Annotated in this window: 93 protein-coding genes, 4 tRNA genes and 1 pseudogene; 51 read left to right on the top strand and 47 right to left on the bottom strand. The window is 31.9% G+C overall.

What is annotated here, in order from left to right; genetic code table 11:
* Both Q1B05_RS10640 and Q1B05_RS10635 read left to right on the top strand, forming a co-directional pair.
* Positions 1-74: transfer RNA gene (locus Q1B05_RS10640), tRNA-Val, on the top strand.
* Between the two features lie 86 nt (positions 75-160).
* Positions 161-235, top strand: a tRNA-Val gene (locus tag Q1B05_RS10635).
* 57 nt (positions 236-292) lie between these two features.
* Here the strand turns inward: Q1B05_RS10635 and murF are convergent.
* Positions 293-1,576: a UDP-N-acetylmuramoyl-tripeptide--D-alanyl-D-alanine ligase gene (gene murF, locus Q1B05_RS10630; RefSeq protein ID WP_299780457.1), complete on the bottom strand. Its 1,284-nt coding sequence runs from the start codon at positions 1,574-1,576 to the stop codon at positions 293-295.
* A gap of 69 nt (positions 1,577-1,645) precedes the next feature.
* Positions 1,646-3,319 (bottom strand): gliding motility lipoprotein GldJ, encoded by a 1,674-nt coding sequence (gldJ, locus tag Q1B05_RS10625; protein ID WP_299780455.1) that lies wholly within the window; start codon positions 3,317-3,319, stop codon positions 1,646-1,648.
* Positions 3,320-3,583: 264 nt separating this feature from the next.
* Between gldJ and porU the strand changes: the two genes are divergently transcribed.
* The 8 genes from porU (at position 3,584) to ctlX (ending at position 14,535) form a co-directional block, all read left to right on the top strand.
* Positions 3,584-7,468, top strand: coding sequence for a type IX secretion system sortase PorU (gene porU, locus Q1B05_RS10620; RefSeq protein WP_299780453.1), 3,885 nt, complete (start codon positions 3,584-3,586; stop codon positions 7,466-7,468).
* 33 nt (positions 7,469-7,501) lie between these two features.
* Positions 7,502-8,740: a type IX secretion system outer membrane channel protein PorV gene (gene porV, locus Q1B05_RS10615; protein WP_299780451.1), complete on the top strand. Its 1,239-nt coding sequence runs from the start codon at positions 7,502-7,504 to the stop codon at positions 8,738-8,740.
* A gap of 107 nt (positions 8,741-8,847) precedes the next feature.
* Entirely contained in the window at positions 8,848-9,330 is a 483-nt protein-coding gene (gene cdd / locus Q1B05_RS10610) for a cytidine deaminase (protein WP_299780449.1), read from the top strand.
* A gap of 87 nt (positions 9,331-9,417) precedes the next feature.
* The gene (gene pdhA / locus Q1B05_RS10605) at positions 9,418-10,416 is read left to right on the top strand and encodes a pyruvate dehydrogenase (acetyl-transferring) E1 component subunit alpha (RefSeq protein ID WP_299780447.1); all 999 of its coding nucleotides are present in this window, start codon (positions 9,418-9,420) and stop codon (positions 10,414-10,416) included.
* A 3-nt stretch (positions 10,417-10,419) separates the two neighbouring features.
* A complete protein-coding gene (locus Q1B05_RS10600) occupies positions 10,420-12,036 on the top strand; it encodes a pyruvate dehydrogenase complex dihydrolipoamide acetyltransferase (RefSeq protein ID WP_299780445.1) in 1,617 nt (538 codons plus the stop codon).
* Between the two features lie 168 nt (positions 12,037-12,204).
* Positions 12,205-12,885, top strand: a complete 681-nt coding sequence (locus Q1B05_RS10595) for an SDR family oxidoreductase (RefSeq protein ID WP_299780443.1) — start codon at positions 12,205-12,207, stop codon at positions 12,883-12,885.
* 2 nt (positions 12,886-12,887) lie between these two features.
* The gene (locus Q1B05_RS10590; RefSeq protein ID WP_299780441.1) at positions 12,888-13,544 is read left to right on the top strand and encodes an HAD-IA family hydrolase; all 657 of its coding nucleotides are present in this window, start codon (positions 12,888-12,890) and stop codon (positions 13,542-13,544) included.
* Between the two features lie 55 nt (positions 13,545-13,599).
* The gene (ctlX, locus tag Q1B05_RS10585; protein WP_299780439.1) at positions 13,600-14,535 is read left to right on the top strand and encodes a citrulline utilization hydrolase CtlX; all 936 of its coding nucleotides are present in this window, start codon (positions 13,600-13,602) and stop codon (positions 14,533-14,535) included.
* Here the strand turns inward: ctlX and Q1B05_RS10580 are convergent.
* On the bottom strand, positions 14,521-16,605 hold the full coding sequence (locus Q1B05_RS10580; RefSeq protein WP_299780438.1) for an ATP-binding protein: 2,085 nt from the start codon (positions 16,603-16,605) through the stop codon (positions 14,521-14,523). The genes ctlX and Q1B05_RS10580 overlap by 15 nt on opposite strands.
* Positions 16,606-17,088: 483 nt before the next feature.
* Here Q1B05_RS10580 and argS point away from each other — a divergent pair, with 483 nt between their 5' ends.
* The 4 genes from argS (at position 17,089) to Q1B05_RS10560 (ending at position 21,213) form a co-directional block, all read left to right on the top strand.
* Positions 17,089-18,867, top strand: coding sequence for an arginine--tRNA ligase (gene argS / locus Q1B05_RS10575; RefSeq protein ID WP_299780436.1), 1,779 nt, complete (start codon positions 17,089-17,091; stop codon positions 18,865-18,867).
* Positions 18,868-18,893: 26 nt separating this feature from the next.
* Positions 18,894-19,625: an ion transporter gene (locus Q1B05_RS10570; RefSeq protein WP_299780434.1), complete on the top strand. Its 732-nt coding sequence runs from the start codon at positions 18,894-18,896 to the stop codon at positions 19,623-19,625.
* A 123-nt stretch (positions 19,626-19,748) separates the two neighbouring features.
* Complete coding sequence (locus tag Q1B05_RS10565) at positions 19,749-20,141, top strand: hypothetical protein (RefSeq protein WP_299780432.1); 393 nt, start codon at positions 19,749-19,751, stop codon at positions 20,139-20,141.
* Between the two features lie 46 nt (positions 20,142-20,187).
* Positions 20,188-21,213 (top strand): TQO small subunit DoxD, encoded by a 1,026-nt coding sequence (locus tag Q1B05_RS10560; RefSeq protein WP_299780430.1) that lies wholly within the window; start codon positions 20,188-20,190, stop codon positions 21,211-21,213.
* A gap of 82 nt (positions 21,214-21,295) precedes the next feature.
* Here Q1B05_RS10560 and Q1B05_RS10555 read toward each other — a convergent pair whose 3' ends face one another.
* The 17 genes and pseudogenes from Q1B05_RS10555 to Q1B05_RS10480 all read right to left on the bottom strand — a co-directional run bounded on the left by Q1B05_RS10555 (position 21,296) and on the right by Q1B05_RS10480 (position 37,555).
* Positions 21,296-22,345 carry a DUF481 domain-containing protein gene (locus tag Q1B05_RS10555; protein WP_299780428.1) on the bottom strand — a complete coding sequence of 350 codons (1,050 nt, stop codon included), beginning with the start codon at positions 22,343-22,345 and terminating at the stop codon, positions 21,296-21,298.
* Positions 22,346-22,478: 133 nt separating this feature from the next.
* Positions 22,479-24,062 carry a DHA2 family efflux MFS transporter permease subunit gene (locus Q1B05_RS10550; protein WP_299780425.1) on the bottom strand — a complete coding sequence of 528 codons (1,584 nt, stop codon included), beginning with the start codon at positions 24,060-24,062 and terminating at the stop codon, positions 22,479-22,481.
* A 3-nt stretch (positions 24,063-24,065) separates the two neighbouring features.
* The gene (locus Q1B05_RS10545) at positions 24,066-25,154 is read right to left on the bottom strand and encodes an HlyD family secretion protein (protein WP_299780423.1); all 1,089 of its coding nucleotides are present in this window, start codon (positions 25,152-25,154) and stop codon (positions 24,066-24,068) included.
* Positions 25,155-25,169: 15 nt separating this feature from the next.
* Entirely contained in the window at positions 25,170-26,477 is a 1,308-nt protein-coding gene (locus Q1B05_RS10540; protein WP_299780421.1) for a TolC family protein, read from the bottom strand.
* Positions 26,467-27,087 (bottom strand): TetR/AcrR family transcriptional regulator, encoded by a 621-nt coding sequence (locus Q1B05_RS10535; protein WP_299780419.1) that lies wholly within the window; start codon positions 27,085-27,087, stop codon positions 26,467-26,469. The genes Q1B05_RS10540 and Q1B05_RS10535 overlap by 11 nt, the downstream gene beginning before the upstream one ends.
* 173 nt (positions 27,088-27,260) lie before the next feature.
* On the bottom strand, positions 27,261-28,784 hold the full coding sequence (locus Q1B05_RS10530) for a carbon-nitrogen hydrolase family protein (protein ID WP_299780417.1): 1,524 nt from the start codon (positions 28,782-28,784) through the stop codon (positions 27,261-27,263).
* Positions 28,785-28,860: 76 nt separating this feature from the next.
* Positions 28,861-29,313 carry a tRNA (cytidine(34)-2'-O)-methyltransferase gene (locus tag Q1B05_RS10525; protein ID WP_299780415.1) on the bottom strand — a complete coding sequence of 151 codons (453 nt, stop codon included), beginning with the start codon at positions 29,311-29,313 and terminating at the stop codon, positions 28,861-28,863.
* A 78-nt stretch (positions 29,314-29,391) separates the two neighbouring features.
* Positions 29,392-30,156 (bottom strand): tryptophan synthase subunit alpha, encoded by a 765-nt coding sequence (trpA, locus tag Q1B05_RS10520; protein ID WP_299780413.1) that lies wholly within the window; start codon positions 30,154-30,156, stop codon positions 29,392-29,394.
* Positions 30,157-30,209: 53 nt separating this feature from the next.
* Positions 30,210-30,494, bottom strand: coding sequence for a GIY-YIG nuclease family protein (locus Q1B05_RS10515; RefSeq protein WP_299780411.1), 285 nt, complete (start codon positions 30,492-30,494; stop codon positions 30,210-30,212).
* 45 nt (positions 30,495-30,539) lie between these two features.
* Complete coding sequence (trpB, locus tag Q1B05_RS18715) at positions 30,540-31,721, bottom strand: tryptophan synthase subunit beta (protein WP_366944363.1); 1,182 nt, start codon at positions 31,719-31,721, stop codon at positions 30,540-30,542.
* 42 nt (positions 31,722-31,763) lie between these two features.
* Positions 31,764-32,342 (bottom strand): annotated as a pseudogene (locus Q1B05_RS18710) (phosphoribosylanthranilate isomerase); the annotation flags it as partial.
* A 23-nt stretch (positions 32,343-32,365) separates the two neighbouring features.
* Positions 32,366-33,151 (bottom strand): indole-3-glycerol phosphate synthase TrpC, encoded by a 786-nt coding sequence (trpC, locus tag Q1B05_RS10505; RefSeq protein ID WP_299780407.1) that lies wholly within the window; start codon positions 33,149-33,151, stop codon positions 32,366-32,368.
* A 4-nt stretch (positions 33,152-33,155) separates the two neighbouring features.
* Positions 33,156-34,148 carry an anthranilate phosphoribosyltransferase gene (gene trpD, locus Q1B05_RS10500; RefSeq protein WP_299780405.1) on the bottom strand — a complete coding sequence of 331 codons (993 nt, stop codon included), beginning with the start codon at positions 34,146-34,148 and terminating at the stop codon, positions 33,156-33,158.
* Positions 34,149-34,150: 2 nt separating this feature from the next.
* On the bottom strand, positions 34,151-34,717 hold the full coding sequence (locus Q1B05_RS10495; protein ID WP_299780403.1) for an aminodeoxychorismate/anthranilate synthase component II: 567 nt from the start codon (positions 34,715-34,717) through the stop codon (positions 34,151-34,153).
* A gap of 23 nt (positions 34,718-34,740) precedes the next feature.
* Positions 34,741-36,144, bottom strand: a complete 1,404-nt coding sequence (locus tag Q1B05_RS10490) for an anthranilate synthase component I family protein (protein ID WP_299780401.1) — start codon at positions 36,142-36,144, stop codon at positions 34,741-34,743.
* Positions 36,145-36,441: 297 nt separating this feature from the next.
* The gene (locus tag Q1B05_RS10485) at positions 36,442-37,008 is read right to left on the bottom strand and encodes a YceI family protein (RefSeq protein WP_299780399.1); all 567 of its coding nucleotides are present in this window, start codon (positions 37,006-37,008) and stop codon (positions 36,442-36,444) included.
* A 91-nt stretch (positions 37,009-37,099) separates the two neighbouring features.
* A complete protein-coding gene (locus Q1B05_RS10480; protein ID WP_299780397.1) occupies positions 37,100-37,555 on the bottom strand; it encodes a MarR family transcriptional regulator in 456 nt (151 codons plus the stop codon).
* Positions 37,556-37,668: 113 nt separating this feature from the next.
* Here Q1B05_RS10480 and Q1B05_RS10475 point away from each other — a divergent pair, with 113 nt between their 5' ends.
* The 3 genes from Q1B05_RS10475 (at position 37,669) to Q1B05_RS10465 (ending at position 39,117) form a co-directional block, all read left to right on the top strand.
* Positions 37,669-38,208 (top strand): TlpA family protein disulfide reductase, encoded by a 540-nt coding sequence (locus Q1B05_RS10475; RefSeq protein WP_299780395.1) that lies wholly within the window; start codon positions 37,669-37,671, stop codon positions 38,206-38,208.
* Positions 38,209-38,396: 188 nt separating this feature from the next.
* Positions 38,397-38,711 (top strand): rhodanese-like domain-containing protein, encoded by a 315-nt coding sequence (locus Q1B05_RS10470; protein ID WP_299780393.1) that lies wholly within the window; start codon positions 38,397-38,399, stop codon positions 38,709-38,711.
* A 10-nt stretch (positions 38,712-38,721) separates the two neighbouring features.
* Positions 38,722-39,117, top strand: coding sequence for a rhodanese-like domain-containing protein (locus Q1B05_RS10465; RefSeq protein WP_299780391.1), 396 nt, complete (start codon positions 38,722-38,724; stop codon positions 39,115-39,117).
* A gap of 105 nt (positions 39,118-39,222) precedes the next feature.
* Here Q1B05_RS10465 and Q1B05_RS10460 read toward each other — a convergent pair whose 3' ends face one another.
* The 7 genes from Q1B05_RS10460 to Q1B05_RS10430 form a co-directional block, all read right to left on the bottom strand.
* Positions 39,223-39,714 (bottom strand): DUF192 domain-containing protein, encoded by a 492-nt coding sequence (locus tag Q1B05_RS10460; protein ID WP_299780389.1) that lies wholly within the window; start codon positions 39,712-39,714, stop codon positions 39,223-39,225.
* 12 nt (positions 39,715-39,726) lie between these two features.
* Positions 39,727-40,653 carry a prolipoprotein diacylglyceryl transferase gene (gene lgt, locus Q1B05_RS10455; protein WP_299780387.1) on the bottom strand — a complete coding sequence of 309 codons (927 nt, stop codon included), beginning with the start codon at positions 40,651-40,653 and terminating at the stop codon, positions 39,727-39,729.
* 95 nt (positions 40,654-40,748) lie between these two features.
* The gene (gene yidD / locus Q1B05_RS10450) at positions 40,749-40,970 is read right to left on the bottom strand and encodes a membrane protein insertion efficiency factor YidD (RefSeq protein ID WP_057779703.1); all 222 of its coding nucleotides are present in this window, start codon (positions 40,968-40,970) and stop codon (positions 40,749-40,751) included.
* Positions 40,971-41,020: 50 nt separating this feature from the next.
* Entirely contained in the window at positions 41,021-42,505 is a 1,485-nt protein-coding gene (cysS, locus tag Q1B05_RS10445; protein ID WP_299780382.1) for a cysteine--tRNA ligase, read from the bottom strand.
* A 15-nt stretch (positions 42,506-42,520) separates the two neighbouring features.
* Positions 42,521-43,198, bottom strand: coding sequence for a GTP cyclohydrolase I FolE (folE, locus tag Q1B05_RS10440; RefSeq protein ID WP_299780380.1), 678 nt, complete (start codon positions 43,196-43,198; stop codon positions 42,521-42,523).
* Between the two features lie 161 nt (positions 43,199-43,359).
* A complete protein-coding gene (locus Q1B05_RS10435) occupies positions 43,360-44,883 on the bottom strand; it encodes an outer membrane protein transport protein (RefSeq protein WP_299780378.1) in 1,524 nt (507 codons plus the stop codon).
* 23 nt (positions 44,884-44,906) lie between these two features.
* The gene (locus Q1B05_RS10430; protein WP_299780376.1) at positions 44,907-45,959 is read right to left on the bottom strand and encodes a hypothetical protein; all 1,053 of its coding nucleotides are present in this window, start codon (positions 45,957-45,959) and stop codon (positions 44,907-44,909) included.
* A gap of 75 nt (positions 45,960-46,034) precedes the next feature.
* On the opposite strand from Q1B05_RS10430, the gene proS reads away from it, so the two are divergent.
* The 8 genes from proS to Q1B05_RS10390 all read left to right on the top strand — a co-directional run bounded on the left by proS (position 46,035) and on the right by Q1B05_RS10390 (position 53,778).
* On the top strand, positions 46,035-47,513 hold the full coding sequence (gene proS / locus Q1B05_RS10425) for a proline--tRNA ligase (protein WP_299780374.1): 1,479 nt from the start codon (positions 46,035-46,037) through the stop codon (positions 47,511-47,513).
* Between the two features lie 176 nt (positions 47,514-47,689).
* Positions 47,690-47,761: transfer RNA gene (locus tag Q1B05_RS10420), tRNA-Glu, on the top strand.
* Positions 47,762-47,786: 25 nt separating this feature from the next.
* Positions 47,787-48,038, top strand: coding sequence for a 30S ribosomal protein S20 (gene rpsT / locus Q1B05_RS10415; protein ID WP_299780372.1), 252 nt, complete (start codon positions 47,787-47,789; stop codon positions 48,036-48,038).
* A gap of 832 nt (positions 48,039-48,870) precedes the next feature.
* On the top strand, positions 48,871-49,593 hold the full coding sequence (locus Q1B05_RS10410; protein ID WP_299780370.1) for an SDR family NAD(P)-dependent oxidoreductase: 723 nt from the start codon (positions 48,871-48,873) through the stop codon (positions 49,591-49,593).
* 723 nt (positions 49,594-50,316) lie between these two features.
* The gene (locus Q1B05_RS10405; RefSeq protein WP_299780368.1) at positions 50,317-51,078 is read left to right on the top strand and encodes a YHYH protein; all 762 of its coding nucleotides are present in this window, start codon (positions 50,317-50,319) and stop codon (positions 51,076-51,078) included.
* 9 nt (positions 51,079-51,087) lie between these two features.
* Entirely contained in the window at positions 51,088-51,702 is a 615-nt protein-coding gene (locus tag Q1B05_RS10400) for a hypothetical protein (RefSeq protein ID WP_299780366.1), read from the top strand.
* Complete coding sequence (locus Q1B05_RS10395; protein WP_299780364.1) at positions 51,671-52,369, top strand: SCO family protein; 699 nt, start codon at positions 51,671-51,673, stop codon at positions 52,367-52,369. Before Q1B05_RS10400 ends, Q1B05_RS10395 begins: the two co-directional genes overlap by 32 nt.
* 467 nt (positions 52,370-52,836) lie before the next feature.
* A complete protein-coding gene (locus tag Q1B05_RS10390) occupies positions 52,837-53,778 on the top strand; it encodes a T9SS type A sorting domain-containing protein (RefSeq protein ID WP_299780362.1) in 942 nt (313 codons plus the stop codon).
* A gap of 325 nt (positions 53,779-54,103) precedes the next feature.
* Here Q1B05_RS10390 and Q1B05_RS10385 read toward each other — a convergent pair whose 3' ends face one another.
* From Q1B05_RS10385 to Q1B05_RS10350, 8 genes are all read right to left on the bottom strand, one after another.
* The gene (locus Q1B05_RS10385) at positions 54,104-54,532 is read right to left on the bottom strand and encodes a hypothetical protein (protein ID WP_299780360.1); all 429 of its coding nucleotides are present in this window, start codon (positions 54,530-54,532) and stop codon (positions 54,104-54,106) included.
* A gap of 494 nt (positions 54,533-55,026) precedes the next feature.
* A tRNA-Arg gene (locus Q1B05_RS10380) sits at positions 55,027-55,100 on the bottom strand.
* A 163-nt stretch (positions 55,101-55,263) separates the two neighbouring features.
* Entirely contained in the window at positions 55,264-55,539 is a 276-nt protein-coding gene (locus tag Q1B05_RS10375; protein ID WP_299780358.1) for an ATP-dependent Clp protease adaptor ClpS, read from the bottom strand.
* Between the two features lie 15 nt (positions 55,540-55,554).
* A complete protein-coding gene (gene prmA / locus Q1B05_RS10370) occupies positions 55,555-56,388 on the bottom strand; it encodes a 50S ribosomal protein L11 methyltransferase (RefSeq protein WP_299780356.1) in 834 nt (277 codons plus the stop codon).
* A gap of 344 nt (positions 56,389-56,732) precedes the next feature.
* Positions 56,733-57,482, bottom strand: a complete 750-nt coding sequence (gene tpiA, locus Q1B05_RS10365) for a triose-phosphate isomerase (RefSeq protein WP_299780354.1) — start codon at positions 57,480-57,482, stop codon at positions 56,733-56,735.
* 21 nt (positions 57,483-57,503) lie between these two features.
* On the bottom strand, positions 57,504-58,580 hold the full coding sequence (locus Q1B05_RS10360) for an ABC transporter permease (RefSeq protein WP_299780352.1): 1,077 nt from the start codon (positions 58,578-58,580) through the stop codon (positions 57,504-57,506).
* 10 nt (positions 58,581-58,590) lie between these two features.
* Positions 58,591-59,697 (bottom strand): BT_3928 family protein, encoded by a 1,107-nt coding sequence (locus Q1B05_RS10355; RefSeq protein WP_299780350.1) that lies wholly within the window; start codon positions 59,695-59,697, stop codon positions 58,591-58,593.
* A 40-nt stretch (positions 59,698-59,737) separates the two neighbouring features.
* Complete coding sequence (locus tag Q1B05_RS10350; protein ID WP_299780348.1) at positions 59,738-60,277, bottom strand: DUF1599 domain-containing protein; 540 nt, start codon at positions 60,275-60,277, stop codon at positions 59,738-59,740.
* 112 nt (positions 60,278-60,389) lie between these two features.
* Here Q1B05_RS10350 and folP point away from each other — a divergent pair, with 112 nt between their 5' ends.
* Genes folP through cdaA form a run of 3 tightly spaced genes read left to right on the top strand, consistent with a single transcriptional unit; the run spans position 60,390 to position 62,647 of the window.
* Positions 60,390-61,181 (top strand): dihydropteroate synthase, encoded by a 792-nt coding sequence (folP, locus tag Q1B05_RS10345; RefSeq protein ID WP_299780468.1) that lies wholly within the window; start codon positions 60,390-60,392, stop codon positions 61,179-61,181.
* A gap of 1 nt (position 61,182) precedes the next feature.
* Positions 61,183-61,827 carry a hypothetical protein gene (locus Q1B05_RS10340; protein ID WP_299780346.1) on the top strand — a complete coding sequence of 215 codons (645 nt, stop codon included), beginning with the start codon at positions 61,183-61,185 and terminating at the stop codon, positions 61,825-61,827.
* Positions 61,828-61,861: 34 nt separating this feature from the next.
* Complete coding sequence (cdaA, locus tag Q1B05_RS10335) at positions 61,862-62,647, top strand: diadenylate cyclase CdaA (RefSeq protein ID WP_299780344.1); 786 nt, start codon at positions 61,862-61,864, stop codon at positions 62,645-62,647.
* On the opposite strand, the gene Q1B05_RS10330 is transcribed toward cdaA, so the two are convergent.
* Both Q1B05_RS10330 and truA read right to left on the bottom strand, forming a co-directional pair.
* Positions 62,644-64,410, bottom strand: a complete 1,767-nt coding sequence (locus Q1B05_RS10330) for an ABC transporter ATP-binding protein (RefSeq protein ID WP_299780342.1) — start codon at positions 64,408-64,410, stop codon at positions 62,644-62,646. The genes cdaA and Q1B05_RS10330 overlap by 4 nt on opposite strands.
* Positions 64,411-65,154, bottom strand: a complete 744-nt coding sequence (gene truA, locus Q1B05_RS10325; protein ID WP_299780340.1) for a tRNA pseudouridine(38-40) synthase TruA — start codon at positions 65,152-65,154, stop codon at positions 64,411-64,413.
* Between the two features lie 74 nt (positions 65,155-65,228).
* Here truA and Q1B05_RS10320 point away from each other — a divergent pair, with 74 nt between their 5' ends.
* A complete protein-coding gene (locus Q1B05_RS10320; protein ID WP_299780338.1) occupies positions 65,229-65,720 on the top strand; it encodes a metallophosphoesterase family protein in 492 nt (163 codons plus the stop codon).
* 57 nt (positions 65,721-65,777) lie between these two features.
* Here the strand turns inward: Q1B05_RS10320 and Q1B05_RS10315 are convergent, their stop codons facing one another.
* Positions 65,778-66,188, bottom strand: coding sequence for a DUF4293 domain-containing protein (locus Q1B05_RS10315; RefSeq protein ID WP_299780336.1), 411 nt, complete (start codon positions 66,186-66,188; stop codon positions 65,778-65,780).
* A gap of 199 nt (positions 66,189-66,387) precedes the next feature.
* Here Q1B05_RS10315 and rho point away from each other — a divergent pair, with 199 nt between their 5' ends.
* Entirely contained in the window at positions 66,388-68,142 is a 1,755-nt protein-coding gene (gene rho, locus Q1B05_RS10310) for a transcription termination factor Rho (RefSeq protein WP_299780334.1), read from the top strand.
* A gap of 157 nt (positions 68,143-68,299) precedes the next feature.
* Here the strand turns inward: rho and Q1B05_RS10305 are convergent, their stop codons facing one another.
* The 5 genes from Q1B05_RS10305 to Q1B05_RS10285 form a co-directional block, all read right to left on the bottom strand.
* Positions 68,300-69,322, bottom strand: a complete 1,023-nt coding sequence (locus Q1B05_RS10305) for a response regulator transcription factor (protein ID WP_299780332.1) — start codon at positions 69,320-69,322, stop codon at positions 68,300-68,302.
* Between the two features lie 61 nt (positions 69,323-69,383).
* The gene (locus Q1B05_RS10300; protein ID WP_299780330.1) at positions 69,384-69,521 is read right to left on the bottom strand and encodes a hypothetical protein; all 138 of its coding nucleotides are present in this window, start codon (positions 69,519-69,521) and stop codon (positions 69,384-69,386) included.
* A 228-nt stretch (positions 69,522-69,749) separates the two neighbouring features.
* Positions 69,750-70,196: a response regulator gene (locus tag Q1B05_RS10295; protein WP_299780328.1), complete on the bottom strand. Its 447-nt coding sequence runs from the start codon at positions 70,194-70,196 to the stop codon at positions 69,750-69,752.
* A gap of 141 nt (positions 70,197-70,337) precedes the next feature.
* Positions 70,338-73,172, bottom strand: coding sequence for a PAS domain S-box protein (locus Q1B05_RS10290; RefSeq protein ID WP_299780326.1), 2,835 nt, complete (start codon positions 73,170-73,172; stop codon positions 70,338-70,340).
* Positions 73,173-73,296: 124 nt separating this feature from the next.
* The gene (locus Q1B05_RS10285) at positions 73,297-73,587 is read right to left on the bottom strand and encodes an HPF/RaiA family ribosome-associated protein (protein WP_299780324.1); all 291 of its coding nucleotides are present in this window, start codon (positions 73,585-73,587) and stop codon (positions 73,297-73,299) included.
* A gap of 251 nt (positions 73,588-73,838) precedes the next feature.
* On the opposite strand from Q1B05_RS10285, the gene Q1B05_RS10280 reads away from it, so the two are divergent.
* Complete coding sequence (locus tag Q1B05_RS10280) at positions 73,839-74,747, top strand: YihY/virulence factor BrkB family protein (protein ID WP_299780323.1); 909 nt, start codon at positions 73,839-73,841, stop codon at positions 74,745-74,747.
* An 86-nt stretch (positions 74,748-74,833) separates the two neighbouring features.
* Here the strand turns inward: Q1B05_RS10280 and Q1B05_RS10275 are convergent, their stop codons facing one another.
* Positions 74,834-75,019, bottom strand: coding sequence for a CsbD family protein (locus tag Q1B05_RS10275; RefSeq protein WP_299780322.1), 186 nt, complete (start codon positions 75,017-75,019; stop codon positions 74,834-74,836).
* Between the two features lie 262 nt (positions 75,020-75,281).
* Here Q1B05_RS10275 and Q1B05_RS10270 point away from each other — a divergent pair, with 262 nt between their 5' ends.
* The 6 genes from Q1B05_RS10270 (at position 75,282) to Q1B05_RS10245 (ending at position 78,361) form a co-directional block, all read left to right on the top strand.
* Positions 75,282-75,521: a Rho termination factor N-terminal domain-containing protein gene (locus Q1B05_RS10270; protein WP_299780320.1), complete on the top strand. Its 240-nt coding sequence runs from the start codon at positions 75,282-75,284 to the stop codon at positions 75,519-75,521.
* Between the two features lie 43 nt (positions 75,522-75,564).
* Positions 75,565-76,602: an AI-2E family transporter gene (locus Q1B05_RS10265; protein ID WP_299780318.1), complete on the top strand. Its 1,038-nt coding sequence runs from the start codon at positions 75,565-75,567 to the stop codon at positions 76,600-76,602.
* A 274-nt stretch (positions 76,603-76,876) separates the two neighbouring features.
* Complete coding sequence (locus tag Q1B05_RS10260; RefSeq protein WP_083495560.1) at positions 76,877-77,041, top strand: DUF1328 family protein; 165 nt, start codon at positions 76,877-76,879, stop codon at positions 77,039-77,041.
* Positions 77,042-77,066: 25 nt separating this feature from the next.
* Entirely contained in the window at positions 77,067-77,240 is a 174-nt protein-coding gene (locus tag Q1B05_RS10255; RefSeq protein WP_299780315.1) for a hypothetical protein, read from the top strand.
* A 96-nt stretch (positions 77,241-77,336) separates the two neighbouring features.
* Positions 77,337-77,684, top strand: a complete 348-nt coding sequence (locus tag Q1B05_RS10250) for a hypothetical protein (protein WP_299780313.1) — start codon at positions 77,337-77,339, stop codon at positions 77,682-77,684.
* Between the two features lie 122 nt (positions 77,685-77,806).
* The gene (locus Q1B05_RS10245; protein ID WP_299780311.1) at positions 77,807-78,361 is read left to right on the top strand and encodes an AraC family transcriptional regulator; all 555 of its coding nucleotides are present in this window, start codon (positions 77,807-77,809) and stop codon (positions 78,359-78,361) included.
* An 84-nt stretch (positions 78,362-78,445) separates the two neighbouring features.
* On the opposite strand, the gene Q1B05_RS10240 is transcribed toward Q1B05_RS10245, so the two are convergent.
* On the bottom strand, positions 78,446-78,982 hold the full coding sequence (locus Q1B05_RS10240) for a lipid-binding SYLF domain-containing protein (RefSeq protein WP_299780309.1): 537 nt from the start codon (positions 78,980-78,982) through the stop codon (positions 78,446-78,448).
* Positions 78,983-79,687: 705 nt separating this feature from the next.
* Between Q1B05_RS10240 and Q1B05_RS10235 the strand changes: the two genes are divergently transcribed.
* The 5 genes from Q1B05_RS10235 (at position 79,688) to Q1B05_RS10215 (ending at position 84,264) form a co-directional block, all read left to right on the top strand.
* A complete protein-coding gene (locus Q1B05_RS10235; RefSeq protein WP_299780307.1) occupies positions 79,688-81,031 on the top strand; it encodes an MBOAT family O-acyltransferase in 1,344 nt (447 codons plus the stop codon).
* A gap of 3 nt (positions 81,032-81,034) precedes the next feature.
* Positions 81,035-81,982: a hypothetical protein gene (locus Q1B05_RS10230; RefSeq protein WP_299780305.1), complete on the top strand. Its 948-nt coding sequence runs from the start codon at positions 81,035-81,037 to the stop codon at positions 81,980-81,982.
* 80 nt (positions 81,983-82,062) lie between these two features.
* Positions 82,063-82,656 carry a hypothetical protein gene (locus tag Q1B05_RS10225; RefSeq protein ID WP_299780303.1) on the top strand — a complete coding sequence of 198 codons (594 nt, stop codon included), beginning with the start codon at positions 82,063-82,065 and terminating at the stop codon, positions 82,654-82,656.
* A gap of 70 nt (positions 82,657-82,726) precedes the next feature.
* Positions 82,727-83,707: a phosphotransferase gene (locus tag Q1B05_RS10220; RefSeq protein ID WP_299780301.1), complete on the top strand. Its 981-nt coding sequence runs from the start codon at positions 82,727-82,729 to the stop codon at positions 83,705-83,707.
* 119 nt (positions 83,708-83,826) lie between these two features.
* The gene (locus Q1B05_RS10215) at positions 83,827-84,264 is read left to right on the top strand and encodes a universal stress protein (protein ID WP_299780299.1); all 438 of its coding nucleotides are present in this window, start codon (positions 83,827-83,829) and stop codon (positions 84,262-84,264) included.
* Here Q1B05_RS10215 and Q1B05_RS10210 read toward each other — a convergent pair.
* A complete protein-coding gene (locus Q1B05_RS10210) occupies positions 84,261-85,298 on the bottom strand; it encodes a LacI family DNA-binding transcriptional regulator (protein WP_299780297.1) in 1,038 nt (345 codons plus the stop codon). The genes Q1B05_RS10215 and Q1B05_RS10210 overlap by 4 nt on opposite strands.
* Positions 85,299-85,532: 234 nt before the next feature.
* On the opposite strand from Q1B05_RS10210, the gene Q1B05_RS10205 reads away from it, so the two are divergent.
* Positions 85,533-85,892: a hypothetical protein gene (locus Q1B05_RS10205; protein WP_299780295.1), complete on the top strand. Its 360-nt coding sequence runs from the start codon at positions 85,533-85,535 to the stop codon at positions 85,890-85,892.
* Positions 85,893-85,967: 75 nt separating this feature from the next.
* Here Q1B05_RS10205 and Q1B05_RS10200 read toward each other — a convergent pair whose 3' ends face one another.
* Positions 85,968-86,465, bottom strand: coding sequence for a cytochrome c (locus Q1B05_RS10200; protein WP_299780293.1), 498 nt, complete (start codon positions 86,463-86,465; stop codon positions 85,968-85,970).
* A gap of 229 nt (positions 86,466-86,694) precedes the next feature.
* Here Q1B05_RS10200 and Q1B05_RS10195 point away from each other — a divergent pair, with 229 nt between their 5' ends.
* The 8 genes from Q1B05_RS10195 to Q1B05_RS10160 all read left to right on the top strand — a co-directional run bounded on the left by Q1B05_RS10195 (position 86,695) and on the right by Q1B05_RS10160 (position 99,206).
* Positions 86,695-88,068, top strand: coding sequence for a carboxypeptidase-like regulatory domain-containing protein (locus tag Q1B05_RS10195; RefSeq protein WP_299780292.1), 1,374 nt, complete (start codon positions 86,695-86,697; stop codon positions 88,066-88,068).
* Positions 88,069-88,406: 338 nt separating this feature from the next.
* On the top strand, positions 88,407-88,772 hold the full coding sequence (locus tag Q1B05_RS10190; protein WP_299780290.1) for a hypothetical protein: 366 nt from the start codon (positions 88,407-88,409) through the stop codon (positions 88,770-88,772).
* Positions 88,773-88,926: 154 nt separating this feature from the next.
* Positions 88,927-91,161, top strand: coding sequence for an alginate lyase family protein (locus Q1B05_RS10185; RefSeq protein WP_299780288.1), 2,235 nt, complete (start codon positions 88,927-88,929; stop codon positions 91,159-91,161).
* 157 nt (positions 91,162-91,318) lie between these two features.
* Positions 91,319-91,696: a cupin domain-containing protein gene (locus Q1B05_RS10180; RefSeq protein ID WP_299780286.1), complete on the top strand. Its 378-nt coding sequence runs from the start codon at positions 91,319-91,321 to the stop codon at positions 91,694-91,696.
* Between the two features lie 994 nt (positions 91,697-92,690).
* Positions 92,691-95,795, top strand: a complete 3,105-nt coding sequence (locus Q1B05_RS10175; protein ID WP_299780284.1) for a TonB-dependent receptor — start codon at positions 92,691-92,693, stop codon at positions 95,793-95,795.
* 32 nt (positions 95,796-95,827) lie between these two features.
* Positions 95,828-97,291 carry a RagB/SusD family nutrient uptake outer membrane protein gene (locus Q1B05_RS10170; RefSeq protein ID WP_299780282.1) on the top strand — a complete coding sequence of 488 codons (1,464 nt, stop codon included), beginning with the start codon at positions 95,828-95,830 and terminating at the stop codon, positions 97,289-97,291.
* 32 nt (positions 97,292-97,323) lie between these two features.
* On the top strand, positions 97,324-98,268 hold the full coding sequence (locus tag Q1B05_RS10165; protein ID WP_299780280.1) for a PKD domain-containing protein: 945 nt from the start codon (positions 97,324-97,326) through the stop codon (positions 98,266-98,268).
* An 11-nt stretch (positions 98,269-98,279) separates the two neighbouring features.
* Complete coding sequence (locus Q1B05_RS10160) at positions 98,280-99,206, top strand: polysaccharide lyase family 7 protein (protein WP_299780277.1); 927 nt, start codon at positions 98,280-98,282, stop codon at positions 99,204-99,206.
* Positions 99,207-99,309 lie beyond the last annotated feature (103 nt).

Genomic DNA, 99,309 nt, shown 5'->3' with positions numbered 1-99,309 from the left:
GGCGCATAGCTCAGTTGGTTCAGAGCACTTGGTTTACACCCAAGGGGTCGGGGGTTCGAATCCCTCTGCGCCCACAACAGCTTCTCGACGTGAGAAGTTTTTTTATGATTTTTTAGCTTAGTAAAAAATCAAATTGTATTGAATACCTAATATAATATTAGGGCGCATAGCTCAGTTGGTTCAGAGCACTTGGTTTACACCCAAGGGGTCGGGGGTTCGAATCCCTCTGCGCCCACAAGTAAATAAAAAAGCTTCTCATTTTTTGAGAAGCTTTTTTCGTTTTTAGACATTCTTAAATTAAATCGAGAATGCGTTCTAATTTCATGCCTCGAGATGCTTTTATTAGTATTGTAGTATGGGTTAAGTTTAATTGATCTAATACTGATTTAAGGGATTCAAAAGTATCGAAAGCTGTTATGTGGTCAGAGGACGATTTGGTTGCTTCAAATAACTTTCCTAATACATAAACTATATCTATGTTTAAGGTAGAAACCAAATTAATAATATCTTGGTGTTCTTTTAGAGCTTCATTGCCCAGTTCAAACATATCTCCAATAATAGCTACTTTATTAGTGTCTTTTAATACATGAAAACTTTCTAGAGCAGCTTTCATGCTTGTAGGATTTGCATTATAGGCGTCTAATATAATTTTATTACTGCCTTTTATTATAATTTGAGAACGATTGTTTGTTGGTACGTAGGCTTCAATGGCTATTTTAATGGCTTTGTCATCAACTTCAAAATAGGATCCAATAGCAATTGCAGCAGAAATGTTTGTGAAATTATATGCTCCAATCAATTGACTTTTTATTTGTAGATTTTGATATTCAGATACCACAAAAGGGTTAGCGTCTTCTAGATTTATAATCGTTTTAGCTATTACAGATTGATCTCCAAAAGCAATTGTTTTTATATCCGAAGTTAATTCTACCTGTTTACTGTCTTTCGCATTTATAAAAGCCAGGCCTTGTGTTTCTTTTAAGAAGGTATATAATTCCGATTTTCCTCTAATAACGCCTTCTATGCTACCGAAACCTTCTAGATGAGCTTTCCCGAAGTTTGTAATATAACCAAAGTTAGGTTTTGCTATCTGGCATAAGAACTCAATCTCTTTTAAATGATTGGCCCCCATTTCAACAATACCAATTTCAGTACTAGTATTCATTGAAAGCAGTGTAAGTGGCACTCCGATATGATTATTTAAATTACCTACTGTTGCTGTGGTCGTATATTTTTGAGATAATACGGCGTTAATTAATTCCTTGGTCGTTGTTTTGCCATTGCTTCCTGTTAATGCTATTATAGGTATGTTTAAATAATCGCGATGGTATGCAGCAAGAGTTTGAAGTGTTTCTAAAACGTTTTTAACAACAAATGTTTTATCTTCTATATGGTATTTGGGGTCGTCTATTATGGCGTATTTTGCACCTGTTTGTAAGGCTTTTAGCGCAAACAAATTTCCGTTAAAATTATCTCCTTTTAAAGCAAAAAAGATGTCGTTTTTTTTTACCGATCTTGTATCTGTACAAACGGCATTACAGTTTAAAAATAGGTTGTGTAGGTCTGATGTTTTCATAATATAAATGTATAAAAAAAGTCCTAACACATGGTTAGGACTTTTTTTTAATATAATACATGTTTCTTACTAATGTCTCATTTTAGCACTAGACTTAGTTTTAGATCCAACTCTTGACATTGCACATCTAAATCCGATGTAATCTGTTGCCATATCTTGAGGGAAATAACGTCTTTGTGCTGGGTCTAACCAATATTCTCTATCTTTCCAAGAACCACCTTTGTATACACGAACCTCGTCGCTAATCATTGATGTCTTATTGTTAGATTTGTCGTATTCTCTAATGATATTCCCAGAAGAATCTGTAGTGATTGTATTTTTAGGAGAGTGGTACATTTTCTCTGTTTGCTCTTCTTCACTTCCATCGTCATTAAAGCTCTCTGCATAGTAACGAGAAGAACGTTTGTCTCCATCTCTAAAGTCACGGTTGTCACTAGAGCTAAAGTTTGATCTTAAGTATGTTTCGTTTTCGTCAATAGGAACTTGAAGAATGTCTCCTGGTAAGTTTCTAGCTACGACTCTACCGTTGCTTAATGTATCGTAAACAATATCATCTGTAGTTACAATTTTAACTGTACCATCTTCATTAATCGCGTTTTTAGTATAAACGTTACCACGATAGTAGTTAAAGTCATTAAAATCATCATCTACAATAGGGCGATATACATCGGCTACCCATTCTGCAACATTTCCAGCCATATCGTAAAGACCGAAATCGTTTGGTCTATACGATTTTACTCGTGCAGTAATATCTGCATTGTCATCAGACCATCCAGCAATTCCACCGTAATCTCCTTTACCTTGTTTAAAGTTGGCCATTTGGTCTCCTAATGATCTACGTTTTTCAGAACGTGTATATTGTCCATCCCAAGGATATTTTTTTCTACCTCTATAGGTATTGTATTCTCTTAATTCAGACATACCAAGTGCAGCATATTCCCATTCTGTCTCAGTAGGTAGTCTGTAAGCAGGAGATAGTATCCCTGTTTCTCGAGTTGCGTAAATATTGGTTTCGTTACCATCTGCATCTGTTCTAACGGCTCCTTTTTTTCCTGTCTTTTTAATTTCTTCATTACCTGCAAATGTTTGCTCAGGTGCATTAATGTATGCATCAGTACTGAAGTTAGAAGAGGCTGTTATTTCTGTGCGTAAAGCTTTTTTGTCTAAATAACCAGCTTCTGCAAGGTTGTGTTCGTTAACACGGTCTGTTCTCCATTTAGCGAATTCAGTAGCCTGAATCCAGCTAACTCCTACTACAGGGTATTCTGCATATGCTGGGTGACGTAAGTAATTGTCTGTCATTACTTCGTTAAAACCTAAACGGTTTCTCCAAACTAATGTATCTGGAAGCGCTCCATTATAAATTGCTCTAAATCCATCTTCAGATGGTGGGAAAATACGTTTTATGTAATCTAAATATTCTAGATACATGATGTTTGTTACTTCCGTTTCATCCATATAAAAAGACTGAACGTGTTGCTGAGTTGGTGTATTATTCCAATCATGCATAACATCATCTTGAACTTGGCCTTTTGTATAGGTACCTCCTTCAATAAAGACTAAACCAGGAGCGGTTTCTTGTTCTTTATATTGTGTGTTGTATTGGAAACCTCCTTCTTTTGAATTGATTTCCCATCCTGTGGCCTTCGAACTATTCGAACTTGAATTTTTACAGCTAATAGCGGCTAAAGCGATTGTTACTACTAACAGTCCCTTTACGGTTACTATGTTTTTCATATCCATACTTTTAAGTAAGCAAATGTTATTTTTTGGAGTCGCAATATAAGAATTTAACCTTACACTGCAAGCGATTTTGACTAATTTGAGTGAAAAAATATGTATTTCGTCCTATTTTTTATTCATTATACCGATGATTTATGCATTTTTCCTCGTGTTTTTGTGTTTATAATAACGTTTAGATACATAAAATATTATTGTACTTTTGGATCTGTTCTTAAAATTATTAAGGTTTTATACTAATATCTTGCGCTAAACGTTATTAAAATAATGAAAAACACAGCTGTACTTCTTCTATTATTAGTCTCTTTTGTGGGGTATTCTCAGCAAAAACAGTTTCAATTAAGCTGGGATGGATATACTACAATTTCTACAGGAAGTTTTTCTGTTCAGGTGCCGAGTTTTAATTCAGATAACTTTGATTATAGTGTAGAGGAGGGGTTGAAGTTTATTTCTAAGTGGGAATTAAGTTCTTCTTTAAATGAAAGTTCTGCGCAATTAGAAAATGTTACATATACTTCTATTTCTAAATCCGAATTAAAAGAATTGAATGTTTCAACCATTCCTAATGAATTACAATTTGAACTTCATAAATCGGTTGCGCGTCATAAATCTTATGGTATTTTAGAAGTTTCTCCTATTATTAAGGACGGAGAAAATTCATATAAAAAAATCACTTCATTTAATCTGGTTTATAATTCTTCTGCATCAAGTAGAAGTAGTTTAGAATATTCTTTTACTCCAAGTGTGTCCAGTTCGGTATTAAAAAGCGGAGAATGGTTTCAGTTTTTTGTAGATACAACTGGAGTTTATAAATTGTCTAAATCGTTTTTACAAGAATTAGGAGTTAGTGTAGGTAGTATTAATCCGAAACAACTTAAAATTTATGGTAATGGAGGAACCATGATTCCTTATAAAAATTCTGAACAGCAATATTTTGATATCACTGAAAATGCGATAAAAGTGATTGGTGAAGATGACGGTTCTTTTGATGATGGTGATTATATTTTATTTTATGCTATTGGTCCGAATGGATATAATGAAGACAGTAATACAAATATAAATTCGTATACTACTGAAACATCTTATTTTTTAAAGACGGATGGTGTTGAGGGGAAACGAATACAGGCTTTCGAGAGTTCTAGTAATAGTGCAGATTACATTGTAGATAGCCATCAAATATATTTGTTTCATGAAACTGATGATTATAATTTAGCTCAAGTAGGAAGACGTTGGTTTGGAGATCGATTTGATGTTACTTTACAAAAATCATTTGCGTTCGAGGTCCCGGATATTGTAACTTCAGAAAATATAACTTTTAAAGCTTATGTGGCATCGACATCAGAAAGTCCTTCTAGTTTCGATGTGTCTATTAATGGTTCTTCGGTAAGAACTTTAAATATAAATGGAGCAAGTGATCCAACATTAGCAAATGAGTCGTTTATAAATACCTCCGTAGCTGTTAATAGTTCAGATATTACAGTAAGTTTAACCTATAATAAGCAATCTAACCCAAGTGCTTTAGGGTATTTAGATTATATTTCTTTAGAAGCGACTAGGGCTTTAAATTTTTATGGGGAACAGTTTGGGTTTTATAATACCGATGTAGCTTCTCGTGGTGGATATGTAGAATATCAGTTAACTAACGCTGCTAATGTTTCAGAAATTTGGAATGTTACAGACCCTTTTACAGTGGCATCATTGTCTAATTCAGAATCAGCATCAACTTTAAGTTTTGTTAGACCTTCAGGGAGTTTAGAAACATTTGTTGCTGTAACCACATCCGATTATTATACCCCAACCAGAAACTCGAACTCTAGAATTGAAAATCAAGATTTAAAAGGGACTGTTTTTTTAGATGACGATGGTCAATTTCAAGATGTAGATTATATTATAGTGGCGCCAACAAGTTTTTATACACAAGCATTGCGATTGGCCGAGATTAATAAGGCTCAATACGGGTTAAATGTTAAAGTGGCAACTTTAGAGTCTATATATAATGAGTTTAGTACGGGGAATCAAGATATTTCGGCAATACGAAATTTTGTAAAATATGTTTACGATAATGCGAGTACATCAGATAAAGCTGTAAAATACTTATGCATGTTTGGAGATAGTTCTTACGATTATAAAGGGCGGTTATCTACCAATTCTAATTATGTGCCTTCATGGCATGAGTATAATAGTTTTAGTTTAACTAGCTCGTATGTGTCTGACGATTTTTATGGAATGATGGACGCTAATGAAGGAACTATGACTACTTCAGACCAATTAGATATTGCATTAGGACGTATTTTGGCTGACGATGTGGCTCAGGCTAAAGAAATGGTCGATAAGATTGAGCGTTATTATAAAGAAGGTGCTTATGGAAGTTGGAGAAATACTGTGGTTATGATTTCTGATGATATAGATGATTCTTGGGAATATATTTTAGAGGAAACTACAGATGAAATAGCCGATGAAATTTCAGTACAGAAACCATTTATAAATGTAACTAAAATTCATTCCGATGCTTTTAGTCAAGAATCATCTTCCGGAGGAGATCGTTATCCAGAGGTAAATGAAGAAATGATTAGTGCAATGCAAAATGGAGCGTTATTAGTTAATTATTTTGGTCACGGAGGTGAAGATGGATTAGCTGCCGAACGTATTTTTATGGCAACAGATGCAGCCGATTTATCTAATGAATATAAAATGAATTGTTTTATTACGGTAACATGTGAGTTTACACGTTTTGACAATCCTTTACGTGAAACAGCAGGTGAAATTACGTATTGGAATGTAGAAGGAGGTGCTATAGGGTTGTTAACAACTACACGAGAGATTTTTGTAAGTGTGGGTATTTCTTTTAATACAATTTTAAGTGAATATTTGTTTTCGTATAATACAGAAGATAGTTATGACGATGATGAATATCCGTCTATGGCAGAAGCTTTGCGTTTAACTAAAACAAATTCAGCCATATCGTATTCAAGTCAAAGACATTTGGTCTTTTTTATAGGAGATCCAGCAATGAAACTTGCTATTCCGGAACCCAATATTAAGCTTACAAAGGTTAACGGAAAATCGATTACAGGAGAAATCGATCAGTTAAAAGCTTTAGATAAGGTTACTTTTTCTGGAGAAGTTACAGATGCTTCAGGAAATTTACTTACAGATTATAATGGTATTTTAGCATCAACGATTTACGATAAGAATATTAGCCGAAGCACATTAGGTAACGATCGTACTGTAGTTGGAGATGAGGTGTATATAATGGACTATGAAACGTTAGGAGAAATCATTTTTAGAGGTCAAGCCTCTGTTACTGCTGGAGAATTTAGTTTCGACTTTGTAGTCCCTAAAGATATTGGTGTGCCTGTAGGAGCTGGACGTGTTAGTTTTTATGCAAAAACAGATGAAACATTAGAGGACCAAGCAGGCGCAAGTGTAGGTGTTATACAAATAGGAGGTATTAATGAAGATGCTGAAGAGGATGATATAGGGCCAGTGATTAACCTATATATGAATGACGAAAGTTTTGTCTCAGGAGGTATTACTAATGAATCGCCTTCTTTGTTAGTGAAACTTGAAGATGAAAATGGTATTAATACATCAAGTGGAATAGGGCATGATTTAGTTGCTATAATAGATGGAGACGAAGTAAATCCATATGTTTTAAATGATTACTACCTAACAGATGTAGATAATTATCAAAGTGGAGTTGCAACGTATCCATTCAGAGATTTAGAGGCAGGTTTACATACGTTAACCGTTAAAGCTTGGGATGTGTATAATAATTCATCTACAGCCGAGATTCAGTTTATTGTTTACGATGAAAATGAAAGTTTAGTCATTACAAACGTGCTTAATTATCCAAATCCGTTTGTTAATTATACAGAATTTTGGTTTAATCACAATAGTTCGGGTACTTTAGACGTTTCTATACAAATCTTTACCGTCTCCGGAAAATTAGTAAGAACAATAAATGGACAAACAAATACTGCAGATTGCTGTGGTAGCGGGAATTCATCGTTGTCTAGAGATCTTGTTTGGGACGGCAGGGATGATTTTGGTGATAAAATAGGAAAAGGCGTTTACGTTTATAAACTTAAAGTCCGTTCAGAATCTCTCAATAAAACAGTTGAAAAAATAGAGAAACTTGTAATCCTGTAATAAACATATATATTTGTAATATAAATTAATTAAATGAAAACAACATTTTCAGCAATACTTTTTGTTCTAGTAGCTTGTCATTTACAAGCCCAAACAACAATTATTCCGAACGATCAAGATTCAAGAGTCATTACAACAGGAATGCCATTTTTGCTCATCGCTTCAGATGCTAGAGCAGGAGCTATGGGAGATATGGGAGTTGCTACCTCTGTAGATGGCTTCTCGCAACAATGGAACCCTTCAAAATATGCGTTTTCTGAAACAAAACAAGGTGTAGCCATTAGTTATACACCGTATTTAAGTTCTTTAGTTAACGATATCTTTTTAGGAGGTTTAACGTATTTTAATCGTATAAATGAAAGAAGTGCTTTTGCATCAAGTTTTAGGTATTTTTCTTTAGGTGATATTGAGTTTACTGAAGATGAATTTTCAGAACCATATATACAACGTCCTTATGAGTTGGCTTTAGATTTATCTTACTCATTAAGGCTTAGTGATCAGTTTTCTATGGCTGTTGCTGGACGATATATACGATCAGATTTAAGGCTAAATACAGGTACTGTAGATGCATCAGCAGCAAGTACTTTTGGGGTAGATATAGCGGGGTATTATCAGACAGAAGAAGAAGCTTATAACGATTTTAATGGGCGTTGGCGTGCTGGTTTTGCAATTCAAAATATTGGACCAAAATTTTCTTATGATGAAGGTGGTGTAGAAAACTTTCAACCCACAACATTACGTTTAGGAGGAGGTTTTGATTTTATATTAGACGAGTATAATACTATAGCTGTAACAGGGGAGGTTACTAAATTATTGGTACCAACACCTCCGATTTATGGAACGGAATATGAGTATAGCGATGAAAATGGAAATGGAGAATATGATGAAGATATAGATATTCTTGGAGATGAAGTTGCTAGCGATGTTATTTACCAGGGAGAAGATCCTGATGTAAATTTCTTGTCAGGTATGTTTCAATCGTTTGGTGATGCACCAGGAGGTTTCAAAGAAGAAATGCAAGAGTTTACATGGGCATTAGGTGCAGAGTATATGTATCAAGATTCTTTTGGGTTTAGAATGGGGTATTTTCATGAGGCTGAAGAAAAGGGGGCGAGACAATTTTTTGCTTTAGGAGCTGGATTTAAGTACAATGTTATAAATATAGATTTATCATATTTATTTTCAACATCCAAAGTGCAAAGTCCATTAGAAAATACTTTGCGTTTTTCTTTAACATTTAATTTAGGAACAGGAGCATATACAGAATACTAGAATACTATTTTAATATATAGATTGTAAAAACTATTGCTATTTGGCAATAGTTTTTTGTTTTAAATAGTTTTATATCTTTAGAAACAACAATTCAAGAAGTTTTTTAAATGAAAAGAATAAAAATAGAGGCAGAATTTGAAGTTTACGAAAGTTTAAGCGATACGCCTAATCAGGTTTCAGAATTAATGGAACATGCTGTTAAAGCACGTTTAAGAGCTTATGCGCCTTATTCTAAATTTTTAGTTGGCGCAGCAATTTTGCTGGACAATGGAGAAATCGTTACAGGTAATAATCAAGAGAATGCATGTTATCCGTCAGGTTTATGTGCAGAACGTACCGCTATTTATTATGCAGGGTCAAGATATCCTGATACTAAAATAGTACTAATGGCTCTTATTGCGGGTTCTACAAAGCATAAAACGACTACTCCTGTGCCGCCATGTGGAGCGTGCAGACAAGCGATAGCAGAATACGAAGTAAAACAAGATTTACCTATAGATATTTATTTCATGGGAGAGACCGGTGAGGTTATCAGATCAAAATCATTATCTAATTTATTACCGTTTGTTTTCGAAAAGGCGATAATATAAAAAAAATATTTAATTTTTACTAGAATCGGTTTTTCTTTAAAGCGTAAAGTGTTACTTTTGTTTCTCGTTTTTAAAATAGCGCAACTCATGCAAAAAATCACAAAGGAAACATACATTAAATGGTATGAAGACATGTTGTTTTGGAGAAAGTTTGAAGATAAACTTGCTGCAGTATACATTCAACAAAAAGTAAGAGGATTTCTACATTTATACAATGGTCAAGAGGCTGTATTAGCAGGTGCTTTACATGCTATGGACTTGACTAAGGATAAAATGATAACCGCATATCGAAATCACGTACAGCCTATTGGTATGGGCGTGGATCCAAAGCGTGTTATGGCAGAATTATATGGAAAAGGAACTGGTACATCTCAAGGATTAGGTGGTTCTATGCACATATTTTCTAAAGAACACCGTTTTTTTGGAGGTCATGGTATTGTGGGAGGTCAAATTCCTTTAGGAGCAGGTATAGCTTTTGGTGATAAATATCACGGAAGCGATGCTGTAACTCTTTGTTGTTTTGGTGATGGTGCTGCTCGTCAAGGGTCACTTCACGAATCCTTCAACTTAGCAATGTTATGGAATTTACCAGTTGTTTTTGTTTGCGAAAATAACGGTTATGCGATGGGAACTTCTGTTAAGCGTACAGCTTCTCATGAAGATATATGGAAATTAGGTTTAGGTTACGAAATGCCTTGTGGTCCAGTAGATGGAATGAATCCTGTAAAAGTTGCTGAAGCTTTTGATGAAGCTATTCAAAGAGCACGTAAAGGAGGAGGACCTACATTCTTAGAATTAAAAACGTATCGTTATAGAGGTCACTCAATGAGTGATGCTCAACATTACCGTACAAAAGCAGAAGTAGGTGAATACAAAAAAATAGATCCTATTACTCAAGTCAAAGATGTTATTTTATCTAAGAAATATTTGAGTGAAGACGATCTTAAAGCCATCGATAAAAGCGTAAAAGAAAGAGTTCTTGAATGTGAAAAATTCGCAGATGAATCACCTTATCCAGATAAGAGCGTAATGTACGATGTCGTTTACGAACAAGAAAATTATCCATTTTTACAACATAAATTATAAGCTATGGCTGAAATTATTAACATGCCACGTTTAAGCGATACCATGGAAGAAGGTACTGTTGCTACGTGGTTGAAAAAAGTTGGAGATAAAATATCAGAAGGTGATATCCTTGCTGAAATCGAAACTGATAAAGCAACAATGGAATTTGAATCATTCCATGAAGGAACATTACTTTATATTGGTGTCCAAGAAGGAGAAACAACTAAAGTAGATGAATTATTAGCTATTATTGGTGACGAAGGAGAAGACATCTCTGCACTAATAGGTGGTGCTAGTGCTCCTGCAACAGAAGAAACTACTGCAGAAGCACCTGTTGCTGAAGCTCCGGCTACAGAAAGTGCTGCTATTCCAGAGGGTGTTATCGTGGTTACTATGCCACGTTTAAGCGATACCATGGAAGAAGGTACTGTCGCTACTTGGTTAAAAAAAGTTGGTGATAATGTAGAAGAAGGAGACATCCTTGCAGAGATTGAAACGGATAAAGCCACTATGGAATTCGAATCTTTCAATACAGGAACATTATTATATATAGGATTACAAGAAGGAGAGTCTGCAAAAGTAGATTCATTATTAGCAATTATTGGCCCTGCAGGAACAGATGTTTCTGGAGTAGCTAGTAGTTTTGGTTCTGCACCTGCTGCCGCTCCTGCTCCTAAAGCAGAAGCTCCTAAGGCTGCTGCAGCAAAAGCAGAGGCGCCAAAAGCTGCTCCTGCACCAAAAGCTGCTGCACCTGTAGCAACACCTAAAGTTACTAGTGATGGTGGACGTTTATTTGTGTCTCCATTAGCTAAGAAAATTGCCGACGAAAAAGGATTTAACATCGCAGATATACCAGGATCAGGAGAAAGTGGACGTATCATTAAACGTGACGTTGAAAACTTTGTACCTAAAGCTGTAGCACCTGCTGCTGCTGGATCTAGTTTTGCATCAGCATTAGAAGAGAGTTTTGAAGAAATTAAAAACTCTAACATGCGTAAAGCTATTGCTAAAAACTTAGCAAAATCTAAATTTACTGCACCTCATTATTATTTAAATGTTGAGTTTGATATGGATAATGCAATTGCATTCCGTAAGGAAGTAAATGCTGTTCCTGATACTAAAATTTCATTTAACGATATCGTAGTTAAAGCTTGTGCAATGGCTTTAAAAGAACATCCTCAAGTTAACTCTCAATGGTTTGACGACAAAATGAGATTAAACAACCATGTACATATTGGTGTGGCGGTTGCTGTTGAAGATGGTCTTCTTGTACCAGTTGTTAAATTTGCAGATCAACGTAAGTTGACTCAAATTGGTGCTGCTGTTAAAGAATATGCTATTAAAGCTAAAACTAAGAAATTAACACTTGAAGAAATGGAAGGTAGTACATTTACTATCTCTAACTTAGGTATGTTTGGTATAGAGACATTTACATCTATTATTAATCAACCTAACTCAGCAATTCTTTCTGTGGGAGCAATTGTTCAGAAACCAGTTGTTAAAGACGGTGCTATTGTAGTAGGTAATACTATGAAGCTTTGTTTAGCTGCCGATCATAGAACGATCGATGGTGCTACAGGTGCTCAATTCCTTCAAACATTAAAAGGATTTATAGAAAACCCAATTTCGATGTTATTATAATCGAAGTTAAAACATATTTAAAAAAGCCATCCTTGTGATGGCTTTTTTTATGCCTATAATATTCAAAATTCAACTAGATAAAGTCTTCCTAAAAACTATGTCATTTCTTCGTAGGCAAGTATCTTTGTTTTTGAAATAAATTTGATGATTTAAACAACGTATTACTATATGAAAAATATTATTATAACAGGTACAAGTAGGGGTATTGGTTTAGAATTAGTGAAATATTTTGCTGAAGCAGGACATCAAGTATTAGCCTTGTCTAGAAACAATAAACCGGTTTCCGAATTGAACTTAAAAAATGTAACGACATTCAGTTTTAACTTGTCTGAAGAATCAGATTTTGAGAAAGTGAATGCTTACGTTAAAGCGAATTGGAAACAAGTCGATATTTTAATTCATAATGCAGGAGCTTTAATCAATAAACCCTTTTCAGAATTAACCACTTCAGATTTTCAAACCGTATATAATACAAATGTATTTGGAGTAGCAGAGTTAACAAGAGTCTTATTACCTTTTATGGTAAAAGGTAGCCATATGGTAACCGTAAGTTCAATGGGAGGCATTCAAGGTAGTATGAAATTTCCTGGTTTAGCTGCATATAGTTCAAGTAAAGGAGCCGTTATTACGCTTTCAGAAGTATTAGCAGAAGAATATAAAGAATCAGGAATTGCATTTAATGTATTGGCTTTAGGAGCTGTGCAAACAGAAATGCTAGAAGAAGCTTTTCCAGGTTACGAGGCTCCAATTACGGCAAAAGGTATGGCTCAATATATTTTTAATTTTTCACTAACGGGAAACACATTCTATAACGGTAAAGTTTTAGAAGTTTCATCAACAACACCATAATTATGAGTAAATATAAATGTGTAATCTTCGATTGTGATGGAGTACTTGTAGATAGTGAAGCCATAAGTAATGGTATTCTTGCAAATATGGCCAATCAATATGGTGCTAATTTAGATTTAAATGCTGCGCTTAAAATATTTAAAGGGTGTTCTATGGCTAAATGTCTCGAAAAAATTAGTGATTTAGTGACAGAACCTATACCTGAAAATTTTGAAGCAGAATACAGAAAACAAAGTGTGACTGCTTTTAAAAAGCAAATAAAACCTATAGAAGGCGTAAAAGATGTGGTTAAAGAATTAAAACGTTTAGATATTCCATTTTGTGTAGCTTCTAGCGGATTAGAATCTAAAATGCGTTTAAACCTAGAATTAACGGGGTTGTTAGATTATTTTGAAGGACGCTTGTTTAGCTGTTTTGCTATAGGTAAATGGAAACCAGATCCAGCTGTATTTTTATGGGCTGCAGAAACTATGGGATTTAAACCAGAAGAATGCGTGATTATTGAAGATAGTTATTCCGGAGTTACAGCTGCGAAGGCTGGAGGATTCGATGTGTTTGGTTTTACTGCTCACGATATTCATGGGCAATTAGTAGGTTACCCGACATTAGAGTTTGATAACATGAATCAATTAATTTCTTTAATTAAGCAAGCAGGCTAAAACACGTCTTTTATATTATAAAAAAGACTAATTTTGCACCAAATTTTACCCAATCATGCAACATACTACAGATACCATTTTAATGATTCGTCCTATAAATTTTAGAATGAATGAACAAACAGCTGTTAATAATTATTACCAACATGCTATGAAAGGTGTTTTGCCAGAAACGGTGAATGCAAGAGCACAGCAAGAGTTTGATACTTTTGTTGAAAAATTAAGGGCTGTTGGGCTGCGTGTTATTGTAGTAAGCGATACTGATGAATCTGATACCCCTGATTCTATTTTTCCTAATAACTGGATATCATTTCACGAAAATGGTACCGTAGGCTTATACCCTATGTTTGCTGAAAATAGACGTTTTGAGCGTCGTGAAGATATTTTAGACATTTTAGAAAAAGAAGGTTTTATTATTAATGATATTGTAGACTTTACAAGTGCAGAAGATGAAGATGTATTTTTAGAAGGCACAGGAAGTTTATTATTAGATCGTGTAAATGGAAAGGCTTATTGTGCTTTATCTCCTAGGGCAGACGAAGATTTGTTTATAGAGTTTTGTGAAGATTTTGATTATTTTCCGGTTGTTTTTACAGCTAACCAAACTGTAGATGGCGAAAGAAAACCAATTTATCATACTAATGTTATGATGTGTTTGGCTGAAACTTTTGCAGTTATTTGTTTAGAATCTATAGATGATAAAAAAGAACGTAAACAGGTTCTTCAGCATTTAAAAGAAACAGGAAAAGAAGTTATAGCGATTACAGAGTCTCAATTACATTATTTTGCAGGAAATATGCTTCAGGTTAGAGGTGCTAATAATGCGTTGTTTTTGGTAATGAGTAGTTCTGCTTACAATGCATTAACACCAACTCAAATTAGTACAATAACTAAACATTGTAAAATTATTCACAGTTCTCTAGATACTATTGAAGCTTGTGGTGGTGGTAGCGCGCGTTGTATGATGGCTGAGGTATTTTTACCCAAGGCTTAATTCTGGGCTTTCTTGTTGTGTTTTTGGTAATTCAACAAAGAATGTACTGCCAGAATTTACAATGCTTTCAACCCAAATTTTACCTTTATTCAAATCAATTAATTCTTTACAAATAGAGAGTCCTAAACCTGTTCCTTTTTCATTTTTAGTACCTCTAGTAGAGAAGGTGTTGCTTTTAAATAGTTTTTGAATATTAGTTTGAGAGATTCCAATACCAGTATCTTCAATACTAATTATAGATTTACCATTATTAATTTGATTTGAAATCGTGATGCTGTCTCCAGCTTTAGTAAATTTTACAGCATTGGCTAATAAGTTTTGTATTACTATTTCTACCATGCTATAATCTGCATATACAAAATCACGAAGTGTATTGTCTATAAGTTCTATGTCCTTGTCTACAAGTTTATGTTCAATTAACTTTATTTTATCTAGTATTACCTCTCTTATATCGAATAGTGTAGCATTAGGTTCTAAAGATTGCATCTGAGACTTAGACCAGTTTAAAAGATTAAAAAGCAATAAAGAAGCGTTATTTGCATTTTCACTTAGTTCAGGAATTAATCTATCAAATTCCTGACGAGTTAAGGAACCGTCTTTTAATAAATCGATAAATCCATTAATAGAGGTTAAAGAATCTTTTAAATCGTGCGAGACTATAGAAAATAATCTGTCTTTTATATTATTAATGTTTTCTAAATGAGCAGATTGTTCTAGAATGGCTTTGTTTTGAATTTCAATTTTTTCATTTTTAGCCTCAAGATCTAAAGTGTGTTTTATGCGTCTGTCTCTGTTTAAATAAATAAGCACTAAAAAAGTAGAGACAATAACAAATGCAGCTAATAGCGCATAGGTAATAATTTGTAGTCTATCAAATTTTTTCTTAGTATCTCCAGATAGTGGCGTGTTTAGATATGATGCTTTTGAGTTTTTTCCTGTCTGTAAAGTATCGAAGCCTTCTATACCTTGTATTTGTCCTTCTTTATTTGTAGATAGTGCCGTTGCAGCTACTTTTAAGCTATCTTTTAAATTATGATATTTGCTCTGCCAAGTAAAAGCACGTTGGTAATCATGTTGTATTGAATCTACTATCTTTAATAGCAAATAGTTTTTTAGTTCTTCTGTTTTATCCTGATTTGTTTTTAAAAGAGAGTTTGCCTCAACTAATCGTAATTTTGCCAGACCCGTTTTTCCACGTTTGTAGTTTAATTCTCCGCAATTATTTAAGGTTTCAATTAAACCAGGTATGTTTTTTGTTTTTCTGTTTAAATCAATGCTTTCAGAGAGATATAATCCTGCTTTGTCATAATCTCTATATTGTACGTATTCATGACCTAATTTTGGTAATATATCAGAACGTATAGAATCATTATTAATATGGTTTAACATTAAAATGCGTTCGTAATATTCAATAGATTTTCGGTGTTCTTTTTTTAATGAATATAATTCAGCTAAGTTTTTAATAACTTCAATAACTGAGTTTTTATCACCATTTAAATCTTCTATTTCTAAACGTTTAAGGTTAAACTCGATGGCTTTATCGTATTTTTCATTATTAAAATATGCCGAAGCCAATCCTTTATAAGTGTCTTTAAGTTCTTTTTCTAAATGTCTTTTTTCAAGTTCATTTATGGCAGACAGTATATGCTCTAAACCCTGTTTATAGTATCCGCGAGAAATTTCTATCAGTCCTACTTGGTTATTTATACGGGCAATAGCAAGTGTGTCATCTAAACTTTCGTAAAGTGTTTTTGCTTCCGTATAATGGTTTATAGCATTTAAATAGTCTTCTTTTTTGTTATAGATTAAAGCTTTTAAATAGGCAATTCTTCCAAGACCAGGAATGTAGTTTAGTTTCGAAGCAAGTTTATCGGCTTCAAGAACATATTTTAGAGCGAGATTATAGTCTTTATGATCGTATAACTCTTCTACAAGTTCTATAGATGTTGCAATCTTTGAAGCATCGGTTTGCTGGAAAGCTAAAGCAACGGTCAAACTATCTATATTTTTGGTTTGTGCATAACCAAAAGATACAAATAAAAGAATAATTAGATAAATTATCTTTTTCATACAGGTGCAGACGTAACCTTATTGTATAGACTATTTATAGCCGCATAAATAAGATATATGTTACTTAAATTTTTAGTAAATACTTCTCCCTCACAAAGAAGATTTAATAGATTAATAGCAAATTATGTTCAAAGTTATGAAATGTCTTTTAAAATTATAATTTAAGCGGTTTAATACCAATTTATTAGTTGAAATGTTAATCAGTGTATTTATCCTTTGTCAAGGACTCGACCAACTACCAAAATCATAGAAAAAAAACCTCTTTGTAGTTTTTTTGAATATTAATTTAAAAGACCAAAAGGTCTTATTATATCCGTGTTTTTATTCATTTTAATTCATGAAAAAGTAAAAGCAGTGGTTTTATACATTGGCATATTTAATTTCGAAATCAATACTGTTTTTAACTCGTGTTTTCCATATTGTAATCCTTATTATTAATATGAGAAAAATAGTATCTTTACCTCTTTAATAAAATCAATAGTAATGAGTATACAAGAGTCTTTGTCACAACATGTCAAGCAAGCAGTAAAATCCATTTATAATGCAGAATTGGAATCTGTAGAATTTCAATCGACTCGTAAAGAGTTTGAAGGAGATATCACTGTAGTGGTTTTCCCTATGTTACGCGTTGTAAAAGGCAATCCTGTAAAAATTGGTGAAGCTATAGGAGAATATTTGCTTAAAGAAGTAGAAGATGTTACGGGGTATAATGTTGTAAAAGGTTTTCTTAATATTGTAATTGCCGATGCTTATTATCAAAATTGGTTTAATAGTATTAAGTCTGATGATGCCTTTGGATATGTTACTCCAAATAAAAAGGATAAAGCAGTTATGGTTGAATACTCTTCGCCAAACACTAACAAACCATTGCACCTCGGACACATTAGAAATAATTTATTAGGATATAGTGTAGCCGAAATTTTAAAGGCATCTGGTAAAAACGTTTATAAAACACAGATTATAAACGACCGTGGTATTCATATTTGTAAAAGTATGTTGGCTTGGAAACGTTTTGGAGAGGGAGAAACACCAGAAAGCACAGGGTTAAAAGGCGATAAGTTAGTCGGGAATTACTACGTAAAATTCGATCAAGAATATAAAAAAGAAATAGAAGCATTAAAAGCAGAAGGACTTTCTGAGGATGATGCTAAAAAACAAGCACCTATTTTATTAGCAGCACAAGATATGTTATTAAAGTGGGAAGCAGGAGACGAACAAGTTGTTTCGCTTTGGAAAACTATGAACCAATGGGTTTATGATGGTTTTGAAGTGTCTTATAAAAACTTAGGAGTAGATTTCGATTGCTATTATTACGAAAGTAATACCTATTTATTAGGAAAAGAGTTTGTTGCCGAAGGTTTAAAAACAGGTGTGTTTTTTAAAAAAGAAGATGGTTCTGTATGGTGCGATTTAACTGAAGAAGGTTTAGACGAGAAAATTGTATTACGTTCTGACGGGACTGCGGTTTACATGACGCAAGATATAGGAACAGCAATTCAGCGTATAAAAGATTATCCAAATGTTGGCGGACTTGTTTACACTGTAGGAAACGAGCAAGATTATCACTTTAAAGTCTTATTTCTAATTCTACAAAAATTAGGTTTCGAATGGTCTAAAAACTTGTTTCACTTAAGTTATGGAATGGTCGATTTACCTAGCGGAAAAATGAAAAGTAGAGAAGGAACCGTTGTCGATGCCGACGATTTAATTTCTGAAATGGCAGAAACAGCAGGAGAAATTTCTGAAGAATTAGGGAAATTAGACGGCTATTCTCAAGATGAAAAAGATATGTTGTACAGCACCATTGGTCTTGGCGCATTAAAGTATTATATATTAAAAGTAGATCCTAAGAAACGTATTTTATTCGATCCTAAAGAATCTATCGATTTTCAAGGAAATACAGGTCCTTTTATCCAATATACTTATGCTAGAATTCAGTCTATAATTAGAAAAGCAGATTTCGATTATAGTGTTGCGACACCAGAGATTAATTTACATGAAAAAGAAAAATCGTTGTTAAAACAATTGCAACTGTTCCCAGAAACTATTCAATTGGCAGCCGTACAATATAGCCCAGCAATTATTGCAAATTATACTTACGATTTAGTAAAAGAATTTAATTCATTCTACCAGAATGTATCTATTTTAGGAGCAGACGATTTAAATGAAAAAATATTTAGAGTACAGTTAGCACAAGCAGTATCTACAACTATAAAAAATGCTTTTAGTTTATTAGGAATTCAAGTTCCAGAGCGTATGTAGTTTTTAATAGAAATTAAAATTAAAATATGAAAGAAGAATTAAGGCTACTAGTAGAAGATAACACCACTAAAAAAGGAAAGTTATTCGATTATATTATTCAAGTCTTAATTTTACTTTCATTAATAGCTTTTTCAATAGAAACATTGCCTAATATTTCTATTGATACTAAAAATTATCTAGACTATTTTGAAACGGTTTGTGTAGTTATCTTTTCTATTGAATATCTAATACGTATTTATGTTGCAGAAAAGCCGTTGAAATATATTTTTAGTTTTTATGGAATTATTGATTTACTGGCCATTTTACCTTTTTATTTAAAAGGAACTTTAGATTTTAGAGCTTTACGGGCATTCCGCGTGTTTAGAATATTTAGAGCTTTAAAATTGATTAGATATAATAAAGCATTGCATCGTTTTCACTTGGCAGCAAAATTAGTTAAAGAAGAAATTGTTTTGTTTTTAATTGTAACGGCAATATTTGTATTTATTGCATCTGCAGGTATTTATTATTTCGAGAACGAAGCGCAGCCAGAAGTTTTTGCATCCATTTTTCACAGTGCATGGTGGGCAGTAGTTACGCTAACAACGGTAGGTTATGGAGATGTTTATCCTATAACTACAGGGGGAAAAATATTTACATTTTGTATCCTAATAATAGGAGTGGGAATTGTTACCATACCAGCAGGATTAGTTGCAACATCATTATCTAAAGCTCGTGAGATTGAAGAGAAAGAGAAGGATGATAAATTACCCAATTAATTTACTAATATAAAATCAAAAACATTAACGTATTAGCGATAAGGTAATACGTTTTTTTTTGTCAAAAATTTAACATCGTTATAGAGGTGGAATGTGTTTACAATTTATATTTTTATAAATTACATGTCTAATATAAAAACACATAATAACTTCTATCAATTTTTTAAGATTTTTAGTCTTGGAATGCTGTTGTTATTGTCTCCGTGTTCGGTTAGAAATAGCATCCAATCTGCTTTACAGCTAGAACAAACAGAGGTTACAAATAAGAGTAAAGTTGCGCAATTAAATAGTAATTGTGTTACGTTTGATACTTCAAAAATAGGTGTTTCAAGCCACAGTAAAAAACAAAGTAAGGCTAACAATTTAGTTTCTTTAAACTCGAATTATATAGGTTTAAAATTTGTTTCGTTTTCTGAGAAACAGATCCCTTTTCAGACAGTAAACCAATGTGTGGTCCCTTTGAAAGTGCCGCTTTATATTCTGTATAAAAACAAGAAAGATTTCATTTTAGCGTAAGATTCAAAACGTTAAAATAATTTTTTATTATACAAAATATATATTCATGAATTCAAAAATATCGCAGTCATATACTATGGCTGGAATGTTCACACTTAGCTTAAGATTAGTTGTCGGGTGGACTTATTTTTCTGCCTTCTGGCGCAGATTAATATTAGCTAATAAATTAGATCCGGAAACAGCAGGTTATATCGGAGAAAAATTCAATCATTTTTTACCTAACGCATTAGGTATAAAACCTATAATTCTTCATTTAGTAGAGAATCCAGATGCACTTTGGTGGGCTATGGTGAGTTTCACGATTATTGAAGGTATTGTAGGTCTATTAATCATGTTAGGCTTCTTTACCCGTTTAATGAGTATTGGTGTTTTTGGTTTGGCAATGGGGATTTTACTTGGCTCTGGTTGGATAGGCACAACTTGTTTAGACGAATGGCAAATAGGTGTTTTGGGTATTGCTACCGGATTTACGCTATTTTTAACAGGAAGCGGCAGATACTCTTTAGACTATTATATGCAGAATAAAGCGTTTGCAATTACCAAGAAAGGTATGTTTAGTTGGTTAGGGTCTGGCGAAATTTCTTTATCAACAAAAGTGTTATCTAAATTGACCTTAGTTGGTGCTTTAGGAATTTTATTTCTAACCTTATTTACCAACCAATATTTTCATGGAGGTGTTTGGGGAACTTTGCATAATAAGTCGGTTAAACCTATTGTTGAAATTTCTAATGCTAATATTAAAAATGGGGTTTTAAATTTTGAAGTCTTTCGTGTGGAAGGTGTAGATGTTTATGGCTCTTTTTTAATAGGTATAGAGGTCTTAGATTTTGAAAATACATCTATTTTGTCGTTTTTAGGAGCCGAATTATCTCAGTTTACGCCAGAAATGATTGAAAATGTATATGTCGCTAAAGTAAAACCAGGAGCTCATAGTTTAATAATCCCATTGGGAGCACGGGCAGAATTAAATATAAAAAATGATCGATTTAAGTCTTTAAAGCATACTAATTATACTGTAAAACTTACAGATATTAGTGGAATTACTTGGGAACAAAATATTGTTTTAAAGTAGCCTTTGGAAGTAAATTGTATATAAAAAATGTGTTAGATTATATTGTTTAACACATTTTTTTATGAGTATAAATGAAATGTATTTAATCTAATTCCCAACCTAATGTGGTTTGAAATACGTAATCTGTTTCAGCAGCACCCTCAATCGGTTTACTATCAAAGTTATGCGTTAATCCAACTTGTACAAAGAAATCTAAAGGTAAATCGTATTTTAAATTAAGGTTTAAATCTGTTCTTAAACGATCTTTTTCTGTTAAACTCGGGTACACAACAAATTTAGAGTAAAGGCTAATATCATCAAAATCGAACATGTTTAATTCTAAAGATAAAAAGGCTTCTAAGCTGTTTTTAGTATCTATTGTTGGATCGGTGTAATTTTCATTAGTCCATGCTAAACCTGTACCTGTTGCAAAATAGATACGATTAGAATGCACAATATATTTACCAATACCTCCTTGGGTTGAACTTCTTAATTTTAATAATTGTTCATCGTTAGAAAGAAAACTGGCATTGGCTAAAGCAAACCAATCGTGTCGCATAAAATATTTTGCACCAATGTTTGCATCAGTTCGTTTGGTTTCATCGACATCGTCTTGATTACTTCTTACGGAGTTATATCCCGCAGAAAACCCCCATTTATCTGCAGTATAACCTAAATTACTTAAAACTGAAAATTGAGTTAAATTATTAGTTTTAGAAAAATTGAAACCAATAGATAAACTAGCATCTAAACGTGAGATAAAATTGTTTTCTATAGCTTTAATGTAAACAACGTCTGTTATATTAGTCTCTATAATTTCATTTCCTTGGGTTAATGTAATCGTTTTAGAGTCTTTTGTTTTAGTCTGTAATTGACTGTTTATTCTACGTCCGTTAGAAAGTGATATTAAATAGGTTTGATCACTACTAACATAGATTACATCTTTCCATTTAATTTGAAAATCACTATCACTATAGGCTGTTTCTATAGTTAGTACACCTTTATTCATTTCTTTAATGTCTCCAATAAGTTTGTCTTTGTTTTTAAGAATTAATGTGTCTTTTTGAGCATGAACTTGTGAAATAGAAAAGAGACTAAGCGATAAAAAGAAGATGTAGGCATGCCATTTAGGCGTCTTAAAAAGTTTAAGCATGGTTGGTTGTTTTGTTATTGATTATTGTAGCTAAGATAATAAACTTTGTTAAAACATATAAAGCCTCCTTGTGGTCTAATCTATACGTGGTTAGATAACAAGGAGGCTTGTTTGGATTTATAAACTGTTATTTTTAGTGCATAGCACTCATATCTACTTTTCCGGCTCCTTTTTTTATGAGTAAAACAAAAGGTACACAGATTAAAAAGAGTATACCTAGATATAAAAAGATATCCATATACGAGAGAACAATCGCTTGTTTAGATACAGACATGTCTAACAATTCATAAGCTTTATTTAAAGATTCGTTAAACGAGAATCCTTTGCCCATAAACATATATTGTAAGTTCTGAACACGCTCTTGTACATTAAATTTTGTAGGATCTAGATTTGCTATTAAATCTACACGATGTTGTTGTGCCCAACGAGAAATCATAGTCGTAATAATAGCAATCCCGAAAGATCCACCTAATTGTCTTGTCATTCCGGTAAAAGCTGCTCCATCTCCAATATCTTTTCCCATTAAGGTTGAAAGAGATAAGGTTGTAATAGGTACAAATAGTAATCCTAAACCAACACCTCTTACTACAAGTGGCCAGAAAAAGTGTTCTACTCCTGTATCTGGTGTCATTTCTAAATACATCCATAAACTATAAATGAAGAAAATGGAGAATCCTGCTGTAACAAGATACTTCTGAGGTACTCCTTTCTGAATCATTTTTCCAATAATTGGCATCATAATACCTGTGGTGATGGAACTTGGAATTAATAATAATCCAGCATCTGTGGCTGTAAAGCCTAAAACAGATTGTGTGTAAATAGGAATAATAAACGTAGATCCGTATAGACCGAAACCTAAAATAAAGGTCATTATAGTTCCAACTCTCAAGTTACTATCTTTTAAAACACGTAGGTTAACTATAGGGTTCTCATATACCATTTCACGCCATATAAAGAGTATTAATCCAAAAAAGGAAGCGACACTTAAAGACACGATTAATGAATTATCAAACCAATCGTCTTGTTGTCCATGTTCCAATACAAATTGTAACGAACCAATAAAGGTCGCTAAGAATACAATGCCCCACCAGTCTACTTGGCTAGCTTTAAGTTTTTCGCCGTATTTCGGACTTCTAACATATAAAATGGTTAAAAAAGTAGCTATAATTCCTAACGGAATATTGATATAAAAAATATAAGGCCAAGAATAATTGTCTACAATGTAACCTCCTAAAGGTGGACCAAGCGTTGGACCAACAATAACCCCCATTCCATAGATGGCTTGAGCCATTCCACGTTTTGCCATGGGATAACTTTCTGTAATAATGGTTTGTGCAGTTACTAAAAGTGCCCCACCACCAAGCCCTTGGATAAATCTAAAGGCAACTAGCTCCCAAATATTAGTAGCGTTACCGCATAAAAACGACGCGGTTGTAAAAATGATAATAGATGTCGCAAAGTAATTACGACGTCCAAATTGTTTAGACAACCAACTTGTCATAGGTATTACAATAACATTCGCAATAGCATAGGCAGTAATTACCCAAGCCACATCTGTTAAAGTAGCACCAAGACTACCTTTCATGTCATTTAATGCTACGTTTACAATAGTTGTATCTACAATTTCTAAAAGGGCACATAAGACCGCGGTTATGGTGATAATTACTCTCCTAAAACCATATTCAACTAAACTGTTTTCGTCTTCTTCTTGTTGCATAATTTATTTTAAATGCACATCTATATTTACATTCATTCCAGAACGTAATTTTTTAAACTTTTCTGCATCGTTGCTATCTGTAAAATCGATTTTTACGGGCAAACGCTGTATTGTTTTCACAAAGTTTCCTGTTGCATTATCTGGAGGTAATAACGAGAATTTAGATCCTGTTGCTGGAGAAAAATTTGTAACTACACCTTCAAATTCATAATCAGGGTAAGCATCTACACTAATACCTACTTTTTGTCCTATTATCATTTTTTCTAATTGCGTTTCTTTAAAATTAGCAACAACCCATTTTTCGTGTGTATTTACTAAGTAAAATAACGATTGTCCAGGCTGTACAAATTGTCCTGATTGTATTCTTACGCTAGATAATTGCCCATCTATAGGCGCAGTAACAAAGGTGTAGCTAACATTTTGAAGCGCTGCATTTAATTGAGCTTCTGCTAATTTTATTTGAGCTTCTGCCACAGAGACTTGTTTTTTTGAAATTGTAGTCTGATGAGATGCTGCATTACCTTGGCTTGCACTTGCTTTTTTCTGGCTTTCTAGAATTTCTAGTTGCTTTTCTGCTTCTTGTTTTCCTGCTAAAGCTTGTTCGTATTGTTGTGCTGTAATTGAATGGCTTTCGTATAGATTTTTATAACGCTTAAAATCATTTTGTGCACGCCATAATTTTATTTTTGCTGTTTCAATAGTTAAACTAGCTGAGTTAGTTTGAGAGTTTGCTGCTTGAGAGTTCGCAGCAAATGTTCCGATGCTTGCTTCAGACACGGCTAAACCACTTTTAGCAGCAGCAACATTTGCTTCGGCTTGATTTAACTGAATCATATAGTCTGTATTGTCAATAATTAAAAGCGTATCTCCTTTTTTAACGATTGCATTATCAGATACTAAAACGTCTTGAATGTAACCACCTACATGAGGAATAATAGGTGTCATGTTTGCTTCTATTTGTGCATCGTCTGTTTCTTCGTGAGATAATGAGTGCATAAATTTATATCCACCGTAAATAATTCCGATAGCAAGTATAACAGAAATTATGAGTATAAATTTCTTATTAGTCTTTTGTTTTTGCTCCTGTTCCATTTTATTATTTCGTTACTAGTTGTTTATTAATGTTGTTAATTGCCCTTGTGCCGTTAAAAGTTCGTAATACTTCTGAGAGATATTAGCTTTGGCAAAAGCCATATTTATTTTTGCTTGAAGCTGTCCTAAATCGGCTTCAAGTGTGTCGTTGGTATCGGCTAGACCGTTATCAAATTTATCTTTTACAATACGATAGTTTTCTATGGCTTGCTCTTCAGACTTTTCATAAAGTTCTAATTTCTTAAATGCTAATTGATATTCTTGATTTGCATTTTCTATTTCAACTTTAATATCATCAGTCGCTTTATCTATAGTATATTTTAATTCATCGGCTTTGCTTTTTGCTACAGCAACTTCACTTTTGTTTTTGAAAATATCTGAGATGTTGTATGAGATTCCAACTCCAATATTCATTGCATTTGTAAGAGTGAATGCATTTGGAATATCTACGGCCATATATCCTCCAACAATACCTATAGTTGGATAATAATTACCTTGAGCAATTTTAATTTGATTTTCTGTTGCTAACTCTTGGTATTTTAAAGCTTCTAAATCGTTTCTGTAAATAGAATCTGTTTCGACTGTTGTTGGAGAAATTCCAAAATTATCTGAAATTGTTTCTATAATAGTGTCTTCAGGAAGTTTAAGAAGGGTGACTAAACGGTAGTTTAAAATGTTCTTAGTTTTCTTAGCATCGGCTAAAGAAATTTCGACTTGTGAGACTTGAAGCTGAGCTTTTAATAAATCGTTACGTGCTAAAATTCCGTTTTGCTCCATGTTAGTAAAATCTGTAACGCGTTGTTTTGCACTTATAAGATTTTCTTCAAACAACGCCATAGATTGTTCTGCTTTATAAAGGTTGATGTAAAGATTTATGGTTTGTAGAGCTAATTTTTCATCATTATCTTTAGCTTTATATGTTGTTGCTGTATGTATGTTTTTACTAGCTTCAATTGTGTTTTTAATTTTGAAACCAGAAAAAATAGGCATAGATATATCTAAATTTCCCATCATTAATTGATCTACATTGGGTATCGTTGTACTTCCTGAAGTTTCATCTGTTAGTAAGTCTGAAGAAAAATCGACACGTGTTAATTGTCTGTATTGTCCTCCAACTGTAACATCAGGATATTGTAATGCCTTAGCCGTTTGTACTTCGTGTTCTGAAGTTGTAATTGTGGCATTACTAATTTTAGAACCATCACTGTTTTCTAAAACTAAATGAACTGCTTCAGGAATAGAAAGCGGTTTTGTTTGTTGTGCCTGGACTTGTAAAGCGTAAAAAATGCTAAGAACAGCACATACTAGAAATCTACTTTTCATAAGTTAATAAAGCTTTTATGGTTTGTTTAATATGTAGGGTTAATTGATTATGTACGTAATTATCTGTTTCTGTTTGATTGGCAAGACCTAATAGATCTTTATAGAATTGTTTATTGTAGTATAAATGAAAATAGGTTCCTAGAATTGTAGGAATTATCATTTGAATATTTACATCTTTACTAAATACACCTTCATCTTGTCCGTTCTTAATAAACTGGGCTAGAATTGTAAAATTCTCTTTTTTATAGTTTTCGTATATCTTAAAATCTATTTTTCTGAAGGGATTAGAATATTCAAAACTTACAATTTTGTGTGTACGTCTATTTTTATGAATATGCTTTACAACCATTTCTATAAAGGCATCTATTTTTTCAAAATAGTCACCTTTACTCGTAACTATAGAGTCGAATTCTGTACCTAAATCTGATATACGATAAATTAGTAAAGCTTCTAATAGTTTTTCTTTCGATCCGAAGTAGTACGAAACCATGGCAATATTAATTTTTGCCTCTCTTGATATTTTCCTGATTGTAGTACCATCAAAACCATTTTCTGCAAACAATTTTTCAGCTGTAAGCAAAATTTTAATTTTCTTTTCATTTAATTTCATACTCTGTTTTTGTAATAAAACGAGAGCAAAATTAAACAACTGTTTAAATTAAACGTTTGTTTAAATGTTAAAAAAATATAATTTTCTTTTTTTAAGATTAAATAAGGGGTAAAAAAAAGCATCATATAAATAGTTATATGATGCTTAGATATGCTTAATAAGAGTTTGTGAATTTATTTTTTTCGTAATTCGAAAATATCTTTTCTTCTGTCTCTAAGGTTTTTAACACTTCCGAATTGGTTGAGGTTTCTAAGGAGATCAATATCTACATCTGCAATTAAAATCATTTCGGTGTTTGGTGTTGCTTCAGCTTTAATTCCGTTTGCAGGAAAGGCAAAATCGCAAGGTGTAAATACCATAGATTGGGCAAATTGGATATCCATGTTATGTACTTTAGGTAAATTTCCTACACTTCCAGCAATAGCAACGTAACATTCATTTTCTATTGCACGTGCTTGAGCGCAATGTCTAACACGTGAATATCCATTTTGTGTATCAGTTAAAAAGGGAACAAATAAGATGTCCATACCTTGATCGGCTAATAGTCTACTTAGTTCCGGAAATTCAGAATCGTAACAAATAAGTATTCCTATTTTACCACAATCGGTATCAAAAGCTTCTAGTTTGTAGCCGCCTTCCATACCCCAAACTTTAGCTTCGTCTGGTGTAACATGAAGTTTTTCGTAGCGTTCTGTAGTTCCATCTCTTCTACATAAATAACCAACATTATACAGTCGGTTATCTTCAGCGATTTCAGGCATACTTCCTGTAATAATATTGATATTATACGAAATAGCTAATTTTGAGAATCGTAAAACAATCTCTGCAGTATGTTCGGCTAAATTTCTAATGGCATCAGATTCGGATAAATGATTATCGTCTGCCATTAACGGTGCATTAAAAAATTCAGGAAATAATGCAAAGTCACTTCTGTATCCAGAAACGGCATCGACAAAATATTCTGCTTGTTGCATTAATTCATCCAAATCGTTATAAGGACGCATTTGCCATTGAATTAATCCTAGACGCACAATTTTTTTTGTAGTTGCAGCTTTGGTTTCTTTCTTTTCATAATAAATATTATCCCATTCTAAAAGCACGGCATAATCTTCGGAATTGCTATCGCCTTCTAAATAATTTTTAAGTACACGAGTAGGGTGGAAGTCGTTAGAAATTTGAAAGTTTAAAACAGGATCGTGAATTTCTTTACGTTTTACTTTATCAATGTATTGTTTTGGTGTAAGTTCGTTAGAATATTTATGATAATTAGGAATACGTCCGCCAAAGGCTAAGCCTCTTAAATTAAGGCGCTCGCATAATTCTTTACGGTAGTCGTAAAGACGTCTACCTAAACGCAAGCCTCTAAATTCTGGTTTTATAAACACATCTACACCATAAATAACGTCGCCATCTTTATTGTGCGTACTAAAGGTATAATTACCAGTAATATCTTTATAAGTATGTGCATTGTCAAACTTATCATAATCTACAATAATAGAGAGTGCACAACCCGCAATTTGATTATTTATTTTAATAACAACTTGCCCTTCGGGAAATTGTGTGAGTAAGGTTTCAATTTGGTGTTCGCGCCAATACGAATCGGGCATACTTGAGTAAGACTCAATCATTGCGGCTTTAAGTTCTTGATAATCGTCAAGACTTAAATACGCTAATTCAATATTTTCAATATCTTCCATGAAAAATCTGTTTACTAGAATTTTATGGGCGAAATGTACAAATTAAATAATCAGCTTTTTAAAATAAATTGATGTGCTAACTTAATTTTTTTAAGCCTTCGTAAACCACGATACTAACAGCATTTGCAAGATTTAAACTGCGTATATGTTCACTAAAAAGTGGAATTTTGAAAAGCTCGTTTTTATGTTCTTCAAGTAAAAGTTTAGGTAAGCCTACAGATTCTTTTCCGAAGATGAGAAACATATTATCTTCAAAATCAATATCCCAATGCGATTTTTCGCCATGACTGGATAAGAAAGCCATTTTTTTGTCTGCGTTTATACTGAAGAATTCAGCTATAGATTCGTAATAGGTAATATTTAAATGTTTCCAATAATCTAAACCGGCACGTTTTAAACGTTTGTCGTCTATTTCGAAACCAAATGGTTTAACTAAATGCAAATGAGATCCGGAAGCTAAACTTAACCGACCAATATTTCCCGTGTTATTTGGTATTTCTGGCTCAAAAAGAACAATGTTTAAAGGCATATTATATATTGAATTGAAACATAAAAAAGACTTTTCTGTTTTTGAAAAGCCTTTTGAAATGATTTTTATTATAATGTGTTAAGATTTTATTTTAGATGTGAAAGCTCCCAGATTGTCAATTCCGTTTTCAGTAATATACTTAATAAAAGCACTCCCTATAATGGCTCCTTTTGTATAGGTAGTAGCCTGTTTAAAGGTTTCTGCATTGTTAATTCCGAATCCGATAATTTGCGGTGTATTAAGGTTCATGTCAGAAATACGTTTAAAGTATTCTGTTTGTTCGTCTCCAAATCCTGACTGACTTCCTGTAACACTAGCACTACTTACCATGTAAATAAATCCGTTAGACATATTATCTATAAAGGCAATACGTTCGTTAGAGGTTTGTGGGGTAATTAAAAATACATTAATTAATCCGTATTTTTCAAAGGTTTCTTTATAATGCGCTTTGTATTCGTTTACAGGTAAATCAGGAATAATTAGTCCGTCGATACCAATTTCTTGACATTTTTTACAGAACGCATCTACACCATATTGCAACATAGGGTTAAAATATCCCATAATTACTAAAGGAATAGAGACTGTTTTTCTGATGTCTTTTAATTGCTCGAATAACTTAGCTGTAGTCATTCCATTTTTTAAAGCTTGAGAAGAACTTTTCTGTATTGTAGGTCCATCGGCTAAAGGATCGCTAAATGGTAACCCGATTTCAATCATATCTACACCATTTTTTTCAAGGTCTTCAATGATGCTTACTGTATCGTTTAAACTAGGATATCCAGCGGTAAAATATATAGACAATAATTTTTTGTCTTCTTGAAGTTTTTTATTTATTCTGTTCATTGTAAATGAATCGTTTATATTCCCTCGAAGGAGGGAATCTTTTAATATTTAATTTAAATATATTCTGAAAGATCTTTCCAATCTGGATTCAATCCATTAATTAAATTTATTTTCCATTCTCGGTTCCACTTTTTTAATTGGCGTTCTCTTTTTATGGCGTTATTTATATATTTCGTTGTTTCAAAATAGACTAACTTATTTACATTATATCTTCCTGTAAAGGTTTTTATATTGTTATTTTTATGTTGAATTAATCTTACTTTCAATTGTTTTGTACGGCCTATATAAAGAACGGTATGGTTTTTATTGGTTAATATATAAACGTAATAAACATCCATAAAATGGTTCATGAGATTTCCACCTATGCGGAAATGAAAAAAAAATTAAATCTTAAAATAATCAATATAGTTCTGTAAATCTTTATCGCCACGTCCAGATAAATTCAATACAATAACATCTTCAGGTTTAAATTTTCTGTCTTTAAATACGGCTAAAGCATGAGAACTTTCAATGGCTGGAATAATACCTTCTAATTTACAAAGCTCCATTCCTGCGTTCATAGCTTCATCATCTGTAATAGAAATAAATTCTGCTCTACCAGTAGCAAATAAATTAGCGTGCATTGGGCCAACTCCAGGATAATCTAGTCCTGCAGAAATAGAATACGGTTCGGTAATTTGCCCGTCGTCTGTTTGCATTAACAAGGTTTTACTTCCATGAATAATTCCTTCTTTTCCTAATGCTGAAGTTGCAGCACTTTCACCAGAATTTACTCCTAAACCTGCTGCTTCTACAGCTATTAAATTCACATCTGTTTCATCTAAGTATTGATAAAAAGCACCAGCAGCATTACTACCACCACCAACACATGCAATAACATGGTCTGGTTTTGTTCGGCCTTCTTTTTCTTGTAATTGCCATTCTATTTCTTGAGACACTACAGATTGAAAACGGGCTACCATATCTGGATATGGATGAGGTCCTACAACACTACCAATAATATAATGTGTGTTTACAGGATTGTTAATCCAATCGCGAATAGCTTCGTTTGTAGCATCTTTTAACGTACGACTTCCTGATAATGCAGGAATAACTGTAGCACCTAACATTTTCATACGTGCCACGTTTGGTGCTTGACGAGCGATGTCTATTTCACCCATATACACAATACACTCTAAGCCCATAAGTGCACAAACTGTAGCTGTTGCAACACCGTGTTGTCCAGCTCCTGTTTCTGCAATAATTCGTTTTTTACCTAAACGTTTAGCCATTAAAATCTGACCAACAGTATTGTTTATTTTGTGTGCGCCAGTATGATTTAAATCTTCACGTTTTAAGTAGATTTTTGTGTTGTATTTCTCGCTTAATCGCTTTGCAAAATAAAGAGGAGACGGACGACCAACATAATCTTTTAATAACTGATTGAACTCTTCTTGAAATGAAGGTTCTGCCATAATTTTTAAATAATTTTGGCGTAATTCCTCTACATTAGGATATAGCATTTCTGGGATATAAGCACCACCAAATTCGCCATAATAGCCTTTGTCGTTTATGTTATAACTCATAGTGTGTTGTATAGTGTTTACAGCAAATTGCTGTTTAAATTGTTTAACAAGTTCAAAATCTTTTAAGCCAGGCTGAGTTTCAAATTTACTATTTACATCAATGGCATAACAGTATTTAGAAGCTTTACTTTTTGAAAATTCTGATATGTTTTCTAATTCTGAAATTCCTAAACCACCACTTAAAAAGTAGGGTTTTGTTGATGGGTAATTTTCTAGTATATTCCAGTTGAAAGTATATCCGTTTCCGCCAGGAAGTTTACCTTTTGTATCGAATAGGAAGAAATCGCAAACCGATTCGAATGGTGCTAAGACATCAAAATTAAATTCATCTTTAACAGAAAATACTTTGATGATTTCAATATCAGGAAGCTGTTTTTTTATGGATTTACAGTAATCTACAGATTCTTTACCATGTAATTGAACAGCTTGCAAGTTGTGTTCTAAAACAGTTGTTACGACTGTCTCTTCTGAAGCATTTACGAAAACACCAACTTTCTTAATCGTTTTGGGAAGATTAGGAATTTCTGATGATATAAATCGAGCAGATTTATCATAAAAAATAAACCCGAGATAATCTGGCTGTAGACTGGCTATAGCTTCGATGTTTTCAGTAAATTTCATGCCACAAACTTTTAGTTTCATAACTATTGGTTTAAAGCGTTTATAAATTGAGTTGCACTTGCTCCAGCATTATCAGTCTTCATAAAATTTTCACCAATTAAAAATCCTTGATAACCGTAAGGCTGTAACTCTTTAATGGCTTCAATATTACTAATGCCGCTTTCTGAAACCTTTACAAAATCGTTTGGAATTAATGTGCTTAACGCTTTACTAATGTCTAGCGATACTTCAAAGGTTTTTAAATTTCTATTATTTACACCAAGCATATCTAAACTTGGCATTAGTGATTTATGAAGCTCTTCTTCGTTATGCACTTCTAAAAGGACATCTAAATTTAAACTTTTTGCTAATTCTGAAAAGGTTTTAATTTCTTCTCGCGTTAAAATTGCAGCGATTAGTAAAATAACATCTGCACCGTAGGCTTTGGCTTCAATAATTTGATATTCATCTATAATAAATTCTTTTCTTAGCAAAGGCAAGTTACAGCTTGCACGCGCAGTAAGTAAATCGTCTAAACTTCCGCCAAAATATTTACCATCTGTTAAAACAGACATGCCGCAAACTCCAGCATCTTCGTAACCTTTAGCAACATCAAACACATTTAAATTATGATTAATGACAGATTTAGAAGGAGAACGACGTTTGTGTTCAGCAATAATTCCGCTTGTACTTGCTTTTAATGCTGAAGCTAAAGAGTTTGTGTTTCTAGAAAAAAGTATAGATCGCTCTAACTGTTTTACAGGAATTAATGTTTTTCTTAAGGTTACTTCTATGCGTTTATCTGCTACTATTTTATCTAAAATATTCATATAACTATGCGCTTAAATCTACTAAAGTTTTAAATCGTTTTAAGGCTTCTCCAGATTGTAACGATTCCTTTGCAGCTGCAAAACTATCTGTTAAAGTTGTGTGTTTTACTGTTTGTATTGCCATTGCAGCATTTGCACAAACAACGTTGTTTTGAGCTTCTGTACCTTGACCTTGTAAAATGTTTACAAAAATATCTGATGCTTCTTTAATGGTGTCTCCTCCAAAAATATCTGATTGCTGAATTAATTGTAATCCGAAATCTTCTGGAGTTAACATGGTTTCAGAATAATTAGAAATGACTTTAGTTTCACTTGTTAATGAAATTTCATCATAACCATCTAAGGCATGTAAAATTGTAAAGTTCTTGTCTGTTTTCTGATATAAATACCCGTATAATCTTGCCAATTCTAAATTAAAAACCCCAACTAATTGATTCTTTGGAAATGCAGGATTTACCATTGGACCTAACATATTAAAGAATGTTTTTACTCCTAATTCTCTACGAATAGGTGCAACATTTTTCATTGCTGGGTGAAACAGCGGTGCGTGTAATACACAAATTCCTGCCTTTTCTAAACAGTTTTCTAAAAATCCAGCATCGTTAGTGAATTTTACACCTAGATGTTCCATAACATTACTAGAACCAGATATAGAAGAGACTCCGTAATTCCCATGTTTGGTAACATGTACACCCGCTCCAGCCGTAATAAAAGAGGCTAAAGTTGAAATGTTAAAGGTGTTTTTTCCGTCACCTCCAGTTCCACATAAATCTATGGTGTTATATCCAGATAAATCTATTGCTACACATAATTCTAAAAGGGCATCTCTAAATCCTTCTAACTCGTCTGTTGTAATGCTTCGCATCATATACACTGTTAAAAATGAAGCAATCTGACTCTGATTATAATCGCCTTTAGAGATGTTTACCAATACACGTTTTGCTTCTTCTTTAGAGATGTGTTCGTGATTAATAAGTCTGTTAAGTATTTGTTTCATGATTAACTATTTATCCAATTTTTAAGCATTTGTTTTCCGTTAGGTGTTAACACCGATTCTGGATGATATTGTACGCCGCGAACATCGTAAATTCTGTGACGTAACGACATGATTTGTCCGTTTTCATCGAGAGAAGTGGCTTCTAAAACATCTGGTAATTCATTTGAAACCACCCAAGAATGATAGCGACCAACAGGAAATGTTTTATCGAAACCATCAAATAAATGTTCATTATCTACACACAAGGTTACATCTGTAGCTACACCGTGGTATACATTGTCTAAGTTTTCAATACTTCCGCCAAATACTTCAGCAATGGCTTGTTGACCTAAACAGACGCCTAAAATACTTTTAGTAGGTGCGTATGTTTTGATAATGTCTTTTAATAATCCGGCTTCATCTGGAATTCCAGGGCCAGGAGACAATACAATTTTATCGAAGGCTTCAACGTCTTCTAAATTTAGTTTGTCGTTTCGTTTTACGGTAACTTGGCATCCTAAATCTTCTAAATAGTGCACTAGATTGTAAGTGAAACTATCGTAATTATCTATAACTAATATATTTTTCATAGTGGGTTTCTGTATTTGCACTATTAAATGTTTTTTGCTAAATCTATGGCTTTGGTTAAAGCTCCAAGTTTGTTGTAAACTTCTTGTAACTCGTCTTCTGGTTTCGATTTAGAAACGATTCCAGCTCCAGCTTGCCAATGTAGTTTGTGGTCTTTACTTAAGAAAGTTCTAATCAAAATGGCATGATTAAAGTTTCCTTTAAAATCCATAAAACCAATAGCTCCACCGTAAAACTCACGACTTGTTTTTTCGTATTTTTCAATAAGTTGCATGGCTTTGTGTTTAGGTGCACCACTTAATGTTCCTGCAGGAAACGTATCTGCAACCACTTGCATGGTTATGGTATCTGCATGTTTTTTTCCAATCACTTTACTTACCAAGTGAATAACATGAGAGAAGAATTGTACTTCGCGGTAGGTTTCTACAGTAACTTGACTACCGTGACGGCTTAAATCGTTTCTAGCCAAATCTACTAGCATTACATGTTCTGCATTCTCTTTATCGTCTTTTGCTAGTTTTTTAGCAAGTTCTGCGTCTTTTTCATCGTTACCAGTACGTTTAAATGTGCCTGCAATTGGGTGAATTTCTGCATTACCATCTTGAACAACTAATTGTGCTTCTGGAGAACTTCCAAATATTTTAAAAGTCCCATAATCGAAATAGAATAGGTAAGGGGATGGATTAATACTTCTTAAGGCACGATATACATTAAACTCGTCGCCTTTAAATTCTTGAGAGAATTTTTTAGATAATACTAATTGAAATACATCGCCTCTTGCGCAATGTTGTTTTGCTAAAGCAACGTTATTCTTATACTCTTCATCTGTTAAATTTGATGCAATATTATTTTCAGGAGTAAATTGGTAAGTCGCAAATTGATTTGATTTTATAAGTTGGTTTAAATCATCAATATTATTTTTTCCATCGTAACAATGTGCGAAAATATAGGCTTCATTATTAAAATGATTTATAGCAATAATGTTTTGATAAACGGCATAATAAATATCTGGAATACCTAAAACCTCTTCTTTTTTATTGATTTCTATATCTTCAAAATAGCGAACGGCATCATAACCTATATATCCAAAAATACCATTGTTTATAAATTTAAACTCTTCACTATCATCTGTTTTAAAACGTTTGGTAAAGTTGTGAATTTCTTCAGTAACCATACCACGATTTGTAATAGGCTGAGAAATAATTTCACCATTAGGAAACTCCTGAGTAATAGTTTCATTTTGCACTTTTATAGATGCAATCGGATTACAACAAATGTAAGAGAAACTGTTATTGTTAGCGTGGTAATCACTACTTTCTAATAAGATACTATTAGGGAATTTATCTCTAATTTTTAAGTAAACACTTACCGGTGTAATGGTGTCGGCTAGAATTTTCTTGTAATGGGTTGTGAGTTTAAATTGTTTCATCTTTTTGTAATAAAAAAAGGCTTGTCGTGAATGACAAGCCTTGTTATTTTGAGTTTAAAATATACAATAGGTTTAGTTCACGAAGTTTACATTTCGAGAGTTCCACCACCAAGTATGATTTAAATTTGTGTTCAATTTTAATATTATTTTTCTCAAATATAGGGATGAAAATTTAGTTATCAAATTTTTTTTGAATAAATTATAAAAGAGAATTCCTGAAGGTCAGTATAATAATACAAAACGCTTCAGGAATTAAACTTAATCACACATTGGTACTAACATCTGAATTAGGTAATGTTAGAATTTTAAAGACACATTTAAGTCAAATTCGTTATAAATGGCCTTGTCTTGTAGGTTGTCAAAGAAACTTGCCGAACCGTATTTAATATCGTATTTAGTTCTATCTATTTTAAGCGCTGCTTTAGCAGTATCTCCTGTTACGTTCATTTTAAAAGTTACAGGTTTTGTAATGCCTTTAATTGTTAAGTCTCCAGTTACAGCGTAATCAGAACCTAAAGCTTCAACTTTAGTGAATTTTAATGTGGCTGTAGGGAATTTATCAGTCCCAAAAAAGTCGTCTGCTTTTAAGTGTCCATCTAATTTTGTTTTAGAATCACCTTCAAGGTCTGTTGTGTTTATAGACGTCATATCTATAGTGAAAGCGCCTCCTATTAATGTTGTTCCATCAAACTCTAAAGTTCCTTCTTTAAGTGCTATTGTTCCGTCGTGTTGTCCTGTAACTTTATGCCCAGTCCAATTTACTTGACTTTCTTTTACGTTTACTTTTTTTGTTTTTAATGTTGAGAACGATGCAAATGTTATAGCCAATACTAATATCAGTGCGCTTTTTACTGTGTTTTTCATGTTTTTTTATGGTGTTTAATTATATAATTTGATTATTATTTCTTTCTGATTTTTTCGATTACTGTCTAATAATAGTCTGTTTCTAATAAAATTAAGATCTTAATTTTGTCAATAAAAAGTTTAAAGTTTCTAATTCTTTAGCTGTTAGATTTGATGTGATTTCAGATTCTGTTCTATCTATAATTGGATCTATTTCTTTTAAAATTTCTAATCCTTTTTTAGTAATAAAAATTTCAACTTTTCTTCTGTTTATCTCGCAAGTGAAACGTTCTACATATCCTTTTAAAATAAGCTTATCAACCAAGCGTGTGGTATTACTCATTTTATTTATCATGCGATCTTGAATGTCTTGTAAATTAGCAGGACTTCCTTTTTTGCCTCTTAAAATGCGTAATACATTAAACTGTTCGTTAGAGACATCAAAAGATTTTAAAATTGCATTTACTATATCTTTAGTCCAAATACTAGAGTACGTAATATTGAGTACCGTTTTTCTGTTTAAAGGAATTGGAGTGGTCGTTTTTAATATGTCTTCTAACTGTTTCATATACAATATTTGTATATACAAATGTATGTTAAAGACTATAATAATTGAATCTGTTTTGTATAATGTTTTGTTAAAATTATTTTAAGGATTTGAGTGTTGACTATTTTTATGACATGAAAAACATTATTCTATTAGTATTCTTATGCTGTTTTGCTTGTAAAGATAATTCTAAGAAAGATTCAGTAAAGGAAGGAGAAGGACAGGTGGAACGCAGTGAAAAAACGATTAATGATGTTGCATTAACAATTTATAATTTTGAAGAATTAAACCCTCTGTTACATGTAAAGGATGATAATATACACGTTATTAATTTTTGGGCTACTTGGTGTGTTCCTTGTGTAAAAGAATTACCTCATTTTGAAAAATTAAGAACAGAATATGCTTCAAAAAATGTACAATTATTGTTAGTAAGTCTAGACTTTCCAAATGTTTACGATTCTAAATTGAAACCTTTTATTCTAAAACATAACATACAATCTAAAGTTGTAGCTTTAAATGATCCAGATTCTGAAACTTGGATTTCTAAAATAAGTACTACATGGTCTGGTACCATTCCTGTTACTCTTATATATAATAAAGACAAACGCAAGTTTTATGAAACTCCGTTTACTTATGAAGAATTAGAAGCAGAGGTTAAAACGTTCTTAAAATAAAATATAATAGTTGTGTTTTGAAGGAAAAAGAGATTAAGGCATAAACTATTAAGGCTATTAATAAGTTTTAAAATTATAATACTTCTTCATTTTAAAAATAATAAAATCCTAAATTGTAAGACTTCGGTTTTTTTTTCGTTTATATATTAAAGATATTATAAATTTGTAATCAAAATATTTAAACAATTATGGCAGATTTAACACAAGAAGAATGGGTAGAACAGTTAGCTAGCGACAGTAATGCTGTGATTTTAGACGTACGTACAGATGATGAAGTAGACCAAGGATTTATACCAAACTCTAAACATATCGATTTTTATTTAGGTCAAGAATTTGTTGCTCAGGTTGATAAATTAGACAAATCTAAAAACTATTATGTGTATTGTCGTTCTGGAGCAAGAAGCGGTAAGTCTTGCGAAATTATGAATCAATTAGGAATTGAAAACGCGTATAATTTATTAGGTGGGTTTAACGACTGGGCCGGTGAGGTAGAAGAGCGGTAACACAAACTAGATGAAAAAAATAAATATACTTTATTGTTTTATACTTTTATTATGCTCGGCATGTAATAACAGTGAGGCCGGTGTTATTGAAGTGGTTTCTGCAGAAGAAATGCAATCGCTTCTTAGTTTAGATGATGTGCAATTGGTAGACTTAAGATCTGAAGAAGATCGCTTTAAACAAGGTTATATTGTAAATTCACAGCATGTAGATTATAACTCGGCTACTTTTGAGCAGGATATAAAAGATTTAGATAAAACTAAGCCTGTGGCCTTATATTGTAACTCAGGAAAAAGAAGTGCAGAATGTGCTCAGAAACTTAAAGATGCAGGTTTTGTAAAGATTTTCGATTTGCGAGGTGGGATTTCAGAGTGGAAACATAAAGGAAAAGACATTGTAAAAGATTAAATTTTTAGATCACGAAATTTAAAAAGTCGGATTAAATTATTTCTAATTTAATCCGACTTTTTTGTTTGAAAATTTCAATAAAATTCCGGTTACTTAAAATTTATATCATTTAGTATACGCTATAGAATCTCCTACTTTTAATTGCCAAACATCTGCTAAACCAGCATTTATTTCTAACACATACATCGCCGGTTTGTAAGAAAGTAAAGAGGTTTCGTCCATAGGTTTAGCATTTTTAGAGATACTTACAATAGTTTTATTTTCTCCAAGATAAATAAGGTCTAGTGCGATTTGAGTGTTTTTCATGTAAAAAGCTCTTGGCTCTTCATTAGGAAAAACAAATAACATTCCGTTATCATTTTTCATAGAAGATCTGTACATTAGTCCCGTTTCGCGATCATATTCATTATCTGCAATTTCAATATCTAAAGACTTAATTACCGAGTCGGTCTCAGATTTATAAAGTGTTAATTCTCCTTCTTTGTGAAATGAAATTTCTGTAGGAGTAATATTTGCCTTTTTTTCATTCTTACATGCTAAAGTTAAGGTCGCTAATCCTAATAAAATAATAGAAAATATAAGTTTCGAGACTTTCATAATAACGTGTTTTTAAGCTTTTTTAGAGCTGCCTTTGTATACAAACATAAAGTAAAATCCTACTAATATAAAAGGAATACTTAACCATTGTCCAGTGTTTAATGCCCATGTTGCACGATCGTCTACTTGTGCTTCTTTTACAAATTCTACAAAGAATCTAATGGTCCAAAGTAGCGCTAAAAATAATCCAAATAGGAATCCAGGATTGTCTTTTTTGTTTGTTTTTGTATATATAACCCATAATATTATGAATACAAACACATAACAAGCAGATTCGTATAATTGTGCGGCATGTCTATAAGGAACAGCATCTAATAAGTTTTGAAATTGCGGATTGTTTGCTATGGCATTATATGCTTCTTTAGGGTTATTAATACCCGTAAGTTGTATGGCTTCACGTTTACTATATTCGTCTTGAATGAAACGAACACCTAAACTAGAGTCTGTAACTTTTCCTATAATTTCTGAATTGATAAAATTTCCAATTCTAATAAAAATAGCTCCAAGAGAAACTGGAATTACAATACGATCTAGTATCCAAATTAACGATTTGTAATTGTATTTTTTGCGATATAAATACATTCCTATAATAATACCAATAGCAGCACCATGACTTGCTAGGCCTTGAAAACCAGTAAATTCAAGTTCTGGTTTAGTGCGGATAGGTAAAAAGATGCTAAGAAAATCTTGTTGAAATAATTCTGGCTGATAGAAAATAACATGTCCTAAACGTGCACCAATCATAGTCGCTAAAACCGTGTATATAAATAACGGATCTAAATATTCTAAAGACACATTTTCTTTTTCGTAGATGCGTTTCATAACATACCAACCTAATAAAAAGGCTGTAACCCACATAAGGCTATAAAAATGAAGTTGGAAATTACCAATGATTTCAATTCCTGATGTAGGATTCCAATCGAATTTTAAAAAGTGCATAGTATTTAGTTTTCAATGAGTAAATATAGACATTTGCTCAAGTATTTAAAAGAATAGCTTGTTATAGACTATAAAAATTTTGTTCTTTAATAAGATTAAGGTACAGGATCGTAACCAGAGCCTCCCCAAGGGTGACAACTAAAAATACGTTTAATAGCTAACCAACCCCCTTTTATTAATCCGTGTTTTATAAGAGCCTCTTTGGTGTATTGAGAGCACGTTGGGTGATATCTGCAAGATGCTGGAGTTAATGGAGATATTAGTGTTTGATATATCTTGATTAAGAATAAAAAAGGAGCGATTAAAAAACGTTTCATTTAGTATATAAAAAACGGACAAGTGAAAAAATCTTGTCCGTGTTATGTTTTTAATTGGTCGAAAATGTTGTGCCTTCCTTGCCATCGTTAAGTTGAATGCCAACTGTAGCAAGTTCGTCTCGAATTTTATCAGATAAAGCAAAATCTTTATTAGCTCTTGCTTCTTGTCGTAATTTAATTAATAAGTCGACTGCTCCTGCTAATTTGTCTTCTCCTGCTTCAGTTTCAGATCCGTGTACTAAACCTAAAACATCGAATGTAAAGGTATGCATGGTTTCTTTTAATTCTTGTAAATCTGCTTCAGAAAGTGATGTTTTTCCTTCTTTTATTTGATTGATGAACTTTACAGCTTCAAATAAATTAGCAATTAAAATAGGAGAATTAAAATCATCGTTCATGGCATCGTAACATTTCTGTTTCCATTCTGAAATGTTAATAGATGAGGTTGAGCTAGCTTTAAGGTTATCTAGATCTGTAATGGCATCCATTAATCTATTGAAGCCTTTTTCACTTGCTAACAATCCGTTATTAGTAAAATCAAGAATACTTCGGTAGTGTGCTTGTAGCATGAAAAAACGAGCCACACTAGCGCTAAATGCTTGTGTAATATGCTCATTATCTCCAGTAAATATTTCTTCAGGAAGAATAAAGTTTCCTGTAGATTTAGCCATTTTTTTTCCATTCATAATTAACATATTAGCATGCATCCAATAGTTAACAGGAGATTGGTGGTTACAAGCTTCTGCTTGTGCAATCTCACATTCGTGATGTGGGAATTTTAAATCCATTCCGCCACCATGAATATCGAAATGTTCGCCTAAATATTTTGTACTCATAGCTGTACATTCTAAATGCCAACCAGGAAAACCGTCGCTCCAAGGCGATGGCCAACGCATAATATGTTGTGGTTCTGCTTTTTTCCAAAGAGCAAAATCCTGAGGGTTTTTCTTATCACTTTGTCCGTCTAATTCACGTGTGTTATGAATTAAATCTTCAACCTTACGTTTACTTAATTTACCGTAATCGTTGGTTTCGTTATATTTTAAAACATCAAAATATACAGATCCATTTATTTCGTAACCAAACCCATTATCGATTATCGTTTTTATTAATTCAATTTGTTCAATAATATGTCCAGTTGCAGTAGGCTCTATACTTGGTGGTAAAAAGTTGAATTTATTTAAGATATTATGAAAGTCTACGGTGTAACGCTGTACCACTTCCATAGGTTCAATTTGTTCTAAACGCGCTTTTTTTGCGATTCTATCTTCTCCTTCGTCAGCATCATTTTCTAAATGTCCAGCATCAGTAATATTACGAACGTAACGTACTTTAAAACCTAAATGTTTTAAATAACGAAAAATAGTATCGAAAGACATAAACGTTCTTACATTACCTAAATGTACGTTACTGTAAACTGTAGGTCCACAAACATACATACCAACGTAACCGTCGTTTATAGGTGTAAAAACTTCTTTTTGTCCTGAAAGTGAATTGTAAACTTTAATGTTTTGTTGCTTGTATAGTTGAGGCATGATAATCTTGGTAATTTAAAATTGCGTCTCTAATTTAATGTATTCAATGAATTCTCTGCGAGTGTCTTTTTCTTTGAATTTTCCTCCAAATTCAGCTGTTACAGTGCTGCTTTCTATGTCTCTAATACCTCTAGAGTTTACACATAAATGTTTCGCATCTATAATACATGCCACATCGTCTGTTCCTAAAACAACTTGTAATTCTTTTACAATTTGAATTGTTAAGCGTTCTTGAACTTGAGGACGTTTTGCGTAATAATCTACAATACGGTTCATTTTGGATAAGCCTACAACATTACCTTTAGAGATATAAGCAACATGTGCTCTTCCTACTATTGGTAATAAATGATGCTCGCAAGTGGAGTACAAGGTGATGTTTTTTTCAACTAACATTTCACCGTACTTATATTTATTGTCGAAGGTAGACGCTGTTGGTTTTTTTTCAGGATTTAACCCGCTAAAAATTTCTTTTACAAACATTTTGGCAACACGATTAGGTGTGCCTTTTAAACTATCGTCGGTTAAATCTAAGCCTAATGTTTCCATAATATGGCGAACATCTTTTTTTATGGATTCTATCTTTTTATCATCCGAAAGTTCAAAAGCATCGGCTCGCATTGGAGTATCTGTTGCAGTCCCAATATGGTTATCGCCTATAGCATCAAACTCTTCTATATTGTCATCAAATTTCATTTATCTAAAAAATAAAGCTGTTTTAATGGGCAAAGATAAGTAATTCAGTTTTCTTTGAGTTTGAATTGTGAAACAATTAATAATTACTAAGAGTGCAAAAAAAAACAGATTTGATTTCAAACTGAAAGCAAATCTGTTTTTAAATATATTAATGTCTGTGTTTATAGTGCGAAACTTAAGGTAAATGTGATGTTTGAAACTCTAGTATCTAAAGATGTCGAATCTGTTAAACCAACATTGTAAAGTTGATATTCGGAGTCACGTTGATACTGATCGAAAGTTACATCAATATTTGTTAAGCCAAAACTATAACCTAAACCTACAGAGTATCCTGTTAAATCACCTACAGTTTTTTCGTTTTTATACGGGCTTTCTTCAAAACGATATCCACCTCTTAGACTAAGTTGTTTTAATCTGTATTCTCCACCAACTGCAAAAGAAGAAGCGCCTTTTAACTGATTACTAATAATGTTGTTTTGTACGTTAAAATAAGAATTATTATTTTCTCTAAATTTAGTACTTCCATAATCTTTATAGTTATAATCTAAACTAACTAATCCCCGAGCACCAAAAATATATGCTAAACTTCCTGTGATTTTTCCAGGTGTTTGCAGTTTGTAATCAGGATAAATATTAGTAATTCTAGGATTCACGATTTGTTTTATAGTACCACCATCTTCAACTCTTATGGTAGAAAGAGATTGTGTTGTTTCTTCTTCAATAGTGTACCATACTGGTGAATTGTATGTTAATCCTAATCTTAAACTTTCTGTGGCCTTATAAATTGTACCTAATTGAAAAGAGAACCCACTACCAATAGTAGATAGTTTGTTTTCAAAATCGACATCTCTTACTAGAGAACCACTATTCGAGTTTGCTTCAGTGAAGTAAGTTAAGCGGTCGTAATTTAAAAAATGTGAATTTAAATTAATCCCTAAATATAGTCTATCATTGACTTGAGAAGCAAAGTTTATTGCAATTTTACCATTGTAACCTGTAGCCGAATAAATATAGTTTTGTTCGAATTCTCCAGATGCTATATTAGAGTAATAATCTGTGTTTTCATCAGAGCTATTTGCTGGTTCAATAATATAAGATTCGTAACCTAAAAAGGCTTGTTGGTTTCCTGAGCCGTAAATTCTACCAATTTCAGAATATGCTTCAGAAATAGATTCATTTTGTAAAGCAGAAATCTCATTTAAAGGTAGGCCTTGTGCATAGTCTAAAAAGTAATTTGCTATAGAGTTAGAACCTACACCATGTGTTGTCCAATCATCTTTATAATCATGAGTCTTATCGTAAGCAAAACCTAAAGTAAATTTTTTAAAAGAACTATTGGGGTTCTGATTATTAAAAACAAAAGCTGTTCCTATTTGTGTGAATTCGGTATACGAATCAGAATTTGAGTCGTTACTATCATAATATTGTGTGTCGTTTTTGATGTTTAAATTCGTTAAAGTAAAAGACATAAAGCTTTGTGTAAACACGGCTGAACCTGCCGGATTTAAACTTGTAGCAGATAAATCGCCTCCTAATGCCCCGAAAGCACCACTTAAAGCTCTAAACCTTGCCGATCCGACAATGTCATCTTGAGAGTATCTTAAGGCATCTGTAATATCTTGAGCATAAAAAGCAGGCACTGTAAAAATGCCTGCAATTATAAAAACTATCGTTTTAAAATTCATTATATAAAATTCAATTTTTGTTATTATCTACCTCTTGAAGATCTGCTACTACTGCTTCTGCTTGAAGATCCTGTGCTGCTAGAAGACGACGAGCTTCTTGAAGGCGTAGAGTAGCTTCTGCTAGAAGAGGACGACGAACTTCTTGTAGGTGAAGAATAGGTTCTATTTGAAGATGACGATGAACGTGTAGTAGATCGTGTGTTTCTTGTAGTATTTGTTCTACTGGTTGTCGTTGGTCTTTGTCTGCTGTAGTTTGATGAGCTTCTAGTTGTAGTGTAATTTCTACTTGTTGTATTATTACCTCTAGTGCTTGTTTGGCTATTTCTAGTTAAATTTTGATATCTACTATTAGAATTTGTTTTTGTATAACGATTACTATTTAAATATCTATTGTTCGAGTTGTAAGAAATACCACTTCTATTATAGCGTGAATAGCTTCTATGGTATCCATTGTTATAATGTCCGTGTCCGTAACCAGGACGTCCCCAATAACCGCCTGGATAACCCCATCCAATAGCCCAGCCTCCGCCGTAACCCCAGCCGCCATAGTAAGGTGGGTAAAACCCAACGCCCCAGCCCCAACCGCCGTAGTAAGGTCTGTACCAGTTAGAATAGCCCCAGCCGTATCCATAGCCGTAACCGCCATACACAAAAGGGTCTGTGTAAATTGTTACAGTTACATTTTCTGTCTGTTCTCCCCAACCACCATTACCATTGTAATTGTCTTGGTATGCATAAGTGTCATCATTAGTATAATTATCCTCTGCATATGTATTGCTTTGGTAGCTATCTATATCTGTAAAAACAGAATCTTGTTCAGCATTAAATTCGTCTATTTCTTGATTTTTTTCTTTGAAATAATTTTTATAATAGACATTTTCTGCTGTGTCGTAATTTTGATACACAACTTCATTATTTGGAGTTCCGTATATTCCATCTGTACTTTGCTGACTATAGTATGCTGAACTTCCACAAGATGAGAGTACAAGCAAGCTAGAAAGCATTATAAAAAAGAGTGGTTTTTGTTTTAGAATATCTTTATATCTCATATCTGGATTAAATTTATTGTTGAACATAACAAAAATAGTTAGTTTTGCGTAACTATTTAATGTATTTAACATAGTGGCAATATTTATGCCAAAATTAACAATATGAGCAAAAAACTTACAAGCAGAGCGGAGGACTACTCGAAGTGGTATAACGAATTAGTAGTAAAAGCGGATCTTGCTGAAAATTCGGCAGTTAGAGGGTGTATGGTTATAAAACCATACGGATATGCTATTTGGGAAAAGATGCAAGCTGAATTAGATCGTATGTTTAAAGAGACAGGTCATCAAAATGCATACTTTCCATTATTTGTACCCAAAAGTTTATTTGAAGCAGAGGAGAAAAATGCAGAAGGCTTTGCTAAAGAATGTGCAGTAGTAACACATTATAGATTACAAAATGACCCTGACAATCCAGGGAAATTACGTGTAGATCCAGAAGCAAAATTAGAAGAAGAGTTAGTTGTAAGACCAACCAGTGAAGCTATAATTTGGAATACTTATAAAGGATGGATTCAATCTTACAGAGATTTACCTTTATTAATAAACCAATGGGCTAATGTGGTACGATGGGAAATGCGTACGCGTTTGTTTTTACGTACAGCAGAGTTTTTATGGCAAGAAGGGCATACGGCCCATGAAACTAAAGCAGAAGCATTAATAGAAGCAGAATTAATGAATAATGTGTACGCTACTTTTGTTGAGAATTTTATGGCCATACCGGTTATAAAAGGTACAAAAACAGAAAGTGAGCGTTTTGCTGGAGCCGATGAAACGTATTGTATTGAAGCTTTAATGCAAGACGGAAAAGCTTTACAAGCAGGAACATCTCATTTTTTAGGACAGAACTTCGCAAAAGCATTCGATGTTAAGTTTACATCAAAAGAAGGTAAGCAAGATTATGTTTGGGCAACATCTTGGGGAGTGTCTACACGATTAATGGGGGCTTTAATTATGACACATAGTGATGATCATGGTTTAGTGTTGCCACCAAATTTAGCACCAAACCAAGTTGTTATTGTTCCAATATATAAGACAGATGAACAATTTGAAGAGATTTCTAAAATAGCAAATTTAATTATTAGCGATTTAAGAGCTAAAAACATTTCGGTAAAGTACGATAATCGTACAACATATAGACCTGGAGCAAAATTTGCCCAACACGAATTACAAGGTGTGCCTTTGCGTATAGCAATAGGGCCTAAAGATCTTGAGAATGGTACCGTTGAGTTAGCAAGGCGAGATACTTTAACTAAAGAAATTGTATCCTTAGACTTACTTACAGGTATTGTAGAGGGACTAATGACAGAAATTCAGGAAACACTATATAAAAAGGCTTTTGACTTTAGAGCAACTCATACTACAGAAGTGGATACTTTTGATGAGTTTAAGGCTGCTTTAAAAAATACTGGAGGGTTTATTTCTGCACATTGGGATGGTACAATAGAGACAGAAGATAAGATTAAAGAGCTTACAAAAGCTACAATACGCTGTATACCAGAAGACTCGGTAGAGGAGGAAGGTGTTTGTGTATTTAGTGGGAAACCGTCTAATCGTCGCGTGTTATTCGCAAAAGCATATTAATTTAAATTTTTTTCAAAAAACTTTCAATTCTTGTTGCAATATTCAAAAAAGGTTGTATATTTGCACCCGCAATGAGATAAATATTAATAACAAAAATCACATTGAAAGTTTTTTGAAAAAATGTTTTGCAAATCGAAAATAAGTTTTTATATTTGCACACTCAAAAAAATAACAATGGCCCGTTCGTCTATCGGCTAGGACGCCAGGTTTTCATCCTGGTAAGAGGGGTTCGACTCCCCTACGGGCTACAATCATTTAATAAGAAAGAATCAAATGGCAAATCATAAGTCATCGTTAAAAAGAATTAGAAGTAACGAAGCTAAACGTTTAAGAAATAAATATCAGCATAAAACGACTCGTAATGCTATTAAGAAGTTACGTGACGCTGAAACTAAGGAAGAAGCGCAAGCGTTATATTCTAATGTAGTTTCAATGATTGATAAATTAGCTAAGAAGAATGTAATTCACGCTAATAAAGCTGCAAACCTAAAATCTGGTTTGACTAAGCATATCGCTGCTTTATAAGCAATCTTATAAGTTATATAATAACAGAAAACTCTACAGTAATGTAGGGTTTTTTTGTGTTTAATTACTTCTATAACTGTTATTACATATAACTTTTTAAAATAGTAAAAAAAACAGGATTAGACCTAAATATTGTAAGACGCATTATTGGACATGGACCCTAAGAAGCGTGCATAAGTCTAAAGGTAATTGATAGATGAAAGCTAATAAACTACCTTATTAGGCATATATCATATGTTAGTAATGCTGTTGCGTTAAATATATACCTACAGTCTGTAAATATAGTCTTATATGCGAAACAACGTATTTGAAAGTAGATGGGGTTAAGGATTTCAAAAGTTATAGATGTAAAACGTTTTATGGTTAGCATGGATTTAGAGATTAGATAAGAGATCAATGTTTTAAAAAAGATTGAAAAATCAACAATACTTCTAAACATTGGTTTTTTAATTAAAATTCATCTTAATTGTTTTACCAAAATTTAATTTAAACCTACTTTTTAATACAACTGATTTGTAAAACTATAATACGAAGTTTTTATAAGTTTAAGTAAACTACTAATTCTTGTTTATATGACTTACTTTAAATGAGGAAAATAGATATCGACGAAGAAATTTTAACTAAACTTATGTGCGCGAATAAAAGTGTTTTAATATAAACTGTGTAAAAAACAGTTCAATTATAGCTGGACGAAAGCAGGTTGCTTGTTTACTAGTTTGTAATTTTACTTTAAAATTCTCTTACTTTGTTATCTTTGGGCTACGGTGAAAAAGAGTACTGCAGGCTTTTCTGCAAAAAAATAATAGCCAAAAATATAAGCCATAGGCTGAAAATGAAAAAAGCAATTATAATTGGAGGAACTTCAGGTATAGGTCAAGGAATTACAGATGTACTTGTTAATAATAAATTTAAAGTAGGTATAACGGGTATTGAAAAGACTATAATTGAAGGACTACAAAACTCTGAAAAGGAAAATTTTAAAGCTGAGTATTTAGATTGCATAAATAGTAATGCCTCTGTAACAATAACAGAATTGGTTGATTGGCTAGGTGGACTCGACTTATTAATATTTAGTGCAGGAATTGGTAACTTAAATAAAGATTTAGGGTATAAAGTAGAAAATAATGCAAACAAATTAAATGTACTTGCATTTACAGAAGTTGCAGATTGGAGTTATAGATTCTTTAAAAAACAAGGTTACGGTCATTTTGTCTCAATTAGTTCTATTTCAGGGCTTTTTGGAAGTAGAGTAGCTCCAGCTTATCATGCGGCTAAATCTTATCAAATAAATTATTTGGAGGCGTTAAGTCAGAAAGCAACAAAAGATAGAAAATCTGGATTACCAATCTATACTACTGATGTAAGACCTGGTTTTGTTATTACACCTCTTACCGAAGGTAAAAAAATATTTTGGGCAGCAACAAAAGAAGAAGCTGGAATACAGATTTATAACCTTATTAATAAGAAAAAGAAAATAGGATATGTATCTAAACGCTGGAGAATAGTTGCAATAATTATAAAAATGCTTCCACGTTGGATTAAAAGTAGAATGTAAATATTTGTTTAAACGCTGTTATAACAATGGTGAATTCTATTTAAAACTATAAAATTGCCTATACTTTCCTATACTTTATTAATTAATTGTTTTAAAGCTTTTAAAAAAGTAAATTATAAACATTACAGAAGCTCCCTGTTAACTCATAATCTTAATAGAGTATTGAAGTTGAGCTGTTAAATAGAATCTGTTTTTAATACTTTAAAAAGTTAATTTAAATATTATTATAACACCGATCATATTTATTTTAGTATCCCAAAATAAATGTACTAGCTAAAATCATTGAGATTATTCCTAATAGGTTGCAGATATCTAGAGTTTCGTTGCAAATCCTTCTTTTTAGATAAGAGATTATAGTTGTGAATTCTACTTTGTAAGTCTTTTTTATACGAATTTTAAGGCTTTAAACAGTTTTTAAAAGTGTCTGTAACCCCTAAAATCATTTTTATTTACAAATTCTTTTATCAATAAATCATGACTTTTATCAGTTTGCTAATTTCTATTGACTGAATAAAAGCTACTGTTTACTTAAAAGTAAGCAGGTTAAGTTGATTGCATGGTTTTACTATCTAGTAAAGAATTAGTTTTACCAATACTTTAAAGTTAATTTAACAAAACCATTATAGGGCGACTTTCTTTTTAAATCATAGATTTTTGATTTGTTAATAGATTGAATTTAATAAAGCCTTTCAAAATACCTTTAACAATTTTAAACATAAAAAAATGAAAACAACTTTCAAATCTTTTATATTAGCAACAGTCACTATCTCTATGTTTATGGGCTGTTCTAGTGATGATTCTTCAACTACAACAGATGATTCGACTACCCAAGATGATGATGAAACAGTAACAGAATTACACGCTGCTTTTGCTGCATTTAATACAGATGCAACCACTATTTATTTAGATGGATCTAATGTGGTTATAGAAACTACAGGTTTACCAGATCACGAAACTGTATACTGGGGAGAAGGAAACACACTATATATAGAAGAGCCAGATGTGCAGTTAACTCCATCTATTATGTCAAGTAATAATAATGCCGTAACCATAACTGTAGATGCTACACCAGATTTAACAGGAAACACGGTGTCTACAGAATTAAATACTATAGGTATTGCTGTTAGCGGTGCATCTATTTTTAATGATCAAGAAGGAGCTGGCGATTTAGACGAGGCTGCTGCATCTTTAGATTGGACAGGAGCTCACATCGGTCCAGGTGTTTATCACTACCATTTGGAGCCAAAAGCGTTTACTGATGACGATGATAGTTTAGCAGGTATTTTACTTGATGGTGTGTTTTTATATGGAAGACAATGTTACTCTACAGGCACATATCCTACAGATTTAGACGAATCTGGTGGGCATACATCTATAACACAATATACAGATGGTGAAGAAGAATACCATTACCACATTATAAACGAAATATACTCTACTACAGGATCGTATTTAGCATTTGCTGGTCCTTTTCAAGGATATTAATTTAATAGTATGAAAGCACTATATTTTATGTTTTTTGCCCTACTATTAGTAACTAGTTGTAATAAAACAGCGAGGGTTAAGACAACTGTTACTCTTGAAAAGCGCTTAGTTATTAAAGATTTTGAAATCTCAAAAGATGATTTAGTTTTAAATCAGATTGAAGGAAAATGGTATTATAATAACAAACCTTTCTCAGGCTATTCTATTAAACGCTACCCAAACGATTCCATCGCAGAACGACTTGGCTTTGTAAATGGAAAAAGAGAAGGTATTGCTAGAAAATGGTCTGAGAAAGGTGTGCTGCGTACAGCGTCTTATTATAAACATAATCGCTTAGATAGTGTATACAAAACATGGTGGGAAAATGGAGTATTGTCTTCTCAATCTAATTATAAAGACGGTGTAAAACAAGGAGTAGAAGAAGAATGGTATCCTACAGGGCAACTGGCAAAACAAAGACAGCTTGTTAACGGAAAAGAGAATGGTTTACAAAAAGCTTGGTTGCAAAACGGAACCTTATATGTTAATTATGAAGCCAAAAACGGACGTGTTTTTGGTATGAAAAGAGCAAATTCATGTTATAAACTAGAAAATGAAGTTATTAATAGAAATAAAAAAATATAGTCCAGTATTAATTTTAATGCTTGTACTATTCAGTATAAGTTGTAAAAATGAGCCAAAGAAAGAAGATATTAAAGTTGTTGAAAATAGTAGAGTAGATTACCTGCCGTATTACGAAGATGAATCGTTTACACCACATTGGATTACTCCAGGATCTCAAGAAGAAAAAGATTTTCATAAGATTCCAGATTTTAAATTAATCAATCAATTAGGAGATACAATTTCTCAGAAGACTTTTGAAAATAAAATTTATATAACAGATTTCTTTTTTACTATTTGTCCAGGAATTTGTCCAAAATTAGCTGAAAGTATGCTTAAGGTCCAAGAAGAGTTTAAAGACGACCCCGAGATTCTTCTACTTTCACATTCAGTAATGCCTTCTAAAGATTCTGTACCAGTCTTAAAAGATTATGCAAAATCTCATGGTGTTATTAATAATAAATGGCATTTAGTAACAGGTGATAAAAAAGAAATTTATGCCTTAGGTAGGTCGCAATATTTTGTTGAAAATGATTTGGGAGTACCAAAAAATATTGACGATTTTTTACATACTGAAAACTTTTTACTTATTGATAAGAACAAACATATTAGAGGTATCTATAATGGATTAAATAGAGCTTCAATGGCACAATTAATAACAGATATTAAAGCCTTGAAAATTGAAAACTAATTTATTTAAAATAGAATTAAGTCGTTTTTTATAAGGATTCTTATTCCATAAAAATATAAAGTAAGTGTATAAAATTTTGTTTAAGGCAAATGCTGTACTCAAGATGGTATATACTTGTTTTAGTTTTAGAAAATTTTATTAAAATTAGTATTGAAGACTGTTTCTTTATTAAAAAAAAAAATATTTCATAAAAGTATCAAGTTTTCATAAATAACATAACAAACAACATATAAGCTTTATGCGTTTTATTACTGTAAAACCCTTGCTATACTTAAAACAACAATAGTTTGAAGTGTTTTTGTTATAATGTTATCTATTTGTGTTATAAGTAATTGATTTCATTAAAATTTATGCTTTTTATTGTGATTTTGGAAATAAAATAAATTTAGATTGTTTTTTTTGTTATATTTGGTTAACCAGATTGGTAATCCAATCAAAATAATAATAACTAAATTCAAACTAAAATCATGAAACAAACTTTACTTTCATTATGCCTTTTGGCATCATTTTCAGCTTTCGCACAAGACCCTATTGTTCAAAACGGACAATTTGACCAAATCCCTAAAGCAGAAGGTTCAAGTGACTGTGCTTGTTCACATTGGATAAATAAAGATTTAGGTGATCAAGGGGAAACATCTTCAACTGGAGTTGAATCTCCAAATAAAGCTCTTAAATTTGATAATTTCGAATCAGATTTAATTTATCAAGAAGTCGCTGTGCTACCAAATACAGAATACAAACTAACATATTCTGCAAGGGTAGATGATGATGTAGATCCGGATGTGACACCAACTACATTGGAAATACGTATACTTAAAGGTTCTGGATATAGCGAGGACTATGAAATTACATATTACACTGATGCTACAATTAAACCTACATCTGGCTTTGGGTACACTGATATTGAAGACGTAGAGGATGAAACCAATAACATTGCTGTTACTACTTTAGCGCACCCAGGAGAAGATAGTTATACAGAGTATGAACTAGTTTTTAATACAGGAGATGAAACAAGTATTGCTATTTTTGCCAGAGGAACTGGAAGACCTGAGACTATCCCAGATGATGCTAGCGATAGTAGACCTTGGCAATGGTCTTCAGGTGAAGATGAGGCTTTTCTAGATTATTTAACTTTAACTAACGAAACTTTATCTGTAAGCGACAATGTATTTGCAGCTGGATTAAAAGTGTATCCTAACCCAGCAAACTCAGAAATTAATATTAAAACAGAAAATAATATTCAAATTCAGTCTGTTCAACTATATAACGTTCTTGGATCCAAAGTACTTTCTACAACAGAATTAGTTAACGATCGTCTTGATATTTCAGGAATCACTTCAGGTATCTATATTCTTAAAGTGAATGGAGAAAACAATGGTTCTATAAGCAAGCGTATTGTTATAGAATAAATACTAAGAACTAACCAAAAGGTTATGCAAGCCTTAAAAATTAAAACTCAGCGTATTTTTATGCTGGGTTTTTTTGTGCTAATTTTATATTTAAAACGATTTATTATTACATGTTTCTAGTAAAATTTTAAATCAGATTTAATTCATTAGAGCGTACATTATTTAAATAAAGATATTAATTAACTAAATCATTTTTTACAGTTTGTAATTCAAAATATGATATAGTTGCTGTTCTAATTTACCTAAAACAACAAAGCGTTCATGTTTGCCTCTATAGCTTACATGAACGCTTCTCTTTGTTAAGATTATGAATTTAAAATTACTACTATTCGATTAATAAGTCTTCAAGTGCTTTTAATTTTGTTTTATCTCCTTCTATTTCGAACGTTTCCGATTTCTTAAATAATACGGTTAATCCCCCTACAGCAGCTCCAACTCCAGCTCCTGCAGCAATTACAACAGGATCACCAGAAAAGAAACCAGCTCCAGTACCAGCTATAGCTCCAATAAGAACATTATTACCGCCAGAATATTTAGTTTTAATGGTTCCAATATCACTTGCAGGTATGTCTATTGTATTTCCTTTTCGTTCTAACTGAAGTGCTGATTCCGATATAGATAATATTCTTCCTTTATTAATTTTATTTCCTTGTAAATCGTATACACGAACAAAAATTTTCGTGTTTTCGAAAGTATTTTGAGCACAAAGATTAAGGCTAAAAATAAGAGTGAATGCAAAAAATAGATTTTTCATATGTTATAGTTCTTAATAGAATATTTCAGCTAAGATATTAAAAGAAAAGACTAAAAGGAAAATAAAACTACACTTTATCGTATTTAAGTGCTTTTTTATCGAAGAATATTGTGTTTAAGCTGATTTTATGACTAAGCATGGGTGAAGTAAAAATGAATTTAATATAGCTTTTACCCTTTTATGAAAGATTTCTTGATTATTAACTAGAGCTACTTGAGTTTGTTTTCAGAACTTCTGATATTTAGTTAATGTAATTAATAATGGTGAAGTTATATATTTCTATTTTGAAGAATGAAATGTAACTTGTTAAAGAAGGATGCAAAAGTGTTGTTTATGGCTTATGTATGTAACAGATTAAATTCAATACTAATAATCAAGACGAAATACAGTTGTGGGGAAAAGGGGAGTGGGTGAATGTAAATTTAATCTCTGCTTTTCTTGAAAACAGGAAATAAAAAAGGGTTTCAATTGCTTGAAACCCTTATAAACACTAGTGACCTCGACTGGATTCAAACCAGTAACCTCTTGAGCCGTAATCAAGTGCGCTATTCAGTTGCGCCACGAGGCCGTTTTTGTGGGTGCAAATATATGAGCTTTATTAGTGTTAACCAAATATTTTGAATGATTTTTTAACTTTTTTTCAACTTAAATTATAATCTAAAATAAGTGAATTATAATTTAAGAAAACAGACAGGACTAACAATTTGATAATCAGTTTGATTTAAAGCTATTTATATGATTTCTGCACTTAAACCCGCTTCTAGTAATTTTGAACAACGTGGTTCCAAATCTTTATACGGACCTGTTTTAACGGTGCATTTTCCTTTGTAATGCACAATTATTGAACATTGTTCTGCTTGTTCAGGCGTGTGATCGCAAGCAGAAATAAGGCTGTCTATAACATGATCAAAAGTATTTACTTCGTCATTATATAGTACAATTTCATTTTCATTTTTTGTTTGGGTTTCAACGAGAACCTCTTCTAATACTTCTTCCTTAGTGCTCATTTTTCAACTTTTTTACTAATTTAAAAATTTTAGAGCAACCCAATTATTTCGTTCTATTTTTTCGCTTAGTTTTAACATATTTTTAGTGCATTCTGCCTCAATTGTAGGAATATCATCGTTATAGAAACCGCTTAAAAATAATGCGCCGTCTTTATTTAAACAAGAAGCATAGGTTTTAATGTCGTTTAATAATATGTTTCTATTAATGTTTGCGATAATAATATCGTAGGTTTTTCCTGCTAATAAACTTGCGTCTCCTTCGTAAACTGTTATGTTTTTACCGTGGTTGCGCTCTACATTTTCAATGCTATTTAAATAACACCAATTATCTATATCTATAGCGTCTAATGTTTTTGCGCCTTTCATTTCTGCTAAAATGGCTAAAACTCCAGTTCCGCAGCCCATATCTAAAACAGATTTACCTTCAAAATCAGTTTTTAAAATATGTTGAATCATCATATGTGTGGTTTCATGATGTCCTGTTCCAAAACTCATTTTTGGTTCTATTATAATATCGTATTGCGTATCGAATTTATCATGAAATGGTGCACGAACAGCACAAACATCGTCAACAACTATTGGGTTAAAGTTCTTTTCCCATTCTTCATTCCAGTTGGTTTGTTCAATATCTTCAAAAGTATATGTAATTTCAAATTCATCAGAATTTAGAATTTGTATATCTTCAAGAATGTGTGCGTTCCATTCTTCCTTTTGTATATAGGCTGTTGCGCCTGTTTCTGTTTCAACAAAACTTTCGAATCCAGCATAGCCTAACTCAGCAATTAGTATTTCTACTCCAGGTTGTAAGGGAGTTACGTTAAAATCGTATCCTATATATATTTCTGCCATTTATTTTTTTTTCAAATTTACTAAGTATTACGCATATACTATTGCTTTAGTTGTAAAATTAGAGAGATATAAACAAAATTATTATTGTACTTGCATTGTTTATTCAAGTCAGTCTCTAGAACCATGCTAATTCGCTCTTGTAGACGTGCTAGTTTGCTTTGTTCTGATTTCGGTAGGTTTTGTACGGGTAGGTCGGTTGGGGCAATTTTAGCTTATTTTGCGTACTTGAATACGAAGATTAATGACTTGTATTAAGTTGGTAGGTAAAATAGTAAAGGGGTATACATAGAAAAAGGCTGTCTTTATTAATAAAGACAGCCTTTTTTTTATAATATGTGTTTAGCTTAAAAAGCATTTACAATGGCAAAGAAATCGTCTGCGTTTAATGCAGCACCTCCAATTAAACCACCATCTACATCTGGTTTAGAGAAAATTTCTTGAGCATTTCCTGGTTTTACACTTCCCCCGTATAAAATAGAAACACTGTCTGCAACATCTGCTCCGTATTTATCTGCTAATGTTTTTCTAATAAAAGCATGCATGTCTTGAGCTTGCTCTGGACTAGCAGTTTCTCCTGTTCCAATTGCCCAAACTGGTTCGTAGGCTAAAACAATATTTTTAAATGCATCAGCTTCTAAATGAAACAATGCATTTTTAATTTGGTTACCCACAACTGTTTCGTGGTTCTCAGATTTTCTGTCGGCTAATTCTTCACCAAAACAGAAAATAACACGCATATCGTTTGCTAAAGCAGCATCTGTTTTCTTTGCTAATAACTCGTCTGTTTCATTAAAATAAGCACGACGCTCACTATGACCTAAAATTACAGTTTTTACACCTACGCTTTTTAGCATGCTAGCACTAATTTCACCAGTATACGCTCCATTTTCTGCAAAGTGCATGTTTTGAGCAACTACTTCAATAGCACTATCTTTTAAGGAGTTAAATGCAGACCAAAGGTTTGTAAAAGTTGGTGCAACCATAACCTCTGCATCAGACGTTATTGTTTTCTGCTTCAGTGCTGTTAGCAACGTTTCTGTTTGTGCTAAATCATTATTCATTTTCCAATTTCCTGCAACGATGTTCTTTCTCATAATTTGTTATATTAAAAATTTTTATTGAAGTTTTACCTTTGGATCTAACCAAGCGTATATGATATCTACAAAAATATTGATTATTATGAATAAAAGTGCTATAATTAGCACAGAACCCATAATAACAGGTAAGTCTAAAGTGTTTAATGCGTTTACAATTTCTTTTCCTAAACCATTCCAACCAAAAACGTATTCTACAAAAACTGCTCCTGCTAGCATTGAGGCGAACCAACCGGAAATAGCTGTTACAACAGGGTTTAATGCGTTTTTTACGGCATGTTTTCTAATAATCTGAAATTCGGTTAATCCTTTTGCTCTTGCTGTTCTAATAAAATCTTGATTAAAAACTTCTAATAAAGAATTTCGCATAAGCTGAATAACAACTGCCAATGGGCGAATTCCTAAAACAATGGCAGGAAGAATTAAGTTTTTCCATTTAATATGCATGGCTTCTCCAAAATCATCTAATTCATATAGGCTACCTGTCATTTCTAAATGGGTGTATTTATGAAGTAGATAACCAAAAATCCAAGCGAATAGTATGGCACTAAAAAAGGAGGGTACACTCATGCCAATAGTGCTTAAAAACTGTATACTTTTGTCTATAAAGGTGTCTTTATATAAGGCTGAAATAATACCTAAAATAACACCAATAATAATGGCTATTATAATAGCAGAGACAGCTAAAACAAATGTATTTGGTAGGGTTTCTGCTAAAACACTGCTTACTTTTTTACCTTGTTTGGTGAACGATTCTCGTAAATATGGCAGTTTTAAGACGACTTGAGTTTCTCCTATTTTAAATAAAGAAGTGGCTGTATATTTTCCTTTTCGTAAAAAGGTGTAGTCTTTCGGGTTTAATGAATGAAAAGATAGTGGTGATAAATCGTTTACATAATATCCGAACTGAACGGTAATCGGTTTGTCAAAGCCATATTTTTGTTTAATAATAGCTAATTGCTGACTGTCTTCATTCTGACCCAACATCATTTGTGCAGGGTCTCCTGGTAAAACGTTAAATAAAAAAAAGATAACTGTAACTACCCCAAATAATGTGAGTAATGCATAAAATAATTTATTTAGAATGTAGTTTATCACAGTTGGTAGATTAATTCACTTTATTAAGATTTAAATTGTCTACATCGTTCCAGTGTACTTTTTGTATTACTGTGCCTTTTTCTAAGATTAGAATTCCGGGGTTGGAACGTACTATGGTTTTTAAAGCGGTTTCGTCTGAAAAGTAAAAGTCAAAATTAAAATGGAATTCTTCTTTAAATTTTTCTTGAATTTCATCTCCAGAAGCAGTTAATCCTATAACTCTATAACCGTTTTCAATAGCTTTGTCTGATGCATTTTTAATAGCTTGTAATCCGGGTTTTTCAGATTTTTCTAAGTTATAAGCAACTAATAAAACAACATGGTCATCGTGTAAAACATCTTCTGTAATATCTTCTCCATTACGTTCCATAGAAAAGTCATGAATTGGGGCTTCGTAACCGGGATCAATAACTTCGGTGTCTACACTAATAAAATCACCATCAATAGTAGGGTAGCTTCCTTTTGTGGTAACAACTTCTTCTTTACCGTTAACATTAAACGTCCACATATAATCTATGTCTGCTTTTGGAGCATCTTCAGGAACAATCATATTGTCCCATAAATTAGCACCAACGTTATAGGGTCTAAAATCTACTACAGGTAAGTGCATTAGTACATGGTATCCGAAACCTAAGCAGCCTATAAAGCCAAATAATGCTAAAATTGTAGTTTGAAAATTGCTGAATACAGGTTTTATAAAACGAATTCCTGAGAATATAATTAAGATAAATATTAATAGCACAACATCCTTGGAGAAGGTTTGCCAAGGGGTAAGTTTGATGGCATCTCCAAAACAACCACAATCTGTTACTTTATTAAAATAAGCAGAGTAGAAGGTTAGGAACGTAAAAAATAAAATCATAAGTAGTAAACTCCAAACGGTAAATTTTGGTTTGTAGCCTATAAGTAAAAAGATTCCTAAAAGGACTTCAAAAATTACAACTAAAATTGAAATGATTAAAGCGTAAGGCTCAAGAAAGGTTAGATTAAGGACTGCTGCGCTAAAATATTCTTCTAATTTTATTGAAAAACCAATCGGGTCGTTTAGTTTTATTAATCCTGAAATGATGAATAATACACCAACTAAAATTCTGCTTACACTTACTATCTTTTTCATAAATAAGGGATATTCTTTTTTGTCGCTTTATTGTTTTTGTTTATTTTGCATTTAAATGAATTAATGCAAACACCGAATAATTAATCATGTCTTGGTAGTTTGCATCGATGCCTTCACTTACCAAGGTTTTGCCTTTGTTGTCTTCAATTTGTTTAACACGAAGTAATTTTTGAAGAATTAAATCGGTTAATGAACTCACACGCATATCTCTCCAAGCTTCTCCATAATCATGGTTTTTATCCATCATTAACTGCTTGGTTTTTTCAATAATATTATCGTATAATTCAGATGCTTCAATAGTGCTTAAATCAGGTTGAGAGGCTACCCCTTTTTCTAATTGAATTAAAGCCATGATACAATAATTAATAATGCCAATAAATTCAGAAACTTCACCTTCATCAATTTTTCTAACTTCATTTTCTTGTAACCCTCGTATGCGTTGTGCTTTTATAAAAACCTGATCGGTTAATGATGGAAGTCTTAAAATACGCCAAGCGCAGCCATAATCTTGCATCTTGTTTACAAACAAGTTTCTACAAATGTTTATTACAGCGTCGTATTGTTTTGAGGTATCTTGCATAAATTGAATCGAATTTTCCGTAAATTTCGCACAATTTAATGGAATAACAAACTTTAAACATTTCTAATCTGTTTTGAATAAAACAATAAACTGCAAAGGTCAACTTATCGATATGTCATCCGCAAGTGTTATGGGGGTTTTAAACTTAACTCCAGACTCTTTTTATGATGGCGGAACCTATAAAAATGAAGCTGATATTATAACACAAGCTCAGTCTATGTTAGAATCAGGGGCTACTTTTATAGATGTTGGCGCCTATAGTTCTAGGCCTAACGCAGACCATGTTAGCGAGTCTGAAGAGTTAGCTCGTATTTTGCCTGTTGTAAAGTTGCTAGTTAAGACCTTTCCAGAGGCGATTTTGTCTATAGATACGTTTAGGAGTACTGTTGCTAAATCTTGTATAGAAGCAGGTGCAGCGATAATTAATGATATTTCTGCAGGACAATTAGATCCTTTAATGTTAGAAACTGTAGGTAAGTTAAAAGTGCCATATGTGATGATGCATATGTTGGGAACACCAAAAACCATGCAACAACACACTAATTATACCGATTTAATAAAAGATATGCTGTTCTATTTTTCTGAACGTATCGCTTTAGCAAGAGAACACGGCATAATAGATATTATAATAGATCCAGGTTTTGGATTCTCGAAAACCTTGCAACAAAATTTTGAGTTATTAAATAAATTAGAATTATTACATATCACTGGATTGCCAATGTTAGTTGGTGTTTCTAGAAAATCGATGATTTATAAAACTTTAGAAAGTACACCACAAGAAGCTTTAAATGGCACTACGGTAATTAATACAATTTGTCTTCAAAAAGGCGGTTCTATATTAAGAGTGCACGATGTTAAAGAAGCTATGGAATGTATAACGCTTATAAATGCTTTAAAACAATAATATGAAACAGTTATCTTTAATCCTTATTCTAGTATTGTGTTTTTCTTGTACAAACGATAAAGAATTGAAATTAGCAGAAATAGAACATTCTAAAATTACAGAGATTTTAGACGTTTCTCCAGCATACATTTTTTATAATACAAAAGCGGAAGATAGTGTCGAGTTAAATAAACAAAACTTAATTAGTACAACCAATTGGTTGGTGAATGTAGATAAGCGATTAACCTTAAAACAAGCTGTTCCTCTATTAATACGTTTACAGGAAAAAAAGCGAAATGCATCTCATAAAAAGAAAGGTGTAGAAAATTATTTTACAGCGTTTAATCCTAATATAAAAACGTTATGTTTTATTGAATTTACATATGTAAATTACGATTTAGAGACTAAGGTTGAAACATATTTAAAAACATTAGAAAACCAAGCAGAAGTGTTAACTTTTAATATGCAAGGCGTCACTTTCTTAGGAGAAACATATACTGTTAATGCTTTTGTCGATCATCTAAATTCTATGTCAAACGAGCGTCATGTATTTGTTTTGAATTTTGAAAATCAATTAACTTTTCAAGAGTATTTACATATAAAAGATTTACTTTTAACAGTTAAAAATCCGCAAGTATTAATACATACAACCGAATTTATATATTAATTACAGATTGTTACATTTATAAAAAAATAGTCCTTTGGAAATCTTTAGAGACCTTTTAAAATTTACATTAATAGATATTATTGATGTGTTTCTAGTCGCTTTATTACTCTACTATGTTTACAAACTGGTAAAAGGAACAGTGGCCATTAATATTTTTATAGGTATTGTTATTATTTACATTATTTGGAAGGTTACAGAAGCTTTACATATGCAATTGTTAAGTAATATTCTTGGAGGCTTTATTAGTGTAGGGATGTTTGCTTTAATTGTTGTTTTTCAGCAAGAACTCCGTAAGTTTTTGTTAATGATTGGATCTACAAATTTTAGTAAGAGCAGTCATTTGTTTAAACAGCTAAAATTTCTAAAAACAGAGAGTAGTGATAACACTAATATCGATGCAATTCTCTCTGCTTGTACTAAAATGGCATCGACAAATACAGGTGCTTTAATTGTTTTTGAACGTAATAATAATCTAGATTTCTTAGCGCATACGGGAGATGATATGAATATTAAGGTTACAGAACCAATTATAGAAAGTATTTTTTTTAAAAATAGTCCATTACACGATGGTGCTATCATTATCGCTGATAACATTATAAAAGCAACGCGTGTAATTTTACCCGTAAATAACGATAAAAATTTACCACAACGTTTTGGATTACGACACAGAGCAGCTGTAGGTGTTTGTGAAAAAACCGATGCTTTAGCGCTTGTTGTTAGTGAAGAAACTGGACAGATTTCTTATTTTAAAAACGGAGAATTTATAATGTTTGAAACCATTACAGAATTAAAAGAATTAATTAAAAACGATCTCGTTTAGGCCGAAATTTCTTTTATAAACTGTACTTCGTATAGGTTTTTGTAATACCCGTTTTCTGTTTTAAGAAGTTCGTTATGTGTACCTTGTTCTACAATTTTGCCAGCATCCATAACGATAATTTTATCGGCTTTAATAATAGTTGCTAAACGGTGAGCAATAACGATAGATGTTCTCCCTTTTGTGATTTTATCTGTCGCATTTTGAATGAGTTGTTCTGAATACGAATCTACAGAAGAAGTCGCTTCATCTAATACTAAAATACTTGGATTAGTAACATAAGCACGTAGAAACGAAATTAATTGTCGCTGACCAGAAGACAGCATAACACCACGCTCTTTAACGTTATAATTATAGCCGTTTGGTAAGCTCGAAATAAAATCGTGTACACCAATATCTTTAGCTGCTTGTGTGACTTGCTCTTCTGTAATATTTGGATTATTTAAGGTAATGTTGTTTAAAATAGTATCAGCAAACAAAAATACATCTTGAAGTACAACCGCAATTTGAGATCGTAAAGATTCTAAAGTAAACGTTTTAATATTTGTAGAATCTATATCAATTTCACCACTATCAATTTCATAAAAACGATTTAATAAGTTTATAATTGTCGATTTTCCAGCCCCAGTAGCTCCAACAATGGCTACGGTTTGTCCAGCTTTAACATCAAGCGAAATGTCTTTTAAAACCACTTCGTCTTCAATATAACTAAATCGTACGTTTTTAAACGAAATGTCTCCTTTAAACTGATTTGCAATTAAAGTTCCAGAATCATCAATTTGAGACCTCGTATCTATCACTTTAAAAACTCGTGTTGCTGCAACCATACCCATTTGAAAGGTGTTAAACTTATCTGCAATTTGGCGTAATGGTCTAAATAACATAGGAATCATCATTACAAAAGCCGTTAAATCTCCTAAAGACGATGAGTTTTGCATTACAGCATCTAAACCGCCATACCAAGCCACTAATCCAATAGTTATAGAACCGGAAAGTTCTGCGATAGGGAAGAAGATGGAGTTGTACCACACTGTTTTTAACCAGCCTTTTTTATGACGTTCGTTTATGGCTTTAAAGTGCTTGTATTCGGTTTTTTCACGTGTAAATAACTGTAGTATTTTCATTCCAGTAACACGTTCCTGAACAAAAGAATTTAAGTTAGAAATTTCTGTACGTACTTCTTCAAAAGCCTTCTTCATATATTTTTGAAAGATACGTGTGGCGTATAAAACCAATGGTAGCATTAAGAATACTATAATGCTTAGTTTCCAATTTATAAATACCATAACTCCTGCTACAACAACCATAGTTAAAGAGTCTCTAAAAATCATGAATAAACCTTCACCAAAAATATCGGCAATACGTTCCATATCGGTTACCGAACGGGTAATGAGTACGCCAACAGAAGAATTGTCGTAATACTTCATTTTAAAACGTAGCATATGGTTAAATAATTTTACACGAATATCTTTTACAACACTTTGTCCTAACCAACCCGAATAATATATAAATATAAGCTGAAAAAAGACTTCGAAGACCAAGAGCGCTAACATAATTAAAATGTACGGGAAGAAGCCTTCAAGTGTTTTAGTTGCAATATTATTATCTATAGCCTGCTGAAGAATATATGGTCTTAACGCACTAAAAAATGCTAATAAAACAACAGATATAAAAACCCCGAAAAATACTTTGTTGTACGGTTTTATATATTCTAAAAGACGTTTGAATAAACTAAGATTAAAATTATTTTTTTGTGTGGTATCCATTTATAATACTATCGATTCTGGGTAAATTATATGAGTTAAATACAGGCCTTTCGCAGGTACAGAATATCCTGCTTCGCTTCTGTTTTTAGACGAGATAATACGGTGAATATCGTCTACTTCAAGTTTTTCTAAACCAACATTTATTAAGGTGCCAACTATGGCACGAACCATGTTTCTTAAAAATCTATCGGCTGTAATTGTAAAGTGTAGTTCTGTTTCTACAACCTCTAAATTTACGGACATAATATTACAATTAAACGTTTTTACATCGGTATTCGTTTTAGAAAAGCACTGAAAATCTTTATAGTCCAATAACAAATTAGCAGCCGCAATCATGTTTTTTATATTTAATTTAGGTTTTACCCAATAGGCTGATTCAAAATTAAAAACATTTTTTTGTAATGCAATACGATAAAGATACGTTCTGCTTTCTGCATGAAAACGAGTGTGCGCATCTGGTTTTACTTTAAAAATACGGTGTAAAGCCACGTCTTTGGGTAAAAACGAATTTAATTTGTACAGTAATTCTGTATTGTTAAATTCTCCTTCAAAATCAAAGTGAGCAAACATTTGTTTTGCATGCACGCCCGTATCTGTTCTTCCAGCACCCATTATCTCAATTTTTTCTTTTAAAATTACAGATAAAGCGGTTTCTATAACCTCTTGTACAGAAATGGCATTAGGCTGGTTTTGCCAACCGTGATAAGCTGTTCCGTTGTAAGAAAGTTCTAAAAAATATCTCAAGAATAATCGTATTTTTGTTATTGAATCTACAAAGATAATTAGTTTTACTAGTTTGAACTCACAATATTCTCTTAATGACAAAAATCCTTTTACTATCTGATACGCATAGTTATATTGATGACGACGTATTGAAATATGTTAAACAAGCAGATGAGGTTTGGCATGCCGGTGATATAGGCGATTTAAAAGTAACAGATGCTATTGAAGCGTTAAAGCCACTTCGTGCCGTTTACGGGAATATAGATGATGCTAAAGTACGTCAAGTGTTTCCTGAAAATAATAGATTTATGTGTGAGGGCGTAGATGTTTGGATTACTCATATTGGTGGATATCCAAATAGATATAATGTATTGGTTAGAGATGAGATTTATAAGAATCCGCCACGACTTTTTATTTGTGGACACTCTCATATTTTAAAGGTAATGCCCGATAAAAAATTGAAATTATTACACATGAATCCAGGTGCTATTGGGAAATACGGATTTCATAAGGTGCGAACCATGTTACGCTTCACGATAGAAGGGACAGAGATAAAAGATTTAGAAGTAATAGAATTTAAAAAATAAAACCCGAAGCACAACCTCCGGGTTTTTACACGCACTAATACTACTAAGATATAAGGTTTAACGTAATCTATCTACAGATTTTACAAGATCTTCATCCTTCTTAATGGCCTTATTAGCTAACACTAATAACACGATAGAAATAATAGGAAGGAACATCCCAATACCTTTCTCTGAAACGTTAGTTTCTCCAGATATGTTTAGAGATTGATACACGAAAAACACTATTAAAAAAAAGTTTAATATAATGTTTAGGCGCCCCAATACAAATTGAAGCTTTCTATTTGAATACATAAATATAGATACTAAAGACAGTAGTGCCGATCCTAAAAATAAGGCTAAACACATCATGTTGTCTTTTGCAAATACTAAACTACCTTCTGTATCTGCCCATAAATTGAAGACAAATATAAGTCCGCCACTTATAATGGCTGCTAATAAAAGATATATAGTTTGTATGCGTTGTATCATTCGTTTTTTATAAACTAGATTACAAAAATAGCAGTTTCTTTGAGATTATTTATATAAAAAATTAAAATAAAAGTTGTATAATTGCAATAACAATGTACAACACTCTTTGTTTTAGATTGTTAATTCTTCAGAATAAGATTATATTTTCTTCAGAATAATTCAATATTTAAATTCTAATCAAATATTCAATTGAACATCAATGTTTGAAATCACTCAATTAAAAGAAATGAAACTTCCTGAGTTACAGGATATAGCAAAAAAATTAAATATCCCTAAGTTTCGTACTCTTAAAAAACTCGATTTAGTATATCAAGTATTAGATCATCAAGCGGCAAACCCTAAAGCGGTTATAGAAGCCAAAACAGATATAAAAGATACCGTAGCTCCTAAAGAAGAAGCACCAAAACCTAAACGTGAGCGTGTAAAAAAACGTGTTCCAGCAAAGGCGGTAAAACCAAATACAAGTACAGATACAACTCCTGAACCCGTTTCTGAAGTTGCCCCAGAAGTAGTCGCTTCTACTCCAGAAGAAAAGGATGTACCTAAAGCTACTCCTGTAAAAAGACAACCAGTACAACGAAAGCCTAATCCGAGGCCTGTAGCAGCAAAAGCTCCACAAGCAAAAGAAGATAAGCCAACGGTTGCAAGTAAAGATGATAAAACGCCAAATGTTCCTAAAAAGGAAAATCAGCCAAATCGTCCAAAACGAGAAAATCCAAATCAAAAGAAAGATTCTCCAAACCCAAGACAGAATAATAAATCTAATGGAAATCAACACCCTGTTAATAATAACGGCAACAAGGACACTAGAAACCGTTACAGAGAACCAGAATATGAGTTTGATGCCATTATTGAAAGTGAAGGTGTTTTAGATATTATGCAAGATGGTTATGGGTTTTTAAGATCGTCTGATTATAATTATTTATCATCTCCAGATGATATTTATGTGTCTCAATCTCAAATTCGTTTATTCGGATTAAAAACAGGAGATACTGTTTTAGGACAGGTAAGACCACCTAAAGAAGGAGAAAAATATTTCCCATTAATAAAAGTTAGTAAAATTAACGGTCAGCATCCTAATGTGGTTAGAGACCGTGTTTCTTTTGAACACTTAACACCTTTATTTCCTCAAGAAAAATTCATTTTAGCCGAAAAACAAAGTACAATTTCTACACGTATCATGGATTTATTTTGTCCAATAGGAAAAGGACAACGTGGTATGATTGTGTCGCAACCTAAAACAGGTAAAACAATGTTGTTAAAAGACATTGCAAATGCCATTGCAGCAAATCACCCAGAAGTGTATCAAATTATTTTATTAATTGATGAGCGTCCTGAAGAAGTTACAGATATGCAACGTAATGTACGTGGTGAAGTTGTAGCATCTACATTTGATAAAGAAGCACACGAGCACGTAAAAATTGCAAATATTGTTTTAGAAAAAGCGAAACGTTTAGTAGAATGTGGTCATGATGTCGTTATCTTATTAGACTCGATTACACGTTTAGCACGTGCTTATAACACAGTGCAACCCGCTTCTGGTAAAATATTAAGTGGAGGTGTAGATGCTAATGCATTACATAAACCAAAACGTTTCTTTGGTGCAGCTCGTAACATCGAAAATGGAGGATCGTTATCTATTATTGCTACAGCACTTACAGATACAGGTTCTAAAATGGACGAAGTTATTTTCGAAGAATTTAAAGGAACAGGTAACATGGAGCTACAATTAGACAGACGTATTGCTAACCGTAGAATTTTCCCTGCTATCGATTTAATATCTTCTAGTACACGTCGTGATGATATCTTATTAGACGAAACCACGATACAACGTATGTGGATTATGCGTAAATACCTAGCCGATATGAATCCGGTTGAAGCAATGGAATTTATTAACGATCGCTTTAAGAAAACCAAAAACAACGAAGAGTTTTTAATTTCTATGAATAGTTAGAGAAATACTCTTAATTGTATATAAACAAAAGCGGTCATCTAATTTAGATGACCGCTTTTGTTTTATTAAAAGAGTGAAGGTATTTGTTGTTCTAATATATTATAAAATGCAAAATCGCCCATACAATTAATTATATGGGCGATTTTTTATATATAGGTTATGCTGTTGCAGCTAACGAATTTTGGTTATCCTGGTATTGTTTAGGACTACAGTTATATTTTTCTTTAAATATTTTAGAAAAATAACTTCTGCTTGTTAATCCTACGGTGTACACAATTTCAGAAATATTTAAATCTGTTGTTTTTATAAGATTTTCAGCAGTTTCTACACGTACGTTTCTAATAAAATCTGTTACTGTTCTGTCATGTAATAATTTAAACCCTTCTTGTAATTTTGAAGGTGTTAATCCTGATTTTGTACTTAAATACTTTAAAGTGTATTGTTTTTCAGGATAGTTTGTTATAAACAGAGATACATCTTTAACCGTTTCCATTTCCTCTTTATTTAACGATCCAAATCTATTTTTAGCAAACTCGACATCGTCTGTATGTTGTTGAATTTCTAGTGCTAAAATAGTTTGTACAGTACTTTCTATTAACAAACGTCTAACCACACCTTGTTGACTAATTGCTTCTAATTGCTTAATTTTTTCCAATATTTTAAGGTTGTAAGACCCAAAATACATAAAATGAGGTGTGTTGTTATTACTAGTGAAAATCTGATTTAGTTTAGAGTTTAAATCATTATTCGCTAAAGACACATCATCAGTACTAACGACAATTGTAGAGAAATTGAATGCCGTATCTTTTACAAAATGATATACATTATTTACTGTTTCTCCACTTCTTACTATAGCTGTTTGGAATGCATCTAACGTATTTGTTTTTCCTGTAAGAGAAAAACTGTGTTCTACATGCCCCTCAGAACAATATGTGAAATATATAGGAGAAGATTTTAATATGGTATTTACTAATTTAAAATCTTTTTTAAACTCTATATCGAAAGCAATATAGGTAATGCTTTTTTTAATACTTACGGCGCTAATTGTACCCACAGCCAAATTATTATCTACCGTTAGCACGTATTCTTTATTTATAGAAGAAGTTGTACCTCCAAGGTGTTCTTGAAGATCGTTAATCATTTTACGGGCAGTTGTCGATTTTATATATAATGTTTCCATAAGATTCTAAATTGAGTTTAAAAGGTGATTGATTTTTTTGCTGGTTACTCTATTATTTATATTACTTGGTTTTTAACCCAGTAACAATTGTACGAGAATTATCTATTCTATTTAGAAGTCCATTAAAATTAAATGTTTTAATATGTGATGGCTTCATTACTTTTCCTATACGTGCATTTTGATTTGAAGTCGGTTTCATATTTTGAAATAGTTTTTTGGTTATTGATACTTCAAAATTCGAGAAATTGTAAAGGTTTCGTGTTACATAATTTTTAGGGAGTGTTATATAATTTTATGATTTTAAGCTTAATTTGTTGATTTTAAGAAGCTTGTGTTTCGTGTGTAAAAATGAAAAAAGCTCAAAAGTTAACAATTATTAACATTTTGAGCTTTTTTTTTATGTCTAAAAATTAATTTTAATAAGTCTTTAAAGACGCATTATAAAGTTTTCTTTGTTGAGGTTAGAGGTGTTATACTGCCAATTAATTTGAAGTACTTTTTCTATTACAGACTTTAATTTACTAAAATCGTTGGGTTTGTTAATGTATATATTCGCACCGTTTATAAAGGTTTCATTAATATCATTTTCTGAAGATGATGTAGAATAAATGGCGACAGACAAATCTTTAAGATGACTTGTGTTACGTATTTCTTGTAAACATTCTAATCCGTTTTTTATGGGCATATTTAAATCTAAAAATACGACTTGTGGTAGAATTGTTTTTGGGAGTAGCAAAAAATCCATAAAATGTTGTCCATTTTCGAACATGGACAGTTCCGTTTTAATCTGAATTTGGTCTATTGCTTCTTTAAATAGAAAACGATCATCTTCATCGTCATCTACTAATGCGACTTTTAGTTTTTGTAAGTTCATAAAAACAATTCAAATTTATAACAAGAGCATGGTGTTAAGGATGTTATAAATTACTTTAAGTTAAATTCTTATTAATTAAATAGGGATATATGTAAAGTCTAAATTTACAAATTAAATCTGTTTAATTTTAAAAAATAATAATTACAAAGAAGATATGTCTGTAGGGATGTAAATATTGAAAGTCACACCTTTGTTTTCCTCACCTTTAGCGAATATAAAACCGTCATGATTCTCAACAATTTTTTTAACAATAGCCAGTCCAATGCCTGTACCTTCGTAAGTTGTTCTTGTGTGTAAACGTTCAAAAACATCAAAGATTTGTTCGCTGTATTGTTGGGCGAATCCGATACCATTATCAGAGACTTTAATATGGCAATACTCACCATCTGCTACAAGTTGTTCTAATTTAAACGCAGATCCTTTATCTATAATACTATCTATTTTAATAACAGGAGGTACACCTTCTTGAGCAAATTTTATAGAATTACTAATTAAATTATTCATAAGTTGTATAAACTGGAATGGAATAATATACACGGAGCATAAATTACCAATTTCTAAAGTGACTTGATTGTCTTTAATTAATTCTTTTAAATCGATTTTAACTTCATCTAGAACCGTATTTAAATCTGTTTTTTCAAAAGCACGGGTAGATGTGTTTGTTCTGGAATAGGTTAATAAGTCTTTAATTAGAACTTGCATTCTATGTGCAGAATTTTGCATTCTGTTAAAATATTCGGTTCCAGTCTCTGATAAATTATCCTTTTCTAATTCTAAAATTCGTGACGAAAAAATCTGAATTTTACGTAAAGGTTCTTGCAAATCATGACTAGAAATATATGCGAATGATTGTAGCTCTTCGTTCATACGCTGTAATTCTTCAACAGAATTTTCTAGTTTAGAATTTGCTTCTCCTAATAGTTTTGTACGGTCTTTTACTTGGCGTTCTAGTTCTTGTAAAAACATTTTTTGATCTTGAATGTCTGTACTTGTTCCTACCCAACGCTGTATGTTCCCATTATCATCCCGTTGTGGTATTGCACGACTCAACTGCCATCGGTATTGTCCGTCATGTCTTAAAAATCGATGTTCAAATAAGAAATCTTCACCTGTTCTTATGGCTTCTAACCATAGTGCAACATTTTCATCCTTATCGTCAGGATGTACTATTGTTAACCAATTAGATGGGTTTAAAGTTTCTTTTGTATACCCTGTATATTCGTATACCGTTTTGTTGTAGTAGTCTAACTCGCCATCTGTCTTTGCTGTCCAAATTTGCTGAGGCATAGAATCTGCTAAAAGTCTGAATTTCTGTTCGTTTTCTATCAGTTGTTTTTCGTTGTTCTTTTCTAATGTTATTTCTTTAAGTGTTCCAAATACTTTTCTAGGGACTCCATTATTGTCAAAAAACACTTTTCCGTGTGTACGAATCCAAATAATAGAATTATCTTTTTTACGTGAACGTACTTCGTAAAAATAGGTTCCAGTTTTTAATGCAGAATCAAATGCGGGCAGTAAAATATTGTCTAGATCTTCTTTTAAAGTTCTACTTCTAATAAAGGCTTTTGTTAATACAGTGTCTTCAGAATAACCAAGAATAGTTGGTAAACGTTTACTGTAAGAGATGCGATTGTCTTCTAAATCGAGTTCCCAAGTGGCAAGATCTGCTGCTTCAGTTGCAACACGTAAACGGGTTTCTGTTTTTTCAATTTTTTTCCTAGACATTACTTTTTCAGTAACATCTACAGCTGTTATAATTAGTCCTGTTATTCTGTTTTTATGTTCAATTATAGGTGAATAATCAAAATCGAAATAAAAATCTCTAACACCATCATTTCCTTCTATAATAGCATGAGCTTCTTTCTCGTTATGAGATATTCCTGACTGAAATACATTATCTAAAAGGATGGGGAATTTTTGATCTTTTAATTCAGGAAAAAGTTCTAACAAAGGTCTGTCTATACACTCTTCTAAATCTTTTCTCCAAATATCCTTTAGCATGGTTTTGTTAGCCATTTTAATAACATGATTTGGGCCATGAAATACAGCAATAGGAATAGGACTTTGTAAGATTACATTTTTGAATTTATTTTCGCTTTCTAAAACACTTTGTTTAGCAATTACAGAATCTGTGACTTCTAATGTTGCTAAAATTAGGCTAGAAATATTTTCGTTTACATCTTTTATAGCTTCACCTAAAAAATTAAAATAAAAGGTTTTAGGAGTGCCGTTTTTATGTATACGTACAGGAATATCTGTTAACTGAAAATTCTCACCAGTTTCAAATGCTTTTAGAATTTCTTGTTTTAAATTGAAAGAAGTCTCTGGTATTGCATTTTCAAAAATATCACCAATATTAAAGAAATGATTATCATTAAATAACTGTTTGTATTTTTTATTAACCGTATCTATTGTCTTTGTTTTTGCCGATATAATTAGTACGCCTATAGGGGCTTGTTTAACAATATTTACAAATCGGGCAGTTAATTTATTTACTTTTTTGTTTGCTTTAATTTGTAACGTTTGGTCTTGACAATGTGCTAAAACACCTAATGTTTCATGTCTGTTAGCTTGTATTGTAGAGAAGTTAAATGTCCAATAGGTTTTAATTCGATTAGAGGTCTTAAATTCTATAGCTTCTAGAATAGTAGGTTTGCCTAAATTAAACGTGTCTTCTATAGGGGAAATTAATTCTGAAAATACTTCAGGATTTATTAATCTAAATGATTGTCCTAAATAAGTGTGCTCATCATCTTTGAAAAAAGCTTTGTGAAATGCAGCGTTATAAAAAAACAGTACCTCTGTTCCCCAACATAAAAATTGAGGTTTTTCACTTTTCAGAATCAAGTTTAAAGTAAAAATTAAATACTGAGGCCAAGTTTCTATAGTTCCTAATATAGAGGAAGCATAGGACTTGGAGTTTAATAGGTTTCCTATTTCAGAATTTACAAGTAATTCGTTTTTGTGTGTATTCATACTTTAAAACTAATGTCTACATGTTTTAAATTTAATAGTCTTTTAAAACATAGATAGAATATTCTGTATTACAGATTTATTAAGAGTTCAAGGTAAAAAAAAATCTTGTATTGTATTTGTGCGATTAATTTTTTTCAGAGGTATCTTTTAATTTAGATTCTAATGCAAGCGATGTTTTTTTAATAGCTATTTCTATAGAAGCCTCTTCAGCAATGGCATAGATTATCGATTCCATTGTGTTTAATTTTATTTTGCATACATTGTCTTGAAGGTGTGATTTATTTTTAACCTTGAAAAATACATGTGCACCTAAAACTATTGGGAATTTTTTCGCAAGCGGATTTAAATGCTCTTCAACTAAATATTCGAAATAATTATTTTTAGGTATGTTCACATATTCAAATTGTAATTCCATAACCTTTATTGTTTTAGTTTAATTTAAAGTGTAATCTGATATAATTTGTACTGCTAAAATATGATTAGGATAACACAAATTCAGATTATTTATCTTGTCAAAATTAAGGTTTAAAGATAGATTGCTTTGACTTAATCGCATTTTAGATGTGCTCGAATCGTAATTTTTTGTTAAATTTTATTTGAGTTAACATCCATATTTTAGGGTGCATTTTATTCCTTATTTTTGAAGTTTAAAAGCAGTATATAACTATGGATCATGTCTTTCAAAATAAATTAAAACTTAAAGATGTACCTTTTTTGTTTAAAGAAACCTTTAATAGATGGTTAGAGAGTGATCCATGGCGTTTAAGTGCCATTATTGCATATTATTCCATTTTATCACTACCAGGGCTTTTAGTTATTATTATAAATGTAATTGGTTCGGTTTGGGGGGCTGAGATTGTTGAAGGTGAATTAACAAAGCAAATCTCTGAAATTTTAGGAAGCGATGCTGCGTCTTCGATACAAACTATGATTGCCGAGACTCAAAACTCTGAGAATAATCTATGGTCTACAATTGTTGGTGTTGCGACTTTACTATTTGGAGCCACAGGAGTGTTTTATCAATTGCAATTATCTTTAAATGATGTTTGGGATATTGAGATGAAACCAGGGTCTAATTTTACTCGTATTTTATTAAGTCGTGTACGTAGTTTTGCTTTTATTCTAGTTGTAGGTTTTTTGCTGTTAGTGAGTCTTATGGTGTCGGCTAGTATTTCAATATTAAATAGTTATATCCAAAAAATATTTCCAGATGTGGTTTTATACGCTGCTTATGTAATAGACTTAAGTTTATCGTTAACCATAATATCTGCACTGTTTTCGCTTATGTTTAAATATTTACCCAATGCAAAAATACCATGGAAAAGTGTATGGTCTGGCGGATTTTTAACTGCTGTTTTATTTGTTATCGGGCAATCTTTATTGGGGTATTATTTTTCGAAAGCAGATCCAGGTTCTACTTACGGAGCAGCAGGAACTGTAGTTTTAATATTACTTTGGGTATCTTATTCTTGTCTTATTCTGTTTTTTGGAGCCCAGTTTACTTGGGTATATGCTAAACATTATACCATAGATATTACTCCTACAGCTCATGCCAGATTAAAAACAAAGGCATAAAAATATAATTAATTGCACATTAAAAAGCCTCGTTTAATATTATATTAAACGAGGCTCACCTTTTTTAAAATTAGCTAACAAAAAAATTACCAATTATTTATTTCGTCTTGAAGTTCTTCTTTGGTTTTTCCTGTTTTTTCTTGAAGTTTTCCAATCATTTCGTCGAATTTACCTTCAGAGTATGTTAAATCGTCTTCGGTAACTTTACCATATTTTTGTTTAAACTGACCTTTAACTTGTTTCCATTTTCCTTCTAATTGATCTTTGTTCATGACTTTGTTTTTATGGTTAATACTGGTGTAAAATTACTTGAAACCTAAAGAGTCGATTAGCTGTTTTACTTTAATTTTTAATCCAATCGAGATCTACTATTTTTATAAGTTATTTGTATTTATTACATAGAGTTGAGTGTAAAATTTTAAGCTGTTAGTTTATTTTTTTTATAGAGTGGTTGAGCTAATAATTGATGGTTTAGCATTAATTTATATAAAAATATCTCTCGAAATTTGATTTAGAAGAGTTAATAACATTATTATGAATAGATCAAGAATAAAAAATGAAGCACAATATGATGCTTTAAGAGATAAAGGGTATAGTAAAGAAAAATCTGCAAGAATAGCAAATGCTCCTAATTCAGGAACACATGGCGGAGAAGCTTCTGCTTATGAAGACCGTACAAAATCCGAATTATATAATCAGGCTAAAAAAATAGATATTCAAGGTCGCTCAACGATGAATAAAAAGGAATTAATTTCAGCCTTGCGTAACCATTAAATCAATACATTTATATAGGAACTCACATTATTACTACAATCATATGCATAAAAAAATATCTCCAAGTATAATAAGACAAATTTTTATTTTGTTGCTTATATGTTCTTTTGCTCTTATGATATTTATGGAGTTAATTCCATATTTATCGGGTATTCTAGGGGCAATTACGTTCTTTGTTCTTTTACAAAGACCTATGAAGTTTTTGTTGAAAAAAGGATGGAAACCATCCTTAGCAGCAGCATTATTATTGTTTCTGTCTTTTATAGGGATTCTTATTCCTATAACAGTAACACTTCTCTTATTGGGAAGCCGCGTAGAGAAAGCTGTATCTAAATCTGAAGATTTTATAAAAACAATAAAAGATCAGGTATTTACTTGGGAGCATGAATTAGGTTATCAATTTACTTCAAAAATAGATGCTACATCTATTTCTAGTTGGCTTTCAGATAATGTTCCAGATTTTCTTGGAAGTACATTTAATATGATTATAGGTATAGCTATAATGTATGTTATGTTATATTTTATGCTTAGTAATCGGAAGGCATTACAGAAAGCCATGTTGGATTATATTCCTATAGGTAACGATAATTTACGTGTTATTGGTCGTGATAGTTTGGCTATGGTAAAATCGAATGCAATTGGTATTCCTTTGGTTGCCTTTGCACAAGGAATTGTAGCTTTAATAGGTTTTCTTATTTTTAATATTCAAGATCCTTTTTTCTGGTCATTGATTGTTTTTGTAGGTTCAATGATTCCGTTTGTGGGAACTTTAATAGGAACCTTACCTGTATTTGTACTGTCTCTTATAAATGGTAACGATACTCAAGCTTGGGGGATTTTAATATATGGATTAGTTGTAATTAGCTCTACCGATAATTTACTTCGTCTATTTATTTTGAAACGTTTAGATGATGTGCATCCGTTAATTACCCTTTTTGGAGTGTTGGTTGGTGTACCTCTATTTGGATTTATCGGACTCGTTTTTGGCCCCTTATTAATTAGTTTATTTTTACTTGTCTTACGTATTTATAAAGAAAAGTATGGACAGGAAAATCCTAATACAGACGGTATGCGTTTGTAATTAAATTTAAATAAAAAATAATGTATTAAAGTCTGAGCATGTGTTTAATTCTTGCTCAGATTTTTTTTATTTATAATAGTTGTTTTAAATCGTTGTTTAGATATTAAAAGCGTGGTAAGTCCTGTAAATGCTTGTAAATATGCGGGTTGCTTTATTTGCGTTAAGTTTAGAATTGATACAGTTAAGTGGTCTTTTACTTCTGTAATATCTTTACAGTAAGGAAATGATATAACAATTATTTCAAATTAATATTAACCATTTAAAACCATATATTATGCTACGTTGGACAGTAACATTCGTAATTTTAGCAATAGTCGCCGCAATTTTTGGATTCGGTGGAATAGCAGCAGGAGCTGCAGGAATTGCAAAAATATTATTCTTTATATTTTTAGTGCTATTTGTTATTTCACTCTTTACAGGGCGAAATACAATTAAGTAATCAATAACCATTTAAAACCACAACAATGAAAAAATCAGCTTATATATTTTTAATTGCTATAGCAATGACAGCGTCTTTATCAACATTTACAAGTTGTAGAGACCAAAAAACTACAGGAGATAAAATCAAGGATGTCGCCGATGATGTTGGAGACGGTATTGAAGATGCTGCCGACGACGTTGAAGACGCCGTAGATTAAAAAAGAAAGACAAAATATTTACTTTCTATTTATCATTAAAAAGGGCGTGTTCTCAGGAATATGCCCTTTTTTTATTAATCTTAAAAACAAAACATTATGATTATTTCAGACGAATTCGCTAAGCATGAAACGGATTTTATAACGAAGTACCAAAAGAAAGGTTATACTTCAAATTACCGTGTTAATGGAGATGTTTTAGTCGATTTAGATACCAAAGAAACCTTTAGCACAGATGAGGTGAAAGTTGTTGCAGAACATCGTTACGAGGGAATGAGTAATCCTTCAGACATGTCTATTTTGTATGTGATAGAAACTCCAATGGATTCTAAAGGAACCTTTTTAACAGGCTTCGGACCTTCGGCAAATTTAGAAGAAGCTGAATTTTTTAAAGCTATACCAGAAGAAAATTATTCAGAGAAGTCGAATATTTTATCAAGTGATTAATTGAAAAGTGAGTTGCACATCGTATTCTTTTTTTTATTTAATGTGGTATGAAATACAAATATTAAATACATAACATGACAAAGATATTTGTATTTTGCCGAGGTTATTATTAAAGAAGAAATATGAAATTATTCGTTAAATTCGATTACCAAGTAGTTTGTAAACGTGTGTTAGAAGCACAACTTAATGCTTTGCAAATTCCATTTACATTAAACGGAATTGGAGAAATTGAATTGGCTTCAAGTTTAAAACAAGATAAAAAAGAAGCTCTAATTTCAGGGTTAGAATTTTATGGAATAGAAATTATTCAAGACGAAAAAGATGTATTGGTACAGCGTATTAAAGATCTTGTTTCTGAAATGATTTATAATTACGATGAAGATAAAGCGTATAATACGTCTACTATGCTTTCAGAGAAATTGAATTACTCCTACAGTTACTTGTCGGCAGTCTTTTCTGAAGTAACTTATTCTTCAATCGAGAATTTCGTCATTTTAAAAAAGATAGATTATGCAAAAGAACTCATGTCTAGTAATAAAAATTTAACATTAACAGAAATAGCACACCGGTTGCAATACAGCAGTGTCGCACATTTGTCTGGACAGTTTAAAAAAATAACAGGATTAACACCATCTAGTTTTCAGAAAATTATAATTAAACGTAGAGAACGTATTTAACTTTATTTTTTGAAATAATTTAATATAAAAAGGGTTCAATATTTAAAATATTGAACCCTTTTTATGTTTGAGTATCTGTTTTAATTATTCGAATGCCTTATAACTGAATTTTTGACCTCCAACAGATGCTTCAGCCATTAATCCGGCTTTAGAATGTGTAAACACCGCAACACCGTCTTTGTATTTTGCATCTAAGCTTTCTCCCGATTTTAAAGCGACAGCAGAAACACCTGCATCGAATTCGAATTTTCCTTCTTTAAATTTTTCAACATCTTCTAGTTTTTCAAAAAATATAACTTCAATTAAAGCTTGCCCTCCAGCTTGTAAACCAATACTAACTTCTTTTAAACCGGCCATGCCTTTTTTTTGTCCGTATTGATATAATACTCCATTCCCGGAAGCACCACCAATAATAAACCCACCTTTACCTACATTAGGAAATATTACACAACCAGCAGATTTGTCGAAAAAATCTTTTAACTCAGGATTAACATCTAAAAGTGTTTTTACAGCAGCATCAGATTCTTCAATTACCTTCATGTCTTTTTTACTTTGTGCATTTACCGCAACAGACATACTGCATATAACCAACAAGACAAATAAATTTTTTAAGATCTTCATAATGTTTTTTAGTTTAAATTAATTCTATTTAAAATACTATGTTTTCTATTGTAAAGGGAATTTAAACGTTAATCGGATAGATTTCTTAGGTAAACGTCCTGAGTTGTGTAATGTATTGTTATTCAGTAGTATTGTGTGGCGGTTTTGAAGCGGGTAATTTTGCTAATCCTTTAATTTTATTTAGGAAATAAGATTCGTATTTCTTAATTTTCGAGTTTTTTAATCACTGAAATTTAAACTCGCTCAAATGAAAAAAAACGATCTATATTTCGCTCTAATTCCTGTGACGTTAATATTGTTCTATAATTTTATAAATTTAATTTTTTGTAGTGCATTTGTGGTTTATTTTCTTTTTCATAATTTAGTTTACGAAATTTATATTGATAAAAACAATTTTCACATAAAAGTGTAATTGACAAAAAAGTATATTGAAAATAGTTGTTGCCAAAAACTATTTCTGATGATGTGTTAAGATTAATCCTCTCCCCAAATAAAGATATTAAAAGCTGAACGACTACATTTAATCATTAAACAAATGGTTATTACGGAAGCTTTGCTTTTAGAATTTTAATATTACAATTTTTTTAAATGAACATAGTATAACACTATTTGAACATAATTTTAATTTAAATGCTATTTAATTCTTTCGATTTTTTGATTTTTTTTCCTCTTGTTTTTGTCGCCTATTGGTTACTGAATAACAATTTGAAAAAGCAAAATGTATTATTGCTAATTTGTAGCTATGTGTTCTATGCGTGGTGGGATTGGAGGTTTTTGTCTTTAATTATTGTAAGTTCTTTTATAGATTTTACAGCTGGTTTACAGATTTTTAAGGCGCAGACACATCAATTACGAAAAAGGTGGCTCATGGTAAGTTTAATCGCGAACTTGGGGATGCTTTCTGTATTTAAATATTATAATTTTTTTGCAGAATCTTTTACCGATTTAATGCATATTCTTGGTTGGCAACCAAACGATCTCACGCTAAATATTATACTTCCTGTAGGAATTAGTTTTTATACATTTCAGACCTTAAGTTACACCATCGATATTTATAGAAAAGAATTTGAGCCTACTAAAGACTTGATTTCTTTCTTTACCTATATCGCATTTTTCCCTCAATTAGTTGCTGGCCCTATAGAAAGAGCTTCTAATTTATTACCACAAATAGAAAAACCAAGAGTCTTTAAAAAAACATGGTTTAATGAAGGTGTTATTCAAATACTGGTTGGGTTATTTCGTAAAATAGTTATAGCAGATACTATTGGGGCTTATGTAGATCTGGTTTACGGAGATGTTAGCCTTTATAATTCTACAACTATAATAATTGCTACATTTTTATATGCTTTTCAAATTTATTATGATTTTTCTGGATATTCAGATATTGCTATAGGAACAGCTAAATTACTAGGGTTTAAATTTCATCAGAATTTCAATATCCCTTATTTCTCAAAATCACTTACAGAGTTTTGGCGAAAATGGCATATGTCTTTATCGTATTGGTTAAGGGATTATCTATACATATCGCTAGGTGGGAATAGAAAAGGTATTAAAATTACCTATCGTAACCTAATGCTAACCATGTTGCTTGGAGGGTTGTGGCATGGTAGTTCCTGGAATTTTATAATTTGGGGTGGTATTCACGGTACTGTGTTAAGTATAGAAAAGTATTTAAAAGCAACGGGAATTTTAAATAAATTTAAAAGAGTTGGATTTTTGGGCTATCCTATAACTTTCTGTGTTGTATTATTGTCTTGGGTTTTCTTTAGAGCACAAGATTTGCATTCGGCTAGTTTAGCGATTACAAAAATATTTCAGTTTAATTTAGGTGTGCCATATATAGGCGATCTAAATGTTATGGCTTCTTCTATATTTGTTCTAGCAATAGGGATTATTTTTGATTTGTATTTGTTTAATAAGAAGATAGATTTAGAGGAACTTGGGTCTAAGTTTAGTGGTGTTAAAATTGCAGTTATTGCTGCGGTTATAATCACACTTATTAATCTATTTTATTCATCGTCTAATAATTTTATTTATTTTCAATTTTAAAATATGAATAAAGAGAATTTAAAATATCTGGTTAAGATTGCACTTTTTGTGTTAGTGATATCTTTTGTGGTAGATAAAGCTGTTTTTCTGGTTTTAAATAAAATTAGTGATAAGGTGTATTCTGGTCAGAGTATTGGTAAATTAAATCAATATTTAAAAGTTAAAGACAGTGTAGATTTTATTGTTTACGGTAGCTCTAGAGCAAATCATAATATAGATCCTCGTGTAGTTTCTAAAAACAGTTTTAATATTGGTATGGACGGAGCTAAAATTGCATATTCTTCTGTTTTAATACAACTTTTACCAGAACATAAATCGCAAACTGTTTTGTTACACATTGATCCTAATTACGCCTTTAATCCAAAGTATGATGGCGGAGATATTGCAGCTCTGGTGTCTAAATATAACAGAGATAAGGATATAAAAAGAGAGATAGATAAGTTGAGCAAAAATAATAGTTTACAAAAGTTTTTCTGGAGTTTAAGTTATAATGGAAAGGTTTTAGGGATTTTAAAAAATTATTTGGAACCCAAAGACGATTATGCTAAACAGCTAGGTTACGAACCTATTATGGTAACTAGTATGCAGCGTGAAATTTTTAAGAATATTATAGACCGTGGAGATGTTATAGATGTAGAAGCTTTTTGCGGTACAAATTACACAATGAACGATATTTATACAAAGGCATTGTCTGATATCAAATCGTTTTGCGATGCTAATAACAAGAAGCTTATTTTATTTACTTCTCCTAAATACGAATATCCTTGTACCATTGTTAATGCTAAATTTAAAGCATTATTGGAGGATAAAGGTTTGGTTTATTATGATTTAGTCGACTTTTTTAAGGATGATAAACAGCTTAAATATTGGAAGGATAAAACACATTTATCTCATCTGGGAGCAGAAAAACTGTCTCAAGCCATGAAAGTTATTATTGAAAAAACAAACTAGCATAATATTCTGGCTTAATTAAATGACTTGGTTTTATTACCTTCAGCCTTTATAATCATTTAAAAAAAAGGTCCGTTTTCATGAAAAGTTATAGATTAATTTTAAGATATGTGGTTACAGGAACCCTTTTTGTTGTTGTTCCTACTCTTATATTATTGATTTTATTTGGGAAAGCATTAACCATTTTAATGCCATTAGGACATGCATTAACACATAGATTTAATTTAACTTCTGTTCTTGGACCTGGAGCTGTTTTACTAGTTAGTTCTTTAATGATATTTCTTATTAGTTTAGTTTGTGGTTACTTTATTGTAAATGGGTTTTTAAAACAGTGGAGTAATAGGTTTGAAGCGACACTTTTTTACCATTTTCCGTCTTTCCAGATGATGAAATACAGATTTATTTCAGAAAGTGATTATAAAAAGCAAAACTTTTGGGAGCCTATTTTGTTAAAAGAAGATAACGTATTTAGTATCGCTTTTATAACCGATAAAAGTCAGCCTAATTTTTTGGCAATTTACATTCCAGATGCACCGAGAATGGACGGAGGAGATGTGCGTTATTTCTTAACTTCAGATTGTAAATACGTGTCTATTACCATGAAACAAGCCATGAGTGGAATTCGGAATTTTGGTAAAGGTATCGATCCTGAAGTATTTAAAAATTTTCAGTAAAATACCGTATTTATTTTTTTAATCAGTAGTTTCTTATTCTTAATAAATACTACTAAATCTTCACTAATTAATGTCTGTATTTCCTGTTACTACATCTACACTTTCATCTTCAGCTTTACGTCTTTTTTTGATAGAAATTTATGGTTTCTACGAGTCTTGTTCATGCACTTTGTTTAGAACAGGAATGAATCATACGTATTTTGTGTCTAATGAAAATAAAAAGTATGTATTTCGAGTATACTGTCATGAATGGCGGACAAAAAATCAAATTGAAGAAGAGCTTCGTTTGTTAAATATGCTTAAAGCACATACGATTAGTATTTCGTATCCTATTCCAGATAAAAAAGGAATATTAATTCAACATATTCAAGCGCCAGAAGGACTTAGGTTTGGGGTATTGTTTTCGTTTGCAGAAGGTGAAAAGCTTCGTTTTATGGATGAAGGTTCTTGTTTTTCTGTAGGAAAATTAATGGCCGAATTTCATAAAATAACAGAGAATGAGTCGCTTAATCGCATCCAATATACTTCAAAAACATTATTAGATTTACCATTCACTTATGCAAATGCTTATTTTAAAGATACCCTTCCTGAAATGGAATTTATTAAAGCACAATCTAAAGAAATTAAGAAACAATTTGCGGCAGTAGACAAGACAAAGATGAGATCTGGAATTGTACATTTAGATATTTGGTACGATAATATGAGCGTAAAAAATAGTACAGAAATAACCGTTTTTGATTTCGATTTTTGTGGCAATGGTTGGTGTATTCTGGACGTTGCTTATTTCTGTAAACAGCTATTTCATATCGAAGTAGATAAATCTATATATGAACTTAAAAAAGCTAAATTTTTAGCAGGCTATCAAAGTGTTTTACAATTATCTGAAGACGAATTACAGTTAATTCCAGTAGCCGGAATGTCTGTTTGGATTTTTTATCTAGGTGTACAGTCGCAACGTTTCGATTGGTCTAATATTTTTCTTACCGAGAATTATTTAAAAATGTATATTGGTAGAATGCGGTCTTGGCAATCTTACTCTAAAGAGATGTAAATATTCAGAAAACCAACCTTAATTAACAATAGCTTATGGCCTTAAAATAGTATGTAAAACTAATATTTAGTATCTTAGAGATAGCAAAACATTCGCTATTTAATCTTAAAGTATTAATTATGAAAAATATTTTAGTCACTATCGATTTTAATGGCAAAGAAAAAATATTACTTGAAAAAGCATATGAATTAGCCATCGTTTTTCATTCTAAATTATGGATTATGCATATTGCAGCTCCAGATCCAGATTTTGTTGGCTATGGAGTTGGGCCGATAGAGGTTAGAGATTCTAGAGCAAAAGAGTTAAAAGTTGAACATAAAAAGCTTCGTCAATATGCTTTTGAAATGAATGAACGTCATGTAGAAACAGAAAGCTTGTTGGTAGAAGGCGCAACCATTAAAACAATATTAAAAGAGGCAGAGCGATTAGAAGCCGATTTAATTATTTCTGGTCGTGAAAAACATGGTTTTTTTTATAAAGCTATTATAGGAAGTACTTCTGAGCAACTTATAGATGAATCTAAAATTCCTATATTAATAGTACCTTTACTAGATTAATCCTTAATAGGTTTTCTGGTAGATGACTGACGAATTTTTAATTTCGGAGCAAGAATTACATTCTTTTCAACTTTTAATAATTTCGGATCAATAATTTGATCTAAAAATACTTTTGCCGCAAGTTTACCCATTTCTAAAGCACATTGATCTACAGACGAAATAGGATTCTCCATAAATTTTGTAAACGGTTCGTTACTAAAACCAATTACAGCAATATCTTCAGGTATTTTTATGCCATTTGCCTTAATTTCTTTTATCACTCCAAGTATCATAAAATCACTCGACGAAAAAATACCGTCAGGTCTTTCTTTAAATTTCAGAATCTTTTGACCTGCTTTTTTACCGCTACTCAAATCGTTTTCAGTTTCTAATACTAAGCGCTCTTCAAAAGGGATGTTATTATCTTTTAAAGCTTGAACATAGCCTTCTAAACGTTCTTTGTAAATGCCTACAGATTGATAACCAATAACGGTGAGATGTGCAATACGCTTGCAACCTTGGTCTATTAAATGCTGTGTTGCCATATATGCACCTTTAAAATCGTCTAGAGTTACAGAGCTAGCACCTTTTAAATCTAATTTCCTATCAACAAATATTAACGGGGTATTCTTACTTAAAATTCTATCAAAAATAGATACGTCTTTGGTGTTTTTTGTAATAGAGGTAATAATGCCATCTACCTGAGCATTTAAAAGGGCATTAATATTCTGAATTTCTTTCTGCTCATTATCGTGTGTCTGACAAATAATAATGTGATAGCCTTTAGGATATAACTCATCTTCAATACCACGAATAATCGAACCGAAAAAGTTTATATCTATTCGAGGTACAATTACCCCAATATTATTACTCCTACCACTTTTAAGGGCTAAGGCTAATTTATTTTGTTCGTAACCTAGCTCTAAAGCTGTTTCTTGAACAAGTGTTTTTGTTTTGTTGCTTGTTTTTGGATGATCATTTAAAGCTCTCGATACAGTAGCTGCAGAAATATTTAATTTTTTAGCAATGTCATAAATCGTTGCTTTGTCGCTCATTTAGTAAAATTTAATAGGGTTGCAAAATAGTGAAAAAATTAACAAAAAAACCGTGGCTAAATATGTTATTTTCATTTAAATCAGGTTGTTAATTCTGATAAATATAGGTGTAATGTGTTTATTAAATTATGATGAATGTTATTTTAGTGAAATCTATATTAAGTGTAAGTTGTGTTTATAATTTGTAGACAAGAGTACGCATTGTATCTTTAAAGTCGAAAAAAAAATAAAAACATGACAGTTGAAGATTTAGTGGGGACATTTTCTGTTAGCGGAACAAACCAAGGGGCTGGTGAACATGAGTATCGAGGTACACTTCAATTATGGTTAGATAAAACTAATAGAATAGGAGCTAAGTGGCTAATTAATAATGAGCAGGAACAGTTTGGTACAGGCTTTTTTAAGGATAATATTCTGGTTATTAATTTTTATTATTTAGGAGAAAATAATAATAAATTTAAGGGCGTTGTAGTGTATCGTGTGTTAACAGTAAATCTGTTAGATGGTTTCTGGTCCGAGAAACATGGAGATCCGTTGTATTTAGGAGAAGAACGTTGTTTTAGAGTTAAAACAGAAAAAACATTATTAAATTAAAAACAGGTTTAATCTTATTTAAAAGACCAAACCTGTTTTAGGTAACAATTATAATGTGCAATTTTATTTCAATTTTTATTGAGCTAAACTTCTTAAGTACTCTACAATAGCTCTTGCATTATCTTCGCTAACAGGAGCAGTTACCATTGGTGCTTTATTATATTCTTCATAAATACCAATTGCAAGCGGATCTTTTTTTGTCATCTGGGCTGTATTCATAATCATATTCATAATCCATTCTGGGCTTCTTTTTGTGGTAATATCACCTAAAGCAGGACCAATAAATTTTTTATCGGTTTTATGGCAAGCCACGCAGGTTGTGTTAAAAAAAGCTTCACCTTTTTTAGCCATATCCATATTTAAAGTTTCATCTAATTCAATACTTTTTATTGGACCAATACCTTTGTTTTCTAGATCTACTATAGTTTCAAAAGAAGTCACTTCTTCTGTTTTTGTAACAACTTTAGCGGGTTTTGTGGTTTTGGGCGTGTTGTATTCAAATTTCTTTTTTTCAGCTTTATCACCACAACTAAAAATAAGAAGCGCTAAAGCAATAAATAGTACGTTTTTCATTGTTTTTTGTTTGTTTTAGATGTCAAAAATTAAGTTTATAAAATTACAAATAGTTATGCTATTTAAAAATGATAATCCTCATGTATTTTGTCTATCAATTTAATAAGAATAGGGGGTTCTTAATCGAAATTATATTCCATTGTAAAAACAGACCTTTTTAATAAAGGCATTGTGCTTCATTTGTTAATCATGTATCTTTAAAATATTCTTAAATATAAAATTTTGATAAATGCGTTTCCTGACATTGAAAAATCCAACTCATATAAAATTAGCTTTTCTATTATTTATTTCAACATTTACTTTAACAGCACAGCATCTTAATGGTAAAGTTTTAGATAGGGAAACAAATACGCCTTTAGAAAATGTAAACATATATTTTGAAGGAAATAAAGACAGTGGGACGGTGACTGATAATAATGGGGTGTTTGATTTACAGCTTGCTAAGGACTATCATTCTAGCGATATCGTAGTGTTTTCAATGGTTGGGTATAGTGTTTTGAAATATACGATTGAGGATGTAAAATCGCGGAATTATGTACTGTTTTTAGTTAAAAAGAATGAAGCGTTAGATGAGGTTCTCGTTATTTCTGATTTAATATTACGTCCAGAATTGAAATATAAAAAAGTACAACCTTTAGATTTTGGAGTAGATTATTTTGGATCGGTTTTAGTAGATCATAAAATTTACGTTTTTGGAGGTAATAAAACGATTATTGAAGAAACTGGACGAAAGGCTATGGAATTAGCGCTAGATTTTTCGGAATTTTTAAAAATCTTAAAATTAGACATGACATGGGAGAATTATAGCGATAAATTACAAGTGTATGATGTGCTTAAGGATTCTGTTTACGTTTCAGATTTAGAGTTTAAAAAACGGGCTTATCACGAAGCGGTTGCTGTAAACGATACGGTTTATGTTTTAGGAGGCAAAACATTGTCTAAGAACCAAAAAAGAGAATATTTAGAAAATAATATAGAAGTCTTCGATTTGGGGACTAAAGAATTGAAGTTGGATAATGCATATCCGCATCAGGCTGTAAATTTTGCAGCAGTATCCTATAAAGACAATATTATTGTAATGGGAGGTTCTACAAAAATAAAATTAAATAAAGAAAAAGTATTTAGTGATAAATCATACATATATAACGTTAACTCTGGGTATTGGTACGAATTGGCAAATATGACTTCTCCTAAAGAAGTTAGTGGTGTACTTGTAAATAATAGGATTTATCTTGTTGGCGGATATCACAACAAGGCACTAAAAACAATTGAATATTATGATCTTGAAAAAGGAACATGGCATTATGAAGGGGATTTGTTTAAAGGCATCGAAAATGCTGCATTAACCCAACACGACAATATTATTTATATATTTAATGACGATACGTTGTTAACTTATAATACTTTAACTACAGTGTTAAATACTTATAAAACAGATCTAGATGTATTTAATGCATCTCTTTTTTATGCCGATGGTAAATTGTTTTTAGTTGGTGGGACTACAAATTATAACTATACAATATCTCCCGCTTCTAATATTTATTCTATTGATATAAGAGAATTGCCAAGAACACAAATTATGCAGACTAAAACCTTAAATTAATATAGTGTGATTATAGTTTCTGAAATTAGTTTAAAAATTAGTTCTTTTCTGCTTTAAGAGCTTTTAAACCTTATTTCTTAATTGCTTTAAAAGCAATGTTATAGAGTCTGTAAAGGTTTAAATAATAATTTTTAGGTCTGTGTTATTCGAGTAAGATTATATGAGGAAAAATGGTTGTACCTTATTGTATATTTAATATTATAAGGTTTTTTGTTTCCTTTTTTATCAAATTCATTAATATTTTCGTTTTAACTTTTGTAATCATAAAAAAATACATACTTTTGGTAAACCAGTGTGGTAAACCAATTTTACAATCCCACATAAACAAACATTTAACTATGCAATATCACCCTAAAAAGATATTAAAAAATACATTACTACTGTTCCTTTCTGTAGGAGGTGTTTTTTTTACTTTATGCGGTGCTAAATCTGAGTCGCAAAATACAGTGCTTACTGTGCCGGCTTTTAAAACTGCTATTACTTATGTGCTGTTTAGCAATGTTATTACATTGGTTAAAAGTGTTTGTAATAATGCCCAACTTATTCTTGAAAGTCCTGAAATTGTAGCAAATAAATTTATGCTTTCTATAGAGAATAAGGGATACGTAATTTTAGAAAACTATTCAAATTTTCGAATAGAAGGAGAATTTATTATACATATTGAAAATCGCATCTTTAATAATGTTGGTATGATATGTGCATAAGAAAATCAAAAAAAACACAGTTAAACAACGTGTGTCTGTCAATTCAAAATTTGCAACTCACACTGCTTTTGTATTGGCTAATCCCATTCTTTAAACAGTTAGGGGCAGGCAGGCGTTAAGGATTTAGGAATCATAAAGTAAATAAGAGTAATATATGTTGTATTTAAAAAGAATCGTCTTAATTTGTTGTGTACTAGTGGTGCATAGCGGGTTTTCTCAAGAACATCCGAATTTAATTTTAACCAAACAAGGGGTTAAAGACATAAAATCACAATTAGGCAATGTGCCTTTGTTTGATGCGACTTTAGCTCAAGTTAAAGCTAAAGTAGATGCTCAGATTAAAATAGGAATCGAAGTTCCTGTACCTAAAGATATGGCCGGAGGTTATACTCATGAACGTCATAAATTAAATTACATCACTATGCAAGAAGCAGGTGTTTTGTATCAAATTTTAGGAGACGAAATATATGCTATTTACGTGCGTGATATGTTAATGAAATATGCAGAATTATATCCTGGATTACCAAGACATCCACAAGAACGTTCTTATGCAAGAGGTAAATTATTTTGGCAGTGTTTAAACGATTCTAATTGGTTAGTGTATACTGCTCAGGCTTACGATTGTATTTACGAATACCTATCTAAAAAAGAAGTAAAACATTTAGAGAAGAAATTGTTTAAGCCAATGGCAGATTTCTTATCTGTAGATACACCTCAATTTTTTAATAGAATACATAATCACAGTACTTGGGGGAATGTTGCAGTAGGTATGATTGCTTTAGTAATGAACGATGATGCTTTAATAGATAGAGCACTTTACGGAATTAAGGATTTAAAATTAGACGCAGGTAAAGATAACGATGGTGGTGATATTTTTGTAGAAGGGCAAAAAGCTGGTTTCTTAGCTAATTTGGAAGAACCTTTCTCTCCAGACGGTTATTATACTGAAGGAGCATATTATCAACGTTATGCAATGTATCCATTCATGATTTTTGCTGAAGCATTACATAATGTGAAGCCAGAAACTAAGCCTTTTCAGTATAAAGAAGGTGTATTGTTAAAAGGGGTAGATGCTTTATTAAACTTAACAGATAAAGATGGAGAGTTTTTTGCGTTGAATGATTCTCAAAAAGGAATGTCTTATTTTACTGAGTCATTAGTCTCTTCTGTAGATATTGCATATTACTACGGTACTAAAGATGCTAGTTTATTATCTATCGCTAAAGAACAAGGCCGTGTGCAATTAGACCAAACAGGTTTAGCAGTTGCTGTAGCTGTTCGTGATGGAAAAGAAAAACCATTTGTAAAAAAATCTAGACTATTAAGAGATGGTGCTAAAGGAGACGAAGGTGCTATAGGAATCTTACGATCTACAAAACACGATGCTTTTACTTTGGTTATGAAAAATGCAGCACAAGGTTTAAGTCATGGACATTACGATAAATTATCTTTTTCATTATTCCACGAAGGAAACGAGTTGTTACAAGATTATGGTTTAGCACGATTTGTAAACATCGAACAAAAAAATGGAGGTGGTTATTTAAAAGAAAATAAAACATGGGCAAAACAATCTATTGCTCATAACACGATTATTCAAGACGAAACGTCTCAGTTTAATGGAGACTACGAAATAGGAAGTAAGCATCATTCAGACATGTATGTGTTTGATGTAGAAAATCTAGATGTACAAATTGTAAGTGCTAAAGAGAAAAATGCATATCCAGGAACGTTATTACAACGTACAATGGTAATGTTAAATCACGAAGATTTTGAACAGCCTGTTGTTTTAGATTTAATGCAAGTAAATGCTGATGCTAAACACCAATTTGATTTACCTTTTTATTATTTCGGACAAATTATTTCAACGAGCTTTGATTATACAAAAGGTGAAACACTTAGCCCGTTAGGTAAAGCGCATGGTTATCAACATTTATGGAAAGAAGGAGAAGGAGCTTCAACTACAGGAGATGCCGCTTTAACATGGAGAAACAATAATACATTCTATACTATTACAACTTCGGCTTCAAAAGAAGATGATTTAATTTTCGGACGTATCGGTGCACATGATCCTGAATACAACCTAAGACCAGACCCTGTATTTATAGTAAGAAAAAATACAGACCATGCATTATTTGCTTCAGTAATAGAAACTCACGGTAGTTATAGTACGGTAAGCGAATTAGCTAAAAATGCATTTTCAAGTGTTAAATCATTAAAAGTATTACAGAGTTCTGTAGATTATTCTGCGGTAGAGATTAATATGGAAAATGGAGATTCACTAGTTTTTATTATGGCGAATTCAAATGCATCTAAAACAGAAAAACATAACTTAATAATAAACGATAAGACCTATAATTGGACAGGAGTTTATTATTTTAATAAGCAATAATTATATTAAAGTATAAAAGTAATTTGAGAAAGTATATAATTTTTTGACAATTTAAAATCATGAAATTTATAATTTATATTTCTCTAATTATTTTGAAATAATTTATCTTGCTTAAGTCATTATTACTTATACATAATTAAAAAAAATTTTAAAAAAAATGGAACGATTTAGTAAAAAGTACGTTATCGCAAAAGAATTAGAATGGGAAGCTCTTGGAGGCGGAGTGTCAAGAAAGTTCTTAGGTTACGATAATCAAATCATGATGGTAAAAGTGAAATTTGATGAAGGTGCACTAGGTGCTCCACATCAACATTTTCATACGCAAGCTACTTATTGTGTTTCAGGTAAATTCGAATTTGAAATCGATGGAGAAAAGAAAATCATTGAAGCAGGAGATGGTGTTTATATAGAACCTAATTTAATGCATAGTGCAGTTTGCTTAGAAGAAGGTATGCTTATTGATACTTTTAGCCCTGTAAGAGAAGATTTCTTAAGTGGTGGTGGTGTATCTTATTTTGGAGATAAAGAATCTTAATAAAAAAGCAAGAGTTAAAAATAGTTTTTTCGATTATTATAAACTTTACTAAAAATAACTCAGGGTAGAAATTAATTATATCCAGAGTATTTTAAAACGATGGCCAATAAAGGTAAGCGTTTAATAAAGTAAAATTACATTTTTAAACATAATAAAAAAACCGTCTTTTAGGCGGTTTTTTCTATTTACAGAAATAAAACGTGTTTTGTTTTTAGCAGCCTGGTCACTGTTTGTTACTAATTTGTGTAAAAGGAAACGAGGGGTGTACTTTATTAAAATGATTTTTTTGTCCAATAGGCATGTCTTATATATAAGGTATGATTGCGTCTTTAAAATTCTAGTGAATCATTTAGTAACTAAAACAGCGAGTAGATATAAATTTTATACATGCAATTTCTTATGCTAATAAAGGTGTTTTAATTAGAGATTTCGAGTTAATAATTAGAGTTGATAAGACGTTAAAATAAGAGGAGATCTTTTTAATGTTTCATCTCACATAATCTACACTAATAATTGTACTAAAAAGAGGGGGAATATGTTGATTTTTTGGGTTTAATTCATAAAAATTTCATAGGAAATTAACCATTGAACTAAATATTGTATTTATCTATTATTGATAAATATGTTTTTAATAAAAGCGCTTTTTAATATTTAACATTAAAAGGCGCTTTTTTTTGCGGAATGATTTTTTTTTAACAAAGATTTAATATATATTTGGATTACCAAACTGGGTAACCAATCTGGTTTACCAAGTAAATAAAAAATTGGTTAGTTCTTATTCGTTTTAGAATGAAAAAGTTATAAAAAGAAAGGTGTTTCTTTTGCTTTCGTAATGGCGTATAGCTTAACAAAGAATGATGAAAATCAAGAGTTTTTTGTTATGTTAAAAATGTTAAATACGGTGGCTATTTTTTTTGAATAAAAGGGATATGGTTTTGGGAAAAACATACTGATCAAAGCTCTAAACTATTATTTATTATTAAAACAACAACAAATGAATTTGAAAAAACAATTAGTATTGTATGTATTTCTGTTGCTAAACACAGTTGTGTTTGCACAGGATGTGGTTACAGGGGTCGTTTCAGACGCTCAGGGAGCTCCTATACCGGGAGCTAACGTCTTGGTTGTAGGGACATCAAGAGGGGCATCTACCGATTTTGACGGAAACTTCTCATTAGAAGTTGAAGCAGGAGAAATATTACATTTCTCTTATATTGGTTTTGTTACTAAGCTAGTTACTGTTGGCCAAAGCAAAACATTGAATGTAATTTTAGAAGAAGATTTAAGTGAATTAGATGAAGTTGTAGTCATTGGGTATGGTACTCAAAAAAAATCTCACGTAACTGGTGCGGTTTCTAAAGTAGTAAACGATGATTTAGACCAAATTGCAGTATCAAGAGTAGATGATGCCTTAGTAGGGCAAGTATCTGGGGTAAATATTCAATCTACAGATGGTGAAGCTGGTGCAGCACCAACAATTACTATTAGAGGGGTTGGTTCTATGGCAGGAGATTCTACTCCGTTAATCGTTGTAGATGGTATTATTGTAGACGCTAGTTTCTTAGGATCTTTAAATATGAACGATGTAGAATCTTTTGAAATTTTAAAAGATGCAGCATCTTCTTCTATTTATGGTTCTAAAGGATCTAATGGTATTATCATGATTAGTATGAAATCTGGTGTAGCTGGTAAAACAAGAATCAACTATAGCACATTTACTGGTATGAAATCTGCTAGAAAAAGTGATGCTTACGGATTTACTACACAAGGTTGGGCAGATATGCAAATGAAAGATAACGGTGTGATATCTCAATATACTCAAGCTCAATTACAAATTGGAACAGATCGTTCTTGGCAAGATGTATTTTTTGAAGATGGTACTATTACTAACCACTCACTATCTGTTAGAGGAGGAAATGATAACACAAAATTTACTGCTAGTATGAACTATTCAGAAGATGAAGGTGTTATGTTAGTAGATAACTATAAAAAAATAGGTGCTAGATTAAAAGTAGATAGCAAAGTAAATGATAAGCTTAGTATTGGTGCTAACTTTAGCCCTTCTTATACTAATAGAAGAAGATTTTCTGAAAACATACATAACGTAGCTAGACACCAACCATGGTTGCCTATTTACCATACAGAACAATCACTTCAGTTTGTAGATCCAAATGGAGCTTATTCAGACTTAAAAGTTGGTGATTATGCTAGACAAGATCACTTTACAATATTCGATTTGGATGGCGATGGTGCTATCGACGATATTCTTACAAACATAGGGAACAGTAATAACGCTAACCCTTATGCAAGAATTGTAGAACGTAACAGAACAGATAAAAAATTCCAATTATACGGTAGTTTTTACGGACAATATGAAATTTTAGAAGGGTTAACCTTTAAATCTTCATTATCTGGATCTTATAACGATACAAGAAGAATCGATTATATGGGGACTCAAGCAAGAGAAAACATAACAGATGCTTACATGCAAGAAATCTCTCAAAGAGATAATTACATCATCTTTGATAACTTCTTTAACTATAACAAATCTTTAGGGAAACATGATATAGGTGTTACTATTGGTTCATCTATTGAAAGTAGAAATTACTTCTACTCAGGTTTCAAAGGAACTGGATATACTAACGATGTTGTAATGGAAATTACAAACGCAACAGCAATTTCTGAATTTGATGGTTTCGAATGGCAAAAACGTGGTGTGTCTTACGTATCAAGACTTACATATGCTTACGATAACAAATACTTAGCTTCTTTTAGTATGAGACGTGATGGTAGTTCTATCTTCGGATCTGATTATAAATATGGTAACTTCCCTGCAGCTTCTGTAGGTTGGAACATAGCTAAGGAAGATTTCATGGCAGATAGCGATGTTATCAATAGTCTTAAGTTTAGAGTGAGTTATGGTGTAACAGGTAACGACCGTTTAAATACTGGTGCTACAGATCCTGATGCTAACGGAAGTTCTTCTACATTAAGTACGGGTAATATCTTAGTAGATTACTATCCTTACCTAGCATTATTAGGAGCGGCTGGAAATAGCTACTCTGTAGATGGTACTGTTACAGCAGGTTTCTCTCCTGTAAACATTGCTAACCCAGGATTAAAATGGGAACGTTTAGTAGAAGTTAACCCAGGTATTGACTTTGGTCTTTTAAATAATAGAATTACTGGTTCTGTAGACTGGTATAGAAGAACAAGTGATCAATTATTACTTAACAACCCAATTTCTGTAACAACTGGATTTGAAGGGGCTTTAGTAAACTTAGGTGAAGTTAGAAACGAAGGATGGGAATTTGAGTTAAGAACTAAAAACATCACTAACGAAAAATTTAGCTGGAGTTCTACAGTAATTGCAACAACAAACAAAAACACTTTAGTTGATTTCGCAGATTCTGATGGTCAGATTACAAGTTTAGACCCAAGTAGACCTGCAGAATGGATTAACTTAGAAGGACAACCTATTTCTCAGTTCTATGGTTATGTAGTAGATAAAGAAATTCCATTAGAATATTTAGATAGACCATACAGACACGTAGGTGCTCAATCTGGTTTAGTATATGTTAAAGATTTAAATGGTGATGGTGTTTTAGATGAAGAAGACAAAACTGAATTAGGTAACCCTTACCCAGAATTAATCTGGAGTTTTACAAACCAATTTAATATTGGAGATTTCGATTTCTCTTTCATGTTCCAAGGATCTCATGGTGCAGAAGTAAGAAACATTGCAGACCACTATATGTTTAGTAACAACAACAACAGAACAATCTTAGAAGGTACTCCAGATCAAGAATTTTTAGTAGACAAATATTTTACAAATAGTATTGTACAAGATGCGTCTTACATCGCTTTAAGAAACGTTAATATTGGATATAATTTCCCAAGTGAAACTTTAGACAAACTTAAAATCTCAGGATTAAGAATTTATGCTACGGGTCAGAATCTAATTTACGAAACTGCTGATAATTATACAGGATGGAATCCAGAAGCACTTGACAAAACAAGTCCTACACAAGCTGGATACCAAAGAGGTGGATCACCAATTTATAGTACTATATCTCTTGGTTTAAATTTAGATTTTTAATAATTTTTTTAACGATTTAACAAAATAATATTATGAAATATTTTAAATATATCGCTTTAATATTAATGGGGAATACCTTCATTTCTTGTAGCGACTTTTTAGAGCCAACACCAAGTTCGTCTATTACAACAGACAACTACTATACTACAGCAGAAGAATTAGAAACAGGATTAATTGGTGTTTATGCTGGTGTTAAAGGTATTAACAGTAGTAGTAAAGATGATAATCATGCTGTACAGTGGGAATTTTACGTAACAGAAATGCGTAGTGATAACACAAGTACTAAAAGTCCAGATTCTGAAGATGCTTCAGATGCAGGTCAAATGGAAAGTTTTGCTGTGCTTCCAACTAACAACTTTGTTTTAAATTACTACACTAGTTCTTTTGAAGTAATCTATAGAGCGAATGTGATTTTAGAAAACATTGATGTTGTAGAAGATGAAGAAACTGCAGCTGCTATTTCAGGTGAAGCTAAATTTTTAAGAGCATATTCTTATTTTAATTTAGTACGTTTATTCGGAGACTTACCTTTAATAGACCGTGTTGTGGCACCTGCAGATAAAGAAACTCAATTTACTAGATTAGATGCTAGTGTTATTTACGATTTCATTATTTCAGATTTACAAGACGCTATCGAGGGTATTGAAGATCATGGATATAAAACTAGAGCGTCTAAAGATGCTGCAAGAGGTTTATTAGCTAAAGTGTATTTATCTTTAGAAAGCCCTGAATATACAAAAGCACAATTATTATGTGAAGAAATTATTGATAGTGGTAATTATAAATTAGAAGACTTCTACGATGTATTTTATTCTGAATTAAATGATGAAGTTATTTTTGCTATCGGTTACAACAGTGGTATCCAAGATAACAGTCAAATATTCTCAGCAGAATGGATGAACGCTCAAGGACACACAAGTGGTGTAAACTACGCAACTACAGACGTTAAAGCAGCGATTGATGAGTTTGGAGGAACTAGAAAAGAAGTTTCTTATAGAGAAGATCCTCTTACACTTTTTGGAGGAACAATTAGATACCAAGTTGCTAAATATTTCCCTGACGGTGAATCTGGAGGAAGCGACGGACAAACATTTACAGGTTTACCTCAATTAGCAGGTAACGACTGGATCGTGTTACGTTATGCAGATGTATTATTAATGCATTCAGAAGCAATCTTAGCTGGAGGAACAGAAACTACAAGCTCTACTGCTATCGATTCTTACATGGAAGTACGTGAAAGAGCTGGTTTCGATGCTATCGCAGATCGTCCTACAAGACTTACTAAAGAGGCATTATTAGTAGAAAGACGTGTAGAGTTAGCTTTCGAAAATCAAAGATTCTTTGACTTATTAAGATTTAACGAAGCACAATCTAAACTGTCTGCATTTGCTTTAGCAAACGGTTTTACTTTTACTACAACAGATTTGTTATTGCCAATTCCGCAAAACGAAATAAACCTAAGCCAAGGTGTTATGTATCAAAACCCAGGCTACTAATTAAGATAAATTAATTAATTAAATAAAAAGACATGAAAACAATGATTAATTTAAAAAAATATGTATTTGGAATGGGTATAGGTGCAATTGCACTTGCAGTATCCCTTTCACTTACAGCTTGTGATCCTTCAATAGATGCTTTAGAATTTGATTTGCCAGAAGCGAACTCTCAAGAAGATTTAACGCCTCCAGCAGCTGCATTTTCAGCAACAGAAACAGCAGACTATTTAACGTATACTTTCTCTAATACATCTTCTAGTGCAACAGATTATGTATGGGATTATGGAGATGGTAATACAGGAACTAGTGTAGACGGAGAGAATACATATCCAGCAGAAGGTATATATACTATTACATTAACAGCATCAGATAAGTTAGGTAAAGTAGATTCATATTCTATGGATATTGAAGTTATAGAACCAGAAGTTCCGCCTGCAATTATTCCTGAAATCTTAAATGGAGATTTTGAAGGGGGTACTACTAGCTGGAAACCATCTGCTTGTACAGATTGTTCTACTAATGCTTTTAACTCAAGTTCAGACGGGTCTTCTCTTCTTTACGATGGTACAGAATCTGGAGCAAGTAAAACAGGAGGAGCTAAATATACTAGCTCAACTTCTGCAGGACCAAGTTTAAGTAGTAGTACAAGATATGGTTACCAATCAATTTATGTCTCTGCAAATACAAACTATATTTTAGAATATCAGTATGCTATTAAAACAGATAATGAAGATATTGAAGGTGGAGATCGTGTTATAGTAAGTATTTTAGATGGATATTTTGATGACGCAGCAGACGCAGCAGCAAGTGAGCCATTAGTTTCTATTGTAGGAGATGAAGCAAACGGTAAAGGTAATTTCGAGACCGTTAAACAAGTCTTTACATCAAATGCTTCTGGAGAAATTTCAATATTAATGTATGCTATAACTAATGATGAGCTATACATAGATAACGTGAAAGTTTATCCAGTAGAATAAATCATAATCACATGAAAAACTTCCGTAAAGAAATATTAGGATTATTGGTAATAGTTTTTCTATCTGTTAACGCTACTTGTCAAGAAAAGACAAGTAGCGATACAGATTCTTCTTCTTCTTCTAAGGTGGAAAAAAAAGATAAAAAGAAAAAGAAAAAGAAAAAGTACAAATTACCCGATATTGATCTAAGTCACTGGAGTGTTACGACACCTGAACTTAACAAGAAAGGGAGTGCTATGAGTGTTGAACCACCTGAAATTTTGAATTATGCTACAGACGAAAGGTTAATACCTTATATGTATAATGATTCTGTTAGTGGTGCTTTGGTTTTTTATTCTTTTCCAAGTGATGCTACAACTGCAAATACTAAATACACCAGATGTGAATTAAGAGAACAAATGGTGCCAGGAGATAATAATAAAAACTGGACTTTTGCAGATGGCGCATACATGAAAGGTAAACTTGCTATGGAAGATGTTTCAAAAGCATCAGACGGTAAATTTCATAAAGTAATCATCATGCAAATTCATGGTAGATTAACAGATGAGCAACGCGATTTAATAGGGCAAAAAGATAATAATGCACCACCAATTTTAAAAATTTATTGGCAAGATGGTAAAGTGCGTGTTAAAACTAAAAAGCTTAAAAATTTAAGTGCTACTGATGAGGAATTGTTAGATAAAGATGCTTGGGACGACGATGATGGTTTTACTTTCGAACAAGAAGTAGGATTCGGTAAATTTATTTTAGAAGTTAAAATCTCTGAAGGTAAAATGGTAGTTGTTTTGAATAAAAATGAATATGCCGTTTATGAAGATATCCATATGAAAAGATGGGGAATCTTTGAAAATTACTTTAAAGCAGGAAACTATTTTCAATCTAGAGATGAGGGAGCTTTTGCTAAAGTTAAATATTACGAATTAGAGGTTAAACATTAACAACAATTATAATTATTAGTGTTTTATTAACGTTTATATGGGAATGTAGTGCCCCGAATTACTTTAATTTTTTTGTAATTTGCAACTGCTAATCTGGTAAACC

It is taken from the genome of uncultured Formosa sp., from assembly GCF_947500765.1.
In the GTDB taxonomy this organism is placed as follows: domain Bacteria; phylum Bacteroidota; class Bacteroidia; order Flavobacteriales; family Flavobacteriaceae; genus Formosa.
Note: the sequence above shows the minus strand (reverse complement) of the source record. Positions and strands in the feature narration are given on the sequence as shown.

Bases quoted from the DNA above. Each gene is read 5' to 3' on its own strand.
- Q1B05_RS10295 (WP_299780328.1), bottom strand. From the start codon at position 70,196: ATGAACTTACAAAAACTAAAAGTCGCATTAGTAGATGACGATGAAGAT.
- Q1B05_RS10240 (WP_299780309.1), bottom strand. From the start codon at position 78,982: ATGAAGATCTTAAAAAATTTATTTGTCTTGTTGGTTATATGCAGTATG.
- Q1B05_RS10515 (WP_299780411.1), bottom strand. From the start codon at position 30,494: ATGGATGTTTATTACGTTTATATATTAACCAATAAAAACCATACCGTT.
- rho (WP_299780334.1), top strand. From the start codon at position 66,388: ATGTTTGAAATCACTCAATTAAAAGAAATGAAACTTCCTGAGTTACAG.
- Q1B05_RS10330 (WP_299780342.1), bottom strand. From the start codon at position 64,410: ATGGATACCACACAAAAAAATAATTTTAATCTTAGTTTATTCAAACGT.
- Q1B05_RS10340 (WP_299780346.1), top strand. From the start codon at position 61,183: ATGAAACAGTTATCTTTAATCCTTATTCTAGTATTGTGTTTTTCTTGT.
- murF (WP_299780457.1), bottom strand. From the start codon at position 1,576: ATGAAAACATCAGACCTACACAACCTATTTTTAAACTGTAATGCCGTT.
- Q1B05_RS10265 (WP_299780318.1), top strand. From the start codon at position 75,565: ATGCATAAAAAAATATCTCCAAGTATAATAAGACAAATTTTTATTTTG.
- Q1B05_RS10570 (WP_299780434.1), top strand. From the start codon at position 18,894: ATGAAAGAAGAATTAAGGCTACTAGTAGAAGATAACACCACTAAAAAA.
- porV (WP_299780451.1), top strand. From the start codon at position 7,502: ATGAAAACAACATTTTCAGCAATACTTTTTGTTCTAGTAGCTTGTCAT.
- Q1B05_RS10170 (WP_299780282.1), top strand. From the start codon at position 95,828: ATGAAATATTTTAAATATATCGCTTTAATATTAATGGGGAATACCTTC.
- proS (WP_299780374.1), top strand. From the start codon at position 46,035: ATGAGCAAAAAACTTACAAGCAGAGCGGAGGACTACTCGAAGTGGTAT.
- Q1B05_RS10545 (WP_299780423.1), bottom strand. From the start codon at position 25,154: ATGGAACAGGAGCAAAAACAAAAGACTAATAAGAAATTTATACTCATA.
- Q1B05_RS10580 (WP_299780438.1), bottom strand. From the start codon at position 16,605: ATGAAAAAGATAATTTATCTAATTATTCTTTTATTTGTATCTTTTGGT.
- Q1B05_RS10565 (WP_299780432.1), top strand. From the start codon at position 19,749: ATGTCTAATATAAAAACACATAATAACTTCTATCAATTTTTTAAGATT.
- Q1B05_RS10430 (WP_299780376.1), bottom strand. From the start codon at position 45,959: ATGTTCAACAATAAATTTAATCCAGATATGAGATATAAAGATATTCTA.
- trpA (WP_299780413.1), bottom strand. From the start codon at position 30,156: ATGAACAGAATAAATAAAAAACTTCAAGAAGACAAAAAATTATTGTCT.
- Q1B05_RS10275 (WP_299780322.1), bottom strand. From the start codon at position 75,019: ATGAACAAAGATCAATTAGAAGGAAAATGGAAACAAGTTAAAGGTCAG.
- Q1B05_RS10395 (WP_299780364.1), top strand. From the start codon at position 51,671: ATGAAGTTATTAATAGAAATAAAAAAATATAGTCCAGTATTAATTTTA.
- Q1B05_RS10315 (WP_299780336.1), bottom strand. From the start codon at position 66,188: ATGATACAACGCATACAAACTATATATCTTTTATTAGCAGCCATTATA.
- Q1B05_RS10595 (WP_299780443.1), top strand. From the start codon at position 12,205: ATGAAAAATATTATTATAACAGGTACAAGTAGGGGTATTGGTTTAGAA.
- yidD (WP_057779703.1), bottom strand. From the start codon at position 40,970: ATGAAACGTTTTTTAATCGCTCCTTTTTTATTCTTAATCAAGATATAT.
- Q1B05_RS10250 (WP_299780313.1), top strand. From the start codon at position 77,337: ATGATTATTTCAGACGAATTCGCTAAGCATGAAACGGATTTTATAACG.
- Q1B05_RS10290 (WP_299780326.1), bottom strand. From the start codon at position 73,172: ATGAATACACACAAAAACGAATTACTTGTAAATTCTGAAATAGGAAAC.
- Q1B05_RS10185 (WP_299780288.1), top strand. From the start codon at position 88,927: ATGTTGTATTTAAAAAGAATCGTCTTAATTTGTTGTGTACTAGTGGTG.
- Q1B05_RS10280 (WP_299780323.1), top strand. From the start codon at position 73,839: ATGGATCATGTCTTTCAAAATAAATTAAAACTTAAAGATGTACCTTTT.
- Q1B05_RS10200 (WP_299780293.1), bottom strand. From the start codon at position 86,465: ATGAAAAACGTACTATTTATTGCTTTAGCGCTTCTTATTTTTAGTTGT.
- lgt (WP_299780387.1), bottom strand. From the start codon at position 40,653: ATGCACTTTTTAAAATTCGATTGGAATCCTACATCAGGAATTGAAATC.
- Q1B05_RS10540 (WP_299780421.1), bottom strand. From the start codon at position 26,477: ATGAAAAGTAGATTTCTAGTATGTGCTGTTCTTAGCATTTTTTACGCT.
- Q1B05_RS10175 (WP_299780284.1), top strand. From the start codon at position 92,691: ATGAATTTGAAAAAACAATTAGTATTGTATGTATTTCTGTTGCTAAAC.
- trpD (WP_299780405.1), bottom strand. From the start codon at position 34,148: ATGAAACAAATACTTAACAGACTTATTAATCACGAACACATCTCTAAA.
- Q1B05_RS10385 (WP_299780360.1), bottom strand. From the start codon at position 54,532: ATGAAAAATCTATTTTTTGCATTCACTCTTATTTTTAGCCTTAATCTT.
- argS (WP_299780436.1), top strand. From the start codon at position 17,089: ATGAGTATACAAGAGTCTTTGTCACAACATGTCAAGCAAGCAGTAAAA.
- Q1B05_RS10525 (WP_299780415.1), bottom strand. From the start codon at position 29,313: ATGCCTTTAAACATTGTTCTTTTTGAGCCAGAAATACCAAATAACACG.
- Q1B05_RS10160 (WP_299780277.1), top strand. From the start codon at position 98,280: ATGAAAAACTTCCGTAAAGAAATATTAGGATTATTGGTAATAGTTTTT.
- folE (WP_299780380.1), bottom strand. From the start codon at position 43,198: ATGAAATTTGATGACAATATAGAAGAGTTTGATGCTATAGGCGATAAC.
- Q1B05_RS10220 (WP_299780301.1), top strand. From the start codon at position 82,727: ATGTCTGTATTTCCTGTTACTACATCTACACTTTCATCTTCAGCTTTA.
- Q1B05_RS10350 (WP_299780348.1), bottom strand. From the start codon at position 60,277: ATGCAAGATACCTCAAAACAATACGACGCTGTAATAAACATTTGTAGA.
- Q1B05_RS10225 (WP_299780303.1), top strand. From the start codon at position 82,063: ATGAAAAGTTATAGATTAATTTTAAGATATGTGGTTACAGGAACCCTT.
- Q1B05_RS10375 (WP_299780358.1), bottom strand. From the start codon at position 55,539: ATGAGCACTAAGGAAGAAGTATTAGAAGAGGTTCTCGTTGAAACCCAA.
- Q1B05_RS10285 (WP_299780324.1), bottom strand. From the start codon at position 73,587: ATGGAATTACAATTTGAATATGTGAACATACCTAAAAATAATTATTTC.
- Q1B05_RS10390 (WP_299780362.1), top strand. From the start codon at position 52,837: ATGAAACAAACTTTACTTTCATTATGCCTTTTGGCATCATTTTCAGCT.
- Q1B05_RS10205 (WP_299780295.1), top strand. From the start codon at position 85,533: ATGACAGTTGAAGATTTAGTGGGGACATTTTCTGTTAGCGGAACAAAC.
- Q1B05_RS10600 (WP_299780445.1), top strand. From the start codon at position 10,420: ATGGCTGAAATTATTAACATGCCACGTTTAAGCGATACCATGGAAGAA.
- prmA (WP_299780356.1), bottom strand. From the start codon at position 56,388: ATGGCAGAAATATATATAGGATACGATTTTAACGTAACTCCCTTACAA.
- pdhA (WP_299780447.1), top strand. From the start codon at position 9,418: ATGCAAAAAATCACAAAGGAAACATACATTAAATGGTATGAAGACATG.
- Q1B05_RS10550 (WP_299780425.1), bottom strand. From the start codon at position 24,062: ATGCAACAAGAAGAAGACGAAAACAGTTTAGTTGAATATGGTTTTAGG.
- rpsT (WP_299780372.1), top strand. From the start codon at position 47,787: ATGGCAAATCATAAGTCATCGTTAAAAAGAATTAGAAGTAACGAAGCT.
- Q1B05_RS10495 (WP_299780403.1), bottom strand. From the start codon at position 34,717: ATGAAAAATATATTAGTTATAGATAATTACGATAGTTTCACTTACAAT.
- Q1B05_RS10180 (WP_299780286.1), top strand. From the start codon at position 91,319: ATGGAACGATTTAGTAAAAAGTACGTTATCGCAAAAGAATTAGAATGG.
- Q1B05_RS10560 (WP_299780430.1), top strand. From the start codon at position 20,188: ATGAATTCAAAAATATCGCAGTCATATACTATGGCTGGAATGTTCACA.
- Q1B05_RS10255 (WP_299780315.1), top strand. From the start codon at position 77,067: ATGAAAAAATCAGCTTATATATTTTTAATTGCTATAGCAATGACAGCG.
- Q1B05_RS10465 (WP_299780391.1), top strand. From the start codon at position 38,722: ATGAAAAAAATAAATATACTTTATTGTTTTATACTTTTATTATGCTCG.
- Q1B05_RS10165 (WP_299780280.1), top strand. From the start codon at position 97,324: ATGAAAACAATGATTAATTTAAAAAAATATGTATTTGGAATGGGTATA.
- Q1B05_RS10590 (WP_299780441.1), top strand. From the start codon at position 12,888: ATGAGTAAATATAAATGTGTAATCTTCGATTGTGATGGAGTACTTGTA.
- ctlX (WP_299780439.1), top strand. From the start codon at position 13,600: ATGCAACATACTACAGATACCATTTTAATGATTCGTCCTATAAATTTT.
- Q1B05_RS10270 (WP_299780320.1), top strand. From the start codon at position 75,282: ATGAATAGATCAAGAATAAAAAATGAAGCACAATATGATGCTTTAAGA.
- tpiA (WP_299780354.1), bottom strand. From the start codon at position 57,482: ATGAGAAAGAACATCGTTGCAGGAAATTGGAAAATGAATAATGATTTA.
- folP (WP_299780468.1), top strand. From the start codon at position 60,390: ATGTCATCCGCAAGTGTTATGGGGGTTTTAAACTTAACTCCAGACTCT.
- trpC (WP_299780407.1), bottom strand. From the start codon at position 33,151: ATGAATATTTTAGATAAAATAGTAGCAGATAAACGCATAGAAGTAACC.
- Q1B05_RS10405 (WP_299780368.1), top strand. From the start codon at position 50,317: ATGAAAACAACTTTCAAATCTTTTATATTAGCAACAGTCACTATCTCT.
- Q1B05_RS10535 (WP_299780419.1), bottom strand. From the start codon at position 27,087: ATGAAATTAAATGAAAAGAAAATTAAAATTTTGCTTACAGCTGAAAAA.
- Q1B05_RS10190 (WP_299780290.1), top strand. From the start codon at position 88,407: ATGCAATATCACCCTAAAAAGATATTAAAAAATACATTACTACTGTTC.
- cdd (WP_299780449.1), top strand. From the start codon at position 8,848: ATGAAAAGAATAAAAATAGAGGCAGAATTTGAAGTTTACGAAAGTTTA.
- Q1B05_RS10480 (WP_299780397.1), bottom strand. From the start codon at position 37,555: ATGAAACAGTTAGAAGACATATTAAAAACGACCACTCCAATTCCTTTA.
- Q1B05_RS10475 (WP_299780395.1), top strand. From the start codon at position 37,669: ATGAAAAACATTATTCTATTAGTATTCTTATGCTGTTTTGCTTGTAAA.
- Q1B05_RS10195 (WP_299780292.1), top strand. From the start codon at position 86,695: ATGCGTTTCCTGACATTGAAAAATCCAACTCATATAAAATTAGCTTTT.
- Q1B05_RS10485 (WP_299780399.1), bottom strand. From the start codon at position 37,008: ATGAAAAACACAGTAAAAAGCGCACTGATATTAGTATTGGCTATAACA.
- Q1B05_RS10490 (WP_299780401.1), bottom strand. From the start codon at position 36,144: ATGAAACAATTTAAACTCACAACCCATTACAAGAAAATTCTAGCCGAC.
- Q1B05_RS10400 (WP_299780366.1), top strand. From the start codon at position 51,088: ATGAAAGCACTATATTTTATGTTTTTTGCCCTACTATTAGTAACTAGT.
- Q1B05_RS10355 (WP_299780350.1), bottom strand. From the start codon at position 59,697: ATGAAAAAGATAGTAAGTGTAAGCAGAATTTTAGTTGGTGTATTATTC.
- Q1B05_RS10320 (WP_299780338.1), top strand. From the start codon at position 65,229: ATGACAAAAATCCTTTTACTATCTGATACGCATAGTTATATTGATGAC.
- Q1B05_RS10230 (WP_299780305.1), top strand. From the start codon at position 81,035: ATGAATAAAGAGAATTTAAAATATCTGGTTAAGATTGCACTTTTTGTG.
- Q1B05_RS10470 (WP_299780393.1), top strand. From the start codon at position 38,397: ATGGCAGATTTAACACAAGAAGAATGGGTAGAACAGTTAGCTAGCGAC.
- Q1B05_RS10260 (WP_083495560.1), top strand. From the start codon at position 76,877: ATGCTACGTTGGACAGTAACATTCGTAATTTTAGCAATAGTCGCCGCA.
- Q1B05_RS10460 (WP_299780389.1), bottom strand. From the start codon at position 39,714: ATGAAAGTCTCGAAACTTATATTTTCTATTATTTTATTAGGATTAGCG.
- porU (WP_299780453.1), top strand. From the start codon at position 3,584: ATGAAAAACACAGCTGTACTTCTTCTATTATTAGTCTCTTTTGTGGGG.
- Q1B05_RS10215 (WP_299780299.1), top strand. From the start codon at position 83,827: ATGAAAAATATTTTAGTCACTATCGATTTTAATGGCAAAGAAAAAATA.
- Q1B05_RS10555 (WP_299780428.1), bottom strand. From the start codon at position 22,345: ATGCTTAAACTTTTTAAGACGCCTAAATGGCATGCCTACATCTTCTTT.
- trpB (WP_366944363.1), bottom strand. From the start codon at position 31,721: ATGAGTTATAACATAAACGACAAAGGCTATTATGGCGAATTTGGTGGT.
- Q1B05_RS10305 (WP_299780332.1), bottom strand. From the start codon at position 69,322: ATGGAAACATTATATATAAAATCGACAACTGCCCGTAAAATGATTAAC.
- gldJ (WP_299780455.1), bottom strand. From the start codon at position 3,319: ATGGATATGAAAAACATAGTAACCGTAAAGGGACTGTTAGTAGTAACA.
- Q1B05_RS10300 (WP_299780330.1), bottom strand. From the start codon at position 69,521: ATGAAACCGACTTCAAATCAAAATGCACGTATAGGAAAAGTAATGAAG.
- cysS (WP_299780382.1), bottom strand. From the start codon at position 42,505: ATGCCTCAACTATACAAGCAACAAAACATTAAAGTTTACAATTCACTT.
- Q1B05_RS10245 (WP_299780311.1), top strand. From the start codon at position 77,807: ATGAAATTATTCGTTAAATTCGATTACCAAGTAGTTTGTAAACGTGTG.
- Q1B05_RS10410 (WP_299780370.1), top strand. From the start codon at position 48,871: ATGAAAAAAGCAATTATAATTGGAGGAACTTCAGGTATAGGTCAAGGA.
- Q1B05_RS10435 (WP_299780378.1), bottom strand. From the start codon at position 44,883: ATGAATTTTAAAACGATAGTTTTTATAATTGCAGGCATTTTTACAGTG.
- Q1B05_RS10530 (WP_299780417.1), bottom strand. From the start codon at position 28,784: ATGGAAGATATTGAAAATATTGAATTAGCGTATTTAAGTCTTGACGAT.
- Q1B05_RS10210 (WP_299780297.1), bottom strand. From the start codon at position 85,298: ATGAGCGACAAAGCAACGATTTATGACATTGCTAAAAAATTAAATATT.